Below are 112,863 nucleotides of genomic sequence, written 5' to 3'. Positions count from 1 at the left end.
TTCCTTAACTACTGCAGCAAGGCTGTTGCAGATTCGCTCAGCCGTTTCCATGTCAGCGGCTTCCACCATGACACGGACCAGAGCTTCAGTGCCCGACGGGCGGAGCAGCACGCGGCCGGTTTCGCCCAGTTCGAGTTCGGCTGCAGCAACAGCGGCCGCCACACCTTCGTCGGTACCGGCGCGGGCCTTGTCCACGCCCTTGACGTTGATCATCAGCTGCGGGAGCTTGGTCATCGCGGTGGAGAGTTCCTTGAGGCTGCGGCCTGTCAGTGCAACCTGCGCTGCAAGCTGCAGGCCGGTCAGAACACCGTCACCTGTGGTGGCGTAATCGGAGAAGATCACGTGGCCGGACTGTTCGCCGCCCAGGTTGTAGCCGCCGTTACGCATTTCTTCGAGGACGTAACGGTCGCCGACGCCGGTTTCGCGGATGGTGATACCGGCACTCTTGAGCGCGATCCTGAGGCCGAGGTTGCTCATGACGGTGGCCACGAGGATGCTGTCCTTGAGCTTTCCAGCCTCGTTGAGGGCCAGTGCAAGGATGGCCATGATCTGGTCGCCATCCACTTCATTGCCCTCGTGGTCCACGGCGAGGCAACGGTCGGCGTCGCCGTCATGGGCTACGCCAAGGTCGGCGCCATGCTGGAGAACTGCTTCCTTCAACGGGCCCAGATGGGTGGAGCCTACGCCCTCATTGATGTTCAGGCCGTCCGGCTCAGCGCCGATCACTACGACGTCCGCGCCGGCGTCCTTGAACACCTGGGGTGAACAACCGCTCGCAGCACCGTGGGCGCAATCAAGGACCACCTTCAGGCCGTCAAGGCGCTTGGGAAGCGTTCCCAGCAGGTGCACGATGTAACGGTCCTCAGCGTCGGAGAAACGCTGGATGCGTCCGACGTCGGCTCCCACCGGGCGCTGCGGCTCTTTGCCGAGCTGCGCCTCGATGGCGTCTTCGACGTGGTCCGGGAGCTTCTGGCCGCCGCGGGCAAAGAACTTGATGCCGTTGTCCGGCGCGGGGTTGTGGGAGGCCGACAGCATCACGCCGAAATCGGCGTCGAGATCTGCCACCAGGTAAGCGGCCGCAGGGGTGGGAAGAACACCGGCGTCATAGACGTCGATTCCGGAGCTGGAAAGCCCTGCTTCCACGGCGGCGGCGAGGAACTCACCACTCGCTCTGGGGTCCCTGGCGACGACGGCGCGCGGCCGCTTGCCGTTGGTTGTGCGGTCATGGCCGAGTACGACGGCGGCGGCCTGGGCAAGCTGCATAGCCAGCTCGGCGGTGAGCAATCCGTTCGCGAGACCGCGCACGCCATCTGTTCCAAATAATCTAGACATCGGCTCAAGTTTAGACGACGCCGGGACACCATCAGTTCAGGAGCGTGTCGGAGCGTCACATGCGCGCCGTGCGACGCCCGTGTTTAACGGCGAAAGCCCGCCCCGCCGAAGTGGCGGAACGGGCTTTCGATGCCCCAATGCAGGGGCGAAGCGAATTAACGCTTGGAGTACTGCTGAGCCTTGCGTGCCTTCTTGAGACCAGCCTTCTTACGCTCGATGACGCGGGCGTCACGGCGCAGGTAACCGGCCTTCTTGAGGGTGGCGCGGTTGTTGTCGACGTCGATCTCGTTCAGCGAGCGAGCAACACCGAGACGCAGTGCACCGGCCTGGCCGGAGATGCCACCGCCGTGGATACGGGCGATGACGTCGTAAGCGCCTTCGAGATCAAGGATCTTGAAGGGCTCGTTGACATCCTGCTGGTGCAGCTTGTTCGGGAAGTAGTTGTCCAGCGTGCGGCCGTTAATGGTCCACTTGCCGGAACCCGGTACAACGCGAACGCGCGCAACGGCTTCCTTGCGGCGGCCAACAGCTGCGCCGGCAACGGTCAGTGCCGGGCGTTCCTTCTTGGGCGCATCTTCACCAGATGTGCTTTCAGAGGTGTAGCTGGTGAGGGTTTCCTCAGCCTCGACGGCTTCGGCGGTCAGTTCTTCGTTCTGAGCCACGGTTCTCCTTGTAATAAAAAGTTTAGTTGGTGGCCAGGACTACTGGGCGACCTGGGTGATTTCGAAAGTCTTCGGCTGCTGAGCGGCGTGGGGGTGCTCGGGGCCTGCGTAGACCTTGAGCTTGCCCAGCTGCTGAGCGGCGAGGGAGTTCTTGGGGAGCATGCCCTTGATGGCCTTCTCAACAGCGCGAACCGGGTTGGATTCCAACAGCTCGGCGTAGTTGACGGAGGTCAGGCCGCCCGGGTAACCGGAGTGGCGGTATGCGCGCTTCTGCTCCAGCTTGGCGCCGGTGAGGGCAACCTTTTCAGCGTTGATGATGATGACGAAGTCGCCCATGTCCATGTGGGACGCAAAGGTCGGCTTGTGCTTTCCGCGCAGCAGTGTTGCGGTCTGGCTGGCAAGACGACCAAGGACAACGTCGGTGGCGTCAATGACGTGCCACTGGCGGTTGATATCGCCGGGCTTCGGGGTGTACGTACGCACGGTTTTGCCTCGTTCTTGTTCTGGCGTTCATGTTTTAGGCGACACGCAATAAGGCGTGTACCTACTATGTATGCGCTACCGGAGCAGAGGTGAGGGCTCTATGTACCAGTCATCCCAGAATCTCGAAATGCCTCAGGAGTTGGCGATCCTGCAACTGGATCCCCCGTAAGGCATGTGTCATCGAGATAGGACACGCACAACGACTCTAAACAATACCTTCAACGGGCCGCCCGGGTCAAAATGGGGTAATCGCCCTTGGGGGTTGGGCACTGATTGAGGGAGAGCACATGACCGACGGGCCCGCCTTTCCACTCATTATCGCCCTCGCGGGCCTCCTCCTGAGCCCTGCTGCAGAGTGGCTCATCTCAGTGCGGACGCCGCGGCTCGGCGGACCACCTTCCCCGAGGGTCCGGATCACGACGGCGGCTCTCACCTCGCTGCTGTTTGGCTTGCTCGCGTGGCGGTTTGGCCCTTCTTTGGACCTGCCGGCATTTCTTTTGTTGGCTCTTTTCGGCGTACAGCTCTCCCGCATTGATTTCACCCTGCATTTGCTGCCCAACCCCTTGGTATTGCTTTTACTAGGGGGTGGCCTGCTGCTTTTGCTGGCTCCCGCAGCCTTCGCGCCAGGCTGGCCAGACCTCATCCGGGCCCTCGCGGGAGGGGCGATCCTGTTCGCCGGCTACCTGATTCTGGGACTTATTTCGCCTGGGAGCCTCGGAATGGGCGATGTGAAGCTTGCGGCACCCGTTGGAATGTACTTGGGGTACTTGGGTTGGGGGCAAGTACTCTACGGTGGCCTGCTGGGTTTCGTGGTGGGCGGGGTGCTGACGGTACTGATGTTGCGCCTGAGATCAGCGGAAAAGCCCAAAGAGACGGCTCACGGACCCGCCATGTTCGCTGCGGCCCTCGGCGTCATCCTGGTACTCCAATAGCGCCCTTCATGTGAGCCTTTCACGACTCCCCTTTAGTGCGATTTTCATAAGGCTACTGTCAAAACCAAGTAGTCCCTGACCTTCCGTCCGCCTGAAACTGAGTACTCCCCCCACCCCCTACGGGTGCCCACGTGCCGGCCTTATCAGGAATTCGAGTACAACTACGCATTGTTCAGCCGACCGCCCAGGGTGAATTCTTATCTCATCGAATTCCGAACCGCTAAAGGATACATGGGGGTAGTTCGGGAAACGTATAAATGCAAATTCCGATAATTTGCTGGACCTATAAAACAACCTGTTCATTCATTCTGGGAAGGACTCTCCAATGTCTACTCTTATGTTCACCATCACCTCGTACATCGCCGGCGTCAAGGACCGCTTCACCAAAGAAGAGAAGGGCGCGACGATGGTTGAATACGGCATCATGGTCGCCGCCATCGCAGTCGTCGTCGGTGCTGCAGCCTTCGCACTCGGTGTGCGGGTCGATGGCCTCTTCGACGGCATCAACCTCGGTGGCGCACCAGCTGCCTAACTCCTGGTTCCGCGGTTGGTCGTGGCGGCTATTTAGCCACCACGACCAACCAACCGCTTTAAAAGCAACATTCTGTTGGTATCTGGGACCGGGAGACGGATGTGAAATCCAAAACGAATGAGCGTGGCGCCGCGGCCGTAGAAATGGCCATCATTCTGCCACTCTTGCTGCTAATCCTGTTCGGAATCATGGAGTTTGGGCGTGCCTACAACGTCCAGGTTTCCCTGACTCAAGCTGCGCGTGAAGGAGCCCGCCACGCAGCGGTGCACTACCAGGACGGCACACTGGACGTATCGGGCGCAGCGCTGGCTGCCGCGCCGGCACTCGACGGCCTGGGGGTCACCGTCTCGGACAACGCTTCGAGCTGTGCGCCCGGAGCCAACGTGGAAGTCACCACCAGCGTTTCCCTGCAGTCGTTGACTGGTTTTCTGGATGCCGGCTTCTTCGGTGGCTCCGGAATCTTCCCCATCAACATGTCAGGAGTCGGGGTGATGAGATGCGGCGGCTAACTAAACTCCTCAAGCGTGGTCACGTCGCTGAGGCGCGTTCCAACGACGAACGCGGCGCCACGACGGTCGTCGTCGCTGGCCTCATGGTGGTCCTCCTTGGATTTGCCGCATTAGCGGTGGATGTCGGAGCGATGTACGCAGAGAAGGCCCAGCTACAGAACGGCGCCGATGCTGCAGCACTGGCTATAGCGACAGACTGCGCCAACGGTAATTGCGGGAATAGCTCAGCCACCGGCGACTCGTTCGCCAACAACAATGCCAATGACGCGTCAAGTGGCGCGGCAGTTTCGTTCCCCTCTACAAACACGGTGCGGGTAGTCACCAACGCCCGGGACGCCGAAACCGGCGCCAACAGTTTTAGTCTCTTCTTCGCCCAGGCACTGGGTAATGAGACGGCTCAGATCGGCGCAGTTGCCGAAGCTTCCTGGGGAGCCCCATCGTCTGCCACAACATTGCCTTGGACGGTGAGCGAATGCGTTTTCAAGAAGTATCTTTCGCCAGCCCAGCTCGCGTCCCTTAATTCGACGGGGAATTTCACAGGAGATCCGACACCAACGCACCTGCTGTTGCGCTACGACACCAACGCACCAACCGTGCCGGGGTGTGCGGTGCAAAACGGCTACCAACCTGGTGGCTTTGGTTGGCTCGTCACCGATTCCGGTTGTTCCACCGACATCGATCTGGACGCGACTGTCAATGGACAAACCGGTAATCACTTCCCTAACGCTGCTGCCTGCGACGCCGCCCTTTCCACCATCATGGACGAGCCTGCACTGATACCACTCTTCAAGACAGCCACGGGCAATGGCAGCAATGCGAAATACACCTTGGTTGGTTTTGCAGCATTCCAAGTCACCGGATACAAGTTCAGCGGCTCTGGGGCCGTGCTGGACCCCCTGGCACCAAGCTGCACGGGAAACTGCCGTGGACTCCAGGGGTTTTTCTCACGCTTTGTGTCCCTCGAAGAGGGCATGCAAGTTACCGGAGGCATTCCTAATTATGGGGCTTCGGTCGTATTGCTCACCGAGTAGTTACTCACAGAGTCGCTGCTCTCGAACTCACGAAACTCAAAGGAGTAGAAAGTGAAAACACGCCTACTGGGAGGCATTGCAGCACTGCTTTTGGCAGTCATCGGCACGGTTTTGCTGGTTACCTATGTTCAGGGAGCCGACAAGCGTGCGCAGCAAGGGCTTGATCCCGTAAACGTCCTTGTGGTTAAGGAACGCATTCCCGCCGGCACCAAGGCTGAAGAAATCCAGTCCAAGGTCAAGGTCGAAACCCTGCCGCAGTCGGCAGTGGCACCCGGCACCATCAACGCGCTAAGCGACCAAAAAGGAAAAGTCACCTCGGCCGATCTCCAGCCAGGCGAACAGTTGCTGGGGGTAAAACTGGTCAGCCCCAAAGAGCTGGCTCCGGGTACTGTTCCTGTTCCTGACGGTTTGCAGGAAGCAACGTTCGTTCTTGCCCCGGAGCGCATGCTGGGTGGCCGGATCGAAGCTGGAGACACCGTAACAGTCTTTGCCTCCTTCAAGCTGGACGAGGCCGTACCCGCGGGAGCCAACCTGCCGGCCGCGCTGACCGGCTGGAAGGATTTTACGGAACTCCTGTATCACGACGTCCTGGTTACTGCTGTCCAGCAGGCCGCACCGGACGCAGAAAAGTCCGCCGGAGCGGAGAAGGGCGTCGCCCTCCCCAATGGGTCGGCATACGTCACTGTAGCCCTGAGCGACGCGAACGCTGCCGAGATGGTTTTCGGCGCCGAGTTCGGCACGCTGTGGCTGTCCAAGCAGACCGATAAGACGGTCAAGAGCGATCCTCCAACTACTACTTTCGGAGGGCTGGTCCAATGAGCCGCTTTGTAGCCATCACCGCAGTCCGTGACTTTGAAGGCCGCATACGCCAAGCCATCACAGGGGCCTTGCACGGCGACCTTCAAACGCTGCCACCTACTGTGCTGCAAGCAGGCACAGACGAGCTGTTCAAGCAACTGACCGGCGCTCCACCCGAGGTCTTGATTCTCGGCCCCGGGGTGAATCCGGACGACGCCTTCAAGCTGGCCACCGTCATTGATCTTCAGTTCCCGGAAATCAGCTTGCTGATGGTAGCGGAACCAAGCACTGACATCGTCCTCAAGGCCATGCACGCAGGCGTCCGTGACGTGGTTGCTCCTGAAGCTGATGTCAACGAACTCCGGGTACTCCTCGAGCGCGCATGTCTGGCTGCCGCGAGCAGGCGACGCGGAATGCAGCCCGCAGAGTCCGGCCAGGAGAGGGGACGGGTCATTGCCGTCATGTCCCCGAAGGGTGGGGTGGGCAAGACAACAGTAGCTACCAACCTAGCCATCGGGTTGGGGTCGCTTGCACCGATGAGTGTAGTCATTGTGGACCTCGATCTGCAGTTCGGGGATGTCGCTTCCGGCCTGATGCTTGAACCGGAACACTCCATCACCGAAGCGGTTCACGGATCGGCGGCCCAAGACTCCATGGTCCTCAAGGCGTTTCTGACCGTCCACCCAGCCGGAATCTACGCACTCTGCGCGCCACAGAAACCCTCCGATTCGGACTACATCACCGCCGAGCACGTAACACGACTCCTCAACCAACTGGCGACAGAGTTCAAGTACGTAGTCGTGGACACTGCACCGGGTCTTGGCGAACATTGCCTGGCAACCTTGGAGTTGGCCACCGACGGCGTCTGGGTCTGTGGAATGGACGTGCCGAGCATTCGGGGACTTCGAAAGTGCTTCAGCGTCTTGAAGGAGCTTCAGCTGCTGCCGCAGGGCAGGCACACAGTGTTGAACTTTGCTGACCGAAAAAGCGGGCTCTCCGTCCAGGATGTGGAAGCCACCATAGGAGTTCCTATCGACACTGTGATCCCACGCTCCCGGTCACTCCCCTACTCAACCAACCGGGGAATTCCAGTTCTTCAAGGAACGGCGCGGGATTCAGCCATCAAGGGACTAAGGAAGCTGGTTCAGCGATTCGATCCACGGCTGGAATCGACTCCGCAGAACAAGCTCCACCGGAGGGTGGTGGTGTCATGAAACTGTCCGAAAGGCTTTCGAAGAACAACCCGCTGGCTGTGGTTGGACCATCTGATTCAGAGCCTGAGAATGCGGCAACTGGCGTCGACCGGAATACCGCCGCCTCAAGTGCAGCTCTCTTTGGCGGAGCGCCCCTTACTCCCGCAGTGGACGCACTGGCCGGCCTCAAACAACGTGCTGCTTCAGCCCTGTTTGAGCGCATCGGAAACCGCATAGGTGACCCCTCTTCATCGGAAGAGGACCTGCGGTCATTTGCGGTCGATGAACTTTCGGCCGTCATTGACGACGAGCAAGTGCCGTTGACCCCCGAGGAACGCCGACGGCTCATCCGGGAGATTTCAGACGAAGTCATGGGTTTCGGACCGCTGCAGCGCTTGCTTGAAGACCCATCGATCACCGAAGTGATGGTCAACCGATATGACCAGATCTACGTGGAGCGTCATGGGCATCTGGCATTGACGGAGCTCACGTTCAGTTCCGACGATCATCTGAGGAAGGTCATCGAACGGATCGTTTCGAAGGTCGGACGCCGCATTGACGAGTCTTCGCCACTTGTGGATGCCCGACTGGAAGACGGCTCGCGTGTCAACGCCATCATTCCTCCGTTAGCGGTCAACGGCCCCTCCCTCACCATCAGGAAATTCAGCCACGTTCCACTGACGGTCAGGAATCTCATTGAGTGGGGCTCCATGAGCCAGGAGATGGCTGAATTACTGAGCGCCTGCGTAAGGGCACGCTTGAACGTCATCGTTTCGGGCGGTACAGGCACAGGAAAGACGACATTGCTGAACGTTTTGTCTTCCTTTATTCCGGAGTCCGACCGAATCGTCACCATTGAAGACGCAGTGGAGCTACAACTTCAACAGCGTCATGTCGTCAGGCTGGAAAGCCGCCCACCCAATATTGAGGGAAAGGGCGCCATCACTATCCGTGACCTGGTCCGTAACTCGCTTCGCATGCGGCCGGATCGGATCATCGTCGGCGAGGTCCGTGGCGGTGAATCCTTGGACATGCTGCAGGCGATGAACACCGGCCACGATGGCTCCCTGTCCACGGTGCACGCCAACTCTCCCAGGGACGCGATTGCACGATTGGAAACGCTGGTATTGATGGCTGGGATGGATCTTCCGCTTCGCGCAATTCGGGAGCAGGTCTCCTCAGCTGTTGATCTCATCGTTCAAGTAACGCGTTTGCGTGATGGCAGCCGACGAGTCACGCATGTGACTGAAGTCCAGGGCATGGAAGGAGACGTCGTCACCCTGCAAGACGCCTTTTTGTTCGACTACTCGGCAGGCCTGGACGCTCAAGGACGCTTCCTGGGCAAGGCAATTCCAACGGGGATCCGACCTCGCTTCCTCGACAGGTTTGCAGAACTTGGCATCCAAGTATCGCCTGTGACCTTTGGAGTCGTTCCGCAACCGATCGGAAGGCGGTAGCAATGGACTCTCCAGCACCCTTCGTCATCGCCATTGGTCTTTGCCTGGCGGCCATCATCATCTTGTTCGTTTTTGTCCTGAAGCCCCGCAACGGAAGCATCCCCATCGAGCGTCGTCGCTTGCAGGCTTCACATGACAGTTCAGCCGTGGGGCGGTTCTCCGGGACAGCCGTGCAGTTCATGGACACCGCGCTCGGCCGCTCGGGAGGTCCCTTCAACCGGGAAGTCCTTTACCAGGCCGGAGTCAAACAGGCGCCGGCCGACTTCACCGTCATGGTTCTCGCCAGCGCTATAGTCGCGGCAGTCGTCGGCACACTCCTCTTGAACATCTTTATCGGGATCCTGTTGGCGCTTGCGGCACCTTTTCTGACGAAAATGGTGCTGGTCACACGGACCCAGAAACGTCGTGCCAAATTTGAGTTACAGCTCACGGACACCATTCAGATGTTGATAGGTGGACTACGCGTTGGGCACAGCATCATGAGGTCCTTGGAAGCTGCAGCCCAGGAGGCCCAAGCTCCTACATCAGAGGAGCTGGGCCGCATCGTTAATGAAGTAAGGATCGGCAAGGACGCACGGCAAGCCATCGAAGACTGCGCAATCCGCATGGACAGTGAAGACTTCCGTTGGATTGGCCAAGCCATTCAGATCAACCGGGAAGTAGGCGGCGACCTGGCCGAAGTGCTGGAGCAGGTCGCCGGTACCATCCGGGAGCGCAGCGAAATCAAGGGCCATGTGCGTGCTCTTAGCGCTGAGGGCAAGATGTCGGCGGTGGTTCTGATGATTCTCCCCGTAGCGGTCGGAATCTTCATGTCGGCGTTGAACCCCGGCTACATGAAACTCTTTGCCGAACACCCAGTCGGGATTGCGCTGGTAGTGGTAAGCGCGATCCTGTTCGTCGTCGGCGGCTTCTGGATGAGCCGCACAGTAAAGATCAAGTTCTAGGAGGACCGAATGACTCCCATGGTGTGGCTCATCATCGCCCTCATCGTGCTGCCCCTCGCGTACTTCGCTTGGTCTCTCATCAGCATCGACCGTAAAGGCATCGTTGCCATTCAGACCAACCTTGGTTCGGGCTTTGCCCAAGGAGCCGGCGTGAACATACAACGTCCACCACTCCTGCTGGGCGTCGCCCGGAAGCTAACCCCGGGCAGTTACGAAGCCAAAATGGATCACTGGCTCGCCCTCGCCGGCCGCCCGATCTCGATGCCGTTGCCCAAGCTCATAGCCCTGAAACCCGCCCTTGCGCTGGCTGGCGCACTCGGAGGAGTGCTTCTGTTTTTTCTCAGCCCTGTACCAGGAATGGCGGTGCTGGGGCTCTTCGTGGCCATATTCCTGTATTTCCTTCCTGACCTCTTGGTCTACAACACGGGGCTGAAGCGACAGGAAGCAATAAAGCTGGAACTCCCCAACACCCTCGATCAGATGCTGATCTCTGTCGAGGCCGGCCTTGGATTCGAGTCAGCCATGGAAAGGGCGGCGATGCAAGGATCGGGCCCGCTGCCCCAGGAGCTCATGCGCACGTTACAGGACATCCAAGTGGGACGTCCCCGGCAGGAGTCCTATGAGGCTTTGGCCGAAAGGTGCGCTGTTCCGGACGTTCGCAGTTTCGTCCTCGCGGTCATCCAAGCCGATAAGTACGGCATCGGCATTGCCAACGTGCTGCGGGCTCAAGCCAAGCAAGCACGCGTGAAGCGCCGGCAGAATGCAGAAGAGAAGGCGATGAAGCTTCCCGTCAAGGTGCTCTTCCCCTTGCTGTTCTGCATCTTCCCGGTGCTGTTCATAGTCCTTCTGGGTCCCGCAGCCATCAAGATCATCCAGGCGTTCAGCTGATCTTGATCCTCGGGAAATAGACCGGCACTTCGCGGATCCCAGACCACGGAGTGCCACAACGGCCCCCTTCCGGTACCCAGAGCCGGGAGGGGGTCCTCCAACGTTCCGGGAAGCCGCCAAAACAAGAAGAGAACTACGCCCGCCGCGCCCGCGTCAGCTCAGCCCGGGCCAGCATCTCGGCATCCGAAGGATAAGAAACTTCCTCCAGCACCAAGGGATGCGGTGCAGCGAGCACGGATTTGGCATCGCGCTTCCTCTCCAGAAGGCGCGAGTGCAGCCAGCCCGGAGCCTCCAACTTCTCCCCCACCCGAAGCGCAGAGCCCACCAAGGACCGCACCATGTTGTGGCAGAAAGCGTCGGCCTGAACGGTGGCCACAATGACACCGTCGCTGTCGCGGGTAAAGGAGAACTTCTGGAGTTCCCGGATGGTGGTGGCGCCTTCGCGCGGCTTGCAGTACGAGCGGAAATCCTGGAGTCCCAGCAACGCCAGGGCACCGGAGTTCATGAGCGAAATATCCAACGGCGCTTTGTGCCACAGCGTGATTCCCCGGAGCAGGGGGTCCCACCGTTCGGGACCGTCGGCAATGCGGTAACTGTACCTGCGCCACAACGCTGAAAAGCGGGCGTCGAAGCCTTCAGGCGCCAGACCGGCGTCGTGCACTTCCACAGCACCGGTGAGGTCGCCGAGGATCCGGCTCAAAGCTCCGCGGAGGCGCCGCAACAGCGCGACGGCGGGATCGAGTTCGTGCCCACGCGGCAGTGACAGCCACTCGGCTTCGGTCAGGTCCAGGTGAACCACCTGGCCGCGGGCGTGGACTCCCGCGTCAGTCCTGCCGGCCACCGTCACGCGGACGGGTCGTTGCAGCAGGAGCGCCAGCGCTTCCTCCACGGAGCCCTGGACAGTACGAAGCCCGGGCTGCAGGGCCCATCCATTGAAGGGTGCGCCGTCGTAAGAGAGATCAAGCCGTACACGCAAAAACCCGCCGCCCCCCAAAACGGGGGCAGCGGGTTTTCGTTCGTTCATAGACTTAAGTCTACTGCGAAGAATTCAGTGAATTACTTCTTGTCCTCAGCGGCCGGAGCCTCTTCGGTTTCAGCAGCTTCAGCTTCAGCAGCGTCGGCTTCAGCGGCCGGAGCCTCTTCCGTCTCAGCTTCAACGGCTTCGGTCTCAACGACCTCTTCCTCAGCAGCCGGAGCTTCAGCAGCCGGAGCAGCCTTGGCAGCGGCAGCGGTTGCTTCAGCAACAACGGCCTGCTTCGGGGAGACCGGCTCAAGAACGAGCTCGATGACAGCCATGGGAGCGTTGTCGCCCTTACGGTTGCCGATCTTGGTGATGCGGGTGTAGCCACCATCGCGGTTGGCAACGGCGCCGGCGATGTCGGTGAACAGCTCGTGGACAACGCCCTTGTCGCTGATCAGGCCGAGAACGCGGCGGCGGGAAGCGAGGTCGCCACGCTTGGCGAAGGTGACCAGACGCTCTGCGTACGGCTTAAGGCGCTTGGCCTTGGTGACCGTGGTGGTGATGCGCTTGTGCTCAAACAGAGCAGCTGCCAGGTTCGCGAGCATCAGGCGCTCGTGAGCCGGGCCGCCTCCGAGGCGCGGACCCTTAGTGGGGGTAGGCATAGTTATTTCTCCTGTTATGTAAGCCGTTCAGGTCCATTGCTGGACCCAGCGGCCAAGATCTGCTGTTTAGAGCTCGTCGTCGCTGAACGCGGCGTCGTCCTCTTCGATGGCTGCGGCGCGGGCTGCGAGATCGAAACCGGGAGGGGAGTCCTTGAGGGACAGACCCAGTTCCACGAGCTTTGCCTTGACCTCGTCAATGGACTTCGCACCGAAGTTACGAATGTCCATCAGGTCAGCCTCGGAGCGGGCAACGAGTTCACCCACGGTGTGGATGCCCTCACGCTTGAGGCAGTTGTAGGAACGGACGGTGAGGTCCAGATCCTCGATCGGCAGAGCCATGTCAGCTGCCAGGGCAGCGTCCGTCGGCGACGGGCCAATCTCGATACCTTCAGCTGCGGTGTTCAGCTCACGAGCCAGACCGAACAGTTCCACCAAGGTGGTGCCTGCGGAAGCAACAGCGTCGCGCGGAGCGATTGCCTGCTTGGTCTCGACGTCGACAATGAGCTTGTCGAAGTCAGTGCGCTGCTCAACACGGGTAGCTTCCACGCGGAAAGTTACCTTCATGACCGGCGAGTAGATCGAGTCAACCGGAATACGGCCAATCTCGGAGTCGCCGGACTTGTTCTGAGCTGCCGAAACGTAGCCACGGCCGCGCTCGATGGTCAGTTCGAGTTCGAACTTGCCCTTCGAGTTCAGAGTGGCAATGTGCAGATCCGGGTTGTGGAATTCGACGCCGGCCGGCGGAGCGATGTCCGCGGCGGTGACGACTCCGGGGCCCTGCTTGCGCAGGTACGCAACAACCGGCTCATCGTGCTCGGAGGAAACCGAAAGGTTCTTGATGTTCAGGATGATCTCGGTGACATCTTCCTTGACACCCGGAACCGTGGTGAACTCGTGCAGCACGCCATCGATCCGGATGCTGGTTACAGCGGCACCGGGGATGGAGGAGAGCAGGGTACGGCGGAGGGAGTTTCCGAGGGTGTAGCCGAAGCCCGGCTCCAGCGGTTCAATGATGAAACGGGAGCGGTTCTCGGATACAACTTCTTCAGACAGGGTGGGGCGCTGTGCAATGAGCACTTAGGTTTCCTTTCGGCGAGCATCCGCTATATGACGCAACACAGGTGGTGGAAATCGGCTTCGGTTTCCAGCCTGACCAGCCGGGCCATGCTTATGAAGGGTCGAAACTCTCCACAGCAGGCCCGGCCAGTCAGGCAGGGAAGACCTAATTAGACGCGGCGGCGCTTCGGCGGGCGGCAACCGTTGTGGGCGCTGGGGGTGACGTCCTGGATGGAGCCAACCTCGAGGCCAGCGGCCTGAAGCGAACGGATTGCGGTTTCGCGTCCGGATCCCGGGCCCTTGACGAATACGTCAACCTTGCGCAGGCCGTGCTCCTGAGCGCGCTTTGCAGCGGCTTCAGCAGCCATCTGGGCGGCGAAGGGAGTGGACTTACGGGAGCCCTTGAAGCCAACCTCACCGGCGGAAGCCCATGAGATGACAGCACCGTTCGGGTCCGTGATGGACACGATGGTGTTGTTAAAGGTGCTCTTGATGTGCGCCTGGCCAAGCGCAATATTCTTCTTATCCTTGCGACGCGGCTTACGAACCGCTCCACGAGTCTTCGGGGGCATTGTTTCTCCTACAGAAAGTTATCGGGGGAAAACCGGATCAATCCCGAGGGATTAACGTCCGGCCTTCTTCTTGCCGGCGACGGTGCGCTTCGGGCCCTTACGGGTACGAGCGTTGGTCTTCGTACGCTGTCCGCGTACGGGCAGGCCCTTGCGGTGGCGCAGGCCTTCGTAGCTGCCGATCTCTACCTTGCGGCGGATGTCAGCGGCTACCTCGCGGCGAAGGTCACCCTCAACCTTGTAGTTGCCTTCAATGTAGTCACGCAGCTGAACCAGTTCGGCGTCAGTCAGGTCCTTGACGCGAACGTCGGCGCTGATGCCAGTGGCAGCCAGGGTTTCGTGTGCACGGGTCTTGCCCACGCCGTAGATGTAAGTAAGCGCAATTTCCAACCGCTTTTCGCGGGGAATGTCTACGCCAGCGAGACGAGCCATAGTGGCGGTACTCCTTGAATAAACCGGAGGTCGTAGGCAGTACACCCACACGTTCCGTGTGGCCCCAGCCTCCGACCGGGGGTTCGCTGACCAGGCTCTGTACTGCAGTCCTGGCACAGCTTGTGCTGCCTTTATTTACTTGCGTGGGCTAGCAACCCAGGTTTGCCCTTGCGGGCGCTGATTCCCGGAAGGGGAATTAGCCCTGGCGCTGCTTGTGGCGCGGGTTCTCGCAGATCACCATGACCCGGCCGTTACGGCGGATCACTTTGCACTTGTCGCAGATCTGCTTGACGCTCGGCTTGACCTTCATGGCGTTCCTTTGCGTGTTTTGCAGTTGATCTGCTGGAGCGGCTTAGGCACTATTGCCTGGCCGCCCAGCAATTTACTTGTAGCGGTAGACGATACGACCACGTGTGAGGTCGTATGGGCTCAGCTCAACCACTACCCGGTCCTCGGGGAGGATTCGAATGTAGTGCTGTCGCATCTTCCCAGAGATGTGTGCGAGAACGACGTGCTTGTTGGTGAGCTCAACGCGAAACATCGCATTGGGCAGCGCCTCAGTCACAACGCCCTCGATCTCAATGACCCCGTCCTTCTTGGCCATATCCTCCGCTAACTGTTGTTTGCCGCTGTCCTTCAGTTAGGCACCGAAGATCCAGCGGACGTTTTTTGTTTGCTTGGCTCTCTTGAACCACGACACTAAAAAGGGCGTGGCTGCACAGACAACCAACAAATAACTCTACGCCAATCAGGCCGGAAAGTTAAATCCGTCCATGGTAGCGCAAGGGTCCCCCGCCGTCACTCCCCTGCGGGCCTGAAAGCCGGGAATTCACCTGCCGCCGTCGAGACACTTTCCGCAGCCCCGACGCCGTCGAGTATCGCGAGCCGAACGGCTTCCGCCGCGGCACTTTGAAGCGTTATCAGCGACACTTGCCGCGCCTGTTCAGTACTGCGATCCAGCACGACGGCGCCGGTCGCCAAAGCGAACACGGTGTCACCGTCCGCAAGGGTGTGCGACGGATCCAAGGCCCGGGCCAACCCCGCATGCCCGGCATTGGCAGTCCGCTTGCATTCGGCAACATCAAGGGCAGCATTCGTAGCGATCACCACCAACGTCGTGTTGAGCCCCTGCGGTGGAACTCCCGGATCGGCAGAGGCTTGCGGCCCTGTCGCGCTGAACACCGGCGAACCAAGCGCATTAACTACCGCAAGGGCCCCCACAATCACGCCGCCGTCGAGGGTGATGGACGACGTTCCGATGCCACCTTTGTACTGCCCGCGCGCAACAACGGCACCAGTCCCCGCACCCACGTTTCCACGTTCGACGACGGCATGGTCACCTGAGGCGAACGCTGCAGCGGCTGCCTGGTATCCCATGTCGGCGCCGGGTCGAGCTTTCACGTCACCGCCCCGCCCGAGGTCGAAGATGGCGGCCGCAGGCACAATCGGCACCACAGTTCCGGGAACAGCGAAGCCCCTCTCCTGTTCTTCGCACCACAACTGGGCCCCGCCAGCCGAGGCCAACCCAAAAGCGCTGCCCCCGGTCAGCACCACGGCATCCACAGTGGATACCAGCGTGGTGGGATCCAGTGCGTCGGTCTCATGAGTCCCAGGACCTCCACCGCGAACATCCACAGACCCCACGGTCCCCACGGGAGGAAGAACAACTGTCACTCCGGACAGCCACCCCACCCCCACCCTCTGCACATGCCCAACCCGTATGCCGGCAACATCGGTGATCGAATTCATGGCTCCATTCTCCACCTGCACGAAGGCGGACTCAGCGAATTGACTGGCACCCGGCAGCGCGCGTCTAAGGGAGGAACGACCGAGCGCGCAGAGGGTGGCAGCCAATTGGCTGCCACCGATGAAGGGCAAAGTGGGAGCCCGGCCTCGAATACGAACAAGCGAGTAACGCCGAGTAAACGGGTTGGGAAGTGTCAGACAACTATCGCTACGGACCGCGTATTCGGCCCATTCAGCCGCTGTGCGTGTGGTGAGCTAGGCCTGTCTTCGCCGCCCCGTTCCGGGAGTTGGCGCCCCACGTTCGCCAAAAAACGTTAGTGACCCATGACTACCCGACAGATTCACAGCAGCACCGCGCCTGCAGGCAGGCCGGACTCCACGCCGCCGGTTCCGCCCGTCGATGCCGCCCAGCACCCTCCGGTAAGAAGGGGCTGGTCTGGCCGCAGCCGCAAGGACTTCATGGTTTTCCTTGCCATGGCTTTGCCGAACCTGGTGTTGATCGGCACGTTCACGTATTGGCCCCTGATCAACAACATCTATTACTCCACGCTGGATTGGACGCTGGGTTCGGCGTCGGCCACGGTGGTGGGGCTGCAGAACTATGTCACCTTCTTCACCAGCGAGGATGCGTCCAAGGTTCTGGGGACCACAGCCGTCTTTACGTTGGTGACTGTGGGTGGGTCGATGGTTCTCGGGTTGCTGGTTGCCCTGGCGTTGAACTCGAAGGTCCGTGGAACCACCTTTGCGAGGTCCGCGGTGTTTGCCCCTTACGTGCTGTCCGGGGTGGGCGTCGGCCTGGTGTGGCTGTTCATCTTCGATCCCGGCTACGGCGTGCTGGCGTGGATTCTTCGGGGAATGGGGCAGCAGAGCCCACAGTGGATCAACGATCCCCAGTTGTCGCTGGTGATGGTCATCATCGTCTACATCTGGAAGAACCTGGGCTATTGCGCCGTGGTGTACCTCGCCGGGTTGCAGTCCCTTCCCCGCGACGTCATGGAAGCTGCAGCGCTTGATGGGGCAAACAGCGTACGGAGGTTCTTCAACATCTCCATGCCGCTTCTTTCCCCCACTACGTTCTTCCTCTTGATCACCACCATGCTCAGCTCTTTGCAGGCCTTCGACCTCATCCGCATCATGACTCCGCTGGGCAACGGCACCAGCACGTTGATTTATGAGGCGTATCTGCAGGCATTCGGCGCCTATAACCGGGCCGGGTATTCCGCCGCGATCTCGGTGATCCTCTTCGCCATCCTGCTGATCATCACGGTCCTCCAACTGCGGTTCGTTGAGCGAAAGGTCCACTACTCATGAGCGCACCGTTACCAGCCGCCGTCGCGCCTTCCTCACAGGACGCACAGCAGGGCAACCGGCAAGAGTCGCAGCAACCGCAACGGCCGCGTCCCTTCTCCAGCGCCAACCTGCTCCAGACTGTCGCAACCGGGTACGTCCCGTTGATCATTGCCACACTGGTGGTGTTCCTGCCCCTGCTGTGGATGCTGTTGAGCTCTTTCAAGCAGCCGGGCGAGATCGTCACCATGGATTTGAAGATCCTGCCGGAGTCCCTGAACCTGGAAAATTACGCCACGGCGATGACCACCGTCCCGTTTGCGCAGTTCTTCGCCAACAGCCTGATCGTGACCGTCATCGGCTCATCCATCAAGGTCGTCCTGGCCATCCTGACTGCCTACGCCCTCGTGTTCGTGCGATTCCCGTTCAAGAACGTGATCTTCGTGCTGATTCTGGTAGCCCTCATGGTCCCGGCCCAAGTGTCCATCCTGCCCAACTACATCCTCATTGCAGGAATGGGCGGGAAGAACACGTTGTGGGGCATCATCCTCCCCGGCCTCGGCACAGCGTTTGGGACGTTCCTGCTGCGCCAGCACTTCCTGACGCTGCCGCCATCGATCCTCGAAGCGGCCGAAATCGATGGTGCCGGCCACTGGCGGCGCTTGTGGCAGATCATTGTGCCGGTCTCGGTCCCGTCCATCGCCACTGTGGCGTTGGTGACCGTGGTCAGTGAATGGAACGACTACATCTGGCCGCTCATTATCACTGACCGCCCCGAAACCATGACGCTGCCCGTGGGCCTGACGTTGCTGCAGAACTCGGAAGGCAATGGGGCAGGCTGGGGAATCCTCATGGCCGGCGCCGTACTGGTGATCGTCCCCATCCTGCTGGTGTTCGCAGCACTCCAGCGCTACATCGTGGCCGGCCTGACCCAAGGAAGCGTCACCGGCTGATTTTCTCCCTCGGCACCATTCGCATCGAAATACCCTAGTGAAGTTATTGAGAGGAAGCACCATGCGTACCAACCTTGACCGCCGACATTTCCTGGGCCTGGCCGGACTGGGCGCCGGAGCCGCGGCACTGGCCGCCTGTGGCGGACCTTCGACGGCGGGCACGGCAGACGCCGTCGAGACCGCAGCGATCGATTTCAGCGGCGTGAAGCCGGCTGGCTCCATCGACTTCTGGACCAACCACCCAGGCAAGTCGCAGGACGTGGAGAAGGCGATCATTGAGAAGTTCCACGCCAAGTTCCCGGACATCAAAGTCAACCTCGTCACGGCCGGGGCCAACTACGAGGAGATCGCCCAGAAGTTCCAGACCTCGCAGGCAGCCAAGACGGGTCTCCCGGCGCTGGTTGTCCTCTCTGATGTGTGGTGGTTCCGCTACTTCTCCAATGGCAGCATCATCCCCATCGATGGACTGGTGAAGCAGCTGGACATCAAGATCGACGACTTCCAGAAGTCGCTGGTGGACGACTACAAGTACGACGACAAGCAGTGGGCGCTCCCCTACGGCCGGTCCACCCCGCTGTTCTACTACAACAAGGACCATTTCAAGGCGGCGGGCCTCCCTGATCGCGCACCTGCTACGTGGCAGGAATTCGCGGAGTGGGCTCCGAAGCTTAAGGCCACGTCCGGCGCACAGTATGCCTACATTTACCCGGCCCTTGCCGGCTACGCGGGCTGGACCTTGCAAAACAACTTGTGGGGCTGGGGCGGCAGCTGGTCCAATGACTGGGACATCACGTGTGATTCCACCGAGTCAGTCGCTGCATTGCAGTGGGCGCAGGATTCCATTTACAAGGACGGCTGGGCGGGCGTCTCGTCCAAGGAAGCCGCAGACGACTTCGCCGCGGGCATCACCTCGTCCACCATTTCCTCCACTGGTTCCTTGCTGGGCGTCCTGAAGGCAGCCAAGTTCAACGTTGGCGTCGGTTTCCTTCCGGGCGGGCCCGAAGTGCCCAGCGGTGTCTGCCCCACGGGCGGTGCCGGTCTCGGCATCCCGAGCGGCATCACCAAGGAGGAACAGCTTGCTGCGGCCACGTTCCTGAAGTTCATGACCGAACCGGAGAACACCGCCGCTTTCTCCGCTGCCACCGGGTACATGCCCACGCGTCTCTCGGCCGACATGTCCGCTGTCCTCGCCGCGACACCGCAAATCAAGACCGCCATGGACCAGCTCGCCGTGACCAAGGTCCAGGACAACGCACGCGTGTTCCTGCCGGGTGCGGACCAGGAGATGGCCAAGGCCGCTGCAAAGATCCTCACGCAGCAGGGCGACGTCCAGGCAACCATGACCGAGCTTAAGAAGACGCTCGAGGGCATTTACACCAAGGATGTGAAGCCGAAGCTGAAGGCCTGATTTCTCCTCCAGGCATGAAGAGAGCCGGGCTGCTTCAGCAGCCCGGCTCTTGTGCTCCGGGGCGTACGGGATTGGTACAAGCCTTACGGGATCGGTACAGGCACGACGCCGAGCGGCGCCAACTGCTCGGCGCCTCCATCCGGGGCGGACAGGACCCAGATGCCCTTTTCGTGGACGGCGACAGAATGCTCCCACTGGCAGGAACGCTTGCCGTCGGTGGTGACAACGGTCCAGTCGTCGTCGAGGGTGGCGGTTTCGATGCCCCCGCGCACCAGCATGGGTTCGATGGCCAGGCACAGGCCTGGGCGGATCTTCGGTCCGCGGTGGCCGGTCCGGTAGTTCAGGACATCCGGGGCCATGTGCATTTCGGAGCCAATGCCGTGCCCTACGTAGTCTTCCAGGATGCCCAAGGGCTTGCCGTGGACGGAGGAGACGTAGTCATCGATCGCGTTGCCGATGTCTCCGACGAATTTTCCGTTGGCAAGGGCGGCGATGCCACGCCACATGGCAGCCTCAGTGACGTCGGAGAGCCGCTGGTCTTCGGGATCCGCCGTACCCACGATGACCGTCCGCGCAGAGTCTGAATGCCAGCCGTCCACGATGCAGCCGCCGTCGATGGAAATAATGTCACCCTCATTGAGGACCTTGGTCCCGGGGATGCCATGGACCACTTCTTCGTTGACGGAGGTGCAAATTGTGGCGGGGAAGCCGTGGTAGCCGAGGAAGTTGGACTTGGCACCTGCATCGTTGAGGACCGCGGCAAAAACATCGTCCAGGTCTTTGGTGGTGACGCCCGGCTTGGCCGCCGCAACTGCAGCATCAAGTGCACGGCTCAGGACAAGCCCGGCCTCCTGCATCTTGCGCATCTGCTCGTTGGTCTTGTATTCAATGCGGGGCTGACCGAACGCCATGTTCTCCTCTGGAAAGTTTGCTGACGGAGCCGATCAGGCTCCGTGCTTGAACCATTTTCCCGCATCCGAGACTGTGGTCGAAATTGGCTCGATTCCCAGCTCGTGCCGGAGGCGTTCCAAGCAGTAGGTTCGCTCCCTCCCGAGTTGGCTCACCGCGTAACGTGTGAGCCGTGGATTCCGGCCGCTCGTCCGCGAAACCGCTTCCGAAATGCCGGCTAAAGCCATGGCTGCGGGCTCGGGAAGGTACCTGATGTCCACGCCGTGGAATCCAGAGGAGTCCAGCACCTGGCGCAGCACTCCACCCAATTCAACAGGCTCAGCGTCCCCCACGTTGACGGCGCCCCGGATTTCGGAGCGGCAGGCGGCAAGGGTTGCTTGCACCAGATTGTCCACGTGCGTCAATTGATGTTTCACCTGGGCCTGTCCGACACTCAGCAAATGGCCTCGCCTGATGTTGCTGATCAGACGTGGCAGCAGCGTCCGGTCCCCCGGCCCGTAGACACCGTGCGGGCGCAGTGCCACGGCATTGCCATGGCGACGGGCTTCGACGTCGGCGAGCGCCTTGCTGCGTCCGTAGGCACTCAGGTGGCGTGTGGCTACCTCATCCTCGGCCCGGTTGACACATGATTCCCACCACGGGTACACGCTGGAACTGGAGATGTGGACCAGGCGGGTGCCAGCGAAGGCCTCGGCCACGGCACGGGTGCCCAGGACGTTGGCCCGGTGGAAGAGGGCAGACGGACCCCAATCGGCAACGTGTGCTGCCGCGTGCACCACAGCGTCAACGCCGGGAAGCCGCGCTGGGGGCAGCCCGGTCAGATCCCAGTAATTCAGGCCGGGTCCGTGCTGTCTCGCGAAGCGGACCACCTCCCATCCCCGGGCCTCCGCAGCTGCGGCCACGGCTCCCCCGATGAACCCAGTGGCGCCGGTGACTGCAATCTTCACCGTGTTCCCGCTGCGTCTGCGTCTGCCTCTGGCTGGGTGCGTGACGCGAACTCCTGCCGCAATGCTGCACGGTCAGGTTTCCGGTGCCGGCCACCGGACGGGATGGACTCCAGGACTTCAATGTGGTCCGGGAGCGCGGATTCGTCGATGAGCCGGGGGAGGTCTCGGGCAAGCCGCGACTTCATCAGGGCTGCACTTTCGCCAGCCGCAGCGACGACGGCCAGCCACACCGACTCGTCTCCAACGTCATCCGGAACGCCTACCATCACTGCTTGCCGGACCCCGGGGATCCCGGCAATGACCGGCTCGTAGAGTGCCGGGTAGATGTTGGTCTTCCCTCGGATGATCATGTCCTTCTTACGCCCGATCATCACCAGCCTGGGCGGCCCGGCGCTGCCGTGGTCCAGCCGGACGAGGTCCCCCGTCGCGTGCTCCACCATCGGGTCTTCGCCCAGGTAGCCGTGGCACACATTGGGACCCCGGACCAACAGTTCGTGGTCTTCAGCCACCCGGATTCCGACGGCGGGCAGCGGCTCCCCCAGGAAGTCACCTTCGCCTGTGCCGTCGGGGGCCGTTACTTCAGCCTCTGCACCTGACGCGAAGGCCAATTTCTCGTGTCCGTCGGCAATGGCGATTGGAAGCGCTTCGGTCATGCCATAGATCAGTTTGAACTCGATGCCCGGAAGCAGTTGCATGGCCCGTTTCAGAAATGGCGCCAGGATCGGCGCCGCCCCAAGCATGACTGTCCTCAGCGATGCCGGCAGCCTGACCGTTCCTTCCTCGATCGAGTCCAGGATGGGCGCCAACTGTGACGGCACAAGGAAAAGGTGGGTGGCGCCGTCGTACGCTGTTTTTTGGCCGGCCACAGGCCCAAGTTCGCCCGCAAGCCGGAGAGGATCGATGTGGGCGGAGAATCCGTACGCCGGCATGGTCCAGTGCGCACCGGCAATGAGCGCGGGCAGGCCCATCATGAGTTGCTCCGAGTGGACCCTGTCGCCTTCCCTGAAGGTGCAGCGCGTGGTGAGTTGTCCAAAGCCCGCGGCGAGCGATCCCCGGGTGTGGATCACGCCTTTGGGAGCACCGGTAGTCCCCGATGTGAAGATGATGACGGCTTCCTGCGAAGACGCATTCACGGCGTCGCCGCCAATTTTGCCATCCCCCGTTGCCATCCGCGTCGACGCCAGGGCCCTCACCGGCGACGCGCCCCGTGGCACACCAGGCAACCACGGTCCCGCGTAGTAGTGGCGGACCTCCATGGCGCCATAGTTGGGGAGAAGCAGGCCCCGCCTCCGTGCAAGGGGACGGAAAGGGCTCTTGGCGCTCAACGCGTACAGGAGCGACTCCGAGGCTGCCCACTGCGGCGACGCGAGCCCTGCACGATCCCGAAAGAGGGAAGGACCGATTCCCGGGTCAATAAACACCACCGAGCCACCCGCCCGCACAGCGCCCAAGGCAAGGACAAACGCCGCAGGGCTGGGACGTACGGAGAACAACATGCGCTCCCCCAAGCCGAATCCGTCCTTCTGGAGGCTGAGCGCCGTCGCCTCGATCCCGTCCACCAGCTCACGGTAGGTGATGGTCTGTCCGGGTTTCACTGCCTCCGCACCACGCACGCCCCTGATGCGGCGTGCTTTGCCTGGGGCTGTGATCGCCGGGTGTTGCGGGAACCGTTCCGCTGCTGCATATACGGCGGCGATCAGGTCGGCAGTGCCCGCTGACTGCTCAACTGTCTCCTCAGACATTCGCCAGTTCCAGACTCTTGTATCCCGGAATGAGAACTCCTCTGCTGACACGGCGGCTCCGGATGGTCCAGGGTTGCTGAAGATACCGGTCCAGCAGTACGTCCAAGGCTGCGTTGATCTCGGCCATGGCCAACGGCATGCCGATACAGAAGTGTGCTCCCGCGCCGAACCACAGCTGACGCGCTTGCGGGGGTATGGCCTCTGCCGGGTCAAAGCCGCGGAGGCTCTTGGCAGCGTGGACGGTGGATAGCAGTATCCTGTCGCCGGCCCGGACCTCCGTCCCTCCAATGACTCCGGGGGCCACTGCATCCCGGATCATCATGGGCGATGGCACTGTGAAGCGAAGGGCCTCATTGATCACGGCAGGAACGGTTGAGCGCTGGTTGGCCAGTTCCTCAACCCGTCCGCTGTCCGTAAGGAGCGCCACCATCCGAGGAAGGAATGAGACCAGCGTTTCGGTGCCCACCATGACGAAAGCACTGATGATGCCCATCGCTTCTTCCTCGCTCATGCCGAGTTCCCGGAGCCTCCCGGGAAATGTCCCGGGGTCACTCTCCCGGTAGGCCACCCTGGCCGGTCCTGCCAGGATTCCGACGGCGGAACGCCCCTTCGCGATTTGCCGCGCCGTCAGGGAGGGACGCCCCAAGCGGACAAGCGAGGAAATGGAAGAGCCCAGGTTGAAGAGTTCCTTGTTGGGTAGCCTGCCCGGCGCGTCGTCGGGCACTCCCAGCAACCGGGAGATCACTCCCCCTGCCAGGTCCTTCACGCATTCCACCACGTCCACCGAACGTCCCGCGTCCAGTTCCTTGGCGATTCGTGACTCAAAGGCGGATGCCGCCGGCTCCACTATCCCGGCCACCGACCGCGGCGTGAACAGATCACCGAGGCGTTGCCGCAATTTCTTGTGGTCTTCGCCATCCATGTTCACCAAGGCTTTGGGGCCCACCACGGGAGTCCAGAGGGCGCCTGAACCCGAGCGGCCATTCTTGACAAATCTCTGCTGGTCCATGAGGACCTCACGAACCAAGCCGGCTTCACTGACCAACACCCCCAACCCTGGCAGCTTGACCACCGGACGGAGGCTGCCCAAACCTCGAATCATCGGATACAGCAGAGGGTGGGCGCCCAGGTGGATGCGTCGTTCCCATTGCTCAGCCGTGGCCACGTCCGCCATCACCGGATATCCACGTGCTCGGGACGGTACCGGTGGTCTGCGTACCACGCCAGCGTGTTCTTCAAGCCCCAGGCCTTGACGCGGCGTGAGGAGCCGAATACCACAACATCCCGCCGCAGGGCGTAGTTCCGGGTCAGCTTTCTGACCCGATTGGACAGTGCCCTGTCCTCATGGAGGTCTTCGATGCTGGAGCGGGGGAATCCGCCGGACCGGTGGTACATATCTGCGGTGATGGCCATGTTGCAGCCCGGGAGCATTTGGTACGGCCCCAGGTACCCCTCGCCCTTATTGCCGGGACGGATACGGCCAAAGAATGAGGCCACCTCCACCGCGAGCAACATCATCCGCCGTTCACCGGCGCTGATTCCCTCATCAAGCCTCGGATTAAGCTGGCCAGCGATCAGTTCCAGCCCGTCATCGAAGGCGGCCATGATCCTGGCAGTCCAGTCCGGAGCTGCGAGGCAATCGGAATCGGTGCGGGCCAACCATACTGCGCCGTGCTCCACACCGAAGCGCATGCCCGTATCCGCCGCCGCCCCAGTACCCTTCTGCCCTTCGGTCAGCAGCCGGATGTCCATTCCGGGATGTTCCGCGGCGAACTCAGCCACGATGCCACGGCTGTTATCAGTGGATCCGTTGTCCACCACAACAACCGTGAAATCCTTGTGCTCTTGGGCCGCCAAGGACATCAGTGTCTGACGTACCAGTTTCTCCTCGTTCAGCATCGGAACAGCGATACACAGCGGCCTGGTGGGAGCGCTGCTCGCCAGCCCTGGGCTTACAGGCTCCGGCCGTGCGTTCATGGCCGTCACAGCCGCACCACGGCCATGCCCAGGCTGACGCCGCCGGCCAATCCCACCAACGCGACGAGGTCACCTGGTCCACACCGTCCGCTGTCCATGGCGAGTTTCAGTTGCAGCGGCAGGCTGACTGACGCCAGGTTGCCGAAATCCTCCACGGAAGGGACCAGCAACTCACTGGGGACACCGGCACGCTCAGCGAAGATCGCCCGGTACGGAGCACTGACTTGATGAACACACACCACTGCGAAGTCCGTCCATGACAGGTCAAGCCGCTCGAGCGTCTGGTCAAGAATCTCAGAACCAAGATCCAGGAACGCGTCCTTCAGCTTTTCACCGTCCATGCTGAAATAGCTGGCTTCCGGATCGCGGGGAAACGCGGAACCTCCCGCTGAGAGCGTACCCACAGACCAGTGGCTGCTCCGCGCCGTGAAGGCCATGGACAGGATTCCGGCCGCCCCTTCGGGACCTGGCGGCTCCCGGTCTGCCGCCTCAAGCAAAACTGCGGCACCGCCGTCGCTCATGGTGTACCCGGGAAAACTGGACGCAAAAGTCTCAAAGTCCGGAACCTTCCACCGAACTGCCCTCGACGGCGATTCACCGGTGGCCACCAGCACGCGGGCATAGCGTCCCGTAGCGATCAGGGAGTCCCCCACTTCGACGCCGTTGAGGAAACTGTTGCAGGCGTTCTTGACGTCCATGACCGGACATGCGAGCCCCAACTTTGCCGCAACCATATGTCCGGTGGCCGGCTCCACCATGTCCTGGCTGGCCGAAGCAAAGATCAAGAGGTCTACTTCCGGAGCCTGCAGTCCACACTCAGCCATAACCTTGGCCGCAGCGTTGGCCGCCAGGTCCGACGCTTGTTCGGTTTCAGCCATGACACTGCGGGAACGGATTCCCGTGACGCGACCGATCAGGCCCTGAGGGACCCGGAACCCCGGACTGTGCTCAGCAATACGGCGCTCGACGGCGGCCGTGTCCAGCCGGGCGGGTGGCAGGTAGACCTCGAGCCCCGAAATCCGGCTGTGCCCAGATAAAGCAGTGTGCATGCGGTTCCCCCAACAGTCTGCCGCGAAACGAAAAATGGGTGTGCCCCGCACCAATGGTACGGGACACACCCTTCGCTCCAGAGCCGCGCGAACCGGCTATGTGGAAAACAAGCTAGACGGCCTTGGCCGACTCAATCGCGGTGAGGACACGATCGGTAACTTCATCGATACCGCCAATGCCATCAACCTGCGTGAGGATTCCACGCTCGGCGTACTTGGCCACAACGGCTTCGGTTTGCTCGTGGTACAGATCAAGACGGTGACGGATCACGGTCTCGTTGTCATCGGAACGTCCGGTCTCTTTGGCCCGGCCAAGGAGACGGGTCACCAGTTCTTCGTCATCGGCGGTCAGCTGGAGCACGACGTCGAGCTCCTGCTGGCCTTCGGCGAGGATCTGGTCCAGGTAATCAACCTGGGCCGTGGTACGCGGGTAGCCGTCCAGGAGGAAGCCGTTCTCCACGTCGCTCTGGCTCAAGCGGTCCCGAACCATGTCGTTCGTAACGCTGTCCGGAACGAAGTCGCCTGCGTCCATGTACTTCTTGGCTTCAATGCCCAAGGGTGTTTCGCCCTTGACGTTGGCACGGAAGATATCGCCAGTGGAAATGGCGACTACGCCGAGGCGCTCGGAAATCCGTTCAGCCTGCGTACCCTTGCCCGAACCGGGAGGTCCAATGATCAGCATTCTCGTCATCGCAAAAGCCCTTCGTAGTGACGTTGTTGTAGCTGCGCATCAATCTGCTTGACGGTTTCCAGGCCGACACCCACCATGATCAGGATTGAGGTGCCACCGAACGGGAAGTTCTGGTTGGCATTGATCAGGACGAGTGCAACCAGCGGAATCAACGCCACGAAGCCCAGGTAGAGGGCTCCAGGCAGGGTGATCCTGGAAAGCACGTACTGCAGGTAGTCCGCGGTCGGTTTACCCGCCCGGATGCCCGGAATGAACCCGCCGTACTTCTTCATGTTGTCCGACACTTCTTCAGGGTTGAAGGTGATGGCCACGTAGAAGTACGTAAAGAACACGATCATGGCGAAATAGAGCGCCATGTAGATGGGGTGGTCGCCACGGGTGAGGTTGTTGTTGATCCACTCAACCCACGGGGCCATCTGCTCCCCTGGCGCCGGCTGGTTGAACTGCGAAATCAGCCCGGGCAGGTAGAGCATGGAGGACGCGAAGATGACAGGCACAACGCCGGCCATGTTCACCTTGATGGGAATGTAGGTGCTGGTACCGCCCACTGTGCGGCGGCCGATCATGCGCTTCGCATACTGGACCGGAACACGGCGTTGGGACTGCTCCACGAAAACGACCAAGGACACAGTCAGCAAACCGACAGCCAGCACGGTGAAGAAGGTGCCGGGACCCTTGCTCTCCCAGATGGCACCCAGCGAACCCGGGAAGCTTGCAGCGATGGAGGTGAAGATGAGCAGCGACATACCGTTGCCCACACCCTTCTCCGTCACCAGCTCGCCCATCCACATGATGAGGCCGGTACCGGCCGTCAACGTGATGATGATGAGGATGGTGGTCATGATGCTCTCATCGGGGATGATGGGCAGGTTGCAGCCCGGGAGCAGTTGACCGGACCGGGCCAGGGACACCAGAGTGGTGGCGTTCAGCAGGCCGAGGGCGATAGTGAGGTACCGGGTGTACTGGGTCAACTTTGACTGTCCCGAGGAACCCTCTTCGTAGAGCTGCTGGAACCGGGGAATGACCACCCGGAGCAGCTGCACGATGATGCTCGCCGTGATGTAGGGCATGATGCCCAAGGCAAAGACTGAGACCTGCAGCAACGCGCCGCCGCTGAACAAGTTAACCAGCTGGTAGATGCCCTGCGAGGTGTCACCGGTGTTCAAGCATTGCTGGACATTCTGGTAGTTCACACCAGGCGAGGGGATAAAAGCTCCCAAGCGGAAGATTGTGATGATTCCCAGCGTGAACAACAACTTGCGTCGCAAATCAGGCGTCCGAAACGCCCGGCCGAATGCGCTTAGCAAGCGTCCTCCTGAGTAGAAAGTACAAGGATGTGATCGGGCTCAATGAAACCCAACAACCGAGTCTAACTGCTTGTGACGCCGTCGTAATAATCGAGAGTCCTCAACCACGAAAAAAATCCCGGTACACAGGGCCGAAGCCCCGCGTACCGGGATCCTTTTTTACAACGGGCATCTGCCCCACTGGCTCTTAGAGAGCAGTGGTGCTTCCGCCTGCTGCAGCAATCTTTTCCGTAGCACTGGCGGAGAATGCGTGGGCCGTAACATCAACCTTGACGGTGATGTCGCCGGTGCCAAGCACCTTCACGGGCTGGTTCTTGCGAACGGCACCCTTCTCAACCAGGGACTCAACGGTGACAGCGCCACCTTCCGGGAACAGCTCGTTGAGCTTTTCCAGGTTGACAACCTGGAACTCAACCCGGAACGGGTTCTTGAAGCCGCGCAGCTTCGGCAGGCGCATGTGCAGCGGCAGCTGGCCGCCGGCAAAGCCAGCCTTTACCTGGTAGCGGGCCTTCGTACCCTTGGTACCGCGACCAGCGGTCTTACCCTTGGAGCCTTCACCACGACCAACACGGGTCTTGGCGGTCTTGGCACCCGGGGCGGGACGCAGGTGGTGGACCTTCAGAGCGTTCTGCTTCTCAGCAGTCTCTGCGGCGGTCTTGTTCTCTGCCATTACTTCGCCTCCTCTACATTCACGAGGTGCGGAACCGTGTTCAGCATTCCAACGGTCACGGCATCAGCGGAGCGGACAACAGTGTGTCCGATGCGCTTGAGGCCGAGGGACCGAAGGGTGGCGATCTGGTTCTGCTTGGCGCCAATGACGCCCTTGATCTGGGTGATTTCCAACTTGGCGTCGGAGGGAGTCAGGTTCTTAGCCATGACTAAACACCTGCCTTCTGGTTCTGGAGCGCGCGCACCAGAGCAGCAGGAGCAACCTCGTCCAGCGGCAGGCCACGGCGGGCAGCCACGGAAGCGGGCTCTTCGAGCTGCTTCAGAGCGGCAACGGTCGCGTGAACGATGTTGATCGCGTTGGAAGAACCGAGCGACTTGGAGAGGATGTCGTGGATGCCCACGCACTCCAATACCGCGCGGACCGGGCCACCGGCGATAACACCGGTACCGGCGGAAGCCGGACGCAGCAGGACTACGCCTGCAGCAGCCTCACCCTGCACACGGTGCGGGATGGTGCTGCCAACGCGGGGTACGCGGAAGAAGGACTTCTTGGCCTCTTCAACGCCCTTGGCGATAGCAGCGGGAACTTCCTTGGCCTTGCCGTAGCCGACGCCGACCATACCGTTGCCGTCACCGACGACGACGAGAGCGGTGAAGCTGAAGCGACGACCACCCTTGACGACCTTGGCAACGCGGTTGATGGTGACAACGCGCTCTACGAACTGGCTCTTCTCAGCCTCACGACCGCCGTCGCGGCCACCACGGCCACCACGGTCGCCGCGGCCCTGGCCACGGTCGCCGCGCTCGCCACGACGTCCGCCGCGGCGGTCATCGGCAGCGGGTGCGGTCTCAGTTGCTTCAGCAGCTACAGCTTCAGTCACCTGAATGTCCTTTTCGTTATTTTCAACGGTCACAGTGCCAGCCCACCTTCGCGAGCACCGTCAGCGACGGCGGCGATGCGGCCGTGGTACTTGTTACCGCCACGGTCGAAGACAACAGCCTCGACGCCTGCAGCCTTGGCGCGCTCTGCAACGAGCTCGCCGACGCGCTTGGCCTTGGCAGTCTTGTCTCCGTCGAATGCGCGAAGGTCAGCTTCCAGGGTGGAAGCGTAAGCCACGGTTACACCCTTGCTGTCATCGACAACCTGGACGAATACGTGACGTGCCGAACGGTTGACGACCAGACGAGGACGTACAGCCGTACCGGTGATGCGCTTGCGGATACGAAGCTGGCGACGGCTGCGTGCAGCAGACTTGCTCTTGTTCGTACGCTTCTTATTAATTGCGATGGCCATGGTTTACTTACCAGCCTTTCCGACCTTGCGGCGGATGACTTCGCCGGCGTAACGGACACCCTTGCCCTTGTAGGGGTCAGGCTTGCGCAGCTTGCGAATGTTGGCAGCAACCTCGCCGACCTGCTGCTTGTTGATACCCGAAACAGAGAGCTTGGTCGGACCCTCTACTACGAAGGTGATGCCTTCGGGTGCAGAGACGTTAACCGGGTGGCTGTAGCCCAGAGCGAACTCCAGGTCAGAACCCTTGGCCTGAACGCGGTAACCAGTACCAACGATTTCAAGCTTCTTCTCGTAGCCCTCGGTAACGCCCTGAATCATGTTGGCGATCAGGGTGCGGGTCAGGCCGTGCAGCGAACGCGAGTTGCGCTCGTCGTTCGGGCGGGTGACCGTCAGGGTGTTCTCTTCCTGGGTAACCTCGATCGGGCTGGCCACAGTGTGGCTCAGCTCGCCCTTGGCACCTTTGACGTTGATGACGGAGCCATCAAGCTTGACCTCAACTCCGGCAGGAACGGTGATGGGGAGACGTCCAATACGTGACATTATTCTCTTCCTTTCCCGTTACCAGACGTACGCGAGGACTTCGCCGCCCACGCCCTTCTTGCCGGCCTGCTTGTCAGTCAGGAGGCCGGAAGAGGTGGACAGGATTGCGACACCCAGGCCACCCAGCACGTGCGGCAGGTTGGTGGACTTCGCGTAAACGCGGAGACCCGGCTTGGAGATGCGGCGGACGCCAGCGATGGAACGCTCGCGGTTCGGACCGAACTTAAGGTCGATGGTCAGCTTCTTGCCAACCTCGGCGTCTTCTTCCTTCCAGCCGGCAATGTAGCCTTCTGCCTTCAGGATGTCAGCAACGCGTGCCTTCAGTTTGCTGTACGGCATGGACACGGTGTCGTGGTATGCCGAGTTCGCATTGCGCAGACGCGTGAGCATGTCTGCGACAGGATCTGTCATAGTCATTTGGGCTATAGCCCTTCCTCGTACCGGTTTCCGCTGCGCCGGCTCTCAAGAGCCTGCGAAGACGGACCTGTCACGTAGTTAGTTTTCGGTCTTGAACGGGAAACCAAGCGCCTTGAGCAGCGCGCGGCCTTCGTCATCGGTCTTGGCGGTGGTGACGACCGTGATGTCCATACCGCGAACGCGGTCGATGGAGTCCTGGTCGATCTCGTGGAACATAACCTGCTCGGTCAGACCGAAGGTGTAGTTGCCGTTGCCATCGAACTGCTTGCCGTTGAGGCCGCGGAAGTCACGGATACGCGGCAGAGCCAGCGAAACCAAACGATCCACGAATTCCCACATGCGGTCCCCACGCAGAGTTGCGTGTGCACCGATCGGCATGCCTTCGCGCAGCTTGAACTGTGCGATTGACTTGCGGGCCTTGGTTACCTGCGGCTTCTGGCCGGTGATCAGGGTGAGGTCGCGGACAGCGCCGTCGATCAGCTTGGAGTCCTTGGCGGCATCTCCAACACCCATGTTCACTACAACCTTGACCAGGCGGGGAACCTGGTTGACGTTCGCGTAGCTGAATTCCTCCTGCAGGGACTTCTTGATGGTCTCTGCATACTTGGTCTTCAGACGCGGAACGATCTTCACTGGAGTCTCGAGTGTCTCACTCATCAGATGTCCTTCCCGGTGGCCTTGGACACGCGGATACGGACGGTCTTGGTAGCGCCATCCTTCTCAACGGTGTCGAGACGGAAACCAACACGGGTCGGCTTCTTGGTCGACGGGTCAACCAGAGCAACGTTGGAAACGTGGATCGGGGCCTCAACGACCTCAATGCCACCGGTCTTGGTGCCGCGCTGCGACTGACCGACCTTGGTGTGCTTGGTGACGCGGTTGATTCCCTCTACCAGCACGCGGTTGGTGTCCGGGAATACGCGCAGAACCTTGCCCTGCTTGCCGCGGTCTCCGCCGCGTTCCTGCTTGGCGCCGGTGATGACCTGAACGAGGTCACCCTTCTTGATCTTAGCCATGGACTAAAGCACCTCCGGGGCCAGCGAAACGATCTTCATGAACTTCTTGTCGCGAAGTTCACGACCAACCGGGCCGAAGATACGGGTACCGCGGGGGTCACCGTCATTCTTCAGGATCACAGCTGCGTTTTCGTCAAACTTGATGTAGGAACCATCCGCACGGCGGCGTTCCTTCTTGGTACGAACGATGACAGCCTTGACGACGTCACCCTTCTTTACGTTGCCGCCAGGGATAGCGTCCTTGACGGTAGCGACGATCACGTCGCCAATGCCTGCGTAGCGACGACCTGATCCACCGAGAACGCGAATGGTAAGGATTTCCTTAGCACCCGTGTTGTCGGCGACCTTGAGTCGCGACTCCTGCTGAATCAATTTCTACTCCTTGCGTCGCGCCGGTTCTCAGACCGAAATCATGCATACGGAATGAGCCTTGCGGAACGGTTGATCGGGGTGTCTCTTGACCTGCCTGGATTTTGCCAGTACAGGCCTAAACGCCCGTGCCACAAGCATCAGCTTCCCTTGCAGAAAACTCTGCGCGGGGCAGTATGCAGCGGCACGATTGTTTACGAGGTAGTTGACGGCGCACAAGTGGCGCCATACAAACTCAATATCCTAGCACGTTTACGGCCTGAAGCCGAAACGGCCGGAGATGCGGAAAGGCCCGCGCTCCCTGGGGAACACGGGCCTTTCCAGTGAATCACTGCCAGGCATGCCCGGCGTCGGATTTACTTGGCCTTTTCGAGGATCTCCACCAGACGCCACCGCTTGGTAGCGGACAGCGGGCGGGTCTCAGAGATGAGAACGAGGTCGCCGATGCCGGCGGTGTTCTCTTCGTCGTGAGCCTTGATCTTCGAGGTGCGGCGAATAACCTTGCCGTACAGAGCGTGCTTCACGCGGTCTTCAACCTGAACAACGATGGTCTTTTCCATCTTGTCAGAGACAACGTAGCCGCGACGCGTCTTACGGTAACCGCGCTGTTCAGCGCTGGCTGCTGCTTCCGTCACAGTTTCCTTCTCGCTCACTTGGCGTCCTCTCCAGCTTCAACCTCGGCCTTTTCAGCCTTGGCAGCCTTCTTGGACTTCTTTTCTTCCTTGGCTTCCACAACCGGTGCGGCAACCTCGGCACGAATGCCCAGCTCGCGCTCACGGAGAACGGTGTAGATGCGTGCGATGTCCTTCTTTACCGCACGCAGGCGACCGTGGTTCTCCAGCTGTCCGGTGGCGGACTGGAAACGCAGGTTGAACAGCTCTTCCTTGGACTTGCGGAGTTCTTCAACGAGACGCTCGTTGTCGAAACCGTCCAGCTGTGCGGGTGCGAGATCCTTCGACCCTACTGCCATTTCTATTCACCACCTTCGCGACGCACAATGCGTGCCTTCAACGGGAGCTTGTGGATTGCCAGGCGCAGGGCCTCGCGAGCTACCTCTTCATTGACACCGGAGAGTTCGAAGAGAACCCGGCCCGGCTTGACGTTTGCGACCCACCATTCCGGAGAACCCTTACCGGAACCCATACGGGTTTCAGCAGGCTTCTTCGTCAGCGGACGGTCCGGGTAGATGTTGATCCAGACCTTGCCGCCACGCTTGATGTGGCGGGTCATCGCAATACGAGCGGACTCGATCTGACGGTTGGTAACGTATGCCGGGCTCAGGGCCTGGATACCGTACTCACCGAAGCTGACCTTGGTGCCGCCCGTAGCAGCGCCGGAACGACCCGGGTGGTGCTGCTTACGGTGCTTTACTCGACGTGGGATAAGCATTTAAGCCTGTCCTCCTTCTGCTGCGGGAGCAGCAGCTTCAGCGGCCGGTGCTTCAACGGCAGCGGGTGCTGCCTCAGCTGCCGGACGGTCGTTACGACGACGGCGGTCGCCACCCGGGCGGCCCGGACGGTCTCCTGCACGGCCACGGGACGGAGCAGCAGCTGCCTGCTGAGCCAGTTCCTTGGCAGTTACGTCACCCTTGTAGATCCAAACCTTCACACCGATGCGGCCGAAGGTGGTCTTGGCTTCGTAGAAGCCGTAGTCGATGTTCGCGCGGAGGGTGTGCAGGGGCACACGGCCTTCGCGGTAGAACTCCGAGCGGGACATTTCTGCGCCACCCAGACGGCCCGAGCAAGCAACACGGATGCCCTTGGCACCCGCACGCTGTGCGGACTGCATTGCCTTCTTCATCGCACGGCGGAAAGCCACGCGGGAAGTCAGCTGCTCAGCGATGCCCTGGGCAACAAGCTGTGCTTCCATCTCGGGGTTCTTGACCTCGAGGATGTTCAGCTGAACCTGCTTGCCGGTGAGCTTCTCGAGCTCGCCGCGGATGCGGTCTGCTTCAGCGCCGCGGCGGCCGATGACGATACCCGGGCGTGCCGTGTGGATGTCCACGCGGACACGGTCACGGGTGCGCTCGATCTCGACCTTGGCGATGCCGGCGCGCTCCATGCCGGTGGACATGAGCTGACGGATCTTGATGTCCTCGCGGACGAAGTCCTTGTAGCGCTGTCCGGGCTTGGTGCTGTCAGCGAACCAGTGCGAAACGTGGTCGGTGGTGATGCCGAGTCGGAACCCGTGCGGGTTTACTTTCTGTCCCACTTAGCGAGCCTCCTCTTTCTCCGGGGTTGCGACAACCAGCGTGATGTGGCTGGTCCGCTTCCTAATGCGGTAGGCGCGGCCCTGGGCACGCGGCTGGAACCGCTTCATGGTCGGGCCTTCATCAACAAATGCTTCGGTGATGAAGAGGTCGCTGTCGTCGAATGCAACGCCGTCACGGTCCGCGAGGACACGTGCGTTGGCCATTGCCGACTGAAGTACCTTGAATACCGGCTCCGAAGCTGCCTGGGGGGCAAACTTCAGAATTGCCAGAGCCTCATTCGCTTGCTTACCACGAACAAGGTTGACGACGCGCCGGGCCTTCATAGGCGTTACGCGGATGTGACGCGCAATAGCCTTGGCTTCCATTGCTTTCCTTCTCTCGTCTAAGACGTAAAGTCAGGCGCCTAGCGGCGCTTGCCCTTACGGTCGTCCTTAACATGGCCGCGGAATGTCCGCGTGGGAGCGAATTCGCCGAGCTTGTGCCCGACCATCGACTCTGTGACAAACACCGGGATGTGCTTGCGTCCGTCGTGTACGGCGATCGTGTGCCCGAGCATGTCGGGGATGATCATCGAACGGCGGGACCAGGTCTTGATGACGTTCTTGGTGCCCTTATCGTTTTCCCGTGCGACCTTCACAAAGAGGTGCTGGTCAACGAAAGGACCTTTTTTCAGGCTGCGTGGCATGTGTCCAGGCTCCTATCGCTTGTTCTTGCCAGTACGGCGGCGACGAACAATAAGCTTGTCGCTCTCTTTGTTCGGACGGCGGGTACGGCCCTCGGGCTTGCCGTTCGGGTTAACCGGGTGACGTCCACCGGAAGTCTTACCTTCACCACCACCGTGCGGGTGGTCAACCGGGTTCATGGCTACACCACGGACGGTCGGGCGAACGCCCTTCCAGCGCATGCGGCCGGCCTTGCCCCAGTTGATGTTCGACTGCTCGGCGTTGCCCACCTCGCCGACGGTTGCGCGGCAGCGCACGTCAACGTTGCGGATTTCACCGGAGGGCAGACGCAGCTGGGCGAAACGGCCTTCCTTGGCAACGAGCTGTACCGAAGCACCTGCGGAACGAGCCATCTTGGCGCCGCCACCCGGACGCAGTTCAACTGCGTGGATTACGGTACCAACCGGGATGTTGCGCAGCGGCAGGTTGTTGCCCGGCTTGATGTCAGCGTCGGGACCAGCCTCGACGAAGTCACCCTGGGACAGCTTGTTCGGAGCGATGATGTAACGCTTGGTGCCATCAACGTAGTGCAGGAGTGCGATGCGAGCCGTGCGGTTCGGGTCGTACTCGATTTCGGCAACGCGGGCGTTGACGCCGTCCTTGTCGTGACGACGGAAGTCGATCAGACGGTACTGGCGCTTGTGCCCACCACCCTTGTGACGGGTGGTGATCTTACCGGAGTTGTTACGGCCGCCAGTCTTGTGCAGCGGACGCAGCAACGACTTTTCCGGAGTCGATCGCGTGATTTCAGCAAAGTCGGCTACGCTCGAGCCACGACGGCCCGGGGTAGTCGGCTTGTATTTACGGATTCCCATAATTTATTTCCTCGTTAAAGTGGTCTCCGCTACGCGAGCGGACCGCCGAAGATGTCGATTGTGCCTTCTTTGAGGGTGACAATTGCACGCTTGGTGCTCTTGCGCTGACCCCAGCCGAATTTGGTGCGCTTGCGCTTACCGGCACGGTTGATGGTGTTGATCGAGTCAACCTTGACCGAGAAGATCTTCTCGACGGCCAATTTGATCTCGGTCTTGTTCGAGCGAGGGTCCACCAGGAAGGTGTACTTGCCTTCGTCGATCAGACCGTAGCTCTTTTCCGAAACGACGGGTGCAAGCACGACGTCGCGCGGGTCCTTGATGGTGGTTACGCTCACTTGGAGGCCTCCTCGTTCTTTGCCTTGTCAGCGACGAACGCCTCGAAAGCAGCCTTGGTGAAGACCACGTCGTCGGAGATAAGCACGTCGTAGGTGTTCAGCTGGTCTGCGTACAGAACGTGAACATCCTGGAGGTTGCGCACGGAAAGTGCAGCAACATCGTTGGCGCGCTCGATTACGACGAGCAGGTTCTTGCGCTCAGTGACGGAGCGCAGCGAAGCCAGTGCGTCCTTGGCGGACGGCTTGGTGCCGGCTACCAGTTCAGCGATGACGTGGATGCGGCCGTTGCGGGCGCGGTCAGACAGGGCGCCGCGGAGTGCAGCAGCCTTCATCTTCTTGGGGGTGCGCTGGCTATAGTCACGAGGGGTCGGACCGTGGACAACGCCACCGCCGGTCATGTGAGGAGCACGGATTGAACCCTGACGGGCGCGGCCGGTGCCCTTCTGCTTGAACGGCTTGCGACCTGCACCGGAAACCTCGGCGCGGGTCTTCGTCTTGTGGGTACCCTGGCGTGCAGCAGCGAGCTGTGCGACGACGACCTGGTGCAGCAGCGGCACGTTGGTCTGAACGTCGAAGATCTCTGCAGGCAGGTCTACCTTGACAGTGCTAGTCATTGAACTAGGCTCCCTTCACGGCGGTGCGTACGAGTACGACCTGGCCGCGGGCGCCGGGGACGGCACCCTTGATAAGGAGCAGCGACTTCTCAACGTCAACAGCGTGAACCGTGAGGTTCAGCGTGGTGTGACGTTCGGCGCCCATGCGGCCGGCCATTTTCAGGCCCTTGAAGACGCGGCTCGGGGTGGATGCGCCACCGATGGAGCCAGGCTTACGGTGGTTCTTGTGGGCACCGTGGGAAGCGCCAACGCCGTGGAAGCCGTGACGCTTCATAACACCGGCGAAGCCCTTACCCTTTGAGGTGCCGACGACGTCGATCTTCTGGCCGGCTTCGAAGATCTCAACAGAGAGCTCCTGGCCCAGCTCGTAGGATGCGGCGTCTGCGGTACGCAGTTCGACGACATGGCGGCGAGGGGTGACGCCAGCCTTTTCAAAGTGACCAGCCAGCGGCTTGGTGACCTTGCGGGGATCGATCTGGCCGTAGCCGATCTGTACGGCGACGTAGCCATCTACCTCTGCGTTGCGCAGCTGGGTGATGACGTTGGAGTCAGCCTGGACAACAGTTACCGGGATGAGCTTGTTGTTCTCGTCCCAGACCTGGGTCATGCCGAGCTTCGTGCCCAGCAGGCCCTTTACGTTACGGGTTGCGGTCATAGTCTCTCAGCACCTCCCTAGAGCTTGATTTCGATGTTCACGTCTGCAGGCAGATCGAGACGCATAAGCGAGTCGACGGCCTTCGGCGTGGGGTCGATGATGTCGATCAGACGCTTGTGAGTACGCATTTCGAAGTGCTCACGGCTGTCCTTGTACTTGTGAGGAGAGCGAATTACGCAGTAAACGTTCTTCTCCGTGGGCAGCGGCACCGGGCCGACTACCGTTGCGCCTGCGCGCGTGACCGTCTCAACGATCTTCCGCGCTGAAACATCAATGACCTCGTGGTCATATGACTTCAGCCGGATGCGGATTTTTTGTCCCGCCATGTCGCCTGACTCTCTTTCAGCTAGTGCTGCTCTAGTTAGGGCTGCTCTGTTTACTTACCTGTTGATGTGGCCGCCGAAGCGTTTGAGGATTTACCACCACACGCCGCACAAGCTGAATCCGGATATTCCGGGTTCCTCAACCTGCCGGCGCACCGACCCCCGCGGTCGGGCGTGTCGCGATTTCCACGCAGACTCGACCGCATTCCATGGGGTTCAGGGTTATGTTTGGTCTTCCACTTGGACCCTGACACCCGGCATTATCCGGATCGGGACACGAAGAAGCGCTTGAACAACTCATCCAGTATGGCGGAAATATGAGGCAAAGGCCAATCGACGGTATAAGGGCCCCTGCAGGACCATTGCCCGGGCGCCTGCACCTGAGGAAGATGGGTGCATGACCGTCCAGGATTCAGGCTCAGTGGAAGATCTTGCCGCGCGCCTGCGTCCGGGTTTCACCCTGGGGGTGGCGTCTGCGGCTTTCCAGATTGAAGGATCACTGACCGCTGATGGCCGTGGTCCGTCGGGCTGGGATGCCTTCGCGGAAAAGCCAGGAGCAATAGTCGACGGCGACTCCCCCACTGTAGCGTGCGACCATTACAACCGCGCCGATGAAGACATCGCGTTGATGCAGGAGCTTGGCGTGGACTCCTACCGCTTCTCGCTGTCCTGGCCGCGGATCCAACCCGGCGGCAAGGGCTCCATCAATCAACGCGGTCTGGACTTCTATGATCGCCTCATCGACAAACTCCTGGCCGCAGGCATCTCCCCCATGGCTACCCTGTTCCACTGGGATACCCCATTGGAACTGGAGCATGCAGGCGGGTGGATGAACCGCGACACTGCCGAGCGCTTTGCTGTCTATTGCGCCGCCGCTGCAGACCGCTTCGGTGACCGTGTTGATCACTGGGTCACCATGAACGAACCCGTGTCAGTCACCGTGCAGGGGTACTCCTTGGGAGTGCACGCCCCGGGCCGGCAACTGCTTTTCGATTCCCTGCCTGCCGCACATCATCAATTACTGGGACACGGAATGGCCGTCCGGGCCCTGCGGAACGCCGGCGTCAAAGGGCAGATCGGGGTGTCTAACATGCACTGCCCCGTCGAGTCTGCCAGCAACAGTCTGGGCGACCGGCTGATGACGCAGGCGCTGGACCTGATCCTCAACCGCATCTATGCCGATGCGATACTGCTAGGCCAATACCCCAAGCCACCCTGGCCCATGAAGCCGTGGTTCCGCTCACTCGGCACCATCCACGACGGCGATCTTGAACTGATCAGCCAACCTTTGGACTTCTACGGGCTCAACTACTACTACCCCGTGAAGGTGGCAGCAGGACCCGGGCCTGCGGAGATCCCCACCGGAAAGTCACCGGAGATGAGCGAAGTTCCCTTCCACCTGGCCGCCTACCAGGAGTATGAAACCACAGGGTTCGGCTGGCCCGTTGCACCGGAGTACCTGGCGCTGCTGCTGCGTCAAATGAAGGACCGGTACGGGGACGCTCTTCCCCCGGTGTACATCACCGAAGGCGGGGCAAGTTTTCCGGAGCCGCCCCACGTTGACGGCCCCGTTCAGGACACCAACCGCATTTCCTACCTGGCTGAGCACCTCGGCCACGCCCTGACAGCGACAGGTCCGGGCGGTATTGCCGAGGATGTGGATCTGCGCGGCTACTACGTCTGGACGCTGCTGGACAATTTCGAATGGGCGGCCGGCTACTCACAGCGTTTCGGATTGGTCCATGTGGACTTCCACACCCAGGAACGGACTCCCAAGGAGTCCTATTACTGGTTGCGTGCACTGGAGCGGGCCCGCTCCCAAGAACCGTAGGCCGCCTGACTAGCCCAGTCCTGCTAAAACGACGGGTTACTTGTTCTTGTTGGCACGCCTGATGCGCTTTGCGCGTTCAATCTCGCTCCGGAAGTTCTTGCGGCCCCACAGCACGCCCCCACCGATGGCGGCAATGACTGCCAGGAAAATCAGGAATTCCATACTGCGCTCCTCTTCGTAGACTGCCAGATTATCGGATTCCGTCCCTGTCCTGTCCCCACGGGGCATTACCGGGCGAAGCATTGCCCGGGTAGACACCGTCGGGGTGAGCACTGTCGGGTGAAGCATTGCCCCGGTTGAAGCCGTCGGTACTGGCGGCGCCCGGCGCAAAGTTCTGCGGCGGAACACCACCCGGCGCAAAGTTCTGCGGCGGAACACCCCCGGGCGCAAAGTTCTGCGGCGGAACACCACCGGGCAGCTGCGGCTTCCGGTTCAGGCGCCACACTGCCAGGACAATCAACGCCAGGGCAACCAGCGCCAGCATGGCGAACGCGTACGAGCGCAACGCCCACATGACACTGAGGGCAACGCCCACGGCGCCCCACCACACCATGGCCCGTTCGGCCAGCAGCAACCCGGCGACCAGAAGCACCGCGTGGCCCACCAGCACATACAACTGCTGCGGGGCTGTTCCGCCAAAGATGGTCCCCAAGGATGTCAAAGACAGGGCGCCCGCGGCAAGGACCAGCCGAAGCAGACCTTCGCTCCGCTGCTTTCTCATGTAGCGCAGCCCTGCTAAAACAGCCCCGGCCAGGACGTACCACTGCACGGTCCAGAACCAGTCCGGCCCAGTGTCGCCCACGAACAGCACCGCACGCTGGAGGGCGGCTAAAGACGCCAGCGCCGCAATTTCTCCAGCAAGCCACTTGCCGTACGGTATCTCAACAACTACCAGCGCACCGGTCGCGACCACCAGGAAAAAACCGACCCATGATGTCTCATCGCTGATCAAACCAATGGCGGCCGACGACGCGAGCGCCACGGCTGCTGTTCCCGTCAGGGCGTTTCGCCTCAGCGGTTCCCCGCTGATTGCTGCTCCTCCGAGCCGCTTCACCGCGTAAAGAAGCACTGCTGTTCCAACACCACCCACCAGCCATGGTGCGTAGTCGCTCCATACTCCCGGCGCCATGTCCCTCAGCAAACCTTCGACGGCGGGAACGGCACCAACCAGCATGGACGGCGCGGCGCCGAGGTAGAGGGCGGGCAAGTGCTCAACGTGCGAGGCAGCGAACAGCACGGACGCAAGGACCAGCACTGCCAGCCCAGCCAGGGCGTAGGACACGGCAAGGGTCAACAGACCACCGGTGACGACGAACGCCACTGCAGCAATGAACCAGAACCAGCGCTCCGCAACGTGGCCGGCGGCACCTTGTCCGGGACGGACCGTGGCACGCACAACCCGGACAACGACGAGCACGGCTGCGAGCCCCAGGAGCACCACCGGTACCTGGGCCCTGTCCAGCAGTGGCTGGTACAACCAGGTGCCCGACGGGAACGTCAAGGACGGACCGGAAGCAATCACGCCCCCGACCACGGCAGGGATACCGAAGTATTGGATTCCCTGGATTCCCAGAAGACGCCAAGCGATCATAGCGGATGCCGCGCAGAGTCCCAACTCGATAAGGACCACCCAACGGCCGCCGCCGTTGTAGGTCCCTGCCAGCAGGTAGGCCGCGGGCAGAAGGAGCTGGGCAGCCAGAGTACCCCACACCATGGCCTGCTGGAAGGCGATGTCCACCCCACGGCTTCTCTGGATCCAGGTCACGGCATGCTGCAGCACGAGGACGACAGCCAAGGTCATGGAGACGGTGGTGGTCGACCCGGAAAGATCCCCCACCAGCACGCCAATGAAGGCCAAAGACAAAACACGGAGTCCCAGCATGTAGGCGCCCCGTACTAAACGGCCCTTTGCCGCTGCCACCATGAAGCCGCTGTAGGCCGCGAAGAGTCCCAGCAGGATCTCAACATCCCGCACACTTCCGAGCCGTAGAGCCAGAAGCAACACCAATGCCGCCGGCGCGAAAAGCCATGCTGCCGAATGCCGGCGCAGGACTACGCCGCAGAGAATTGCCGCAAGTGCCGTCGCGATTGCTGCAACCCCAGGCTGCCAGCCTCCGCGCAGGAATTGCTCCCCTGAGGCCATGGAAACCGTCAGGACGGTGGCGGCTCCCGCCATCACGGTCACCACCGCTCCGGCGTCGACCACGGATGCACGGGGGAAGCGCCTGCGGCTGCTTTGCTGCAAGGGAAGGACCAGCTGCAGGGCCCCCGCTGCAGCTACGACCAAGGCCACCTTGGGTAGCTCGCCAGCCACGCTGAAGCTGAAGCCATGCTGCATCGCGTCAAAGTAGGCAGAACCGGCCAGGACGGTACCTGCAGCCCGAGCAAGCCACCAATAGGACTGGCGGTGGGAGGAAACAGGCATTCGGATGGCGGTCGCGGCGAAGTAGGCAACCGCTACCAGGAGGACCACGTTGCCCAGCGCCAGCGACACCGTGGCCGATGCCACCACGCCTGCAACGATGGCCGTAGCCGGGGCCAGGACCTCGCCCAGGGTAGGACGCCAGGACCCGACGCTGGCCTTGCTTTGCCGGGTGGGCGGGAACATCAAAGCACCTGAGGCTGCACCTGCGAACAACACCAACAGCACCGCGGTCCCTACGAGGGGATGACCCGCAGCTCGGTCCACGAACGGCAGGACGAGCAAGCCCGCTACTGCGAGCCCACCGAATCCAGCAAGGGTCGCCTGCGGAACCAAAAGGTGGACTCCAGCACGTTCAAGCCAGGCGCTGACCAGTTGCTGCACTCCAGCCGCAGCCACAAGTGCTACCAAGGAAAGGGCAATCCTGTCCGGGCTTTCGGCAAAAACACCGGCAGCCGCGGTAGGCGCTGCCACCGTCACGGCAAGTCGTGCTGCAAGCACCAATGGCTGACGGAAGGATGCCGGATGAGCAGCCGCCCGCACTGACCAGTACAGTGCGGCAGACGCCAGGAGCGCCGACACCGGCCATGCGCCCAACAGACCCATGAACGGCAGGGACACCGCGAGGACGACGCCGGGCGCGAACTCGGTGCCGTGGCGCAACTTCCAGCCCACCACCATGGCGGTCACCATGGTCACGCTGAGTGGAACATAGGCGGGCAAGTCATAAGCCCCGAGGGCCAAGACCACTGTCAGGATGGCTGCCGTCGCCAATTGAAGGCCCAGGCAGGACAAGGCGTCGTACCACCAGTGCCGCAGCTTCAGCCCCTTACCCCCGAGCGCAACTCCCAGGGACTGGACTCCACAGCAAATGACTGCCGCAAGCATCACTGCACTGACGTCCGAGGTGGCGTCCCAAACCACTCCCAGCAACGCCAACGTCAGCGTTGCGCGCGCTCCGTAGGCGTGCTGCAGTCTGTACCGGGCCTGTGGAATGAAGGCCATTACGGCGAAGTACATGCCGCACATCAGCATGACCAGCGGGTACTCACCCTTGGCCAGGAGGTGAGGCGTGACCGTGACCGCAAGCGCCACCAAGGGCACTACATAGGGATGGAGCACCATCAGCGGACGGACATAAAGCGGTGGCAACCACCGCGGACGAATCAGCGCACCCAGGGTCAGGACGATGGCGACTCCGATCAGCGCAGTGAAGTACCAGACCAAAGCGCCGCCCAGCACGGAAACTCCGGACCACGCGGTAGAGACAACGAAGCTCAGGGAAAGGAAGGCCAGGACCTTGTTGTCCAGGCGAACCGCGGTGTACGCATATACAGCTGTTCCCAGCAGTGAGGTGACCAGCCACGCGGCCGGACCGTTGGGCAGCACAAAGTTGTACATGGCAAGGCCCGTCACGGGAATGAGCGCCAAACCCGTGCCGACGAAGGCGACCGCGGCTGGACGCAACCGCGGCATTTTGGCATGGATGACCAAACCGGCAACGTAGAACAGGGTGGTGATGAAGCAGATACCTGCAAAGCGGAAAAGTGCAGGAAGGCTTGTCCCCACAAAGAGGGCACCCGCGGCGACCAAGAGAAGACTGGCTACATAGAGCGTGACGTTGATGTTTTGTTGGTCGCGTTTGGCCTTACGGGCCGCGGCTGCCTCGGGAGTTTCCCGACGTATCGGTACCTGCTGGCCCGCTGCCCACTGCGGCTGTGTGGCCATAACGGGACGCTGCGGGACTGCGGGAGGTTGAACGCCCGACGGCGGCTTGGGGGCCTGCGCTGGGAAGGGCGCCGCCACGTGCGTCGGTGGATGCAGTGGTGCTGATGCAGGCGTCACGGCGGGCCCGGCCCTGTAGGTTATCGGAGCCGAAGCGGCTGGTTGAGGGGGCGTCGACACCTCTGCAGCGTGGATCTTGGCCTCGGCGTCGCGCCAGCCGGCCATGTGGCCTGCCAGATAGCCTGCCTGGTAGGCGCGGTGCTCAGCGATACCTGTGGCGGCAGCGGTCCCCGCGGCATCTTTCCGGCCCCGGCCTCGACCGATGGCACTGCTCACCGCCGCTGTCACAGCAAGGAGTATCAGTACTAGCAGGACTTCCATGGCTACTCCTTGATGTCACGGGAATCTGGCATTTCGCCGGCGTTTATTCCAATCGATAGAGTAACTGTACCAAAAAGAACCCCACCGCCGAAACGGTGGGGTCCTTTTTGAATGACTACCGGTTGAGCCGGAAGGTCACCGATCTACAAGTAGTGACTACTTGATGATGCTGGTGACACGTCCCGAACCAACGGTGCGGCCGCCTTCGCGGATAGCGAAGCCGAGGCCCTCTTCCATAGCGATCGGCTGGATGAGCGCAACGGTCATCTCAGTGTTGTCGCCAGGCATAACCATTTCCGTGCCTTCCGGCAGGGTGATAACGCCGGTTACGTCCGTGGTACGGAAGTAGAACTGCGGGCGGTAGTTGGAGTAGAACGGGTTGTGACGTCCGCCTTCGTCCTTGGACAGGATGTAAACGTTGGCTTCGAAGTCGGTGTGCGGGGTGATTGAACCCGGCTTGACGACAACCTGGCCACGCTCGACATCGTCGCGCTTCAGACCGCGGAGCAGGAGGCCACAGTTCTCGCCGGCCCATGCTTCGTCGAGCTGCTTGTGGAACATCTCGATACCGGTAACCGTGGTCTTCTGGATCGGGCGGATGCCAACGATCTCGACCTCGGAGTTGATGGCGAGGGTTCCACGCTCGGCGCGGCCCGTAACAACGGTGCCACGACCGGTGATCGTGAAGACGTCTTCGATCGGCATCAGGAACGGCTTGTCGCGGTCACGTACGGGGTCCGGAACGGACTCGTCGACTGCTGCCATCAGGTCCTGGACGGACTTGACCCAAACCGGGTCGCCTTCCAGAGCCTTGAGGCCGGAAACGCGAACAACCGGAGCCTCATCGCCATCGAAGCCCTGCGAGCTCAGGAGCTCACGAACTTCCATTTCGACGAGGTCGAGGAGTTCTTCGTCATCAACCATGTCGGACTTGTTCAGTGCGACCAGCAGGTAGGGAACGCCAACCTGGCGGGCGAGCAGAACGTGCTCACGGGTCTGAGCCATCGGACCATCGGTTGCAGCAACCACGAGGATTGCGCCGTCCATCTGGGCAGCACCGGTGATCATGTTCTTGATGTAGTCAGCGTGACCCGGGGCGTCTACGTGTGCGTAGTGGCGCTTCTCGGTCTGGTACTCCACGTGGGAGATGTTGATGGTAATACCGCGCTGGCGCTCTTCCGGAGCAGAGTCAATCGACGCGAAGTCGCGCTGCTCGTTGAGATCCGGGTACTGGTCGTACAGCACCTTGGAAATGGCGGCAGTCAATGTCGTCTTACCGTGGTCAACGTGACCAATGGTGCCGATGTTGACGTGCGGCTTAGTCCGCTCGAACTTTGCCTTTGCCACAGGTTCCTCCTAGAACGATTTCAAGTGAAGTGCTCCTCGGCCGCGCTTTTCGCGGCAGAAACTTTAGCAAGTCTACTTGGGGGCTTGGTTTTGGTGAAATTGCAGATTCAGGAATCAATAATAGTTCCTCGAGCCTGTTTGCGCAGGGACCGGGCCGCGGCTCTCGCCGCAGCCCCGCCTCATGCGCTTAGATGCCTTCCCGATACCGGAATTGCATCCGTTACCGGGAGATTACTCGCCGCGGGTTTTCTGGATGATCTCGTCGGCAACTGCCTTCGGGACCTCCGCGTAGCTGTTGAACGTCATGGAGTACACAGCGCGACCCTGGGTCTTGGACCGGAGGTCACCGATGTAGCCGAACATGCCGGACAGCGGAACGTGTGCACGGATAACCTTCACACCTGCTGCGTCTTCCATGGACTGCATCTGGCCGCGGCGGGCGTTCAGGTCACCGATAACATCACCCATGTATTCCTCAGGTGTGCGGACCTCAACATCCATCAACGGTTCAAGCAGAACAGGGTTCGCCTTGCGTGCAGCTTCCTTGAAAGCCATACGTCCGGCGATCTTGAACGCCATTTCCGAGGAGTCTACATCGTGGGACGCGCCATCAATCAGCGTGGCCTTGATGCCGACAACCGGGTAACCAGCCAGGACGCCGTCGTTCAGTGCATCCTGGATACCAGCGTCAACGGACGGGATGTATTCACGCGGAACGCGGCCACCAGTGACCTTGTTCTCGAATGCGTACAGCTCGCCGGAAGCGGTGTCCATGGGCTCGATCGCGATCTGGATCTTTGCGAACTGACCCGAACCACCGGTCTGCTTCTTGTGCGTGTAGTCATGACGCTCGACTGCGCGCTTGATGGTTTCGCGGTAAGCAACCTGCGGCTTGCCAACGTTTGCCTCAACCTTGAATTCGCGGCGCATGCGGTCCACCAGGATGTCCAGGTGGAGCTCGCCCATGCCGGCGATGATGGTCTGGCCCGTGTCTTCGTTGAGGGAAACCTGGAAGGTCGGGTCCTCAGCGGAGAGCTTCTGGATGGCCGTGGAGAGCTTCTCCTGGTCACCCTTGGTGTTGGGCTCGATGGCAACCGAGATCACGGGCTCCGGGAAGCTCATGGACTCGAGGACGATCTGGTTGTTGGCATCGCACAGGGTGTCACCCGTGGTGGTGTCCTTCAGACCGATGGCTGCGTAGATGTGGCCGGCGGTAGCGCCCTCAACGGGCATTTCCTTGTTGGCGTGCATCTGGAACAGCTTGCCGATACGTTCCTTCTTGCCCTTGGTGGAGTTGACCACCTGGGCGCCTGCCTCAACGTGACCGGAGTACACGCGGACGAAGGTCAGCTGACCGAAGAACGGGTGCGCAGCAATCTTGAAGGCGAGGGCCGAGAACGGCTCGTCAGCAGAGGGCTTGCGGGTGAGTTCCTTCTCTTCGTCGCGAGGATCGTGACCGATCATCGGGGGGACGTCGAGCGGGTTCGGCAGGAAGTCAACAACAGCGTCAAGCATCGGCTGGACACCGCGGTTCTTGAAGGCAGAACCACAGAACACCGGGTAGAGCTCGGAGTTGATGGTCATCTTGCGGATGCCGGCCTTCAGTTCCTCAAGGGTGAGTTCTTCACCTTCGAGATACTTCTCCATGAGTTCTTCGGAAGCCTCGGCAACAGTCTCTACGAGCTGTGCACGGTACTCTTCAGCCTTGGCCTGGAGGTCCGCCGGGATTTCCTGCACTTCGTAGGAAGCGCCCATGGTGACGTCACCCTTTGCGTCGCCAGGCCAAACCAGGGCGCGCATTTCGAGGAGGTCAACAACACCGATGAAGTCGTTCTCAGCACCGATGGGCAGCTGCATAACCAGCGGCTTGGCACCAAGGCGGGAGATGATGGTGTCTACGGTGAAGTAGAAGTCAGCGCCCAGCTTGTCCATCTTGTTGACGAAGCAGATACGCGGAACGTTGTACTTGTCAGCCTGGCGCCAAACAGTCTCGGACTGCGGCTCCACGCCTTCCTTGCCGTCGAACACTGCAACTGCACCGTCGAGGACGCGCAAGGAGCGCTCAACCTCAACCGTGAAGTCCACGTGGCCCGGGGTGTCGATGATGTTGATCTGGTTCTTGTCCCAGAAGCAAGTCACGGCGGCAGACGTGATGGTGATGCCGCGTTCCTTTTCCTGTTCCATCCAGTCAGTCGTCGAAGCGCCGTCGTGCGTCTCGCCGATTTTGTGGTTCACACCCGTGTAGAACAGGATGCGCTCGGTAGTGGTGGTCTTGCCGGCATCGATGTGGGCCATGATGCCGATATTGCGGACCTTATTAAGGTCGGTAAGCACGTCCTGTGCCACGGGGTCTCCCTTTCGGATGGACTACACGTTCGCCGCCGGCTCAGTGAGCCGGCGGCGTCCGGAAAGTTTTTACCAGCGGTAGTGTGCGAAGGCCTTGTTGGACTCGGCCATCTTGTGGGTGTCTTCGCGACGCTTCACAGCGGCACCAAGACCATTGGAGGCATCCAGGATTTCGTTCTGGAGGCGCTCGGTCATGGTCTTCTCGCGGCGGGCCTTGGAGTAGCCCACGAGCCAACGCAGAGCGAGGGCAGTGGAGCGACCCGGCTTGACCTCAACCGGAACCTGGTAGGTAGCGCCACCAACACGGCGTGAACGTACCTCGAGCGAAGGCTTGACGTTGTCCATGGCCTTCTTGAGAGCGGCAACGGGGTCGCCGCCGGACTTGGCACGTGCACCTTCAAGTGCACCGTAAACGATGCGCTCTGCGGTGGACTTCTTGCCGTCGACCAGAACCTTGTTGATCAGCTGAGTGACCAACGGGGAGCCGTAAACGGGATCGGAAACTAGCGGCCGCTTCGGGGCCGGACCCTTGCGAGGCATATTACTTCTTCTCCATCTTTGCGCCGTAACGGCTGCGAGCCTGCTTGCGGTTCTTGACACCCTGGGTGTCGAGTGCGCCGCGGACGATCTTGTAGCGGACACCCGGAAGGTCCTTCACACGACCACCACGGACGAGCACGATGGAGTGCTCCTGGAGGTTGTGGCCAACACCGGGGATGTAGGCGGTTACTTCTACGCCACCGTTGAGACGCACACGTGCCACCTTACGGAGAGCCGAGTTCGGCTTCTTGGGGGTGGTGGTGTAAACGCGGGTGCAAACACCGCGGCGCATCGGGCTGCCCTTCAGCGCGGGAGCCTTGGTCTTGGAGACCTTCGGCGTGCGGCCCTTGCGGACCAGCTGGTTAATCGTAGGCACTTTCGTGTTCTCCGTTGTTTGATCTCTGCCCCCACACACAGGCGCCAGCCTGGGTAAACGTGGGAACTTTGGCGTTGCTCGTGCAGCCGGCCGAAACTCCGGTAGGCGTGCAAAAGTGCGGCATTCGTTGCGCATGTTGCCCGCAACCCGGAAACAGGCTCCACCCAGCACCATGAGAACAAAACCAAAATGATGCTGCGGCGGCCTTCATCCACTGCCACACAGAACAATTACCAAAAGTCTAGCACGGCTTGATCTAGGGCCTTAATCGGGTGTATGGAGGACGACGGCGCAACCCGTCTGCCGCCGTCGTCCTCCACTCCCCCGGCTGACCGCGCGAAAGCTGCCGCCGTTAACAGGTCCGGCCCCGCACTCATGGAGTACGGGGCCGGACTTTTACCGCGTCAACTCAACGTTGACGGCTTGCGAACAACGGATCAGCGGAAGTCGTTACCGAGGTCGTAGTCATCCAGCGGGATGGCGTGGAACTCGGGAGCTCCGTCGCCGCCCAGTGCGTCATAGGAGAAGTCGGTAAAAGCGCTGGGGCCCGTGAACAGGCTTGCCTTTGCTTCTTCCGTCGGCTCCACAGTGACCTCTGTGTAGCGGGGCAGGCCCGTACCAGCCGGGATGAGCTTACCGATGATGACGTTTTCCTTGAGGCCGAGCAGAGGATCGCTCTTGCCTTCCATGGCCGCCTGCGTCAGGACGCGGGTGGTTTCCTGGAAGGAAGCTGCCGACAGCCAGGACTCGGTAGCCAAGGAAGCCTTGGTGATACCCATGAGTTCCGGACGACCCGAAGCCGGGGACTTGCCCTCGGACACGACGCGGCGGTTCTCGTCCTCGAAGCGGGCGCGCTCTGCAAGCTCACCGGGGAGCAGGTCGGAGTCGCCGGATTCGATGACGGTCACGCGACGCAGCATCTGGCGGACGATAACCTCGACGTGCTTGTCGTGGATACCGATACCCTGGCTGCGGTAAACGCCCTGTACTTCGTCCACGAGGAACTTCTGTGCAGCACGCGGACCCATGATGCGCAGAACCTGCTTCGGGTCCACCGGACCGTTGATCAGCTTCTGGCCGACGCTGACGTGCTCGCCATCTTCGATGAGGAGACGTGAACGGCGCAGTACCGGGTAGGCAATCTCTTCGGAACCATCGTCCGGAGTGATGACCAAGCGCATCTGGCGCTCGGACTCTTCAATGGTGATGCGGCCGGCTGCTTCAGCAATCGGTGCGACACCCTTCGGAGTACGGGCTTCGAAGAGCTCCTGGATACGGGGCAGACCCTGGGTGATGTCGTCGCCACCGCCGGCGGAAACAGCACCACCGGTGTGGAACGTACGCATGGTCAGCTGGGTACCGGGCTCACCGATGGACTGTGCGGCAATAATGCCCACGGCCTCGCCGATGTCAACGGTCTTGCCAGTGGCCAATGAACGACCGTAGCAAAGAGCACAGGTGCCGACCTTGGACTCACAGGTGAGTACGGAGCGGACCTTGACCTCGGTGATGCCTGCAGCCAGCAGCTGGTCGATAACGACGTCGCCGCAGTCGGTGCCGCCGGCAGCCAGGACGTTGCCCTGGGCATCGACGACGTCGACAGCCAGCGTACGTGCGTAGGCGCTGTTCTCGACGTTCTCGTCCAGGACGAGCTCACCGTTGGAATCCGGCACGGCGATCGGGGTAACCAGACCGCGTTCGGTACCACAGTCCTCTTCGCGGACGATGACGTCCTGCGAAACGTCCACCAGACGACGGGTCAGGTAACCCGAGTTGGCGGTACGGAGAGCGGTATCGGCCAGACCCTTACGGGCACCGTGCGTGGCGATGAAGTATTCCAGAACCGACAGGCCCTCGCGGTAGGAGGACTTGATCGGGCGAGGAATGATCTCACCCTTCGGGTTGGCCACAAGACCACGGATACCCGCGATCTGGCGGACCTGCATCCAGTTACCACGTGCACCGGAGGACACCATGCGGTTGATGGTGTTCATCGGAGACAGGCTGTCGCGCATCGCCTGGGCGATTTCGTTGGTTGCCTTGTTCCAGATTTCGATCAGTTCCTGGCGACGCTCGTCGTCGTCGATCAGGCCCTTGTCGTACTGGCCCTGGATCTTGGCAGCCATGGCCTCGTAACCGGCCAGGATGGCAGGCTTGGAGGTAGGCACCTCGATGTCGGAGATGGCAACCGTGACACCAGAACGGGTAGCCCAGTAGAAGCCGGCGTCCTTCAGGTTGTCCAGCGTTGCAGCCGTGACAACCTTCGGGTAGCGCTCTGCGAGGTCGTTGACGATCCGGGACAGTTCGCCCTTGTCGGCAACAGCCTCTACCCAGGGGTAGTCCTCAGGCAGCGTCTGGTTGAAGATGACCTGGCCCAAGGAGGTTTCAACGAGAGCCGGCTGACCGGGCTCCCAACCTTCCGGAGCTTCCCACCCTGCGTAAGGCACAAAGTCATCCAGGCGGATCTTGACCTGGGAATTCAGGTGCAGATCACGGGCGTCGTACGCCATGATGGCTTCGGAAACCGAGGAGAAGATGCGGCCTTCGCCGGCAGAACCGACGCGCTTGGTGGTCAGGTGGTACAGACCGATGATCATATCCTGCGAAGGCAGGGTCACCGGACGGCCATCGGACGGCTTCAGGATGTTGTTCGAGGACAGCATCAGGATGCGGGCTTCGGCCTGGGCTTCCGGGCTCAGCGGCAGGTGGACTGCCATCTGGTCGCCGTCGAAGTCAGCGTTGAAGGCGCCACAAACCAGCGGGTGAAGCTGGATTGCCTTGCCTTCCACAAGCTGCGGTTCGAAGGCCTGGATGCCGAGGCGGTGCAGGGTAGGTGCACGGTTGAGCAGCACCGGGTGTTCGGTGATGATCTCTTCCAGCACGTCCCAGACCTGCGGACGGTAACGCTCTACCATGCGCTTTGCCGACTTGATGTTCTGGGCGTGGTTGAGGTCAACCAGGCGCTTCATCACGAACGGCTTGAAGAGCTCCAGGGCCATCTGCTTGGGCAGACCACACTGGTGCAGCTTCAGCTGCGGGCCGACAACGATGACCGAACGGCCGGAGTAGTCAACGCGCTTGCCGAGGAGGTTCTGGCGGAAACGACCCTGCTTGCCCTTGAGCATGTCGCTCAGGGACTTCAGCGGACGGTTGCCCGGACCCGTGACGGGACGGCCACGACGACCGTTGTCGAAGAGGCTGTCAACGGCTTCCTGAAGCATGCGCTTCTCGTTGTTGACGATGATCTCCGGAGCACCGAGGTCAAGCAGTCGCTTGAGTCGGTTGTTGCGGTTGATCACACGACGGTAGAGGTCGTTGAGGTCGGAGGTCGCGAAGCGGCCACCGTCCAACTGGACCATCGGGCGCAGTTCCGGCGGGATCACCGGGACGGCGTCGAGAACCATGCCGAGCGGGCTGTTGTTGGTGGTCAGGAATGCGTTGACAACCTTCAGGCGCTTCAGGGCACGCGTCTTGCGCTGGCCCTTGCCGTTCTGGATGGTGTCGCGCAGCGACTCAGCCTCAGCCTGCATGTCGAAGGTCTCAAGACGCTTCTTGATGGCTTCGGCACCCATGGAGCCTTCGAAGTACAGACCGTAACGGTCGCGCAGTTCGCGGTACAGGCCTTCGTCACCTTCAAGGTCAGCGACCTTGAGGTTCTTGAAGCGGTCCCAGACCTGCTCGAGGCGCTCGATGTCGGCGTCGGCACGCTTGCGGACGTTCGCCATCTGGCGGTCTGCGGAGTCGCGGGCCTTCTTTTTATCGGCAGCCTTGGCGCCTTCACCTTCAAGACGGGCAAGCTCGTCTTCAAGGTCGCGGGCGATCGTGGCGATGTCGCTGTCGCGGTTGTCCACCATCTGCTTCTTCTCGAGGTCGTGCTCAACCTGGAGGTTCGGCAGTTCGGCGTGACGGCTTTCGGTGTCAACGCTGGTGATCATGTAGGCAGCGAAGTAAATGACCTTCTCGAGGTCCTTCGGTGCCAGGTCCAGAAGGTAGCCCAAGCGCGAGGGAACGCCCTTGAAGTACCAGATGTGCGTTACAGGCGCGGCCAGCTCGATGTGGCCCATGCGCTCACGACGCACCTTGGCGCGGGTGACTTCAACGCCACAACGCTCGCAAATGATGCCCTTGAAGCGGACGCGCTTGTACTTGCCGCAGTAGCATTCCCAGTCGCGGGACGGGCCGAAGATCTTCTCGCAGAAGAGGCCGTCCTTCTCGGGCTTGAGCGTGCGGTAGTTGATGGTTTCCGGCTTCTTGACCTCACCGTAAGACCATCCGCGGATGTCTTCCGCGGTGGCGAGGCCGATCTGCATGAGGCCGAAGGAGGATTCGCTGGACATAGGGTCCCTGTTCTCTCTTGTTCTCTAAATTCTGAAGTCTTGGTTACGGGAAGAGGGAGCTGTTCCGACGGACAGTTGTTGAGGCTGCCCGCCGGAACAGCTGCTAGACCTCTTCTACGGAACTGGGCTCTGCACGAGACAGATCGATGCCCAGTTCTTCCGCAGCCGTGAAGACTGCGTCATCAGAGTCACGCATTTCGATCGTGGTTCCGTCCGTGGAAAGAACTTCCACGTTCAGGCACAACGACTGCATTTCCTTGATCAAGACCTTGAAGGACTCGGGAACGCCAGGCTCAGGGATGTTCTCGCCCTTGACGATGGCTTCGTAGACCTTCACACGACCATGGATGTCATCCGACTTGATCGTGAGGAGTTCCTGAAGCGTGTAGGCAGCACCGTAAGCTTCGAGCGCCCAGACTTCCATTTCACCGAAGCGCTGGCCACCGAACTGAGCCTTACCACCCAGCGGCTGCTGCGTGATCATGGAGTACGGGCCGGTGGAACGCGCGTGGATCTTGTCGTCCACCAGGTGGTGGAGCTTCAGGATGTACATGTAACCGACGGAGATCGGGTCCGGGAACGGCTCGCCGGAGCGGCCGTCGAACAGACGGGTCTTGCCGGAGGAATCGATCAGGCGGTCGCCGTCGCGGGTCACGTTGGTGGAGTCAAGCAGACCAGTGATTTCTTCTTCACGGGCGCCATCGAACACCGGGGTGGCAACGGTGGTCTGGCCGGTTTCACGGGGCAGGTTGGGCAGGTTCTTGACCCACTCCGGCTCGCCTTCGATCTTCCAACCGGTCTTGGCCACCCAACCGAGGTGGGTTTCCAGGACCTGTCCAACGTTCATTCGACCCGGAACACCAAGCGGGTTCAGGACGATGTCCACCGGGGTACCGTCTGCAAGGAAGGGCATGTCCTCGATCGGGAGGATCTTGGAGATAACACCCTTGTTGCCGTGACGGCCGGCGAGCTTGTCGCCGTCGGTGATCTTACGCTTGGCTGCTACGTAGACGCGGACCAGCTGGTTCACGCCCGGGGGCAGTTCGTCGTCGTTGTCGCGGTCGAAGACGCGCACGCCGATGACCGTACCGGACTCGCCGTGGGGCACCTTCAGGGAGGTGTCGCGGACTTCGCGGGACTTCTCACCGAAGATGGCGCGGAGAAGGCGCTCTTCCGGGGTCAGTTCGGTTTCACCCTTAGGGGTGACCTTTCCAACCAGGATGTCGCCGGCTTCAACCTCGGCACCAATGTGGATGATTCCACGCTCGTCCAGGCCTGCAAGGACTTCCTCGGACACGTTGGGGATGTCACGCGTGATTTCCTCGGCACCAAGCTTGGTGTCGCGGGCATCAATTTCGTGCTCCTCGATGTGGATGGAGGAAAGGACATCCTCAGCAACAATGCGCTGCGACAGGATGATGGCGTCCTCGAAGTTGTGGCCTTCCCATGACATGAATGCCACGAGCAGGTTCTTACCGAGGGCCAATTCACCCTGGTCCGTTGCGGGACCGTCAGCGATGATGCCGCCAACTTCCAGGCGCTGGCCTTCGTTGACCAGGACACGGTGGTTGTAGCAGTTGCCCTGGTTGGAACGGGCGAACTTGTTGATGCGGTAGTTGGTCTCAGTACCGTCGTCGTTGATCATGACAACCAGTTCGGCGGAGACTTCGGTGACCACACCTGCCTTCTTCGCGATGACAACATCACCGGCGTCGACGGCTGCTGCGCGCTCCATGCCGGTGCCCACGAAAGGAGCCTCGGAACGGACCAGCGGCACGGCCTGGCGCTGCATGTTGGCACCCATGAGTGCACGGTTTGCATCGTCATGCTCGAGGAACGGAATCAGGGCAGTTGCCACGGACACCATCTGGCGCGGGGAAACGTCCATGAACTGAACGTCAGCGGCGGGAACCAGAACAGGCTCGCCTCCACCACCACGGGCACGAACAAGGACGGTCTCTTCAGAGAACTTCTTGTCAGCATCCAGCGGAGCGTTGGCCTGTGCAATCAGGACCTCGGCTTCGTCATCGGCAGTCAGGTACTGGACCTCGTCGGATACGACGCCTTCGGAGACCAGGCGGTACGGCGTCTCAATGAAGCCGAACGGGTTGATGCGGCCGTAGGATGCCAGCGAACCGATCAGACCAATGTTCGGGCCTTCAGGGGTTTCGATGGGGCACATACGTCCGTAGTGGGATGGGTGAACGTCTCGGACTTCCATGCCTGCACGGTCACGGGACAGACCACCCGGGCCAAGTGCCGACAGGCGGCGCTTGTGGGTCAGACCCGACAGCGGGTTGTTCTGGTCCATGAACTGCGACAGTTGGGAAGTTCCGAAGAACTCCTTGATGGCTGCAACAACGGGACGGATGTTGATCAGCGTCTGCGGCGTGATGGCCTCGACGTCCTGTGTGGTCATGCGTTCGCGGACGACGCGTTCCATACGGGACAGACCAGTGCGGACCTGGTTCTCGATCAATTCGCCCACGGCGCGGATGCGACGGTTGCCGAAGTGGTCGATGTCGTCGACGTCGACGCGAAGCTCGTGGTCTTCGCCGTCGCGCTTGCCCATGAGGGTCTTCTCGCCGGCGTGGAGCGCGACGAGGAACTTGATCATGGCAACGATGTCTTCAACGTGCAGGACCGAGGCTTCCTTGTCACCAAGGGAGCGGTCGATGCCGAGCTTGCGGTTGATCTTGTAACGGCCAACCTTCGCAAGATCGTAGCGCTTGGCGTTGAAGTACAGGTTGTCCAGCAGGGACTGGGCAGCCTCGACTGTGGGCGGCTCGCCCGGACGCAGCTTGCGGTAGATGTCCAGAAGCGCGTCTTCGCGGGTCTCGGTGGCGTCCTTCTCCAGCGTTGCACGCATGGAGTCGTACTGGCCGAACTCTTCCAGGATCTGGCCTTCGGTCCAGCCGAGGGCCTTCAGGAGAACCGTGACCGACTGCTTGCGCTTGCGGTCGAGGCGAACGCCGACCTGGTCGCGCTTGTCGATCTCGAGTTCGAACCATGCACCACGGGACGGGATGATCTTCGCAGTGAAGATGTCCTTGTCACTGGTCTTGTCGGCGGTGCGCTCGAAGTAGGCGCCCGGCGAACGGACCAACTGGGAGACAACAACACGCTCGGTGCCGTTGACGACGAACGTTCCCTTTTCAGTCATGAGGGGGAAGTCGCCCATGAACACGGTCTGCTGCTTGATTTCGCCCGTGTTGTTGTTCATGAACTCGGCCTTGACGTACAACGGTGCCGAGTAAGTGGCGTCACGGTCTTTGCATTCGGCCATGGTGTACTTCGGGTCAGCGAACTCCGGCTCGGAGAAGCTCAGGGACATGGTGCCCTGGAAGTCCTCGATGGGGGAGATCTCTTCGAAGATGTCGGCAAGTCCGGAGGTGGTGGCGACGCTGAGGTCGCCCTCCTCGACAGCCTTCGCTACCCGCGCCTGCCAGCGTTCGTTTCCGACGAGCCAGTCAAAGCTGTCCGTCTGCAGGGCGAGAAGATTCGGAACATCAAGCGGTTCATGAATCTTTGCGAATGAGAGGCGGCGGGTGGCACCATCGGTGCTTGCCGTGTTAGCGGTTTCGTTATTAGAGGTGCTCGAGGCGACCAAGAGGGATCCTTCCACAGACCTTCAGGCGTTTTCAGATCTCCCCCGTTTGCATCCCGCAGAGTGCTCCGCAGGATACTTATTCCGGTTCCGCTATATGACCCGGACCCAGTCCACTCATTGGCTATGCACGTTAAGGAACGGCACGTCAATGGCGCAGCTGAGAGGTAAAGCCCACCGCTATATGAAGGCTGAAGGTTAACAGGGAAGACGCAAATATCTACAATACGGCAAAGTAGCCTTCCTGTCTACCCCAGATCGTCCGTGATTGCAAGCACCGTTGCTGCAGGCACCTAAGCGGCGGGCGCCACAGGCATCCACCAGCCGCGCAACCCGAAGCTTCAGCAGGCATCCCCCGCCAAAGAGCTCCTGCAAAAGAGATGGAATGCAGCGGAAGGCACAACCGTTGAAAGGGTAGGCTGGCGCACGCCCCGCGATAGCCTTGCACCACCACTCCCGGATCGGAAGAGAGACCATGACCAACTCCGCTGACGACAATGACGTTGTCATCCTTGCCGCTTCCCGTACCCCACAGGGTCGACTCAACGGCCAGCTGGCGGGCTTCACCGCCGTCGACCTTGGTGCACATGCCATCACCGCTGCCCTGGCCGCCAGCGGCGTGAAAGCCGAACAAGTGGACGCCGTGATCATGGGGCAGGTGCTCCAGGCCGGAGCGGGCCAGAACCCGGCCCGTCAGAGCGCTATTGCCGCGGGCGTTGGCTGGAATATTCCAGCCTTGACCATCAATAAGGTATGCCTCTCCGGGCTCACTGCCGTCATTGATGCCGCGCGGATGATCCGCAGCGGTGACGCCACCGTAGTGGTGGCCGGCGGCCAGGAATCCATGACCCGGGCACCGCACCTCCTGCCCGGCTCCCGGCAGGGCTGGACCTACGGTGCCATCCAGGCCTTGGACGCAGCGGCCCACGATGGACTTACGGACGCATTCGACGGACAGTCCATGGGTTTGTCCACAGAAACCAAGAACCTCACCCTTGGCATTGACCGCAAGGCACAGGACGAGGTTGCTGCTGCCTCCCACCAGCGTGCCGCTGCCGCCATCGCGGACGGAACGTTCGACGTCGAAATTGCTCCGGTGAAAGTCAAGCAGCGCAAGGGCGATCCGCTGGTCCTCAGCGCGGATGAAGGCGTCCGCCCCAACACGACAGTGGAAACCCTGGCGCCGCTCAAGGCCGCGTTTGCTACCGACGGCACCATTACGGCAGGAAACTCCTCTCCGCTGTCCGACGGCGCCTCCGCGCTGGTACTGACCAGCCGCCGTTTCGCCGAAGACAACGGCCTGGAATACCTGGCCGTTGTGGGGAAGCCCGGCCAGGTTGCCGGCCCGGACAACTCACTGCATTCCCAGCCTTCCAACGCCATTGCCCAAGCGCTGAAACGGGCCGGCTGGACGGCAGAGGACCTGGACTTCATTGAAATCAATGAAGCGTTCGGCTCCGTGGCGGTCCAATCCCTCAAGGACCTGCGTTATCCGCTGGAGAAGTGCAATATCCATGGCGGCGCCATTGCCCTGGGCCACCCCATCGGGGCGTCCGGCGCACGCCTCGCGCTGCATGCAGCCCACGAACTCAAACGCCGGGGTACGGGCAAAGCCGCAGTGTCGCTGTGCGGCGGTGGCGGCCAGGGTGAAGCCCTTCTCCTGTACCGCGACTAATAAGATCTTCGAACCAGGACTGGTGGGAAACGTTGTGAATGAACCTGTGACGGACGGCGCTGAGAGGTTCCTGTCCGATGCCGCCGCGCGCGGACTGGACGTTGACGTCGTCGAGCGTCCCGCAGCGCGCAGCCTCGAAGAAGCTGCCGGAATCCTGGGCATCAGCCCTGCGGATATTGTGAAGTCGTTGGTGGTCAAGCACCGGGATGGCAGCTTCCTGTTCGCACTGATTCCCGGGGACCGCCAGATCTCGTGGCCGAAACTGCGGGCACTGGTGGGTGTCAACAAGCTCTCGCTCCCCCACGCCGACGTCGCCCTGGCCGCCACAGGATACGAGCGGGGAACCATCACGCCCTTGGGCAGCACCACGGCCTGGCCCGTGTACGCCGACGCCACCATCAGCGGGCGTCGCATCTCCATGGGCGCAGGTGCGCACGGCCGGAGCGCTTTCGTGGACGCGGACGCCCTCACCGCCGCACTGGGCGCAGTAGTAGCGGACATCAGCGAACCCAACTAGCTCGCAATTGAGCGCGTTTTGAGCCGTCAAAACGCGCTCAACTGCCACCTGCTTGGGTGCGGTTAAACGCAGGAAGCCCCGCCCGGTTCCTTTGTCGGAACGGGCGGGGCTTCCACAAGCAAGACGAGTTACTTGAGGGTAACCGTTGCGCCAGCTTCTTCGAGCTGAGCCTTTGCCTTCTCGGCAGCTTCCTTGGTGGCGCCTTCGAGAACAGCCTTCGGTGCGCTGTCAACCAGGTCCTTGGCTTCCTTGAGGCCGAGGGAGGTGATGGCGCGAACTTCCTTGATCACTGCGATCTTCTTGTCGCCAGCAGCTTCGAGAACGACGTCGAATTCAGTCTTCTCTTCAGCAGCTTCAGCAGCACCGCCGGCAGCGGGGCCGGCAACTGCAACAGCAGCAGCCGTAACTTCGAAGGTCTCTTCGAAGAGCTTGACGAACTCGGAGAGCTCGATGATGGTCAGTTCCTTGAAAGCTTCAATGAGCTCTTCGTTGCTGAGCTTCGCCATGGTGGCGTCCTTCCATTAGTTGGTGCAGATGCGGACCAGGCCGCTCCATGCACCGGAGTTTGATTGGGGGGAGAACTTAGTTCTCTTCGGTTGCAGCTTCAGCGGCTTCGGCCGGAGCCGCAACCTCTTCAGCAGCAGCCTCAACAGCAGCCTCTTCAGCCGGAGCTTCTTCAGCGGCCGGTGCAGATGCGCCGCCCTCTTCTTCAAGCTTGAGGCGCAGGGCGTCGATGATACGAGCAGCAGCGGATGCGGGAGCCTTGAGGACACCAGCAACGCGTGCAAGCTGCAGTTCGCGGGACTCGAGGGCTGCCAGTGCGGCAACTCCTGCTGCGTCCAATGCCTTGCCTTCGAAGACGCCGGTCTTGATAACCAGCTGCTTGTTGGCCTTGGCAAAGTCCGTCAGGCTCTTGGCAGCAGCAACAGCGTCACCCTTGATGAAGGCGATTGCAGTAGGGCCGGCGAGCTGATCGTTGAATGCTTCAACTCCAGCTTCCTTGGCTGCAATGGCACTCAGGGTGTTCTTGACGACCGAGAACTTGGTGTCCTGGCCGAGCGCAACACGCAGTTCCTTGAGCTGTGCAACAGTGAGCCCGCGGTATTCGGTCAGGACAGCCGCGTTCGATTCCTTGAAATCGTTGGTGATCTCTGCAACTGCGGAGATCTTGCTAGGCGTTGTCATAACCCTCCTTCCGGGGAATAAAGCCGGTCTTCCGGGTCCCCGCTCACGAGAGCTAAAACTAAAAACGCCCCGCGCAGATGCACGGGGCTTGGCTCAACACAGACTGAATCCGTGGAGACTTGCTTCGTTCACCTGCGCCGGCCGCCCTATGTTCAGGGTCCTTCGTCAAGGAATTCACTTTAGCCTCAAGGGCGTAGCTGCAGAATTGAGCTTCGCTCGAAAGAGTGGATTCCCATCAACCGACGGTCTTTGGTATTTCAAGGTTACGGGAGAGTGTTCCCCAAACCAAATCGACGGCGGTACTAGTCCGACGACGTCGTGTCCTTGCCCCGTCCGGGAAGTTCCTTCTGCCAGAGTCCGGTGACGCCCGCCGTCGTAAATCCCAATTGCTTGTTCACTGTGAGGAGGTAGCGGTTCTCGGGCGCGTTCCACGTGTAGATCACCCGGGCATCAGGGAACTGCTCGCTGAGCCGTTCCATGTTGGCCACCTTGATCAGCAGGCCCAGCTTGTTGCCCCGGTGTTCCTGGAGGACCAAGGTGTCGTCTTGGAAAACCACGTCCTGGCGGTGCGCCAGGACGCTGATGGTGGTCAGGCCCACCAAACGTCCGCTCTCACTATGCTCGACGGCGGTGACCACCGTGCGTCGTCCCTGCGCCAGGGCTGCGTCTTCTGTTTCACGCAGGACAACGGGATCGAACACCATGCCGCTTGCCTCGACCTCGGGGGCATCTTCTTCCCCCTCATCGCGGACCACCTCGCCGGCAGCATTTTCCAACTCCGCCACGGCTTCAAGCCACGGTTCAGGGCAGCGGTCCGTCCAGTGGTGCAGGACATAGCGGCCGCCATTGGCTTCCTCGGCCTCCACCTGCAGGTCGCCCACCAGTTTGGAGTCGAGGGGCAGGACGCAGGAGCTGAACTGCTCAATGTGCTGCAGGGTGTAGCCGGCACGTTTGGCAAAATCCACTTCCCTGCTGCTCACGGGAATAAAGCCCGCACCGCTTCCAGGGATCAGCTGGTCCTCGGGGACCTCAGTCAGTGATGTTGCAGGATGGTTGGTGTCCACCAGGATCATGGTCCTGCCCTCTGCCCGCGCCAGTTGTTCGGCGGCTTCAAGCAATTGCCGTCCGACGCCCTGGCTTTGATACTCAGGCAGGATATCCAAGGTGAATTCGGCCAGGTCCATGTTGTCGGCCAGGGGCAAGGCAATATCCACGGTGCCCACAATGGCGCCATCGACCTTGGCCACCAGGATGATCTGGCGCTCATAGGGATCGGAGAACTCCAGCAGCTTCTCCAGGGGTGTGTAGGCGAGGTCGTCGCTCCCCCAGGTCTCCATGCGTACCCGTCGGCCTACTTCCACAGCGTCCAGGAAATCAGCGGCGTCGGGGCTGTCCAGGGTGTCAGGCACCCACAGCTGCTCGACGTGAACGGTCTTTGCCTCGTCTACAGTCATCCCAGCCGTTTCTGCCATTCGCCTTCAAAGCCGGAGGGCTTGAATCCCAGGGCGTTATTTATGGCCAGCATATGCCGGTTTTCATTGGCGTTCCATGTCATCACCGACGTGGCGTCAGGCCAGAGGTCCCTTGCGCGACGAAGATTGGCGATCTTGACCAGCATCCCCAAGCGGTGGCCACGGTGTCCAGGGGCCACCAACGTGTCCTCCTGGTAGATCACTGCAGGCAGGGCTGCGCGATGTGTCAGGACTGTGTAGGCAGCCAGCTCACCAGTGGCGTCGTGCCGGGCAACCGCCACCACGGGGTCAACACCGCCCGCCCTCCAGGCGGATTCTTCCTGGCGTACCCGGGCGGCATCCCAGTCTTCACCCTCCCAGCCCAACCCGGCGATGGGCACTTCCGTGCTCATGAGGCTCTTGAGTCGCGCGAAGACGTCCACCAGTTGGTCCGGGCACCGGTCCTGCCAGGCGATGACGCTGTACCCGGCAGCCCGCTGCACAGCTTCAGACTCGAGCTCCCGCAGAATCTCCTCCCCGACCGGGAAGGGCAGCGTGCTGTTTGTTTCCACCTGTTCCAGCGAGTACCCATGATGGAGGGCGAAAAGGGTGGATGCGGAATCCAGCGGCACACCGCCGGTGCCGGACTTGGCCTCCAGCAACCGGGCCCGTTCCGTGGCCGGCCCGAGTGGCTCCTCGCAGTACCCGTCAAGGGAGATGCGGCCTCTTCCACGCGCCAGTTCCTCCACAACGCCAAGGATGGCGGATCCAAACCCGCGCCGCCGGAAAGGTGCGGCGACGATGACGTCCACGCCCGCCGTCGTCGTGTTTTCCCTCAGTGGCAGTGTCAGCGTTCCCCGTCCCACCACGTCACCATCGAGATAGGCCAGGAACGCCTGCCGCTCCTCGTACTCACTCCCCCGCCAAAAGACAGCTGCTTCAGCCAACGTGGGACAACGGTCCCGGTTGCCCCAGAGCTCCAGCTGGTGGGCAATGTCCAGCCCATGGAACGCATTGAATTCCGACTCATCGTCACCAGGCTGCGCAGGCACGGGGATCCGTTCTACGGACAGCCCGCCAGGGATGGAAGGGTTCGACGACGACACGCACCACAGCCTACGGCGCACCACTGCCGGTGAACAGGGAACAAGGCAAAAAAGGACCGCCCGGCATAGCCGGACGGTCCTTTATCAGAGCCAGTGCTCGCGAAGCTTACGCGTCGGTGAGAACCTTGGTGACGTTCGGGTCAACGGTGATGCCCGGACCGAACGTGGTGGCAACGGTAGCCTTCTGGATGTAGCGGCCCTTGGAAGCGGACGGCTTCAAGCGAAGCACCTCTTCCAGTGCAGCTGCGTAGTTCTCGGCCAGCTTGTTGGCGTCGAAGGAAACCTTGCCGATGATGAAGTGCAGGTTCGAGTGCTTGTCGACGCGGAAGTCGATCTTGCCACCCTTGATGTCGTTGACAGCCTTGGTGACATCCGGGGTAACCGTACCGGTCTTCGGGTTCGGCATGAGGTTACGCGGGCCGAGGACCTTACCGAGGCGGCCAACCTTGCCCATGAGGTCAGGGGTTGCCACTGCGGCGTCGAAATCGGTCCAGCCGGCTGCGATCTTTTCGATCAGGTCATCGGAACCAACGAAGTCGGCGCCGGCAGCGATTGCTGCTTCAGCCTTGTCGCCGGTTGCGAAAACGAGGACGCGGGCGGTCTTACCGGTGCCGTGCGGCAGGTTGACGGTGCCACGAACCATCTGGTCGGCCTTACGCGGGTCAACGCCCAAACGGAAAGCTACCTCAACGGTTGCGTCGAACTTGGAAGGGTTGGTGTCCTTCGCGAGGGTGATGGCTTCGATCGGGGCGTAGACCTTGTCTGCCTCGATCTTGGCTACGGCTGCCTCATATGCTTTGCTGCGCTTTGCCATGCTGCTGTTTCTCCTTGTGCAGTTGTGGTCTGCGGACCGCGCTGGGCCCTGCCACAGTCGTGGATCCGGCAAGGATCCTGCGACATTTCAAATGTTTCAGATGCCGGTTGCCCGGCGGGTGAAGGCCACAATGGCCTTCGAAGACTACTAGCCTTCTACGGTGATACCCATGGAGCGGGCGGTGCCGGCGATGATCAGGGCAGCAGCCTTGATGTCGTTGGCGTTGAGGTCTTCCATCTTGGTGGAAGCAATTTCCTCGACCTGTGCCTGGGTCAGCTTGGCAACCTTGACGGTGTGCGGGGTAGCTGAACCCTTGGCGACGCCTGCAGCCTTCTTGATGAGCTCTGCAGCCGGCGGGGTCTTGGTGATGAACGTGAAGGAACGGTCTTCGTAGACCGTGATTTCCACCGGGATAACGTTTCCGCGCTGGGATTCCGTTGCAGCGTTGTACGCCTTGCAGAATTCCATGATGTTGACACCGTGCTGGCCAAGCGCAGGACCGATCGGCGGGGCCGGGTTAGCGGCACCTGCCTGGATCTGCAGCTTGATGAGGCCGGTGACCTTCTTCTTGGGAGCCAATGTAGGGTCCTTCTCTCAATAGCTTCCTGGGGCACAGGAGCGCGTCCCAGGTTTTTGGCCGCCATGGCGAGGCGGCCGGCCGCTCCCGAACTGCTAAGCAGGCAGGACTGGAGCGAAATTTTGGAATCAGCTAGATCTTGGTGACCTGGTTGAATGCGAGCGTCACCGGGGTTTCGCGCTCGAAGATCGAGACCAGGACCACCAGGGTCTGGGACTCGGGCTTGATCTCGGAGATCGTTGCCGGAAGGGTCTCGAACGGGCCCTCCTTGACGATGACCGACTCGCCGACCTCGAAGTCGACGGCCACGGGAGCCTGGTTCTGCTTGTTGACCGGCTTGCCCTGCTCTGCCTGCTCTTCCTCGAAGACCGGGGCGAGCATGGAGAAGACCTCGTCAAGGCGCAGCGGCACGGGGTTGTGGGCGTTGCCCACGAAGCCGGTGACGCCAGGGGTGTGGCGAACGGCGCCCCAGGAGGCGTCGGTCAGGTCCATGCGGACCAGGACGTAGCCGGGAATGCGAACGCGGTTGATGACCTTGCGCTGCGCGTTCTTGATCTCGACGACCTCTTCCATGGGGACCTGGATTTCGAAGATGTAATCTTCCATGTCCAGGGTCTGGATGCGGGTCTCAAGGTTTGCCTTCACGCGGTTTTCGTAACCTGCGTAGGAGTGGATGACGTACCAGTCACCTTCCTGGCGGCGCAGCTTGCCCTTGAATTCTTCGGCCGGATCGGCCGGAGCTGCAGCAGCGGCGGCTGCCAGGTCGTCGCCGTCGGACTCTTCCGAAGCGTCGTCCTCGTCTGCAACATCGCCGGACGCGTCATCAGATTCGGCGTCGACGTCAGCTTCGAAGTCCTCTTCGGAATCATCGGCGTCGGCAGATTCGGGCGCAGCAGAATCAACCTCGGACTCTTCCGCAGCCTCAACTGCAGCGCCCTCAGTTTCTTCCAGCTCAGTCTCGTTTACCTCGAGCTCCTGCTCAGACACTTGGTCTCCTGCTTCCTCATTGCCTAACATGCCTATTTAAATGGCTCAATTCCGCAAACCCTGCAAAACTCCTGAATTACCGAGGAATTTCACACAGTTTGCGGACAGATCCGCTTAGCGGTCCGTAGCCCCTGACCCACCGAAGACCCAGCTGACTCCCGTGCCGAAGGCCAGGTCCAGAAGGGTGACGATGAGCATCATGATGGCCACGAACACCAGCACCACGAGCGTGTAATTGATCAGTTCCTTGCGGGTGGGAGCAACGACCTTCTTCAGTTCACCAATGACCTGGCGGACGAAGAGAGCAATACGGGCGAAGAAGCCACGATCGGCTTTCTTGGCGGGACGGCCCTTCGAGCTGCTGGCAGCTGTTTCGGTCACCTGGTCCTCACTCACCTTGCAAAGTCGTTGACCCGACTCTGATCAGAGCCATGGTTGCTGCGCTTGCCCCGGCGTTTCCGCCGGGACAGCTTGCGCAGGGCAGACAGGACTCGAACCTGCAACCTGCGGTTTTGGAGACCGCTGCGCTACCAATTGCGCCACTACCCTATGGATCGAATCCATGTTTCAGGCCGCACTTCAGCCTGTGGTGCTTTTCAACACCGGTGAACCAGTCTACGCAAGAATTTCGCGATAGTCGAACCGGCCCGTTTCCGGTCCCCCCAGCCCTAAAAACCTGTGATCAGCATTATCAGTCACAAAGTCCGGCAGGCACGCGGGAGGTCCGCAGAACAGCATAAGGTAGTTTACGTCGAATCCCATCATCCAGCCCACGAGCTGCCTGCGAAGAACGGTACATAGATGTCTGCCGGAACAACTACCGCCCGCATTTCACAGCGAATCTCCGCCATTGCCGAGTCCGCCACCCTTGCCGTTGATGCCAAGGCCAAGGCACTGAAGGCCGCAGGCCGTCCCGTGATCGGTTTCGGTGCCGGGGAACCCGATTTCCCCACCCCGGATTACATTGTCCAGGCCGCCATTGAAGCTGCGGGCCAGCCGAAGTACCACCGCTACTCCCCCGCCGGCGGCCTCCCTGAGCTGAAGAAGGCCATCGCAGAGAAGACCCTGCGGGACTCCGGCTACCAGGTTGACCCCTCCCAGGTGCTGGTGACCAACGGCGGCAAGCAGGCGGTCTACAACACCTTCGCTACATTGGTGGATCCGGGCGACGAGGTCATCATTCCCACCCCGTTCTGGACCACCTACCCGGAAGCCATCCGCCTCGCCGGCGGCGTTCCCGTTGAGGTCTTCGCCGGGCCGGAACAGGGATACCTGGTGACCGTCGAGCAGCTGGAAGCAGCCGTGACGGACCGGACCAAGATCCTGCTGTTCGTTTCCCCGTCCAACCCCACCGGTGCCGTTTACAGCCCGGAGCAAGTTGCGGAGATCGGCAAATGGGCCGCGTCCAAGGGCCTGTGGGTTGTCACGGACGAAATCTACGAGCACCTGACCTATGACGGTGTGGAGTTCACCTCCATCGCCACTGCCGCTCCGGAACTGGGCGACAAAGTTGTCATCCTCAACGGTGTGGCCAAGACCTATGCCATGACCGGATGGCGCGTTGGCTGGATGATTGGCCCGGCCGACGTCATCAAGGCAGCCACCAACCTGCAGTCGCACGCGACGTCCAACGTCTCCAACATCATGCAGGTGGCCGCCGCCGCTGCCCTCACGGGTCCGCTGACCGCCGTCGACGAAATGAAGGTAGCCTTCGACCGCCGCCGCAAAGCGATCGTCGCCGGACTCAACGCGATTGACGGCGTTGAATGCCCGACGCCGACCGGCGCCTTCTACGTGTACGCGGACGTCCGTGGGCTGCTGGGTAAGGAATTTGAGACTTCGAACGGTCCCGTCCGTCCTTCCACCTCTGCTGAACTCGCCACCCTCATCCTCGACGAGGTTGAGGTAGCCGTGGTTCCGGGTGAAGCGTTCGGGCCCTCCGGCTACGTCCGCCTGTCCTACGCTTTGGGCGACGAAGACCTCGCCGAGGGTGTCCGCCGCATTCAGGAATTCCTGGGCAAGGCCAAGTAAGCAACCAGCCAACGCAAACGCTCTTCCACCATCGGTAGGTGGGAGAGCGTTTGCGTTTAAGGCGCGGGATCTGAGAGAGCGATCGGGAAAACCCGACGGGAAGTGAACGAGCGTTAGAGGAGGCGGCGCTCGGCCGCCCACTTGGTGAGCTCGTGGCGGCTGGAGAGCTGCAGCTTCCTCAGGACGGCCGAAACATGGGTTTCCACGGTCTTGATGGAAATGAAGAGTTCCTTGGCGACCTCCTTGTAGCTGTATCCCCGCGCGATGAGCCTCATGACTTCGAGTTCGCGCGCAGAAAGCTTGTCCAGTTCGTCGTCCGCGATATCCGCCGGAGCAGTACCGAACGCATCCAGCACAAAGCCCGCAAGCCGCGGTGAGAAGACTGCGTCGCCATCGGCCACCCTGATCACGGCATCGGAAATCTCTTTGCCGGAGATGGTCTTGGTGACATACCCGCGGGCACCGGCGCGGATGACGGAGACCACGTCCTCGGCTGCGTCCGAAACACTGAGCGCCAGGAAACTGGTGGTTCCCAGCAACGCGGCCGATCCGGCAATGACCTCACGGCCGCCACCGCCCAGTCCGCCGGGAAGGTGAACGTCCAGGAGCACCACCTCGGGGCGGGCTTCGGCAATGACGGCGATGGCCTGCTCCACCGTTCCGGCTTCTCCCACGACGTCCATGCGGGCATCGAGATCGGCCTTCAGCCCGGACCGGAAGATGGTGTGGTCATCCACGATCACCACCCGCACCGTGCGTCCTGGACCATTCTGGGGGTTGGTGCTCATTGCTTCGCTTCTCCATTCCGGGCTTCACTGTTCCGGGTTTCACTGTTCCGTTGTTCGCCCGCGTCGCCGTTGGCGGACGGCAGGGTCAGCCGGACTTCCGTTCCGTCGCTGCTGCTGTTGATGGTCGCTGTGCCACCGTGCCGCTTCATCCGGCCAATGATCGATTCCTTGACGCCCAGCCTGTCGTCCGGAACAGCTTCCGGATCGAAGCCGGGACCGCGGTCCTTGACGAAGATTTCCGTGGTGCCCGCAGTACTCTCCACGTACACGGACACCGCTCCGCCGCCATGCCGCGCGGCGTTGAGCATCGCTTCACGGGCTGCCTGCACCATGGCCTCGTGCCGCTCCGTCATGTCGGTATCGCCCACCGCCACCACTTCTACCGCATGGCCTTGGGAGTCTTCAACCTCCGCTGCGACAGCCTTGATGCGCTCGGCCAGGAGCCCTGATTCCTTGGCTGCATCACTGAAAAGCCAGGCCCGGAGTTCGCGTTCCTGTGCCCTGGCAAGCCGTACGACGTCCTGCTCCGACCCAGCCCTGCGCTGGATCAGCGCCAAGGTCTGCAGCACGGAATCGTGCAGATGGGCGGCAATCTCGGCGCGTTCTGTCTCGCGGATGCGTCCTGCCCGTTCGGTTTCCAGGTCCTTCCAAAACTTCAGTCCCCAGGGCAGCAAAACCAGGGCAACCCCACCCAGGACGGCCACGGACGCCAGCAGCGCCAGCCAGGTCTGTTCCCACGATCCCGAGCCGGACACCATGACCAGGACGCCCGCCACCACCAGCGCCAGGCCGGCTGCCAGCCGGACCCAGCCCCCGGCTTGATCGGCTTTCGTCTTGTCCACCAGTCCGGCCCTGCGCGTTTCGTCGAGCTGCATCCAGGCGATAGCCGCACCGCCCAGGATGGCCGCAGCCGGTATGAGGGTCCCCAGGGGAACGTCGACGCCGAACTGGCGGGCAATCAGGATGGCGGCCACCAGGAGCAGGGCCGCGCCGAGAAGGATCTCCTTGCCATATTGGATACGCCGTGAGGAGAACCAGGATGCCAAGCCGCCCCCACCGCCGCTGCCCGCCCAGTCCCACGCGGCGGTGGGACTGCCAAACCCTGCAGGTTCAGCAGCGGGAACCTGACCACGGCCCACGGCGTCGCTGCCGCCCGGGACCGGATGGCCAGCAGCTGCCCCGGGAAACGGCCCGCCCACCGGGACGGAACCAAGGACAGGAGGTGCGCCGGCCGTCGATGGTGGGCATCCGGCGTCGTACGTTTTCGATGCCTGGTGACTTCCAGCGCCTGGCGTGAATCCGGCAGGCGTGGCTCCACCATTGGGCCCAGGTACGGGCGGCAGGCTTACGGCAGGAGCAATGGGCGACGCCGGACGGCGGGCATTGCGCTTGGCGCTCTCATCCGCCGTGGGAACCATGGTCCACAGCCACGCGTAGAAAGCCACGCCGGCGCCGCCGGCGAAACACGCCAGGATCATGCCAAGCCGGACGAACTTGACCGGCCAGCCCAAGTGATCTGCCAGCCCACTGCAGACGCCGGCAATCATGCGGTCGCTGCTGCGAACCAGCACGGGGCGTTGTACAGCGGTAGTCATGTACCAATCCAAACACGGATAAGGGTGACCCGGACTGGAAACCAGCGTAGTTCGGGGGTCCCTCAGGGGTCATTCAGGGTATCCCCCAGTAGAGGGAAGGACGGGCGGGGCGGCAGGATCGAAGTATGAACGCGAACAGCATCAATCCAGAGGAACCCGGAACGCCAGGCACTGCCGGCACGTCCGGCGCACAGCAAGGACCCACCGCCGGCACTTCCGCGGGAACTGGTCCGGACAATGGCAACTACCCGCCGGCCGGCGCCGCTCCGGCCGTTTCCCAGGAGAACTTCTTCGACTGGATCCGCAACCAAGGCATCCGCCGCGGACCGGACCGCTGGATTGGCGGCGTCGCGTGCGGCGTGGCCCACCGCTTCGGCATCGATCCGCTGATTGTGCGGGGCATCTTCATCGTCCTGGCGCTCTTCGCCGGCGTTGGGGTGCTGCTTTACGGCATTGCCTGGGCCCTCCTGCCGGAGCCCGATGGCCGCATCCACGTCCAGGAAGCAGCTGCCGGCCGCTGGTCCGGAGGCATGACCGGCGCGTTGATCACCACGATCATCGGACTCCCGAGCCTGGGCCGGGGATTCTGGGGTTGGGGCTGGGACGGATTGCCTGGCCTGTTCTGGACGCTGTTCTGGATGGGTGGCATCTTCTACCTCATCTACTTCCTGGTCCAACGCAACAAAGCTTCGAAGGGAACTCCGCCCATGGGTCAGCAGAACTATTCCGCAGCACCCGGGAAGACCTCCGCGTACGGAACCCCCGCACCGGGGACGCCAGTGGCCCACGGGCCGTCAACCACTTACGGGCCGTCTGCCGCGTATGGGACTTCGAGCGCGGGCAACACGGGCGTCCCTGTCTACGGCGTCGGCCAGCACGGCACAAACCTCCATGGTCACAGCGCCGGCGCCGTACCGCCATCGGGCCCGTACACGCCGTCGGGTCCTTACAGCCCGTCCAATCCGTCCGGCCCCCGTCCGCCGCAGGGCCCCGTTCCCCCGCAGGACTGGCAGCCCCAGCCCGCCGCCCCCAAGCGCAAGGGACCCGGGGCTGCGATCGTGGCAGTCTCTGCCGGAGCTGCGTTGCTGGCCGGCGGTACGTTGAAAGCGCTCGACGCCGGGAACGTCATTGAGTTGGGCAACTCCGCCAACGCCGTGGTGTGGGCCACGGGTGCCGCAGTCCTGGGCCTTGGCATTCTGGTGGCGGGGCTCCGCGGCCGGACCTCAGGGTTCCTTGGTTTCCTTGCAGTGGCTGCCCTCATCATCGGCGGGATCTTCAACGTGGTCCCCAGGGACGGAGACCGTTTCACTTTCCACGACGTGAACTGGGCACCCACATCCCTGGAGCAAGCGCGGCAAGGGATCGATGTCACCGGCGCCCAAGGGGTGGTGGACCTGACCGACATCACCATGAATCCCCCGCTGATCTCCGAAGTCCTGATCCCCGTTGATGCGACCGCCAGCAACGTGACGGTCATCATTCCCGACGACGTGCCTGTGGAAGTCAGGGCGGACATGACCTTCGGCAACCTCAACGAACGTGGCTCGGACCGCGGCGGCCGGCTCCAGGACGAGCGGACCCTGTACAACACCGGGAAGCCCGGAGCCAACCTCGTGGTGGAAATCGACGGCACGTTCAGCAACGTGACCATCCAGGAAGGAAACTGACATGAGCACCAACGAGCCCGGCAAGGCCAACGAAGCCCAGCCCACAGTGCCCCTGCCCAAAGAAACCAACCCCACCGAGGCCCTGCCCAAGCCACGGCTCCAGGAAATCCCGCTGACGCCACCGCTGGAGCGCAGCTTCCAGGTGGAGCACGCGGACGACGACGAGCCCCGGCAAGCCCGGATCGGCACCGTGGTGTGGGGGTTGATCGTGATAGCCCTGGCGGCCTTGATCGTCATCTCAACGCTCGGTTGGGTCACACTGAACGGCACGTACGTCCTGATAGGCCTGATGATCGGTGCAGGAGCGGCCTTGGTAGTGGGAGGACTCCTCTCCGCCCGCAAAGGTTCCAAAAAAGTGACCACTACGAAGTGACAAAGCAACTACAACAGGGAAGTCTGTAGCCATGGACAAGTTCTTCAGCATCGTCAGGGGCTTCGGCCTGAAGCGTGGACCGCAACGCTGGCTGGGCGGGATCTGCGGAGGAATCGCGGCCAAGCTCAGGGTGGACGTGGCATACGTCCGGGTGGCATTCCTTCTCTTCTGCCTGCTGCCGGGACCCGCGTTCGTGATCTATATCCTTGGCTGGCTGATCCTGCCGGACCAGAACAACAAGATCGCCCTCGAATCGTTCATCAGCCAGCGTTCCCGGTAAGTCCCGGTCACAAAGCACACGAAGCGTCCCGCCACCAGGCGGGGCGCTTCCTTTGTTTTCAGACACGTTTCCAATACCGCACGGCCGGGTTCAAAAGTAACCGTTTGTGTCCCACCCCACATGCGCGTCTACAATCATGGGGAGCTCAGCGTGGCGCTCTGCACGTATTCCTCCAAGCCATGAGTGAGCAAACATGAAAATTGGCATTCTGACCAGCGGTGGCGACTGCCCCGGCCTCAACGCAGTGATCCGGGGAGCCGTCCTCAAGGGCATCGCCATCCACGGCCAGGAATTTGTAGGCTTCCGTGACGGCTGGCGTGGTGTTGTGGAAGGTGATGTCATTGACATCCCCCGCACCATGGTCCGCGGTATCGCCAAGCAGGGTGGCACCATCCTGGGCACATCCCGCACCAACCCGTTCGAAAACGGCGGTGGCCCGGACGTCATCAAAGCCCACATGGAACGCCTGGGCATTGACGCGATCATCGCCATCGGCGGCGAGGGAACCCTGGCAGCGGCCAAGCGCCTCACCGATGCAGGCCTGAAAATCGTCGGCGTCCCCAAGACCGTGGACAACGACCTCGATGCCACCGACTACACCTTCGGCTTCGATACCGCAGTCCAGATCGCCACGGAGGCCATTGATCGCCTCCGGACCACCGGGGAGTCCCACCACCGGTGCATGATCGCCGAAGTCATGGGCCGCCATGTCGGCTGGATCGCCCTGCACGCCGGCATGGCCGCCGGCGCCCATGCCATCCTGATACCCGAGCAGAAGGTCAGCATCGAGGAGATCACTGAGTGGGTCCAGGAAGCCCACGATCGTGGCCGCGCGCCCCTGGTAGTGGTTGCCGAAGGCTTCGTTCCGGAACATATGGAGTCCCCGCACTCCGAGCGCGGGCTGGACACCTTTGGCCGTCCCCGCCTGGGCGGCATTGCGGACCAGCTGGCCCCCGAGATCGAGGCCCGCACGGGCATTGAAACCCGCGCCACTATCCTCGGCCACATTCAGCGCGGTGGCGTCCCCACCGCCTACGACCGCGTTCTGGCAACCCGCCTGGGCATGGCCGCCATCGACTCCGTAGTGGACGGACGATGGGGCACCATGGTGGCCCTGAAGGGAACGGACATCTCCCACGTAGGCTTCGAGGAAGCCCTGGGCAAGCTCAAGACCGTACCGCAGCACCGCTACGACGAAGCGTCCGTGCTTTTCGGCTAGTCGGCTAGGCTGAATCCATGACTCTTGAGCCCACGTCCGCTGCCATTATCCAGCTGGCGTGGGCTCGCCATTTGGGGCTCGACGACGACGCTTTCGCCACCGCCGCAGCCCGGCTCACCAACTCGACAACGGACCCCGGCGACCCCGCACACCGCATCACCCGCGTGGACGAATCAGCCCGGGCAGTGGTCTTCCTCAGGCTCTTCGGAGTTTCCGCAATGGTGGGGCCGCAGTGGGCCTTGGACGCCGCCGTCGGACTTCCTGATACAGAGCTCGCCCAACACGTGACCCTGCTGACCCTGACCCGGTCCCATGGAGGGCACGGGCTGGGATCAACGGCCCTGTTCTTCGCTGACGATTTGCCGCTGCAGCAACCTTCCGACGACCTCACAGTCTCCCGGGGCAACCCGGAGGCCATCAGCCTTGAAGGGCAGTGCCCTCCGGACGATGTCAATGAGGTGGGGCTGCAGGGCCTGGAACACCGGTTCACCATCATGCACCCTGACGAGGCACCGCCCACCCCCGTGGCCTGCGGTGCCTACTCCGAATGGGAAGGCATCCTGGCCAACATGGGCGTTCTGGTGGCGCCTCCGTGGCGTCGCCGCGGCTTGGGAACCCTGGCGGCGTCCATTGCAGCCCACGAAGCATTGGCGTCCGGGCTGACCCTCCAGTGGAAAGCCGATGTCAGCAACACCGGAGCGCTCGCGATGGCCCGCAGCCTTGGCTTTGCCACGGGTGGGCTCCACGCTGGCGTGCTGCTCGGCTGATTCCCCCAGATTTTGTCCACCTGATGCCCTTGAGGAGTCTTCTTCAGGGCATCAGGTGGACAAGACCCTAGGTGTTGAGGTCAGCCTTGGCAGTTTCCGGCGCGGATGCGGACCTGCTGCCCCAACCCTTTACTGACTTCGGCTTCCCAAAGAACAGCGCCACCACCGCGCCCAGCAGGATCGCGCAGGCGGGCAGCAGGATGGACTGGCTCATCGCCGTCGAGAATCCTGCATGAAGGGCTTCCGGCAGTACGCCGCCCATGGACGCTTCGCCCACGGGAGCACCGGCCGGGGCTGCGGGCAATTCCGCGGAGAGCCGCGACTGGATCAGGGCAGCGATGGCCGCTGAACCCAGGACAGCACCGATTTGGCGGGTGGTGTTGAAGACACCGGAGCCTGCACCGGCCTGCCGCGGTTCCAGGTTGCGGGTGGTGGCGTTGGACACCGGTCCCCAGATGAAGGCGTTGGCAACACCTTGCAGCGCGCTGGGCAACAGGAACATCCAGATGGGAGTGTCCGGTCCCAGCAGGGCAGCGGTCCAGAAGAGGGCTCCTGCCATGCAGAGCAGGCCAAACGAGGCAAAGTATCGAGGATTCGCCCGGTCAATGAGCTTGCCTACGAACGGTGCCAGGGCACCGGAAATAACGGCCATGGGGATCATGAGCAGCGCCGACTGGGTGGGCGTCAATCCGCGGACCGTCTGGTAGTAGAAGATGGTGGGCAGCGGGAACGCCGTCACCGTGAAACCGACGGCCATGATGGTGGTGTTGCCCAGGGAGAAGTTGCGGTCCTTGAACAGGCCAAGTGGCAGCAGCGGTTCCCCGCCCCGGCGTTCAAGGAGCCATTGCCAGAGCACAAATAGAACCAGGACCACCAGTCCGGTGATGATCAGCCCCCAAACGGTGACGAATCCGGTGACCGTTCCCCACTTGTAGGTCTGGCCTTCCTGGATGCCAAAGACCAGCAGGAACATGCCGACGGCGGACAGCACCACGCCGAGAACGTCGAACGAGTGCGTGTGGGTGGTCAGTTTCGGTACGAAACGCATCACCAGGATGAAGGCCACGATCCCAATGGGGACGTTGACGAAGAAGATCCATTCCCAACCCAGGCTGTCCACCAGCACGCCGCCAAGAATAGGGCCAACCAGCACGGCCATGCCGGCGGTAGCTCCCCACAGCCCCATGGCCGCACCGCGGCGGTCCGGCGGGAAGATTCGGGTGATGACGGCCATGGTCTGGGGCGTCATCATGGCTGCACCCAGGCCTTGGAGGACACGGGCGGCGATCAACATGGTGACGTCACCGGAGAGACCGCACCACAACGACGCAAGGGTGAAGACCACCAGGCCTATCAGGTAAAGGTTCTTCGGTCCGAACCGGTCCCCCAGCCTCCCGGTGATGAGCAGGGGCACTGCGTACGCCAGCAGATAGGCGCTGGTGACCCAGATGACGGCATTGATGTCCGTGTTGAGGCCCTCCATGATCCGCGGATTCGCGACCGACACGATGGTGGTGTCGATGAGGATCATGAAGAAGCCCACCACGAGTGACCACAGCGCGGGCCACGGCTTAGCTACGTTTTCCAAGGGATTCCTTTGGCTTGTGTGAAGTGTCTGATGGAGCCGGCAGGGGTTCGTCCCAGGGCAGGTGCCCGTTGCCCAACTCCTCGAGGAGGCCGCGGATCCACGCGATCTCCGTTCGGCGCATTGCTTGTTGATACGTGATGTCAATCCAGTACTTGCGGGCAAGTCCCTTGGCCGTCACCGTGGCCTCCGCCCGGACCAGGAAGTCGAGATCGGCAGTGAGTGCTACCACCCGTTCTTCCAGCAGCTCCGCCACCGTGCTGGAAGGGAGGTGATGCGCTTCGGCGATGGCATGCGGAAAGAGTGGGTACTCGTTGACCGGGGTTGACAGCATGGCTTGGAGCCGGGCTTCCAGGGCGTCGTGTCCGGCGTCAGTGATCCGGTACGTGGTCCGCTCAGGACGGTTGCCCTCCCGTTCCGTGCCTGTTGCCTCGACCAGCCCGCTTTCCTCCAGACGGCCAACGGCGTGATAAAGCGTCCCTGGCCTGACCTTGACCAGGCGGTCCTCGTGCCGCGCCATCAGCACTTGATACATCTCGTAGGGATGCATAGGTTGTTCCGCCAGGAGCGCCAGAGACGCGACACCCAAGGGGGTCAGCTCAGCAGCTTTGGGCATGCCAAACCTCTTTCCGCAAGTAATATTCCACCACAACTATTCCACGTGGAATATAGGGGCGCAAATAAGCCCGACCGCTGTGGGCGGTCGGGCTTGAGTGCTTGAGGACTCAGCCCAGGAGGGCCTGGATCTCCGTCCGCGCAAACATGGTTGCAGCATCACGCGCGGAGGGGGTTCCGGCGTCGGGGTCTGCTCCTGCATCCAACAGCGCCCGGGCGACGGCCGTGTAGCCCTTGAACACCGCCCCGGCAAGGGGCGTCTGGCCGCGGTCATTGGCGGCGTTGACGTCCGCGCCGTGATGGAGGATCACCTGCACGGCTTCCTCGTGCCCGTGGTAGGCCGCAAGCATCAGCAGCGAGTCACCGGCAGCGTTGGTCAGGGTTGCGGGAGCGCCCGCATTCAAGTAGCTCCGAAGCACGTCGGTGTCGCCTTCACGGGCAGCATCAAACAATGCATGGGCAAGGGCCAACGTTTCGTCGTCGACACCTGCGTCGTGGCCGGCAGGGCCTGTGGGCTGGCTCATCGGTGGGGTCCCTTCAGGAATCCGGTCTGGCGCCCGACAACCTGGCCGGCGTCGGGGGCGACGATCACTTCCTGGGCGGCGATGTACGGCTCCTCGCCATCCATCACCGTCAGGGACTCCTCTGCCGAAACGGAACGCTTGATCACGGCCAAAGCCACGGGTCCCATTTCGAAGTGCTGCGCCACCGATGTCAGAGTACCCACCTTGCGCTCCCCGGCAAATACAACACTTCCCACAGCCGGCAACGTGTGCTGCGAACCGTCCAACTGCAGGAACACGAGGCGGCGCGGCGGATGGCCCAGGTTGTGGACGCGGGCGATGGTCTCCTGCCCCTTGTAGCAGCCCTTGTTCAGATGGACCGAGGTCCTCAGGAGATCCAGTTCATGGGGAATCGTCTTTTCGTCGGTCTCGGCACCCAGGCGCGGCCTCCATGCCGCGACCCGCAGGGCGTCCGCAGCCATCGCTCCAGCCAGGGGAAGGCCCTCAACCGTCTGCTCAAGCTCCGCCGCAGGGACGAGGTATTCGAACCACGGCCGCTCGAGCCCAGGGTGCGACTCCTCCGGGACAATGCTGTACGCATAGCCGCCCGGGCTGACATGCGGCCAGGGATCTTCCCACACCAGGCGGGACGAGAACTGCTCCACGGGCTTGGTGGCGCCAAGAACTGCCCACTGCTCCGAAGCGTCCTCAATCTCCACCCGAAGCATGAACTTCATCTTGTTCAGCCACTCGGCCAGAGGTGCAGCCTCTGCGGCCTCCACGATCAGCCAAGTGGTCTCGCCGTCGTCGATAACCCTGGCATCAAACTCGATGCGGCCCTGGACGCTGAGCAGCAGCAGTTCGCTGGCGACGCCAGGCTGGAGGTTGCTGAGCTGCTGCGACGACAGCGTATTGAGCCAGCTGAGCCGGTCCGGTCCGGACACGGTCACCACACCCCGGTGCGAAAGATCGACGACGGCGGTGCCGGCTGCCAAGGCACGCTGCTCACGCAGCGGCTCGCCATAGTGGGCAGCGACGCCGGCGTCCAGGCCAGTGTCCTCGACGGCGCCAGGGCGCGACAACAGAGGGCTCGTGTAAGTCATATGTAGTAGAAGTCCTTGCAGCTCAGCAGTATTCCGGGGGTGGCGATATTTCAGGTCAGCGGTATTCAGGATTTTCGAAGTCGAACCGGGTACCCGCTTTCCATTCCTCCGGCAGGTTGCCGTAAGCCGGGATACCCCCGGCATCCCTGAGGATTTTGGCCATGTGGAGCAGGTTCCAGGTCATGAACGTGGTGTTCCTGTTAGTAAAATCACTCTCAGGACCACCCGATCCTTCGTCCAGATAGCTGGGACCGGGACCCACGGGACCGATCCATCCGGCGTCCGCCTGGGGTGGGATGGTGAAGCCGATGTGCTGGAGGCTGTACAGCACATTCATGGAACAGTGCTTGATGCCGTCCTCGTTGCCCGTGATGAGGCAACCGCCCACCTTGGGATAAAACGCCCATTGGCCGTTGCTGTTCAGCTCGCCGGAGTGGGCATACAGCCGCTCGATGAGTTTCTTGGTTTGGGAGGAATTGTCACCCAACCAGATGGGGCCGGCCACTACCACGATGTCGGCCTCGCGGACATCAGGGTAGATCCCGGGCCACTCGTCCGTTGCCCAGCCATGCTGGCGCATATCGGGATAGACACCGCTGGCAATGTCATGGTCAACGGTCCGGACAAGCTTGGTAGTGACACCCTGCTTCTCCATGATGTCCCGGCTGATCTTGATCAGCCCGTCAGTGTTACTGGGTTGCGGTGAAGGCTTCAGCGTGCCATTGAAGAAGACGGCCTTGAGGCCCTCGTAGCCTTCGGGCTTGAGGTGGGTGTTCACTTTCTGCTCCTTCTGCTGGCTGCTTGCTGGAACGTCCGGTGAAGCCCCGGGTCAGGACACCTTGTGCAGGAATGCCGAGGCGTGGGCTTCGAGTGCTTTGCCGCTGGCAGCAACATCCCACCGCCACAGGAGGTTCCCGTCCACCAGGCCGAAGATCCGGGTGGCTGCGGTGTATTCCTTGGAGTGGCTCCCACGCATCACCATGTCGGTGCTCAGCTGGATCTGGGGTCCCTTGATCTGACCGTAGTAAAGCTCGGTGATGCCACCGGGGTGCGCAATCGACACCGAGATGTCGAAGCCACCGTCTTTGTTGCGGCGCTCTTCCACATCGTCGGCGGTCTTGAGAACCGGGACGATGTCCGCAGGAATCAGGCCGGGTCCGCCGTCGCCTTCCTGGAGCTTCCGCTCCAAGGCCCAGAACCCGGTTTCGACAGTCAACGGACGCAACTTTGCGCCGTCATCGTCACTGAGCCAGGTCTCGGCCCTGTACTGCAGGTAGGGCAAGCCATTATGGGTGAAGGAAACGTGCTGGACGAAATGCTCGGAATCCTCGTCACCGCTGCCGAGCCGGCCGCGTCCTTCCCACTCACCAATGAGCCAGGAAAGGGGGACGAGTTCAGGCGTCAGATCAGTAGGGATCTCAATAGGCACAACGACTACCTCTGTTGGAGAGCAGGACCGGAAAGTTTACTTCTGGCCCTTGAAAAGGCGGTAAACGACAAAACCTGCGAACCATGCCATGGCAACGCTGGCCAGGCCAAGGAGGACGAGGAAGAAGATTTCAAATGCGAGTACAGACATGATGCCATCCTAACCGTTAGTAGATGAGTAGTTTGTCTATGAAGTACACCAAGGCCCCCACCGCCCAGACGGGGGCAACTCCCATTCCCACGGCTGCCGGAATGTTCAGGCGGCCGCGCCGAAGGGTAGTCATCCGCCGGAAGGACACGAGGACGGAGCCAACCACCACGCCAACCAACGCCGCGGGAAGTACTGCAATATCAGAGAATACAAGACCGGCGAGGGGACCCATGAGTCCGGCCATGACGACACCCAGCGGAGCCACGATACGGTCAGGCCACCGGATGATTCCCACCATCAGGGCCACTGCCGCGCTCAGGCCGGCCACCAGAACCATTTCCTTCACTCCGTTGAACCGTGCGCCGGCAATCCACCCTGCGCCCAGGCAATTCAAGAGCACGCCGGCACAGCATCCGAGTGTTGATTCCAGGCGCTGCGCCTGCCCCGTTCCGCGGACAAGCTGGACAACGAAGACCGCCATCACGCCTACGGCAATGAAGGCCGGCGTTCCTTCCAGGAATCCAGGAGCCGGAAGGTAGGCTGCGGTCACTGCCGATCCCGCACCGGCCAACCCGATCACCGCCGCCAGCGTTTTCTTGGCAGGGACACCAAGGAAATGCGGCCAGCCAATCCCCACGGCCGCGGAGGCAGCAATGCCGACGCCCACCATGGCTTCCCGGGAAACGAAGGTGCTGGCCACGATGGCTGTGAGCGCCACGAGTCCAAATACCCCGATGCTCCAAGACTTCACTGTGTGCCGACCTCAATCCGATGCGCCTTACGACCTCTCGACAATCCTGCCTTATGCCGGCCCAATATGTCGTAATTCCGGTGTCCGCCCGTCACGAATCCATGTGTCGCAGGGCACTGATGGGTATACTCAGACTTCAACGGTGCACTGTATTGGCCTTGATCCCGTTACAACGGGCAGAGGCTGCCAATGCGCTGTGACCGGCCGGGAATCTCCGGTTTCGACGCCCGATGATGCGCGTACAGCCCATTGGAGGAACTATGTCGCACATCCTGCTCCTGACGAACAGCACCGGCTCATCGGTGGACATTTTGCCTGCCTTGGAGTTGCTGAACCACCGCGTACACATTCTCCCGGCAGAACCCACGGCCCTGCTTGAAACCGATCCCACGGACATCGTTTTCCTTGATGCCCGCAAGGATCTGGTGGGGGCCCGCTCCTTGACCCAACTGCTGAAAGCCACCGGGCTCAGCGCTCCGCTCATGCTCATCCTCACGGAGGGCGGCATGGCTGCCGTCTCCTCGGCCTGGGCAGTGGATGACATTGTGCTGGACTCCGCCGGACCGGCCGAGGTGGAAGCCCGTATCCGCCTCGCCATGGCAAGGGCGGTTCCCGGCGAAGAGGAAACCCAGACGGAGATCCGTGCTGCCGGCGTCGTGATTGACGAAGCGAGTTATACCGCCCGGGTCAGCGGCCAGCCCCTGAACCTGACGTTCAAGGAATTTGAACTCCTGAAGTACCTGGCGCAGCACCCGGGACGGGTATTCACGCGCCAACAACTGCTGACCGAGGTCTGGGGCTATGACTACTACGGAGGCACCCGCACCGTGGACGTCCACATCCGGCGGCTCCGCGCCAAGCTCGGAGTGGATCACGAGAACCTGATCAGCACGGTCCGCAACGTGGGCTACCGGCTCACGCTGGTGCGACTCCCGGATGACGAACTCTCGGAGGCCTGAGCGGCCCCGGCACGATCCCCAAAACCTGACGACACATAAAAGAGGCCGGAATCCCTGCGGATTCCGGCCTCTTTTATCTTCTTGGTGGAGGACATACGGGTCGAACGTATCGAGGCCACCCCACTGGTGGATCCCCCCTGCGCTGGCTTAAGAAGCTGACTTACTGTGCCTCAAAGCCGAACGAGATAACGAGACTACCCCCGTTCCAGCGGGACTTCAAATCACGGGGCTTGCCCCGGACGTATAGCCTTGCATCATGAGTCACGCGCACCCGGAAAACTGGCCCGTCCTGATCATCGCCGGCGCCTTGGACCCCGATCTCCTCAGGGACGTCAAGACCCTCGCCGCCGCAGCCGGGGAGTCCGACGGGAACCCGCCTTTTTCGGAGCAGACGCTGGTGATGCTGCGGGGCGTCGATTCCGGAGACCACTCGGTCTTGTCCTTGGCCCTTTACGCACCGGACGAAGATTCCGATCCGGCCACGGCTGAAGACCTGGCGGGAATCGCCGTCGTCGTTGAGGCGCCCGACTCAAGCGGCGTGCTGGAGCTGGCCGTCCACCCGAGCTATCGCAACCAGGGTGTGGCCGGAAGGCTGCTGGGCGCCCTGCAGGACAAGCGGAGCCTCGACGGACTCAGCGCATGGTCGCATGGGAACCACGAGGCCGCCGCCGAGCTCGCCACCCGTTTCGGATACGGACCGGTCCGTGAGCTGTGGAAGATGCGGCTCATGTCCTCTGCGTCAGCACTGCCCGACGCCGGCCTCCCGGACGGGGTCTCCCTCCGGGCCTTCGTTCCAGGCCAGGATGAGCAAGCGTGGCTGGCAGCCAACCGCGCTGCGTTCTCCCACCACCCTGAGCAGGGATCGATGACCCTGGCGGACCTCGAAGCCCGGAAGGCTGAGGACTGGTTCGATCCCGCAGGGTTCCTCTTGGCCGTCAACACCGACGGGGAGCTCCTGGGTTTCCACTGGACCAAAGTCCATCCCCGGCAGGGTCCGCACCCGGCCATCGGCGAGGTGTATGTGGTGGGCGTTACTCCAGCGGCGCAAGGGCTGGGGCTGGGCAAGGCCCTGACGGTCGCTGGAATCAAGCACCTCCAGGAAAAAGGACTGCATGCAGTCATGCTGTACGTGGACGCCGACAACCAGGCAGCGGTAGCCCTATATCAGAAACTCGGTTTCGTTCGCTGGGACACCGATGTGATGTATGGACCTTTAACCAAAAATTAACCCGGCGTGATTGCCGGACGGAATGCCGGTGACATCTATGATTCGGGCAGCCCAATTGCTTGTAATGTGGGAGGAAACCCCGTCCTGAGCTTAGGAGAACCCCATGCAGCCGGACCCCGTCGGCACCGCCGGATCCACCTCGAAGGGTGCAACCTTGCCCCCACGCTTCGGATCCTCGGAAGTGCCGGCCTCGCGTGCCACCCAGGACCGCATCGATATTCCGGAATTCGCACCGAGCCTGGAGCCGGAAGGCGACATCTCTCCGGACCGTTTCCTGGACCGCGAGCTGAGCTGGCTGGCCTTCAACTCCCGTGTGCTGGAACTCGCCGAAGATCCTGAACTTTTCCTGCTGGAACGTGTCAGTTTCCTGTCGATTTTTGCCTCGAACCTGGACGAGTTCTTCATGGTCCGCGTTGCCGGCCTCAAGAGGCGCATCGCCACGGGCCTGGCTGTGCCCTCCCCGGCCGGGCTGAGCCCCATTGAGGTGCTGGAACAGATCAGCGAAGAGGCCCACAGGCTTCAGGAGCGTCACGCAAGGGTCTTCGCTGAGCAGATCCGACCTGCACTGGCTTACGAGCACATCCACATCATGCACTGGCATGAACTGGATGAGGATGCCCGCCACCGGATCAGCATCATGTTCCAGGAGAAGGTCTTCCCCATCCTGACACCGCTTGCTGTGGACCCAGCGCACCCCTTCCCCTACATCTCCGGCCTCTCCCTCAACCTTGCCGTGATCGTCAGCAACCCGATCAGCGACAAAGAGCTTTTCGCACGCGTCAAGGTACCGGACCAGCTTCCCCGCCTCATTTCCGTGGACGGACCGCGTGCAGGCGCCATTCCGGGCCGCGTAGCCCGGTTCATCGCGCTCGAAGAGGTCATTGCCGTCCACCTGGATAAGCTTTTCCCCGGCATGGAAGTCCTGGAGCACCACACCTTCCGTGTCACCCGCAATGAGGACCTGGAAGTTGAAGAGGACGACGCCGAGAACCTCCTGCAGGCCTTGGAGAAGGAACTGCTGCGTCGCCGCTTCGGCCCGCCGGTACGGCTGGAAGTCACCACGGACATCAACCCGAACATCAAGGCCCTGCTGATCCGTGAACTCGGGGTTGAAGAGTCCGAGGTCTACTCCGTTCCCGCACCGTTGGATCTCCGCGGACTGTCAGCCATCAGCGCCATTGACCGCGCGGATCTGCACTACCCCAAGCATGTCCCGCACACGTCCCGCTACCTTAACGAGTCCGAGACCTCGAAGGCCGCCAATGTCTTCGCCGCGATGCGCCGCAGAGACATCCTGCTCCACCACCCCTATGACTCGTTCTCCACCTCGGTCCAGGCTTTCCTGGAACAAGCGGCCGCGGATCCCAAGGTGCAGGCCATCAAACAGACCCTTTACCGGACGTCTGGTGACTCCCCCATCGTTGACGCCCTCATCGATGCCGCCGAGGCAGGCAAACAAGTCCTGGCCCTTGTTGAAATCAAAGCCCGCTTTGATGAGCAGGCCAACATATCGTGGGCGCGCAAGCTGGAACAGGCGGGCGTTCACGTGGTGTATGGCATCGTGGGCCTGAAAACCCATTGCAAGTTGTCCCTGGTGGTTCGACAGGAAGTGGACGGCCTCCGCCGCTACTGCCACATCGGCACCGGCAACTACCACCCCCGCACGGCCCGCTACTACGAAGACCTTGGCCTTCTGACGGCCAATGAACAAGTGGGCGAGGACTTGTCCAAACTGTTCAACCAGCTCTCCGGCTACGCGCCGAAGTCCACGTTCAAAAGGTTGCTCGTTGCGCCGCGGTCCGTGCGGGCCGGCTTGATGGACAGGATTGAAACCGAAATCCGCAACGCCCAGGCCGGCGTGCCCGGATTGGTACAGATCAAGGTCAACTCGATGGTGGACGAAGCCATCATCGATGCCCTCTACCGGGCCTCACAGGCCGGTGTGAAGGTTGACGTCGTGGTGCGCGGCATCTGCTCCCTGCGCCCTGGCGTGCCGGGACTCAGCGAGAACATCAGGGTCCGTTCCGTCCTGGGTCGCTTCCTTGAACACTCACGCGTCTTTGCTTTTGGCAACGGTGGCGATCCCGTGGTGTACATCGGCTCCGCCGACATGATGCACCGCAACCTGGACCGCCGCGTAGAGGCGCTGGTGCAGCTGGCCAGCAAGGAAGACACAGCTACTGTCATGGACCTGCTGCGTCGCTATGTTGATGACGGGACCGCCAGCTGGCACCTGGACGATCACGGACACTGGACCAGGCACCACTTGGACCAGGACGGCAAGCCATTGCTGGACATGCAATCCTGGCTCCTGGCCTCCCGTTCGCGCCAGCGGGCATCGGCACGGCGGTAGAGGAACCACTTGAACAGCGATACCCCCGTGGCGGATCAAACTGACCACCCCGGCGAGTCGGTGGCTGTTGTAGCAGCCGGCGCCATTCCGTGGCGGATCAACAAGGGTGCCCTTGAGGTTCTCCTCATCCACCGGCCTCGGTACGACGATTGGTCCTGGCCTAAAGGAAAGCTCGACGCCGGCGAAACAGTTCCTGAGTGCGCAGCACGTGAAGTGTGGGAAGAGATTGGCCTCCAGGCTCCCTTGGGCATACCGCTTCCCGCCATTCACTACCATGTGTCTGCGGGTTTGAAGGTGGTCCGCTACTGGGCTGTCCGGGTCAACGGAGCCCAGCTCAGGCCCGACGGCAAGGAAGTGGACAGCGTCATGTGGTGCAGCCCTGACAGGGCGGCCGCATTCCTGAGCAACCCCACCGATACGGAGCCGCTCGAATACCTCGAGAAAGCGCACATCCGCGGTGAGCTGGACACCTGGCCACTGGTGCTGATCCGCCATGCCAAGGCCAAGCCCCGGTCGTCCTGGACCAAGGCTGAGGGCGACCGTCCGTTGGCAGCGACGGGCCAGCGGCAGGCAGTTGCCGTTCAACGCCTCCTGGAGGTTTGGAAGCCGCAGCGGGTGGTCACCAGCCCTTGGGCACGGTGTGTTGCCACGATCGCCCCTTATGCCAAAGCCAGCGGGGCCAAGGTGAAACTGGTGGAGGCACTCACGGAGCACAGCCACCACCGCTCCCCCAAGAAGACTGCTGCAGCGGTGGAGGCTTTGTTCGACAAACAGGTTCCGATCGCCGTCTGCACTCACCGCCCTGCGCTTCCTACTGCCTTGAAACAGCTGGGACAACACATGTCGCACGGCTTGAAAGCCCTCCTGCCGGAATCAGACCCATACCTGACACCAGGTGAAGTGATTGTCTGCCAGGTGGCGCGTGGATCTGAGCGGAAGATTGTTTCCGTGGAACAGGTCAAGCCTTTCGACGACTAGGACCACACGGTTCCGGAGCTTGACCCCCAGTCTTTTGTATCAAATACTTAGTACATTGATACAAAAGACATGGGGGTCTTGTCCGTGTATGTAAACCTGCCGCCTTTGCTTTTCCTTGGGCCTGCAGTCGGCGCCGTGATCGTTTATCTTTTCCTTCGCCTGCAGGTGTGGTCCAAGCCCGATGCCCAATCCGTTGCCTCGCATGGACTATGGGTGGGAATCATCGGGTGGATGGCCAGTTCCCTGCAAGGAGCCATGAACGCGGGGATCCTTCGCGTCAATCCCGTCGGGGCAAGCGCACCTTCCACTCCCGAGCAGATCGCCGGCGCACTCGGCTGGCCCATTCTCGCCTGCCTCGCCGTCCATGCGTTGGGTCAACTGAGCTACCCCGCGCCCAAGGCACCCAGAAGGTACGCAGAACTGACCGTCCGCAGGATCAGGGACTTCCTCCCCCGCAAACTCGCGTGGACCACCGCCTCGATCTTCGCCTACGCAACCGTGGTCATCGCCTGGGTGGCTGCGCTGCCTGAGCACGTCCCGGTGCTCCCGACTCCCCCGGACCTTTCCAGTCCCCCGGACCCGACATCGCCCAACGGCTACATAGGGCAGGGACAAGAAGGCAGGATCCCCGGTGTGGAACTGGCCATCTGGCTGGGCGGAGCGCTGTTGCTTCTTGCCGTCGGAACGTGGTTGATACTCCTCCTCATCGCCCGCCGCCGTCAGCTGGAAACACTCGACAGCGACGATAACCGGGTCCTCCGCATCATCGCCACCAACCGCTTGCTCCGGACGGTCGCGACCATCGCCGCAGGGCTGGCAGCCATCGCTGGAAACTTTGCGGCCCAACCGGCCCCCGGCGCCATATGGCAGTCGTCCTGGTTCAACGCCCTTGGCCTGTTCAACATGGTGGTGCTCCTGATGATGTGGTGGTGGCGGGTTCCTGAACTGCCGTCGCTGCTCAAGGCGGCCAAGACCGCCAGTGCCGCTACGCTTCGCGCTGATCCCCGTACCCACCGGGCAGCCCGGCTCAGCATCTCCATCGGTGCGGTACTGGGGGTCGTGGGCGGGCTTGCCCTGGTGGCCGGCTACGCAGTGATCCTGTTGCCTGCGCAAACAACTGCACCATGGGCATTTCCTTTTCTGACGGGAACAGTGGCCTTACTCCTCCTGGCAGCCATCGCAGCAGGCGATCTCCTGATCGCCCGGAACTACGGAACATCCGACGCTCCAAACCACTGGCCTCGGCAACCCGTCTCCCGGGGTCTGCTCTCGTTTGCCATTGGCAGCGCCCTGGTACTGGGTGTGGCGATCGCATTCGCCGTGGCCGGTGAAGTGCGCCCGTTTGGTCCCAAGACCTGGCCTGCCGCCGTTCTCGTCACCATACTGGTGGCGCTGGCCGGCGCCGCAGCCATCCTTGCCGTGCGCCGCCGTCGTGGCATCCCGGAAGGCGAAAGCGGCGCTGGACTGGACGCGGCGTTGAGGGCCATCAGCATGTATCGAATAGTAAGGACGCTGGCCGCGTACTGCCTGGGGCAAGCGTCCGCGCTGCTGATCGGTACCGGCAACCTTTGGTATGACGTATTCCCCTCCGCTGCAAGCCCGGATCCGATCGGTCCCAGCCCACTTCCCCTCATTGGCATAGCGCTCGCCGTCATCGCGGTCCTTGTCTCCGTGACACCAGTGCGGAGCCTGTTCCGCACCATTCCACGGGGACGGGTCGCAAAACAGGGAGAACACGCACAATGACCGCAGGGATCACGGTGGACCTTTCGGATCCTGTTCCTCCGTACGAGCAGATCCGCCGGCAACTCAGCTCCCTGATCGCAGTGGGAGTCCTGGAGCCCGGGAGTCGCTTGCCCACAGTCCGCAGCCTGGCCTCCGACCTCGGCATCGCGGTGGGCACCGTGGCGCGCGCCTATAAGGAGCTTGAGCAGGCCGGACTGATTGAATCACGACGGCGCAACGGGACTGTCGTTGTCGGCCCGCCACCGGCGCCCCACGGCACGGTCCGGGCTGACGCTGCGGTGATGGCCGCCGTCGACGGTTTGATCCGGACGGCTCGCGACGCAGGCATTCGTGACGACACTCTCATAGATCTGGTGAGAGGCCGGCTGGCAAGTAAGCTGGACTCGTGAGCATCCCCACCCCTTATGAAGACCTTCTGCGTGACGTCATGGCGAACGGCACGCACAAGTCGGACCGCACCGGAACCGGAACGCGCAGCGTTTTTGGCCGTCAACTGAGGTTCGATCTCGCCGGGAGCTTCCCGCTCATCACCACCAAGCGGGTCCACTTCAAGTCCGTTGCCGTGGAACTTCTCTGGTTCCTGCGCGGTGACTCGAACGTGAAGTGGATGCAGGACCAAGGCGTCTCCATCTGGGATGAGTGGGCTGACGCTGATGGCGAACTCGGCCCGGTGTACGGGGTGCAGTGGCGCAGCTGGCCAACCCCCGACGGCGGGCACATTGACCAGATGTCCGAGCTCATGACCAACCTTGCCGCCAACCCGGACTCCCGCCGGCACATCGTGTCCGCGTGGAACGTTTCCGAGCTCAAGGACATGGCCCTGCCGCCCTGCCACGCGTTCTTCCAGTTCTACGTGGCGGACGGCAAACTGTCCTGCCAGCTGTACCAACGCTCAGCGGACACATTCCTCGGAGTGCCGTTCAACATTGCCTCCTACGCGCTGCTGACCCGGATGGTGGCGCAGCAACTGGACCTCGAACCGGGCGAATTCGTCTGGACCGGCGGTGACGTCCACGTCTACGACAACCACGTGGACCAGGTTGCCGAGCAGCTCAGCCGTGAGCCCTTCGAATATCCGCAGCTCAAGATCCTCCGGAAGCCGGACTCGATCTTCGACTACACCCTGGACGACTTCGAGGTTGTGGACTACCGCCACCACCCCACTATCAAGGCGCCGATCGCGGTATGAGCACCCCTTCTTCCGAGACTCCTTCCCCGCTGCCCGGCGTCGTCTTTACCCAGGAAACCGCGGCCCGCATGACGGGTATCGGCCTGGTATGGGCCCAGACCAAGTCCGGCGTGATCGGCAAGGACGGCTCCATGCCATGGCACTTGCCTGAAGACCTGAAGCACTTCAGCAAACTCACCTCGGGCCACCCCGTCATCATGGGCCGCAAGACCTGGTTGTCGTTCCCGGAAAAGTACCGCCCGCTCCCGGGCCGCACCAACATCGTGGTGACCCGTAACGCCGAGTGGGCTTCAACGCCCGAAGCCGAGGGCGCCGTCGTGGTTTCATCCCTTGACGCCGCCCTGCTGGAATCGCAATTCGCTCCAGGCGGCCAAAAAGTGTGGATCATTGGCGGCGGCGAGATCTTTGAGCAGTCCATGGGCATCGCCAACCTGGCGGTCATCACCATCATCGATGCGGATCTGGAGGGCGACACTTACGCTCCAGAGCTTGGCCCCGACTGGACCTTCGACACCGTGGCGCCGCCCGAGGGCTGGCTCACCGCCAACAACGGCACAAACTACCGGTTCACCACGTGGCGCCGGACCGAAAGCTAGGAGCCCAGGATATGCAGGCAATACTGAAGAAACCTGAAACCCTGTTCGTGCTGGGCTACATGCTCCTGCCACTCTTCGCCCTGATTTCCGCCATCGTGGGATTGACCATGATCCTGGGCGGCAACCGGATTGCCGGAATCATTGTGCTGATCGTTGTCACGCAGGTATTCACTTTTGGTGCCTTCTTCGCCCTGCGCAAGCGCAAGGCCGTCCTGCTGCGGGAGCCCGACGCCGGCAGCTAAGCCCGCGCGGTCGGCGTGCGGGCCGCTGTGGCGAGTGGCGTCGTCGTACGTTCCGGTGGTGACGTAACCAACAGCGGCTCTGCGCCCCGAAAGTTTAGACTGGGTGAATGACTACAGCAGCTAATCCGTCCGTTGGACTGGTCGGTTGGCGTGGCATGGTCGGCTCCGTCCTGATGCAGCGCATGCAGGACGAGAACGACTTCGCCAACATCAACCCGGTATTTTTCTCCACCTCGAACGCAGGAGGTGCCGCCCCGTCCTTCGCTGATGGGGCCGGCAAGCTCGAGGATGCGTTTGACATCGAGACGCTGGGCAAGCTGCCGATTATTGTCACCGCCCAAGGCGGCGACTACACCAAGCAGGTCCACGGCGAACTCCGCAGCCGTGGCTGGGACGGCCTCTGGATCGACGCCGCTTCCACCTTGCGCATGAATGACGATTCCATCATCGTGCTGGACCCCATCAACCGTGACGTCATCGACGCCGGCCTGTCCGGCGGCGTGAAGGACTTCATCGGCGGCAACTGCACGGTTTCCTGCATGCTTATGGGCCTCGGAGGCCTTTTCAAGAACAACCTGGTCGAATGGGGCACCTCCATGACCTACCAGGCCGCCTCCGGAGGCGGTGCACGCCACATGCGTGAACTCCTCAACCAGTTCGGCACCCTCAATAATGAGGTCCGCAGCGAACTGGATGATCCTGCGTCGGCCATCCTCGAAATCGACCACAAGGTCCTCGCCGCACAGCGCACCGGCGTTGACGCCACCCAGTTCGGCGTACCGCTGGCAGGGTCCCTGATTCCCTGGATCGATGCCGACCTCGGCAACGGCCAGTCCAAGGAAGAATGGAAAGCCGGAGTAGAGACCAACAAGATCCTCGGCACCGGAAACGGCACCGCCGGCAAGGACCACATCGCCATGGACGGCCTGTGCATCCGCATCGGCGCCATGCGTTCACACTCCCAGGCCCTCACGCTCAAGCTGCGCGAAGACCTGTCCGTAACCGAAATCGAGAACCTCCTGGCCAAGGACAACGAGTGGGCCAAGGTTGTTCCCAACACCAAGGAAGCCTCCATGGCGGACCTGACCCCCGTGGCAGCATCCGGCACGCTGGACATTCCCGTGGGCCGTATCCGGAAGCTTGAAATGGGTCCGGAATACATCAGCGCCTTCACCGTGGGCGACCAGCTCCTATGGGGTGCAGCCGAGCCGCTGCGCCGCATGCTCAACATCGTGACGGGCAAGCTCTAGGCTTCACGCACCGGTTTGTTGACAACCCGCTGTTCCGCTGCTGCCCAGCAACGGAACAGCGGGTTTTCCGCGTCGTAGGGTGTGTTCAGCCGGCGGGATCGGCCAACATCCTTCAGCCGGCCATGAACTTCAGATACGCCCTCCCCTGAGCCTCGAAGGAACGGCCAGCGCCTGTCCCCAACTCCCCCGCGAACGGCTCCGGCACCACGCCCACAGACTTCCCGCTCACGGTTCTGGCCCACGTTCCCACCACTTCCCCGCCGGAGACGATGATGCGCTTGAAAACCCCGTTCTTGCCCGGCACTACCCGTTCGGCGTACTCGGGCGCGAGTACCAGGCTCCGATCCTGGTAACCGAGCAGGTACTCATCGAAGCCGGGAAGAGCCAGCAACGAGCGTGAGCCGGGGACGCCGTCGTCGAGCATTGCCGCCGTCTCAGGCGACAACCAATAACTGGTGCCGTCCAGCGGCACCTCAACCAGCCGGTCATGCAAGGTAGTAAGAGCCGCACGCGCCTCAGTGAGCGGCACTTGGCTCCACCACGAAAAATCCTTGATGGTGGCCGGGCCGTGGCTCCTGAGATAGCGGAACAGCAGCTCCGCGATGCCCTCCTCACGGCCAAGTTCCCGGGACTCAGGTATCCACTCCTCAAATGGCACAAACAGTTGCTGCACCCCAGCCTTTCCGCTGGATGCCGCCATCGGCCCCTGCACCAGCCAAGCGCGCTGGCACAAGCTCCCCAGCAAGTGGATCCCACGCTGTGCTGTGGTGGTCTGGCCGGCTTCCTCAAACGCCTGGAACAGCTGCTCCCGGGTTGCGCCGTGTGCGCCCTCCGTTGCCTTCAGCACCTCCGTGGTTTTAACCGCGATGTCCCGGCAATGGCTGATGTCGTCCTGGGTAATGCCGAGTTCACGGTGCCGGCCGGCCACAGTGGACATGAGGCGGTCGCTGGTGATGCCCAAAATCCACCGGAGATCCTCGGGGGCCAGGAGGTGCAACGTCCCGCGCATGGGCCAGGAACGGACCACGGTCCCGGCGTCGAGGGCAGCCCTGACGTCCGAGGCCCGGGTGCCGGGCACGCGCTGCCCCACAGCCCATAGCGCGTGGCCAAGGTCCTGGGCCTGCATGGCCGTCATCCAACGAACCGCATCAGCAACCGAGGGAAAGCCCCCAGACAAAAGGCCTTGGCTTGCGAGCCGTAAACGGCCCATGACGCGCGGACTGGGATTCTTGTGGGCTGCAGGCATGCTTCATCCTAAAAGGGCCGGCATGCACAGGGAACCTTGCCGCGCCTCCCAGCCCTCACCCAGCAGCGGATCCTAGGATGGATTCATGCTTTTTGGAGATCTTGCCCCGTTTGTGCGGCCGATGAGCCGGTGGTTGGCTACCGCCGGCTGGTTCTGCACTCTGGTGGGACTTGGCGCCGGGCTGATCGTTGCCGTGGGAACAGGCGTCAGCCTCTCCCCGTCAATGCGGGCCATCCAGACAGCCAGCCTCGTAGCAACCGCCGCCGCCGCGCTCCTCATCGGAACCGCCGCGGCAAGCCAGCCCGTTTCCGACCGCAACGACGACGCTCCTGAACCCTGGTTCTACCCGGCGGCCGCAGCACAGGTCCGCAGCTTCCTCGTTGGAGCCATCGTCATGCTCCTGGGCTTGGTGGGCTTCGCCGCTGCAAGCCTGTACATGCCCAGCGGGCCATCGCCGCAGAGTATCGCGTTCAGCCAGATCTTCCTGCTGGGCTCGGTCAGTTGTGGGCTGACATTCCTGCTGCTCAACAAGATCCTGCCGATTGCCGAGCGGCGAACACGCTAGGTTTCCGTCCCGGCGCTACGCCGAGGGGCTGGATCTCGACCGAAAGACCCTCCGGATACCCCCGAGAGCTCACCCCTCGCGAGCTGTACGTGCCTTAGAACGAAAGGCCGATCAGCAGCGGTTCCGGGTGCAGTTCAATGCCAAAACGTTCGACGACGCCGGCCCTCACCTCGCGCGCGATGGCCACCATATCCGCGGCCGATGCTGTCCCCCGGTTCGTGATAGCGAGGGTGTGTTTGGTGGACAGGGATGCCCTGCCGCCTGAGACACTCGATTCCTCCAGCCCAAAGCCCTTGCCGAACCCGGCGTGGTCGATCAACCAGGCAGCGGAAAGCTTGATGAGTCCGTCGTCGCCCGCGGGATACTTGGGCGCGTTCTCCGGCAACTCTGCAGCGCGTTCTGCCTCCACGATCGGGTTGGTGAAGAAGGAACCTGTGGAGTACGTGTCCCGGTCTTTTGCATCCAGGACCATGCCCTTGGAAGCGCGGAGCCGGAGGACTTCCCTCCGGACATCGTTGGAGTAGGCGCGCTTGCCTGCCTCCACGCCCAGCACCCGGGCCAACTCGGCGTAACGGATGGGGGCGCTCATCCGTCCCAGCGGCAACTGAAACTCCACTGTCAGCACCACGTACCGGGGCGAGCCCTCAACCGTGGTCTGTTTCAGGATGGAGTCGCGATACCCGAATTTGAGCTCGGAATTGGTAAAGGTCTGAACTGCGTTGCGTTCACGATCCCAGGTCCGCACGGCGGCGATTGTTTGTGAAACGTCTGAGCCGTAGGCGCCCACATTTTGCACGGGAGTAGCTCCTGTGGCACCGGGGATCCCGGAGAGAGCTTCCAGCCCGGACCAGGCGTGCATTACGGAGTGTTCCACCAGCGCATCCCAGTTGTGTCCGGCCTGTACCACCACCGATACACCGCCACAGCTGTCCTCGGAGTTCACGGTGAAGCCGTGGGAGGCGATCTTCAGCACAGTCCCCGGGTAGCCTTCGTCCGAGATCAGAAGGTTGGACCCGCCTCCGATGATCAGAAGTTTCTGGCCCGCAGCGTCAGCCGAACGGACGGCATCGATGATCTCTGCCTCAGTACGGGCCTCAACGTAGTTGCCCGCGGGGCCGCCGACGGCGGCAGTGGTCAGTTCGGAAAGCAGTGTTTGGGTCACCCATTAAGCCTAACGGGCTTCGTTGGGCTGGACGGACTTGTCCTTCTGCTGCCCGGAGAGCGGGGCCAGGAAGAAACTGACCACAAGGAGCACCAAGGGCGCCAACAAAGAGTGCAGGATGCCGAAGTGTTCGGCCAACAGGCCCAACAGTGGCGGCCCGCAAAGGAAAGCCCCGTAGCCGATGGTGGAGACTACCGAAACCCGTGCAGCGGCGTGGACGGGGTCATCGGCGGCTGCTGACATCCCCACCGGGAAACCGAGCGATGCGCCAAGGCCCCAGATAGCCAATGCAACGAAGGCCAGCCACGGAACCGGCGAAAAGACAAAGAGCGCAAGACCCACGACGGCGGTCGCTGAGCACCAGCGCATCACCACCACACGTCCAAACCGGTCGAGGATGGACGTGCCGGCGAATCGGCCGATGGTCATGAAGGTGACGAACAGGCCATAACCCACTGCACCCGCGGCGTCGGACTGCCCGTGGCCGTCGGCAAGCGCCAGCGCCACCCAGTCCCCCGCAGCTCCCTCGGCCAGTGCCAGCCCGAGGACCAGGACACCGATCAGGAGGGTTCGACGGTCGCGCCAGGCAAGGGCCACGAGCCGCTTGTTGTCGAGTGGGGCAACGGCCTTGCCTGGTTTGGGCTGCGTCTCCGGGGACCCTGTGATGATGGGCAGTGGACCGGTGGAGGGGTCTTGGAAAGTGTCCGTTTCATCGGGCCGGTACGTGTGTGTAGCAGCAGCTGTCTTTTCCGCACGGAACCAGAAGCCGGCAGTCACTACGGACGTAGTAACTACGACGCCTGAGATCAGGAAGTGCCAGAAGACCGGCATGTGCACCGCAGCAGCCCAGGCACCAAAACCGGCGGCTGCTACCGTGCCGAGACTGAATGCCCCATGAAGGTGCGGCATGATGTGCCGGTCCAAGGCGCGTTCCAGCGCAGCTCCCTCAACATTTGAGGCGGTGTTCCAACTCGCCGTGCCCAGACCGAGCACCACCAGGCCCGTTGCCACCACCAGCGGACTCGCCGCGACGGAAGCGCCGAATCCCACGGTGACCAAGCCGGCGCCCACCATGCAACTGCCGATCCTCGTAGTGAGTTTGGGCCCCAGCCTGAGCACGATCAGTCCCGAGGCCGAGATGGAAATGAAGGAGGCCACGGTCATGCACATCAGCAGAAGGCCAATGCCGCCCGGCGTGAGGTCCAGTCCGTCGCGGATGGCGGGCAGGCGGGACACCCAGGTGGCAAAAGCGATGCCGCTGGCCGCGTAGGAAGCAAGAACAGCGGCGCGCCACCGCGACATTTCAGTCGGGGTGGCGCGTCGCGGAGAAGCCTTCAGTGGGTTCAAGAGACCTTCACGACCGCCTGCGATTTCATGAGGACCTTCAGTCCTGCTGCCACAACGGTGAGGTCAACGCGGGCGGTGCGGGCATCGGCGTCGAGCGCTCCCACTACACCGGTAACGTCGATGACGGCGCCGGCCTCATCGGTTCCTGTTGTATCGGTGACCAGCACCGGCTTGGTGAAGCGGGTCTGGTAATCGACGACGGCGGCCGGGTCGCCCGCCCAGTCGGTGACCAACTGCACGGCGGCACCCATGGTGAACATCCCATGCGCGATAACGCCCGGCAACTCAACAGAGGTTGCGAATGCTTCGTTCCAGTGGATGGGGTTGAAGTCCCCGGAGGCACCTGCGTACTTGACCAGGTCCTGGCGGGTGACCTCGATGCTGCGGGTGCCGATTTCCTGGCCGACCGTCAGTTCTTCAAATGTGGGGCTCATGGTTACTGTCCCTCTCCGCGGACCAGGATGGATGAGGTGGTGGTGGCGACTTTTTCGCCTGCCACGGTGGAAATCTCGGAGCGGGTGGTGATCATGGCTCCCCCGCCCATGGCACGGACGCCGTCCACATGAAGTTCGGCTACCAACTGGTCACCTGCAACGATGGCCCGGTGGTGCGTGAACCGCTGGTCAGCGTGGACCACCCGGGAGAAGTCGATCCCCGATTCCGGGTCCTCCACCAGCTGGGCATCAGCACGCTGGGCAACGATGATGGCAAATGTTGGCGGCGCTACGAGGTCGCTGTGCCCCAAGGCCTTGGCGGCTTCCACATCGAAATGTGCGGGGTTGTTGGCTTTCACAGCCTTGGCAAACTCGCGGATCTTTTCGCGGCCGACGTCATATACCTCTGCGGCAGGGTAGCTTCGGCCCTGCAGGTCCGGATTGATACTCATGGTCCAACCCTATCGGGCCGCGGGGTACGGAGTGGTGCCGTTTATTTCTTGTAGCCCTTACGGATTTTCTGGCCCCGGACCACGAGCCCGCCCACATGGAGGAGCAGCCCCACACCAATGACCGGCAACGATGCCATGGCGAGGCCCTGGTTGCCCGAAGTGTTTCCCACAATGGACAGGATGAGTCCCACAGCAATGAGCCCCATGGCACTGAAAACCAGGACTTTGTAGGCAGTGGAGGCGTTGGCCCAGAATTCGTCTAGCACCGTCCAAGTCTACCGGGGCGTGCGTGGGACTAGAAAAGGGAGTCCTGCAGCGCCGGGATTTCTGTGAGGTGCGGGCCGAACTCGATCTTGCGGCCCTTCAGCGCGCCCAGGTCTGCCACAAAGCTGCCCTCCACCTCTGCCCCCGACGCGTCGGGAAGACCTGCCAAGGCGATGGCCCCGGACAGTGCGTGGACCCGCAGACCGTGCCCGCCGGAGTCGAACGTTACCGGGTAAGGGTGGCGACGCCCTTCGCCGGCGCCATCACAAAGCCGGTCCGCCAGCGCGGGCCGGTCCCACTCTTCCTCCACAACGGAACAGCCTGTCATCCCGAGCCCGCCCAGCATCCCGCGCACCCGCCCGGCGTGCTGACGGTTCAACGCCAAGAGTTCGACGCCGGCACGCGGCTCCACGAGGCCTGCCACCTTGGAGGCCGAACGGACTTGTTGGACGAGGCCCAGCTCGCGGGTGACCATGTCCTCAAGAATGCGGACAACACGGCCATCCTCGGCATGGGCCACGTAGGAAGCGTGCACGGCCCCCTGCTCGGCAAGCCTGTTCCATTTGCGCTGCGCAGAGGCCGTGCCCACTTTGGTGGCACCGTTCGCAAAAGTTGCCACGTAGAGCCAGTGTGGCTGCATCAGATAGGCCCGCAGGCCGGTGGGAACGGAGGTGCCGCGATGAAAGTCGTGCATGAGCCGGGAATCATCGCGGGCAAAGCAGGTCCCACATTGTTTGCCGCGCTCCGCCGGGGCACTGCTGCGGCAGGGAACATGCGTGCGGTCCCCCGGACCGTGGACCTTGGTATGGCCCAGGCACCACAGACCGGGGATAACGCGCAGGCCCAGGGCTGAGCCCCGGCCCAACGCAACATCACTGAACTCCCCGTCCGGCGCGAACAACCTCAATGCAGGCGAAGTGGAGTCCCAAACGACTCCGTGAACCAGCATGCTTACAGGGAAGGCTGGACTCCGAAGGCCACGGCAAGCTTCATGATCTTCTCGGCGCGGCCCAAACGCGGGAGGTCCGAACCGTCGCGGATGACGCGGCCGTTGGCTTCGAAGTCGTTCATGAAGTCGGTGGCCCAGGCGACGTCGGACGGCGTGGGGCTGATGACCTCATTGATCACGGTGGTCTGATCGATGGCCAAGCACAGCTTGCCGGTCATGCCCATGGTCACGGTGATGCCGGTCTGCTCGCGCAGGATGGGGTGGTTGGTGCCGACGGTAGGGCCGTCGATGGGGCCCGGCAGGTTACCCACGCGGCTGGCGACAACCAGTTTGGCGCGCGGGTAGGCCATGGCTTCCGGGGTAGCCGCCATGCCGGTGTCGCGGCGGAAATCGCCGGAGCCAAAAGCAAGGCGGAAGGCACCCTGGGCACGGGCAATATGGTTGGCTTCCTCGATGCCGAGGGCGGACTCAACCAGCGCGACCACGGGAGTCTTGCCGTCCATGCGGTGGTAGGACTCGGTGACCTGGTCAGCGGATTCGGTCTTGGCCAGCATCACGCCCAGCAGACCAGGGGTGCCGCGGAGACCGGCGAGGTCGTCGGCCCAGAACGGGCTGGTGGCGTCATTGATGCGGACCCACGCCTGGCCACCGGCGGTCAGCCAGTTAACGACGTTCTCGCGTGCTTGGTCCTTCTGGGAAGGATCCACGGCGTCTTCGATATCCAGGATGATGGCGTCTGCCCGTGAACCCGCAGATTCGTCAAAGAGCTCCGTTTTCATGGCGTTCACAAGGAGCCAGGAACGGGCGATATCAGCGGGAATGTTGCGGGTAGGCCGAATGGACTCGGCGGCGATGCTAGACGTCATGTATCTACCGTATCCGCCCGGCGGCTCACAGGGCGAAGAAATACGGCCGGTTGTGAGGATCAATACGAACTAAACCCCATATGACTGTGGGGTCCAACAGTATGAAGGTCCGACGGCGGTACGCGCCAGTCATGCCAGGCCCGCCAGTCGCTGTTGTTCATGAGGCTCAACGCGGCGACTTGTGTCCCCCCGTTGCCGGGAATTGCCCAGGATTTCGTCGCGTGTCGGGCTGTTTCGCAGCGTTTCCAGGCGTTACCCCGGCACTTCCCAGCCGCCGTCGAAATGGGCTTTCATCGTTCCCAAGCCGTTGCACAGCTTCCAAGCTCCCGCTTAAGCCGGCCCACCCAACACATCACCACTCATCGAAAGTAGCTCCCATGAAACTGCATCTGCCCCTGCTGAGCGTCGCGGCCGCCGTCGTACTAGCGCTGACGGTGAGCGGCTGCGGCGGCGCTGCCGAAGCCGGTCAAGCCAACCAGGCAGGCACCGAGGTCAAGGAACTCCGGTACCAAGGCTCGGCGAACAACGTGACTTTCCCTGAACTGGCTGCAGACCTCGGATATCTGGGCGACCTGAAGCTGAACTGGGTTGGCAACACAACCAGTGGTCCGCAGGACATCCAGTCTGCGGCGACCAACCAGACCGACTTCGGCGGCGCGTTCTCCGGAGCGGTGGTCAAACTCATTGAGGCCGGCGCGCCAGTCACAGGCGTGACCAACTACTACGGCTCCGACGAGAAGACCTTCAGCGGCTATTACGTGAAGGCCGACAGCACCATCAAGGAACCGCGGGACCTGATCGGCAAGAAGATCGCTGTCAACACGCTGGGCGCCCATCACGAAGCCGTCATCAACACCTGGCTGACCAAGAACGGCCTCAGCCAGGACGAGATCAAGCAGGTCCAGTTGGTCCCGCTGGCACCGAACGACACCGAAGAAGCGATTCGTCGTGGGCAGGTGGACGCCGGAACGCTTGGCGGCGTCCTGCAGGACAGGGCCATCGAAGCCGGAGGACTGCGCTCACTGTTCAGCGACGTGGAACTGTTCGGTACCTTCGCAGGCGGACAGATCGTGCTCCGGAACGACTTCATCGCGAAGAACCCGAACACGACCCGCACCTTCACAACAGGTGTTGCCAAAGCGATCAAGTGGGCTGCCGAAACCCCTCGCGACGAGGTCATTGCCCGCTTCACCAAGATCATCGATGGCCGCGGACGCAATGAGAGCACCGCCAACCTGAAATTCTGGAAGAGCCCCGGGGTCCCGGACGCAGGGGTGATCAAGGACGAGGACTTCACCCGCTGGGAGGACTGGCTCAACGCATCGGGAATCGTCAAGGACAAGCTCACGCCGTCCAAGTACTACACGAACGAGTTCAACGAGCTCGCCGCGAAGAAGGGATAGCCATGACCGCGAAAATCAGCCTGCGGAACGTCACCAAGGAATTCACGGTCCGGGCCACCAAGACAACCAGCGCTACCCGGCTCACCGCCATCGATTCCCTCAGCCTGGATGTCCGGGACGGCGAGTTCCTCACCTTGGTAGGCCCCAGTGGTTCGGGCAAGACCACGCTGCTGGACTTGCTGGCCGGACTCTCGACGCCGACGTCCGGTGAAGTCCTGGTGGATGGCAAGGCCGTCACCGGTCCCGGCAAGGACCGCGCCGTGGTGTTCCAGCAGTACGCGTTGTTCCCTTGGCGGACAGCGTCGGCCAACGTCTCCATTGGACTTGAAGGAGTGGGCCCGGACGGCAGGAAGCTGAACCGCCGCGAGCGGGCAGCGAAGGCCAGCGAATACCTGGCACTCGTAGGCTTGGCGGGTTTCGAGGACCGCTATCCGCATGAGCTCTCCGGCGGCATGAAGCAGCGCGTGGCCATCGCCCGGAGCCTGGCTTACGAGCCGGACGTCTTGCTGATGGACGAGCCGTTCGCCGCTTTGGACGCCCAGACCCGTGAGCAGTTGCAGGATGAACTCCTCAGGATCTGGAAAGCCACGGGCAAGACCATCGTCTTCATCACCCACGGCATTGACGAGGCCGTATACCTCGGCGAGCGCGTCGCCGTCCTGAGCGCGCGCCCGGGCCGGCTCAAGGAAATCGTGGACATCGATATTCCCGACCGCGACGGCGACGAGGACATCCGCTCCCATCCCGCCTTTGTGGAGCACCGACACCAGGTCTGGACGCTCCTGCACGATGAAGTCCGCCGCGCCCAGGACGCCGGCCACCGCAAGATCCTGCCGGACGGCAGCGCACCGGACGAACCCGCAACCATCACCAAGGAAAGGAGCGCGGCCTGATGACCACCACGCTCATTCATACAGAAGCCGCGCCCACGGCGGGCACCGCGACAAACCCAGCTGCCGCCGTCGAGCGTTCACCGCAGGATGCTGCAAAAGGCACGACGCCGGCAGCCGGCAAAGTGCGACGGGTCGCCGCCGCGGCCGGTTCAGTTCTCTGGAAGTCCACGGCCGTCCTGGCGTTCCTGGCACTGTGGGAGCTCGGGCCGACGTACTTGGCCAGCCCCTCAACAAGGGTGTTCCTGCCACCGCTGCACGAAGTACTCCTGGCGTGGGGCAAGCTGTTCGAGGCCGGCACCATCCAAGGCCACATTGCTGCCAGCCTCACCCGGTCCGTGGCAGGCTTCGGCGCCGCACTGGTGGCAGGTGTCTCGCTGGGATTGCTCATCGCCTGGTACGGGCGGTTGAACTCGGTCCTGAACCCCCTGCTGGAGTTGTTCCGCAACACTGCCGCGCTGGCCTTGCTGCCCGTGTTTACGCTGCTGCTGGGTATTGGCGAGGAATCGAAGATCAGCATCGTTGCTTACGCTGCGTTCTTCCCGGTCCTCCTCAACACCATTGCCGGAGTGAAGACCGTGGACCCGCTGCTGATCAGGGCGGCGCGCTCGTTGGGGCTCAACAGCTTCCGACTCTTCCAGAAAGTCATTCTCCCGTCCGCCGTGCCCACCATTTTCACGGGTATCCGCATGGCCGGCACCGCATCAATCCTGGTGCTGATCGCCGCGGAAATGGTGGGAGCCAAAGCCGGCCTGGGTTATCTGATCGTGAACGCGCAGAGCAGCTTCCTGATCCCGGACATGTACGCCGGCATTCTTACGGTGTCCTTGTTGGGGCTCGGCGTGAACTTCCTCCTGGTAGCCCTTGAACGGCACTTCTCCCGCTGGCGCACCGCTGTTGGTGCCGACGCTTCCTGACCCACCCACGCGGTACCCGCCGCAACCCATCACCACAGGATCCAACACAACCAGTAAGGAAACAGATCATGACCGTCATTACCGAAACCAAACTCGAATTCGCCAAGCTGGGCTCCCGCATCGGCGCCGAAATCCGCGGGCTGGACATCAGCGGAGACCTCAGCGAGGACACCGTGGCCCAGATCAGGGCAGCCCTCAACGAGCACAAGGCGTTGGTTTTCCGCGAGGCCAACATCCTCACCGACGAAGCCCAGGTGAGGTTCGCTTCGCACTTTGGACCACTGACCAAGGCGCACCCCACGGTTGCTTCCGTAGATGGCGAAGAGAACGTCCTTCCCGTTGACAGCGAGAACGGCTCTGCCAACAACTGGCACACGGACGTCACGTTTGTGGTCAACCCGCCGCAGGCGTCCACGCTGCGCAGCATCGACCTTCCGGCTTACGGCGGCGAGACGTTGATCGCGTCCTCGGCCGGCGCCTACCAGGATCTCCCGGAGGAGTTGCGAACGTTCGCGGACAACCTGTGGGCCATCCACACCAATGACTACGACTACTCGGTACCCAAGAACCTTGAGCACTCCAATGCGGAAGAGCGTCGCAAGGAGTTCACCCGTTTGAAGTTCGAGACCGCCCACCCCGTGGTACGGGTGCACCCTTTGACCGGCGAGCGCGGATTGTTCATTGGGGGCTTCGCGCAGCGGCTGAGGATCGTGGGCTTGTCCAACACCGAATCCAAGGACATCATCCGTCTGCTGCAGGCGTACGTGACGCGTCCGGAGAACGTGGTCCGGGTGAACTGGGAGCCAAACCAGGTAGTCCTGTTCGACAACCGCATCACCCAGCACTACGCCCCGGACAACTACGATGGCCAGCCGCGCAAGCTCAACCGCGTCACCATTGCCGGCGACATTCCCGTCAGCATCGACGGAAAGCCCAGCCAGGCCATCCAGGGTGACTCAAGCACCTACTCGGTAGTGGCCCCGATCAGCCACACACCGTAGGCGCACTCCATGTGTTGCTGTTCCCACCCAACTGAGTCGCAGTACAGCGCGTTTTGAGGCCTCATAACGCGCACAACTGCGACTCAGTTGGGTTAAAACGGGTTTAGGGGATGTTGTTTCCCCGGGCCGCCACCCACAGTCCATACCACTGGGCACGGGTCATCTCCTCCGCGACAGCTGCCGCGTCGGCGCATGCCACAATCCGGGCGGGATGGGTGGTTCCCACTACCGGAGAAATCCTGGCCGGGTGCTTCATCAGCCAACCCAGCAACACTGATTCCGGCGTAGTGTTCTTCTCCCCTGCCATCTGTTCCAGCATCTCCGCTACTGCCAACTCGGCCGGTGAGAGCTCCTCCGGCTTCGCTCCGGTGTAACGCCCTTGCGCCAGGGACCCATAGGCCTGCAGTTCAATCCCGTGTCTCATGCAGTGCTCCAGGGTCCCGTGCGGAAAGCTGTACCCCACCCCCTCCGCATGGTTGACCAGCACACCGCTCTCCAGCCAGTCCCGGCGAAGCAGGCTCATTTCCAATTGGTCCGCCACAAGGGGCGTCTCCAACTGGTCCTGAAGGAACGCGATCTGGGCTCCGGACATGTTGGACACACCCAGTTGCCGCACCTTGCCTTCCGCCGTCAACTCTCCGACGGCGGCCGCCACCTCACGCGGGTCCATCAGCGGATCGGGGCGGTGCAGCAGCAGCACGTCCACATAGTCGGTCTGAAGCCGCTTCAGGCTCCCGTTGACCCGTTCGAGGATCGCTTCCCGGCTGAGGTCGTAATGCGTCGCCAACCCACGCTCCCCCAGCCTGATACCGCACTTGGTTTGCAGCTGGATCTTTTCACGCAGGCCCCGCGAACGGGCAAGGACTTCACCGAAGACGGCCTCGGACTTTCCGTTGCGGTAAATGTCAGCATGATCGAAAAGCTCAATCCCGATGCCCACGGCGGCGTCGACCACCGCGGCGGCCTGATCGATCTCAGCTGCGCCATAGGACGTTCCGTCCCACGGGCCACCGAGTCCCATGCAGCCATAGATGAGGCGTCCCCGCCCGTTCGCATTCGTCATAACTTCAGTCTTCTGCCGCAGCGCTACGCGTTGCTGACTACCCAGGCAGTGGTGTCGGAGGGCAGCTTGCCGTTCTCCAGCGGACCGCTGGCGACCACCACGTCACCTTCAGGCAGCTCAACAGGCTCGCCGCCAAAGTTCGTGACGGTATGCCAGCCACCCGGGCGGCTGAAGTGCAGCACGTCCTGGTTTCGGGTTTCCACCCACTCAAGTTCCTCAGCCGTCTGGAGTTCTCTGCGCAGGCCCAACGCCTTGCGGTAGAGCTCCAGCGTGGAACCGTCCACGCCGTCCTGGGTGGATACTGCGTAATCCTTGAACCACTCCGGCTGGGGAAGGTGCGCCTTGCCCGCGCCGAAGCCAAACGACGGACCTTCCGCCGTCCACGGCAACGGCACCCGGCATCCGTCGCGCCCGATCTCCACGCCCGGGTTGCGGAAGAAGGACGGGTCCTGGCGTTCCGAGTCAGGGATTTCCGAGACTTCACGCAAACCGAGCTCTTCACCCTGGTAAAGGTAGGCCGAGCCGGGAAGCGCGAGCAGCAACAGCGTGGCGGCGCGGGCACGACGCAAGCCAAGTTCGACGTCGAGCTCTTCAGCCGGCGCGCCGGCCAGCAGCCAGCCCTTGCCATCCTGGCCCTTGGGCTTGCCGCCGGTGATGTCCTGGGCCGCGTTGGTTCCCTGCGCAACGGAGCCGCCTTTGGGAAGGCCGTACCGCGTGGCGTGGCGGACGACGTCGTGGTTGGAGAAGACCCACGTGGACGAAGCACCTGATTCCTTGGCTGCCACGAGGTTGTCCGTGATGATTTTCCGGAAGGATGCAGCGTCGAAGTCGGACTGCAGGAGATCGAAATTGAACGCCTGGCCCAGTCCTTCGGGGCTTGCATAGCGGGCACGGCGGGACTCGTGGACCCAGGCCTCGGCGACAGCCGTACGGGGCGGGTTGTACTCATTGAAGAGCTTGCGCCATTCCGCGTACACCTCGTGGACTTCATCGCGGTCCCAGAACGGGTGGGAACCATCGGTGAAGCCATCAGTTCCGTGGGCCTTGGCTTCGAGATCGGCCTTCATGGGCAACGGCTCGGACAGATCCTTGGCCATGCCGTGGGCTACATCAATCCTGAAACCATCAACGCCGCGGTCCGACCAGAAACGCAGGGTCTTCAGGAAGTCCTCACGGATCTCCGGGTTCTCCCAGTTAAAGTCCGGCTGCTCCTTGGCAAAAATGTGCAGGTACCACTGGCCGGGAGTGCCATCCGGCTCGGTGATGCGATCCCAAATGGGGCCGCCAAAGACGGAGTCCCAGTCCGACGGCGGCAGCTCGCCGTTCTCGCCCCGGCCGTCACGGAAGATGTAGCGCTCGCGGGCAGCGGAGTCCTTGGGTGAAGCCAAGGCCTCCTTGAACCACTCATGGCGGTCGGAGGAATGGTTGGGGACGATGTCCGCCACGATCTTGATGCCGGCGGCGTGCAGGGCCTCAACCATCTCGTCGAAGTCCTCAAGCGTACCCAGCTTCGGATCCACATTGCGGTAGTCATCTACGTCGTAGCCGCCGTCAGCGAGCGCTGAAGGGTAGAAGGGGCTCAGCCAGACGGCGTCGATTCCCAGTTCCTTAAGATAGGGAACTTTGGCGGTGATGCCCTTGATGTCGCCCAGTCCGTCGCCGTTGGCGTCGTGGAAGCTGCGGGGATAGATCTGGTAGACAGCCGCCTGGCGCCACCAGTTGGGGTCGGCCATGCGGTCTACATCGGTATGGTGTGCCTGAGTGGCGGAGGTGCTCACGAAACTCCTTTGATTTAGTATCTAAATTTATATCCCGGACCAGTATGAAACGGCCGGACACCGCAGGTCAACAGGCCTAGCCCTTTACGGCCCCCTGGGTAACCCCTGCCATGACCCACCGCTGCGTGAACAGGTAGGCAATTATCGCCGGGGCCATTGCCATCAGGTAGGACGCGAAGGACACGTGGTAGTTGTTGCTGAACTGGGTCTGGAACAGGTTTTGCCGCACTGGGAGTGTCTGCAGGGACGGATCGGAGATGATCAGCGACGGCATCATGAAGTCATTCCACGCATAAAGGAAGGCGAAGATTCCCACGGTGGCGCTCATTGGAGCGAGAAGCGGGAAGATCAGCTTCCAAAAGGTCTGCCAGGTGGTAGCGCCGTCGATCCTTGCACTCTCCTCCAACTCCATCGGGATGGACCGGAGAAATGCGGTGAACAGAAGGACGCTGAAACTCAGCTGGAACATGGTGGCCAGCAGGATCACACCGAACGGATTGTCCAGGCCCAACCGGCCCGTGAGCTGGATCTGCGGCAGCGCCACCACGGGGAACGGAATGAACATTGCCCCCAGCAAGTAGAAGAACGAATACCGGAAGAGCCGGCGCTCCCAGTTTCGAACGATCGCATAAGAAGCAAAGGCCGCAAGGATGATGGTGGCCACCACCGTCCCGGCAGTCACCAGCAAGGACATCGCGGCGCCAACAGGGAAGTTTGTCAGCGTCCAGGCCTGGACGAAGCCGTCAAAACTGAAGGGAGCCGGGAAGGAGAAGGCGCTGCCATCCACCGCCTGCCCCTGGGTCTTCAGCGCCATGGAGATTGTGACGTACAGCGGCAGGAGCACGGTGACGGCGCACAGGATGAGGATGGTGGTTGCCGGCCAGTTGACGCGTTCGACGGCGGACTCGGACCGGCGTCGGCTCTTTCCGGTGGGCTGGGTGGTGGGCTCGGTGATGGCGAGGGTGGCTTGATTGGTCATCAGAGTGCATTCCGTCCGCGAGTCAGCGAAAGCTGTACGAGAGAGATAACAATGGCCACTACGAAGAAGATCGTGGCGTTGGCCATCTGGTAGGCGTAGTCGCCGCCGTTGAAGCCCGAGATGACGGTCATCGCGATGCTTCGGGTTGACGTGCCCGGGCCACCGTTGGTCAGGCCAACAATGATGTCGTAGGCGTTCAGGAAGCCTTTGAACCCCAGGATGATGTTGATGACCACGTAGCCCGATACCAGCGGAAGCGTGATCTTGACCAACTGCTGGAACTTGCTGGCTCCATCGATTTCCGCAGCTTCATAGACGTCCCCCGGCACGGCCACCAGTCCTGCGATGTAGATCAGCAGTGCACCCGGCACAGCCTGCCAGGCAGTGACCAGCACAATGGCTACCCAGGCGAGGTCCGGGTTTGCCAGCAGGCTGTTCTCCAGCCAGGGAATCCCGGCAGCGGCGCCAAGGGAGGGCAGCGAGTTGGAGAACAGGAAGTTGAAGACGTAGGCGATGATGATGCCCGAGACCACCATGGGGATGACGAAAATGGTCCGCAGCGCCGATTTCATCCTGATGCGCGAGGTCAGCCCGACGGCCAGGAGGAACGCCACCACGTTGACGGCGATCACGGTGACGATGGAGAACCCGAACGTGAACAGGTAGCTCTGCAGGATGGCGGGGTCGGTGAAGATGGCAACGTAGTTGGTCAGGCCGACAAATTCCCAGTCACCGATTCCGATCGAGTTGGTGAAACTGAAGAAGATGCCGATGATTCCCGGAATGGTGATGGCCAACGTGAAGAGGATGAGGCTGGGGACGAGGAAAAAGTAGAAGATCGGCTCGACCCGGCGCGTGCTGCCCTGCCGCTGACGGCCCTGCTTGGCCGAAACCTGCTTCCGGCCGTCCTGCCCGGACGTAGTGGGGGTGGTGATGATGGACATGATGTTGACTCCCTGCTTCGGCGCTACTGGCGGAAAGCCAGCCGCGCCCAGTCTGCGTCGAGGGTGCTAAGGGTGGAGGTGGGGCTGGCGCCGAAAACGAGGGCCTGCGTGTAGTTCATGATCGGGATGGTTTTTGGTACCAGCACTGAAGGACCCTGGTAGACCTGGGATTGCTCGTAGTACCGCACCATTCCTTCAATCCGGGGATCGGGAGCCGCAGCTGAATCCTTGGTGGGAGTGAAGCCCAACTGCGATTTGTTGTAGGCATCGATCACTTCGGGCCGGTAAAGGTACTCGAGGAAGTCCTTTGCGGCCTCCTTGTGCTTGGACGCTTCCGGTATCCAGGCCGCAAGGTCCACGTTCACCCGGACACGCAGGTCCTGGGGGTCTTCGGTCATGGGCAGCGGGAAGGTTCCAAGTTTCAGGTCAGGGGCCGTCTTCGCGATCTCGCTGAAGGCCCACGGACCCTGCAGGTACATGGCGGCCTTGCCCTGGGAGAACGCCAGGTTGCCGTCGCCGTAGGCCCGGCTGGCTGCATCCTTGTTCACGTACTTCGAGGCCAGTTCCAGCATCTTGCCAACAGGCTTTTCAAAGTCCTTCTGGAAGGACACTGCAGATTTTGGCCCCACGTTGGTGCCTTCGGCGGAAAGCTTGTCAAAGAAGTCCAGCGTGTCCACCTGGCCGCCCACGGAGTAGTCGAACCAGCCCTGGGCGATGGTCCAGTCGTCCTTCCACGTGGCGTAGAAAGGCGTCACTCCAGCGGCTTTGAGTTGATCGCATGCTGCGGTCAGCTCACTCCAGGTGGTGGGCACCTTGATGTTGTTGGCCGCGAAGATTTCCTTGTTGTAGATGACCGAGGAGGCCATGATCGAGTAGGGCAGCGCGCTGGTGCGGTCCGGGTAGGTCCCGTACTGGTCCATCAACGGCTGGAGATCTTCGCGGATCCTTGACGCCGCTGCCGTACCGGAGAGATCGCTCAAGGCCCCCCGCTGGACAAAGCGTGAGGTTTCCATGTTGTAGTTCGCCAAGGCGATGTCCGGCGGATTTCCCCGGACGAAGCTCGCGGACACCACATCCACCCCCGAGGTGTCCAGGACAACCTCGGTGTCGTTCTGGGAGGCGTTGTAGTCGGCAACGAGCTTGGTCATGAAGCCAATGGCTTCGCGCTTGCTGAACGTGAAGCGGATGGTTTCCTTGCCCGATTCCCCTGTGCAACCGGAGAGGAGACCGGCCAGCAGGGCCAGTCCGAGGCTCATCGCCGCAAGGCGCTTCTTACGCGTAGGTTTCACAGACTCCGTGGTCCTTTCGTCGTGCGGACCGCTGTGGCCGCCGTGCCCGGGGTGGTCGCTGCTGACCATCCCGAGTTTAGATAGGAGATAAATTTATGACCTATCGCTAGTTTGAGTGACGTGCGCCACAGGGTCAAGCTTTTAACGGAAGCGCGTCACAATCTAAATTTATGTACTAAATTTAGAGAGATCGTTCTATCGCTCCCGATAGACGCCCAAGAGTTTGGAGTACCCCATGCTGAGCGGGACTGCACCGTCAACCCAACTGGTACGCCGGGTCAACGCCAGCGCAATGCTCAAAGCCATGCGCGGCGCCGGTGTCCTCACCGGAACCGAGTTGATGGACTCCACCGGGCTCTCGCGCGCCACCGTCATATCGATCTGCGATGAACTGGTCCGGCTCGGTTGGCTCCAGGAGTTGGAGAACCAACGGGGTACCGGGGACTACGTCAAGGGACGCCCGGCCCGCCGCTTCGTGTTCGACGATGACGCGGCCAGCGTCATCGGCATCGACATCGGCGCCACCAAGATCACGGCAATCGTGGCCAACATGGCAGGGGCATCCCTGTCCAGGGTCACCATGCCTTTCCGCACCTTCAACCTCCCTGCCGATGAACGCGCCGACGTGCTGGACCGCATTGCCGCAGACGCCCTGAAGCAGGCAGGAGTCACTGCGGATTCAGTGCTGGCGGTCGCCGTGGGCGTTGCCGCACCGGTCAGCCGCGACGGCGAAGTCCTCACCGTCCAGGAATTCTGGAGGTCCTTCGACGTCCGCAGGATCGTCGCTGAGCGGCACGGCTGGCATGTCCTCTTGGAAAATGACGCCAACCTGGCCGCCTTGGCCGAACGGTGGCAGGGCACCGCGCAAGGAGTGGACAACTTTGTGGTGATGTTGGCCGGTGACCGCCTGGGCTCGGGCATCCTTGAATCCGGACGCCTGCTCCGCGGCCAGCTCGGAGGCTTCGGTGAACTGGGCTATCTGGACACCGTGGAAGGCGTGGGAGACACCTACGGAATTGCCCACTACGCTGCCCGGTGGGGCCGCGAAGCCATGGAAGCCAGCACCACTACCTCGCTGCACACTCTCTGTGGCAGCGATCCTGAATCCCTGAGCGCCGAAATGGTCTTCGAAGCCGCAGCAGAGGGCGATGACGCCGCACGAACCGTGCTGGACCGCCTGTCTGAACGCATGGCCCGGGTCATCGGTTCAGTCAGTACATTGGTGAACCCAGACCTGGTGGTCATAGCCGGGGCCGTGGCGGCCTCGGCCCACGCACTGATTCCGGGCATTGAAGAGAAGATGACGGAGTTCACCTTCACTCCCCCGCGCCTGGCAACCTCACCCTTGGGCGATGGGATCGTGTCCCTCGGCGCGATCCGGCATGCACTGGATTATGTCGAGGAACATGCCCTGGACCTTTACCCCGCGTCGCTGCCGAAACACGAGGCTGCCGGCTGACCGCTTCTTGCCGCTCGGCCCGGCAGGCGGCCAGTCCGGAATTCGGCTAGTCCGGCATCGACATGGTGCGCAGGTCCAGTTGCCTCAGCACGCGATCTGCGACTTCCGGATCAGTACCCAGCTCGTTCCGGGCCGCCACCACTTCCTGCCGTGCAGCATCCAACGCGATGGTCTGCACCGCGATGGACAACTCCCGTCCGCGCTTGCGCTTTTCAGCGACCGACTCGTTCTGCAGGGTGCCATCGAGCAACTCCGCATGCAGTCTGCGCATCTTTTCCTTGACCAGCGCCACCTTCTCCGCCGGGAGTTCCTTCATCAGGTCGTGGTCCTTCAAGGCGGCGACCGCAGCCGACTGGGCGCGCTTGGCGAGGACCTTGGCGGCATCCTGCTCGTGAGAACCATCTTCGGTGGCCTTCAGCACCCGCATGAGCCATGGCAAGGTGAGGCCGGGAAGCACCAGGGTTGCCAGAAGGACGGCGCAGGCAATCACCAGGATCTCGTGCCGGGCCGGGAAGTCACTGCCATCCGGCAGGGTCAAGGGAAGCGCCAGCGCCAACGCCAACGTAGCCAGGCCGCGCATGCCACACCACGTCAGGATCAGCACTTCCTTGGGCGAGGTGGGCTGCAGGAGGTTCCTGCGCCTCCGGGCCGTCAGGGCAAGCAGGCCCAGCCACAAGAACCGGACGACGAACACCAGGATGCAGATAACCACAGCCATGCCGATCATCCCGAAGATCGCAGTCCCCTCGTCCCGGATAACGTGGCGGATCTCCAGCCCCACCAGGCCGAACGCCAGGCCTGTGGCAAGCAACTCCACCACATCCCAGAACGCCGTCCGCGTAATGCGTTCAGCGGCATCCTGCGGCCGCGTATGGCGCTGCAACTCCAAGGCGGTGACGACGACGGCCACCACACCTGATGCGTGCAACTCTTCCGCGAGAATGTAGGCGGCGAACGGAACCACCAAGGTGACGGCACTGCGGGCCACCATGGACGTGACCAACGTGGTGATGAACTTGGTCAGCCAACCCATGGCGATGCCGATCACCACAGCCAGCGCGGCTCCGATGATGAACTGCGGAATGACCTCCGGGCCCACTTCCTTCCCGGACACGGTGGCCGCCACGGCAGCCTGGAAGATGACGATGGCAGCAGCGTCGTTGAAAAGCCCTTCGCTTTGCAGGACCGTGATGAGGCGGCGCGGCATGTGGACCCGGCCGGCTACCGACTCAACGGCAACGGGATCCGGCGGGGCCACCATGGCACCCAAAGCGATGGCCGCCGGGATTCCGATGCCCGGGATCATCAGCCAGGCAGCACCGGCCACTACAGCCGTTGACACCACCACCAGAGCTACGGCCAGGAGCAGGAGCGTCCGCCACCGCACCCTGAAGACGGCCCACGAGCTCTTCTGGGCGGTGGCGAACAGGAGCGGCGGAAGGAAGATCGGCAGGATCAGCTCAGGCGAAATTTCAAACTCAGGGAAGCCCGGGATGAAGGTCAACGCCACAGCCAGCAGCAGCATCAGGACCGGGTACGGAAGCCGGAGCCGGTCCCCCAGGCCCACTGCCACCACCGTAGCCAGCAGCAACCCGACAATGAGCGCCAACTGATCCATGTTCCTGCTTCCCCAGACGTTGTAAGGCCCTCCCCGGACAAAGCCGAAAAAGTTCCCTACCAACATATCCCGGGAGTGCAGACGGTCCACGCGGATGGACGGTCCACGCCTCCGATTCCGGGTCAGTCCTCCGTGAGCGCGTCCACCACGTCCGCGGTGCCATCCTTGAACGCAATGGTCCGGTGGATGGTGCCGGGCAGTTCCAGGACGGCGGCCGTCACCAACGCAACGTTGGCCCGCGACGTCTGTGTTCCGCTGCCGGGGTTCTCGGGGTCGGTCTGGATCAAGCCCGTTGCAGGCTCGTCGGTCAAGGTTCCCGGGCCCAGGATGGTCCAATCGAGGTCGGTGGCACGCAGGTAGTCGTCCGCAGCAGCCTTGGCCTCCGCGTAGGCGAAGAATGGATTGTCAGCTGGGACCCCATGGTCCTTCGCCGCGCCGATGTAGGACACCATGACATACCGCTTGACGCCGGCCTGTGCGGCGGCGTCCATCGATCGGATGGCGGCGTCGCGGTCCACGGCATAGGTCCGGTCCGGGTTGCCCCCGCCGGCCCCTGCGGACCAGACCACGGCGTCGTGGCCGTCGAGCGCCTGGGCGAGTTCCGCCGTCGTCGAGTTTTCCACATCAAGCACCTGCGCTTTTGCGCCGGTTTCCGTGACATCTGCCACATGATCGGGATTTCGGATGAAAGACGTGACGTCGTGACCTTCGCCACTGAGGATGCGGGACAGATGCAGGGCCACTTTCCCGTGGCCGCCAATGATTGCGATTCGACTCATGGACCCATTCTGTCCCACGGAACGAAAAAAGACCCCGCAGGCGAATGCTGCGGGGTCTTGCTCTGTAGCGGTGGGGAGGCTCGATCTCCCGACCTCACGATTATGAGTCGTGCGCTCTAACCAACTGAGCTACACCGCCACGAATGAGAAAAACCTGTGTCAAGCCGGTCAAAACCGCCTTGACACAGGCCCTCATTCAGAGCCCCCCACCGGAATCGATCCGGTGACCTCGTTCTTACCAAGAACGCGCTCTACCACTGAGCTAGGGGGGCAACGAGTAAATACTCTACCGGACGTTTTCAGAAGCTACAAATCGGCGAAAGCACGCGGAAAACAGGCGTCGACACAATTTGCGAAGACGCGGTTTCCTTGATCTATTTTCGCCCTCTTCGACTGCCC

116 protein-coding genes and 3 tRNA genes (1 of these 119 cut by a window edge) are annotated in these 112,863 nt (G+C 62.0%); 37 read left to right on the top strand and 82 right to left on the bottom strand.

From position 1 onward, the window contains the following. The 3 genes from glmM to rplM form a co-directional block, all read right to left on the bottom strand. On the bottom strand, positions 1–1,332 hold the 5' portion of the coding sequence (gene glmM, locus WBN73_RS02340) for a phosphoglucosamine mutase (protein WP_207594216.1). The gene continues 33 nt to the left of window position 1, outside the view; 1,332 of the gene's 1,365 nt are visible here — the first part of the coding sequence; the start codon lies at positions 1,330–1,332; its stop codon lies off the left edge, out of view. A 155-nt stretch (positions 1,333–1,487) separates the two neighbouring features. Further along, positions 1,488–1,994, bottom strand: a complete 507-nt coding sequence (rpsI, locus tag WBN73_RS02335) for a 30S ribosomal protein S9 (RefSeq protein ID WP_089595774.1) — start codon at positions 1,992–1,994, stop codon at positions 1,488–1,490. A 39-nt stretch (positions 1,995–2,033) separates the two neighbouring features. After that, positions 2,034–2,477: a 50S ribosomal protein L13 gene (gene rplM / locus WBN73_RS02330; protein ID WP_011775554.1), complete on the bottom strand. Its 444-nt coding sequence runs from the start codon at positions 2,475–2,477 to the stop codon at positions 2,034–2,036. Between the two features lie 287 nt (positions 2,478–2,764). Here rplM and WBN73_RS02325 point away from each other — a divergent pair, with 287 nt between their 5' ends. The 9 genes from WBN73_RS02325 to WBN73_RS02285 all read left to right on the top strand — a co-directional run bounded on the left by WBN73_RS02325 (position 2,765) and on the right by WBN73_RS02285 (position 10,761). Continuing rightward, positions 2,765–3,409: a prepilin peptidase gene (locus WBN73_RS02325; protein ID WP_337339362.1), complete on the top strand. Its 645-nt coding sequence runs from the start codon at positions 2,765–2,767 to the stop codon at positions 3,407–3,409. A 325-nt stretch (positions 3,410–3,734) separates the two neighbouring features. Beyond that, entirely contained in the window at positions 3,735–3,941 is a 207-nt protein-coding gene (locus WBN73_RS02320; RefSeq protein WP_337339361.1) for a Flp family type IVb pilin, read from the top strand. Positions 3,942–4,042: 101 nt separating this feature from the next. Then, positions 4,043–4,450 (top strand): TadE/TadG family type IV pilus assembly protein, encoded by a 408-nt coding sequence (locus WBN73_RS02315; RefSeq protein ID WP_337339360.1) that lies wholly within the window; start codon positions 4,043–4,045, stop codon positions 4,448–4,450. Then, the gene (locus WBN73_RS02310) at positions 4,438–5,481 is read left to right on the top strand and encodes a Tad domain-containing protein (protein ID WP_337339359.1); all 1,044 of its coding nucleotides are present in this window, start codon (positions 4,438–4,440) and stop codon (positions 5,479–5,481) included. The genes WBN73_RS02315 and WBN73_RS02310 overlap by 13 nt, the downstream gene beginning before the upstream one ends. Positions 5,482–5,532: 51 nt before the next feature. Further along, entirely contained in the window at positions 5,533–6,300 is a 768-nt protein-coding gene (cpaB, locus tag WBN73_RS02305) for a Flp pilus assembly protein CpaB (protein WP_337339358.1), read from the top strand. Further along, positions 6,297–7,493, top strand: a complete 1,197-nt coding sequence (locus WBN73_RS02300) for an AAA family ATPase (RefSeq protein ID WP_337339357.1) — start codon at positions 6,297–6,299, stop codon at positions 7,491–7,493. Before cpaB ends, WBN73_RS02300 begins: the two co-directional genes overlap by 4 nt. Next, positions 7,490–8,929, top strand: coding sequence for a CpaF family protein (locus WBN73_RS02295; RefSeq protein ID WP_337339356.1), 1,440 nt, complete (start codon positions 7,490–7,492; stop codon positions 8,927–8,929). The genes WBN73_RS02300 and WBN73_RS02295 overlap by 4 nt, the downstream gene beginning before the upstream one ends. 2 nt (positions 8,930–8,931) lie before the next feature. After that, the gene (locus WBN73_RS02290; protein WP_337339355.1) at positions 8,932–9,873 is read left to right on the top strand and encodes a type II secretion system F family protein; all 942 of its coding nucleotides are present in this window, start codon (positions 8,932–8,934) and stop codon (positions 9,871–9,873) included. Positions 9,874–9,882: 9 nt separating this feature from the next. Then, positions 9,883–10,761, top strand: coding sequence for a type II secretion system F family protein (locus WBN73_RS02285; protein WP_337339354.1), 879 nt, complete (start codon positions 9,883–9,885; stop codon positions 10,759–10,761). A gap of 133 nt (positions 10,762–10,894) precedes the next feature. Here the strand turns inward: WBN73_RS02285 and WBN73_RS02280 are convergent, their stop codons facing one another. The 8 genes from WBN73_RS02280 to WBN73_RS02245 form a co-directional block, all read right to left on the bottom strand. Beyond that, entirely contained in the window at positions 10,895–11,785 is an 891-nt protein-coding gene (locus WBN73_RS02280; protein WP_337339353.1) for a tRNA pseudouridine synthase A, read from the bottom strand. A 32-nt stretch (positions 11,786–11,817) separates the two neighbouring features. Beyond that, positions 11,818–12,384: a 50S ribosomal protein L17 gene (rplQ, locus tag WBN73_RS02275; protein ID WP_337339352.1), complete on the bottom strand. Its 567-nt coding sequence runs from the start codon at positions 12,382–12,384 to the stop codon at positions 11,818–11,820. Positions 12,385–12,450: 66 nt separating this feature from the next. Next, the gene (locus WBN73_RS02270) at positions 12,451–13,461 is read right to left on the bottom strand and encodes a DNA-directed RNA polymerase subunit alpha (protein ID WP_011775567.1); all 1,011 of its coding nucleotides are present in this window, start codon (positions 13,459–13,461) and stop codon (positions 12,451–12,453) included. 149 nt (positions 13,462–13,610) lie between these two features. Beyond that, positions 13,611–14,012, bottom strand: a complete 402-nt coding sequence (gene rpsK, locus WBN73_RS02265; RefSeq protein WP_014922380.1) for a 30S ribosomal protein S11 — start codon at positions 14,010–14,012, stop codon at positions 13,611–13,613. A gap of 51 nt (positions 14,013–14,063) precedes the next feature. Further along, a complete protein-coding gene (gene rpsM, locus WBN73_RS02260) occupies positions 14,064–14,441 on the bottom strand; it encodes a 30S ribosomal protein S13 (protein ID WP_011775569.1) in 378 nt (125 codons plus the stop codon). A 196-nt stretch (positions 14,442–14,637) separates the two neighbouring features. After that, complete coding sequence (gene rpmJ / locus WBN73_RS02255) at positions 14,638–14,751, bottom strand: 50S ribosomal protein L36 (RefSeq protein WP_011775570.1); 114 nt, start codon at positions 14,749–14,751, stop codon at positions 14,638–14,640. 72 nt (positions 14,752–14,823) lie between these two features. Beyond that, positions 14,824–15,045, bottom strand: coding sequence for a translation initiation factor IF-1 (gene infA, locus WBN73_RS02250; RefSeq protein ID WP_011775571.1), 222 nt, complete (start codon positions 15,043–15,045; stop codon positions 14,824–14,826). Positions 15,046–15,239: 194 nt separating this feature from the next. After that, a complete protein-coding gene (locus WBN73_RS02245; RefSeq protein ID WP_337339351.1) occupies positions 15,240–16,190 on the bottom strand; it encodes a P1 family peptidase in 951 nt (316 codons plus the stop codon). Positions 16,191–16,511: 321 nt separating this feature from the next. On the opposite strand from WBN73_RS02245, the gene WBN73_RS02240 reads away from it, so the two are divergent. The 3 genes from WBN73_RS02240 to WBN73_RS02230 all read left to right on the top strand — a co-directional run bounded on the left by WBN73_RS02240 (position 16,512) and on the right by WBN73_RS02230 (position 19,835). Continuing rightward, positions 16,512–17,498 (top strand): carbohydrate ABC transporter permease, encoded by a 987-nt coding sequence (locus tag WBN73_RS02240; RefSeq protein WP_207594227.1) that lies wholly within the window; start codon positions 16,512–16,514, stop codon positions 17,496–17,498. Beyond that, a complete protein-coding gene (locus WBN73_RS02235; RefSeq protein ID WP_337339350.1) occupies positions 17,495–18,427 on the top strand; it encodes a carbohydrate ABC transporter permease in 933 nt (310 codons plus the stop codon). The genes WBN73_RS02240 and WBN73_RS02235 overlap by 4 nt, the downstream gene beginning before the upstream one ends. A 61-nt stretch (positions 18,428–18,488) precedes the next feature. After that, positions 18,489–19,835, top strand: coding sequence for an ABC transporter substrate-binding protein (locus tag WBN73_RS02230; protein ID WP_337339349.1), 1,347 nt, complete (start codon positions 18,489–18,491; stop codon positions 19,833–19,835). Between the two features lie 83 nt (positions 19,836–19,918). Here the strand turns inward: WBN73_RS02230 and map are convergent, their stop codons facing one another. From map to rpsJ, 28 genes are all read right to left on the bottom strand, one after another. Next, positions 19,919–20,746: a type I methionyl aminopeptidase gene (map, locus tag WBN73_RS02225; RefSeq protein WP_280623254.1), complete on the bottom strand. Its 828-nt coding sequence runs from the start codon at positions 20,744–20,746 to the stop codon at positions 19,919–19,921. Positions 20,747–20,779: 33 nt separating this feature from the next. After that, entirely contained in the window at positions 20,780–21,691 is a 912-nt protein-coding gene (locus tag WBN73_RS02220) for an NAD-dependent epimerase/dehydratase family protein (protein ID WP_337339348.1), read from the bottom strand. Continuing rightward, positions 21,688–23,433: a class I adenylate-forming enzyme family protein gene (locus WBN73_RS02215; RefSeq protein WP_337339347.1), complete on the bottom strand. Its 1,746-nt coding sequence runs from the start codon at positions 23,431–23,433 to the stop codon at positions 21,688–21,690. The genes WBN73_RS02220 and WBN73_RS02215 overlap by 4 nt, the downstream gene beginning before the upstream one ends. After that, positions 23,426–24,607: a cytochrome P450 gene (locus tag WBN73_RS02210; RefSeq protein ID WP_337339346.1), complete on the bottom strand. Its 1,182-nt coding sequence runs from the start codon at positions 24,605–24,607 to the stop codon at positions 23,426–23,428. The genes WBN73_RS02215 and WBN73_RS02210 overlap by 8 nt, the downstream gene beginning before the upstream one ends. Beyond that, entirely contained in the window at positions 24,607–25,410 is an 804-nt protein-coding gene (locus WBN73_RS02205) for a glycosyltransferase (RefSeq protein ID WP_337339427.1), read from the bottom strand. The genes WBN73_RS02210 and WBN73_RS02205 overlap by 1 nt, the downstream gene beginning before the upstream one ends. 5 nt (positions 25,411–25,415) lie before the next feature. Next, positions 25,416–26,459: a 3-oxoacyl-ACP synthase III family protein gene (locus WBN73_RS02200; protein WP_280623258.1), complete on the bottom strand. Its 1,044-nt coding sequence runs from the start codon at positions 26,457–26,459 to the stop codon at positions 25,416–25,418. A gap of 112 nt (positions 26,460–26,571) precedes the next feature. Further along, positions 26,572–27,141: an adenylate kinase gene (locus tag WBN73_RS02195; protein WP_172324492.1), complete on the bottom strand. Its 570-nt coding sequence runs from the start codon at positions 27,139–27,141 to the stop codon at positions 26,572–26,574. A gap of 5 nt (positions 27,142–27,146) precedes the next feature. Further along, positions 27,147–28,457 carry a preprotein translocase subunit SecY gene (gene secY, locus WBN73_RS02190; protein WP_337339345.1) on the bottom strand — a complete coding sequence of 437 codons (1,311 nt, stop codon included), beginning with the start codon at positions 28,455–28,457 and terminating at the stop codon, positions 27,147–27,149. Positions 28,458–28,644: 187 nt separating this feature from the next. Then, positions 28,645–29,127 (bottom strand): 50S ribosomal protein L15, encoded by a 483-nt coding sequence (gene rplO / locus WBN73_RS02185; protein ID WP_207594235.1) that lies wholly within the window; start codon positions 29,125–29,127, stop codon positions 28,645–28,647. Next, positions 29,127–29,333, bottom strand: coding sequence for a 50S ribosomal protein L30 (gene rpmD / locus WBN73_RS02180; RefSeq protein WP_089595794.1), 207 nt, complete (start codon positions 29,331–29,333; stop codon positions 29,127–29,129). The genes rplO and rpmD overlap by 1 nt, the downstream gene beginning before the upstream one ends. A gap of 2 nt (positions 29,334–29,335) precedes the next feature. Further along, a complete protein-coding gene (rpsE, locus tag WBN73_RS02175; protein ID WP_198318248.1) occupies positions 29,336–30,007 on the bottom strand; it encodes a 30S ribosomal protein S5 in 672 nt (223 codons plus the stop codon). Positions 30,008–30,036: 29 nt separating this feature from the next. Next, entirely contained in the window at positions 30,037–30,420 is a 384-nt protein-coding gene (gene rplR, locus WBN73_RS02170) for a 50S ribosomal protein L18 (RefSeq protein WP_089595796.1), read from the bottom strand. A gap of 3 nt (positions 30,421–30,423) precedes the next feature. Then, positions 30,424–30,960: a 50S ribosomal protein L6 gene (rplF, locus tag WBN73_RS02165; RefSeq protein WP_089595797.1), complete on the bottom strand. Its 537-nt coding sequence runs from the start codon at positions 30,958–30,960 to the stop codon at positions 30,424–30,426. Between the two features lie 18 nt (positions 30,961–30,978). Beyond that, positions 30,979–31,377, bottom strand: coding sequence for a 30S ribosomal protein S8 (rpsH, locus tag WBN73_RS02160; RefSeq protein ID WP_089595798.1), 399 nt, complete (start codon positions 31,375–31,377; stop codon positions 30,979–30,981). A 78-nt stretch (positions 31,378–31,455) separates the two neighbouring features. After that, a complete protein-coding gene (gene rplE, locus WBN73_RS02155) occupies positions 31,456–32,034 on the bottom strand; it encodes a 50S ribosomal protein L5 (protein ID WP_207594237.1) in 579 nt (192 codons plus the stop codon). Next, the gene (gene rplX, locus WBN73_RS02150) at positions 32,034–32,393 is read right to left on the bottom strand and encodes a 50S ribosomal protein L24 (protein WP_062073171.1); all 360 of its coding nucleotides are present in this window, start codon (positions 32,391–32,393) and stop codon (positions 32,034–32,036) included. Before rplX ends, rplE begins: the two co-directional genes overlap by 1 nt. A gap of 3 nt (positions 32,394–32,396) precedes the next feature. Continuing rightward, a complete protein-coding gene (gene rplN, locus WBN73_RS02145; protein WP_003803789.1) occupies positions 32,397–32,765 on the bottom strand; it encodes a 50S ribosomal protein L14 in 369 nt (122 codons plus the stop codon). A 353-nt stretch (positions 32,766–33,118) separates the two neighbouring features. Continuing rightward, entirely contained in the window at positions 33,119–33,415 is a 297-nt protein-coding gene (gene rpsQ, locus WBN73_RS02140) for a 30S ribosomal protein S17 (RefSeq protein WP_011775587.1), read from the bottom strand. Further along, the gene (gene rpmC / locus WBN73_RS02135; protein WP_014922387.1) at positions 33,412–33,732 is read right to left on the bottom strand and encodes a 50S ribosomal protein L29; all 321 of its coding nucleotides are present in this window, start codon (positions 33,730–33,732) and stop codon (positions 33,412–33,414) included. The genes rpsQ and rpmC overlap by 4 nt, the downstream gene beginning before the upstream one ends. A gap of 2 nt (positions 33,733–33,734) precedes the next feature. Further along, positions 33,735–34,151 carry a 50S ribosomal protein L16 gene (gene rplP, locus WBN73_RS02130; protein WP_003803795.1) on the bottom strand — a complete coding sequence of 139 codons (417 nt, stop codon included), beginning with the start codon at positions 34,149–34,151 and terminating at the stop codon, positions 33,735–33,737. Next, positions 34,152–34,973, bottom strand: coding sequence for a 30S ribosomal protein S3 (rpsC, locus tag WBN73_RS02125; protein WP_011775589.1), 822 nt, complete (start codon positions 34,971–34,973; stop codon positions 34,152–34,154). It abuts the gene before it with no gap. Next, complete coding sequence (gene rplV / locus WBN73_RS02120; protein ID WP_011775590.1) at positions 34,974–35,339, bottom strand: 50S ribosomal protein L22; 366 nt, start codon at positions 35,337–35,339, stop codon at positions 34,974–34,976. 38 nt (positions 35,340–35,377) lie between these two features. Continuing rightward, positions 35,378–35,659 carry a 30S ribosomal protein S19 gene (gene rpsS / locus WBN73_RS02115; protein ID WP_011775591.1) on the bottom strand — a complete coding sequence of 94 codons (282 nt, stop codon included), beginning with the start codon at positions 35,657–35,659 and terminating at the stop codon, positions 35,378–35,380. 12 nt (positions 35,660–35,671) lie between these two features. Continuing rightward, positions 35,672–36,511, bottom strand: coding sequence for a 50S ribosomal protein L2 (rplB, locus tag WBN73_RS02110; protein WP_207594238.1), 840 nt, complete (start codon positions 36,509–36,511; stop codon positions 35,672–35,674). A gap of 29 nt (positions 36,512–36,540) precedes the next feature. Further along, complete coding sequence (gene rplW, locus WBN73_RS02105; protein WP_011775593.1) at positions 36,541–36,846, bottom strand: 50S ribosomal protein L23; 306 nt, start codon at positions 36,844–36,846, stop codon at positions 36,541–36,543. Beyond that, positions 36,843–37,460, bottom strand: a complete 618-nt coding sequence (rplD, locus tag WBN73_RS02100; protein WP_018776684.1) for a 50S ribosomal protein L4 — start codon at positions 37,458–37,460, stop codon at positions 36,843–36,845. The genes rplW and rplD overlap by 4 nt, the downstream gene beginning before the upstream one ends. A gap of 4 nt (positions 37,461–37,464) precedes the next feature. Further along, positions 37,465–38,115: a 50S ribosomal protein L3 gene (gene rplC / locus WBN73_RS02095; protein ID WP_026539807.1), complete on the bottom strand. Its 651-nt coding sequence runs from the start codon at positions 38,113–38,115 to the stop codon at positions 37,465–37,467. Positions 38,116–38,132: 17 nt separating this feature from the next. After that, the gene (rpsJ, locus tag WBN73_RS02090) at positions 38,133–38,441 is read right to left on the bottom strand and encodes a 30S ribosomal protein S10 (protein ID WP_003803825.1); all 309 of its coding nucleotides are present in this window, start codon (positions 38,439–38,441) and stop codon (positions 38,133–38,135) included. 394 nt (positions 38,442–38,835) lie between these two features. Here rpsJ and WBN73_RS02085 point away from each other — a divergent pair, with 394 nt between their 5' ends. Further along, a complete protein-coding gene (locus WBN73_RS02085; RefSeq protein ID WP_207594240.1) occupies positions 38,836–40,269 on the top strand; it encodes a GH1 family beta-glucosidase in 1,434 nt (477 codons plus the stop codon). Between the two features lie 36 nt (positions 40,270–40,305). On the opposite strand, the gene WBN73_RS02080 is transcribed toward WBN73_RS02085, so the two are convergent. From WBN73_RS02080 to rpoB, 8 genes are all read right to left on the bottom strand, one after another. Continuing rightward, entirely contained in the window at positions 40,306–40,431 is a 126-nt protein-coding gene (locus WBN73_RS02080) for a hypothetical protein (RefSeq protein WP_268825391.1), read from the bottom strand. A gap of 28 nt (positions 40,432–40,459) precedes the next feature. Beyond that, positions 40,460–44,797 (bottom strand): hypothetical protein, encoded by a 4,338-nt coding sequence (locus WBN73_RS02075; protein ID WP_337339344.1) that lies wholly within the window; start codon positions 44,795–44,797, stop codon positions 40,460–40,462. A 156-nt stretch (positions 44,798–44,953) separates the two neighbouring features. Further along, entirely contained in the window at positions 44,954–46,144 is a 1,191-nt protein-coding gene (gene tuf / locus WBN73_RS02070) for an elongation factor Tu (protein ID WP_011775598.1), read from the bottom strand. A gap of 231 nt (positions 46,145–46,375) precedes the next feature. Next, the gene (gene fusA / locus WBN73_RS02065; RefSeq protein WP_026539805.1) at positions 46,376–48,490 is read right to left on the bottom strand and encodes an elongation factor G; all 2,115 of its coding nucleotides are present in this window, start codon (positions 48,488–48,490) and stop codon (positions 46,376–46,378) included. A 69-nt stretch (positions 48,491–48,559) separates the two neighbouring features. Continuing rightward, entirely contained in the window at positions 48,560–49,030 is a 471-nt protein-coding gene (gene rpsG / locus WBN73_RS02060; protein WP_003803829.1) for a 30S ribosomal protein S7, read from the bottom strand. A 1-nt stretch (position 49,031) separates the two neighbouring features. Further along, positions 49,032–49,406 (bottom strand): 30S ribosomal protein S12, encoded by a 375-nt coding sequence (gene rpsL / locus WBN73_RS02055; protein ID WP_009358312.1) that lies wholly within the window; start codon positions 49,404–49,406, stop codon positions 49,032–49,034. A 437-nt stretch (positions 49,407–49,843) separates the two neighbouring features. Beyond that, positions 49,844–53,743, bottom strand: a complete 3,900-nt coding sequence (locus WBN73_RS02050; RefSeq protein WP_207594242.1) for a DNA-directed RNA polymerase subunit beta' — start codon at positions 53,741–53,743, stop codon at positions 49,844–49,846. A 103-nt stretch (positions 53,744–53,846) separates the two neighbouring features. Continuing rightward, positions 53,847–57,353, bottom strand: a complete 3,507-nt coding sequence (gene rpoB, locus WBN73_RS02045) for a DNA-directed RNA polymerase subunit beta (protein ID WP_043471397.1) — start codon at positions 57,351–57,353, stop codon at positions 53,847–53,849. Positions 57,354–57,825: 472 nt separating this feature from the next. Here rpoB and WBN73_RS02040 point away from each other — a divergent pair, with 472 nt between their 5' ends. Further along, entirely contained in the window at positions 57,826–59,025 is a 1,200-nt protein-coding gene (locus WBN73_RS02040; RefSeq protein ID WP_337339343.1) for an acetyl-CoA C-acetyltransferase, read from the top strand. A gap of 34 nt (positions 59,026–59,059) precedes the next feature. Beyond that, positions 59,060–59,542, top strand: coding sequence for an aminoacyl-tRNA deacylase (locus WBN73_RS02035; RefSeq protein ID WP_242703355.1), 483 nt, complete (start codon positions 59,060–59,062; stop codon positions 59,540–59,542). A 128-nt stretch (positions 59,543–59,670) separates the two neighbouring features. Here the strand turns inward: WBN73_RS02035 and rplL are convergent, their stop codons facing one another. The 9 genes from rplL to WBN73_RS01990 form a co-directional block, all read right to left on the bottom strand. After that, positions 59,671–60,048 (bottom strand): 50S ribosomal protein L7/L12, encoded by a 378-nt coding sequence (gene rplL, locus WBN73_RS02030; protein WP_011775604.1) that lies wholly within the window; start codon positions 60,046–60,048, stop codon positions 59,671–59,673. Positions 60,049–60,124: 76 nt separating this feature from the next. Beyond that, on the bottom strand, positions 60,125–60,727 hold the full coding sequence (rplJ, locus tag WBN73_RS02025; RefSeq protein WP_089595808.1) for a 50S ribosomal protein L10: 603 nt from the start codon (positions 60,725–60,727) through the stop codon (positions 60,125–60,127). A 302-nt stretch (positions 60,728–61,029) separates the two neighbouring features. Next, entirely contained in the window at positions 61,030–62,199 is a 1,170-nt protein-coding gene (locus WBN73_RS02020; RefSeq protein ID WP_280623263.1) for a GNAT family N-acetyltransferase, read from the bottom strand. Then, positions 62,178–63,284 carry a GNAT family N-acetyltransferase gene (locus tag WBN73_RS02015; protein ID WP_337339342.1) on the bottom strand — a complete coding sequence of 369 codons (1,107 nt, stop codon included), beginning with the start codon at positions 63,282–63,284 and terminating at the stop codon, positions 62,178–62,180. Before WBN73_RS02015 ends, WBN73_RS02020 begins: the two co-directional genes overlap by 22 nt. 106 nt (positions 63,285–63,390) lie before the next feature. Further along, positions 63,391–64,098, bottom strand: coding sequence for a 50S ribosomal protein L1 (gene rplA, locus WBN73_RS02010; protein WP_090817733.1), 708 nt, complete (start codon positions 64,096–64,098; stop codon positions 63,391–63,393). A gap of 147 nt (positions 64,099–64,245) precedes the next feature. Beyond that, positions 64,246–64,677, bottom strand: coding sequence for a 50S ribosomal protein L11 (gene rplK / locus WBN73_RS02005; protein ID WP_011775609.1), 432 nt, complete (start codon positions 64,675–64,677; stop codon positions 64,246–64,248). A 130-nt stretch (positions 64,678–64,807) separates the two neighbouring features. Continuing rightward, on the bottom strand, positions 64,808–65,662 hold the full coding sequence (gene nusG, locus WBN73_RS02000) for a transcription termination/antitermination protein NusG (RefSeq protein ID WP_089595812.1): 855 nt from the start codon (positions 65,660–65,662) through the stop codon (positions 64,808–64,810). A gap of 114 nt (positions 65,663–65,776) precedes the next feature. After that, positions 65,777–66,058: a preprotein translocase subunit SecE gene (gene secE / locus WBN73_RS01995; RefSeq protein ID WP_024817604.1), complete on the bottom strand. Its 282-nt coding sequence runs from the start codon at positions 66,056–66,058 to the stop codon at positions 65,777–65,779. A gap of 80 nt (positions 66,059–66,138) precedes the next feature. Further along, a tRNA-Trp gene (locus WBN73_RS01990) sits at positions 66,139–66,211 on the bottom strand. 252 nt (positions 66,212–66,463) lie between these two features. Here WBN73_RS01990 and WBN73_RS01985 point away from each other — a divergent pair. Beyond that, on the top strand, positions 66,464–67,693 hold the full coding sequence (locus WBN73_RS01985; protein WP_089595813.1) for a pyridoxal phosphate-dependent aminotransferase: 1,230 nt from the start codon (positions 66,464–66,466) through the stop codon (positions 67,691–67,693). 113 nt (positions 67,694–67,806) lie between these two features. Here WBN73_RS01985 and WBN73_RS01980 read toward each other — a convergent pair whose 3' ends face one another. After that, the gene (locus WBN73_RS01980) at positions 67,807–68,481 is read right to left on the bottom strand and encodes a LuxR C-terminal-related transcriptional regulator (RefSeq protein WP_089595814.1); all 675 of its coding nucleotides are present in this window, start codon (positions 68,479–68,481) and stop codon (positions 67,807–67,809) included. After that, positions 68,478–70,076: an ATP-binding protein gene (locus WBN73_RS01975; RefSeq protein ID WP_337339341.1), complete on the bottom strand. Its 1,599-nt coding sequence runs from the start codon at positions 70,074–70,076 to the stop codon at positions 68,478–68,480. Before WBN73_RS01975 ends, WBN73_RS01980 begins: the two co-directional genes overlap by 4 nt. 125 nt (positions 70,077–70,201) lie before the next feature. Here WBN73_RS01975 and WBN73_RS01970 point away from each other — a divergent pair, with 125 nt between their 5' ends. From WBN73_RS01970 to WBN73_RS01950, 5 genes are all read left to right on the top strand, one after another. After that, on the top strand, positions 70,202–71,743 hold the full coding sequence (locus WBN73_RS01970) for a PspC domain-containing protein (RefSeq protein ID WP_337339340.1): 1,542 nt from the start codon (positions 70,202–70,204) through the stop codon (positions 71,741–71,743). A gap of 1 nt (position 71,744) precedes the next feature. Further along, on the top strand, positions 71,745–72,116 hold the full coding sequence (locus WBN73_RS01965) for a hypothetical protein (RefSeq protein WP_207594250.1): 372 nt from the start codon (positions 71,745–71,747) through the stop codon (positions 72,114–72,116). 31 nt (positions 72,117–72,147) lie between these two features. Further along, positions 72,148–72,396: a PspC domain-containing protein gene (locus WBN73_RS01960; RefSeq protein ID WP_207594251.1), complete on the top strand. Its 249-nt coding sequence runs from the start codon at positions 72,148–72,150 to the stop codon at positions 72,394–72,396. A 193-nt stretch (positions 72,397–72,589) separates the two neighbouring features. Then, positions 72,590–73,615: an ATP-dependent 6-phosphofructokinase gene (locus WBN73_RS01955; protein ID WP_159706941.1), complete on the top strand. Its 1,026-nt coding sequence runs from the start codon at positions 72,590–72,592 to the stop codon at positions 73,613–73,615. 17 nt (positions 73,616–73,632) lie between these two features. After that, positions 73,633–74,382 (top strand): GNAT family N-acetyltransferase, encoded by a 750-nt coding sequence (locus WBN73_RS01950; protein ID WP_207594252.1) that lies wholly within the window; start codon positions 73,633–73,635, stop codon positions 74,380–74,382. A 67-nt stretch (positions 74,383–74,449) separates the two neighbouring features. Here WBN73_RS01950 and WBN73_RS01945 read toward each other — a convergent pair whose 3' ends face one another. From WBN73_RS01945 to WBN73_RS01915, 7 genes are all read right to left on the bottom strand, one after another. After that, positions 74,450–75,970 carry a DHA2 family efflux MFS transporter permease subunit gene (locus WBN73_RS01945; RefSeq protein ID WP_337339339.1) on the bottom strand — a complete coding sequence of 507 codons (1,521 nt, stop codon included), beginning with the start codon at positions 75,968–75,970 and terminating at the stop codon, positions 74,450–74,452. Then, on the bottom strand, positions 75,954–76,583 hold the full coding sequence (locus WBN73_RS01940; protein WP_337339338.1) for a PadR family transcriptional regulator: 630 nt from the start codon (positions 76,581–76,583) through the stop codon (positions 75,954–75,956). Before WBN73_RS01940 ends, WBN73_RS01945 begins: the two co-directional genes overlap by 17 nt. A 109-nt stretch (positions 76,584–76,692) precedes the next feature. Next, entirely contained in the window at positions 76,693–77,106 is a 414-nt protein-coding gene (locus WBN73_RS01935; protein ID WP_207594255.1) for an ankyrin repeat domain-containing protein, read from the bottom strand. Next, positions 77,103–78,188, bottom strand: a complete 1,086-nt coding sequence (gene ygfZ / locus WBN73_RS01930) for a CAF17-like 4Fe-4S cluster assembly/insertion protein YgfZ (RefSeq protein WP_337339337.1) — start codon at positions 78,186–78,188, stop codon at positions 77,103–77,105. Before ygfZ ends, WBN73_RS01935 begins: the two co-directional genes overlap by 4 nt. A gap of 55 nt (positions 78,189–78,243) precedes the next feature. Beyond that, a complete protein-coding gene (locus tag WBN73_RS01925; RefSeq protein WP_207594257.1) occupies positions 78,244–78,966 on the bottom strand; it encodes a flavodoxin family protein in 723 nt (240 codons plus the stop codon). 51 nt (positions 78,967–79,017) lie between these two features. Beyond that, on the bottom strand, positions 79,018–79,617 hold the full coding sequence (locus WBN73_RS01920; RefSeq protein ID WP_207594258.1) for an FABP family protein: 600 nt from the start codon (positions 79,615–79,617) through the stop codon (positions 79,018–79,020). Between the two features lie 166 nt (positions 79,618–79,783). Next, a complete protein-coding gene (locus WBN73_RS01915) occupies positions 79,784–80,518 on the bottom strand; it encodes a permease (RefSeq protein ID WP_207594259.1) in 735 nt (244 codons plus the stop codon). 260 nt (positions 80,519–80,778) lie between these two features. Here WBN73_RS01915 and WBN73_RS01910 point away from each other — a divergent pair, with 260 nt between their 5' ends. From WBN73_RS01910 to asd, 10 genes are all read left to right on the top strand, one after another. Next, positions 80,779–81,477: a winged helix-turn-helix transcriptional regulator gene (locus WBN73_RS01910; RefSeq protein WP_018776718.1), complete on the top strand. Its 699-nt coding sequence runs from the start codon at positions 80,779–80,781 to the stop codon at positions 81,475–81,477. Positions 81,478–81,733: 256 nt separating this feature from the next. Further along, a complete protein-coding gene (gene mshD / locus WBN73_RS01905; protein ID WP_280623273.1) occupies positions 81,734–82,705 on the top strand; it encodes a mycothiol synthase in 972 nt (323 codons plus the stop codon). Between the two features lie 103 nt (positions 82,706–82,808). Next, positions 82,809–85,058, top strand: a complete 2,250-nt coding sequence (locus WBN73_RS01900) for an RNA degradosome polyphosphate kinase (protein ID WP_207594260.1) — start codon at positions 82,809–82,811, stop codon at positions 85,056–85,058. Positions 85,059–85,067: 9 nt separating this feature from the next. Further along, the gene (locus WBN73_RS01895; RefSeq protein ID WP_280623274.1) at positions 85,068–86,036 is read left to right on the top strand and encodes an NUDIX hydrolase; all 969 of its coding nucleotides are present in this window, start codon (positions 85,068–85,070) and stop codon (positions 86,034–86,036) included. Positions 86,037–86,105: 69 nt separating this feature from the next. After that, on the top strand, positions 86,106–87,782 hold the full coding sequence (locus tag WBN73_RS01890) for a hypothetical protein (protein WP_337339336.1): 1,677 nt from the start codon (positions 86,106–86,108) through the stop codon (positions 87,780–87,782). Next, positions 87,779–88,171 (top strand): GntR family transcriptional regulator, encoded by a 393-nt coding sequence (locus WBN73_RS01885; protein ID WP_207594262.1) that lies wholly within the window; start codon positions 87,779–87,781, stop codon positions 88,169–88,171. Before WBN73_RS01890 ends, WBN73_RS01885 begins: the two co-directional genes overlap by 4 nt. After that, positions 88,168–88,971, top strand: coding sequence for a thymidylate synthase (locus WBN73_RS01880; RefSeq protein WP_207594263.1), 804 nt, complete (start codon positions 88,168–88,170; stop codon positions 88,969–88,971). The genes WBN73_RS01885 and WBN73_RS01880 overlap by 4 nt, the downstream gene beginning before the upstream one ends. Next, positions 88,968–89,567, top strand: coding sequence for a dihydrofolate reductase (locus WBN73_RS01875; RefSeq protein ID WP_207594264.1), 600 nt, complete (start codon positions 88,968–88,970; stop codon positions 89,565–89,567). The genes WBN73_RS01880 and WBN73_RS01875 overlap by 4 nt, the downstream gene beginning before the upstream one ends. Positions 89,568–89,587: 20 nt before the next feature. Continuing rightward, positions 89,588–89,809, top strand: coding sequence for an NF038396 family protein (locus WBN73_RS01870; RefSeq protein ID WP_207597615.1), 222 nt, complete (start codon positions 89,588–89,590; stop codon positions 89,807–89,809). 107 nt (positions 89,810–89,916) lie between these two features. Continuing rightward, complete coding sequence (gene asd, locus WBN73_RS01865; RefSeq protein ID WP_337339335.1) at positions 89,917–91,059, top strand: aspartate-semialdehyde dehydrogenase; 1,143 nt, start codon at positions 89,917–89,919, stop codon at positions 91,057–91,059. 112 nt (positions 91,060–91,171) lie between these two features. On the opposite strand, the gene WBN73_RS01860 is transcribed toward asd, so the two are convergent. Then, positions 91,172–92,305 carry a winged helix DNA-binding domain-containing protein gene (locus tag WBN73_RS01860; protein WP_337339334.1) on the bottom strand — a complete coding sequence of 378 codons (1,134 nt, stop codon included), beginning with the start codon at positions 92,303–92,305 and terminating at the stop codon, positions 91,172–91,174. Positions 92,306–92,390: 85 nt separating this feature from the next. Here WBN73_RS01860 and WBN73_RS01855 point away from each other — a divergent pair, with 85 nt between their 5' ends. Then, positions 92,391–92,870, top strand: a complete 480-nt coding sequence (locus tag WBN73_RS01855) for a hypothetical protein (protein ID WP_207594267.1) — start codon at positions 92,391–92,393, stop codon at positions 92,868–92,870. A gap of 94 nt (positions 92,871–92,964) precedes the next feature. On the opposite strand, the gene WBN73_RS01850 is transcribed toward WBN73_RS01855, so the two are convergent. Genes WBN73_RS01850 through WBN73_RS01815 form a run of 7 tightly spaced genes read right to left on the bottom strand, consistent with a single transcriptional unit; the run spans position 92,965 to position 98,344 of the window. Continuing rightward, the gene (locus WBN73_RS01850; protein ID WP_337339333.1) at positions 92,965–94,032 is read right to left on the bottom strand and encodes a UDP-N-acetylmuramate dehydrogenase; all 1,068 of its coding nucleotides are present in this window, start codon (positions 94,030–94,032) and stop codon (positions 92,965–92,967) included. Positions 94,033–94,041: 9 nt separating this feature from the next. After that, positions 94,042–95,334, bottom strand: a complete 1,293-nt coding sequence (locus WBN73_RS01845) for an MFS transporter (protein WP_337339426.1) — start codon at positions 95,332–95,334, stop codon at positions 94,042–94,044. Between the two features lie 41 nt (positions 95,335–95,375). Continuing rightward, positions 95,376–95,813: a MaoC family dehydratase gene (locus tag WBN73_RS01840; RefSeq protein WP_207594270.1), complete on the bottom strand. Its 438-nt coding sequence runs from the start codon at positions 95,811–95,813 to the stop codon at positions 95,376–95,378. A gap of 2 nt (positions 95,814–95,815) precedes the next feature. After that, a complete protein-coding gene (locus tag WBN73_RS01835; protein ID WP_089595838.1) occupies positions 95,816–96,265 on the bottom strand; it encodes an FAS1-like dehydratase domain-containing protein in 450 nt (149 codons plus the stop codon). Between the two features lie 41 nt (positions 96,266–96,306). After that, positions 96,307–96,531, bottom strand: a complete 225-nt coding sequence (locus WBN73_RS01830; protein WP_280623279.1) for a DUF3188 domain-containing protein — start codon at positions 96,529–96,531, stop codon at positions 96,307–96,309. Positions 96,532–96,560: 29 nt separating this feature from the next. Continuing rightward, positions 96,561–97,478: a DUF2797 domain-containing protein gene (locus tag WBN73_RS01825; protein WP_443193236.1), complete on the bottom strand. Its 918-nt coding sequence runs from the start codon at positions 97,476–97,478 to the stop codon at positions 96,561–96,563. A 2-nt stretch (positions 97,479–97,480) separates the two neighbouring features. Beyond that, positions 97,481–98,344: an HpcH/HpaI aldolase/citrate lyase family protein gene (locus WBN73_RS01815; RefSeq protein ID WP_207594273.1), complete on the bottom strand. Its 864-nt coding sequence runs from the start codon at positions 98,342–98,344 to the stop codon at positions 97,481–97,483. A 377-nt stretch (positions 98,345–98,721) separates the two neighbouring features. Here WBN73_RS01815 and WBN73_RS01810 point away from each other — a divergent pair, with 377 nt between their 5' ends. From WBN73_RS01810 to WBN73_RS01795, 4 genes are all read left to right on the top strand, one after another. Continuing rightward, positions 98,722–99,747 carry an ABC transporter substrate-binding protein gene (locus WBN73_RS01810; protein ID WP_337339332.1) on the top strand — a complete coding sequence of 342 codons (1,026 nt, stop codon included), beginning with the start codon at positions 98,722–98,724 and terminating at the stop codon, positions 99,745–99,747. Positions 99,748–99,749: 2 nt separating this feature from the next. Beyond that, positions 99,750–100,640, top strand: coding sequence for an ABC transporter ATP-binding protein (locus WBN73_RS01805; protein ID WP_337339331.1), 891 nt, complete (start codon positions 99,750–99,752; stop codon positions 100,638–100,640). After that, complete coding sequence (locus WBN73_RS01800) at positions 100,640–101,554, top strand: ABC transporter permease (protein ID WP_280623283.1); 915 nt, start codon at positions 100,640–100,642, stop codon at positions 101,552–101,554. The genes WBN73_RS01805 and WBN73_RS01800 overlap by 1 nt, the downstream gene beginning before the upstream one ends. Before the next feature lie 68 nt (positions 101,555–101,622). Further along, positions 101,623–102,555, top strand: a complete 933-nt coding sequence (locus tag WBN73_RS01795; protein ID WP_207594277.1) for a TauD/TfdA dioxygenase family protein — start codon at positions 101,623–101,625, stop codon at positions 102,553–102,555. Between the two features lie 103 nt (positions 102,556–102,658). Here the strand turns inward: WBN73_RS01795 and WBN73_RS01790 are convergent, their stop codons facing one another. The 5 genes from WBN73_RS01790 to WBN73_RS01770 all read right to left on the bottom strand — a co-directional run bounded on the left by WBN73_RS01790 (position 102,659) and on the right by WBN73_RS01770 (position 108,575). Continuing rightward, positions 102,659–103,618, bottom strand: a complete 960-nt coding sequence (locus tag WBN73_RS01790; RefSeq protein WP_337339330.1) for an aldo/keto reductase — start codon at positions 103,616–103,618, stop codon at positions 102,659–102,661. A 23-nt stretch (positions 103,619–103,641) separates the two neighbouring features. Beyond that, positions 103,642–105,396 carry a glycoside hydrolase family 13 protein gene (locus tag WBN73_RS01785; protein ID WP_337339329.1) on the bottom strand — a complete coding sequence of 585 codons (1,755 nt, stop codon included), beginning with the start codon at positions 105,394–105,396 and terminating at the stop codon, positions 103,642–103,644. Positions 105,397–105,472: 76 nt separating this feature from the next. Further along, a complete protein-coding gene (locus tag WBN73_RS01780) occupies positions 105,473–106,375 on the bottom strand; it encodes a carbohydrate ABC transporter permease (RefSeq protein ID WP_337339328.1) in 903 nt (300 codons plus the stop codon). Further along, entirely contained in the window at positions 106,375–107,319 is a 945-nt protein-coding gene (locus WBN73_RS01775) for a carbohydrate ABC transporter permease (protein WP_207594280.1), read from the bottom strand. Before WBN73_RS01775 ends, WBN73_RS01780 begins: the two co-directional genes overlap by 1 nt. A 23-nt stretch (positions 107,320–107,342) precedes the next feature. Next, positions 107,343–108,575 carry an ABC transporter substrate-binding protein gene (locus WBN73_RS01770; protein ID WP_207597617.1) on the bottom strand — a complete coding sequence of 411 codons (1,233 nt, stop codon included), beginning with the start codon at positions 108,573–108,575 and terminating at the stop codon, positions 107,343–107,345. Between the two features lie 268 nt (positions 108,576–108,843). On the opposite strand from WBN73_RS01770, the gene WBN73_RS01765 reads away from it, so the two are divergent. Further along, positions 108,844–110,067 (top strand): ROK family protein, encoded by a 1,224-nt coding sequence (locus WBN73_RS01765; RefSeq protein WP_280623286.1) that lies wholly within the window; start codon positions 108,844–108,846, stop codon positions 110,065–110,067. A gap of 46 nt (positions 110,068–110,113) precedes the next feature. On the opposite strand, the gene WBN73_RS01760 is transcribed toward WBN73_RS01765, so the two are convergent. From WBN73_RS01760 to WBN73_RS01745, 4 genes are all read right to left on the bottom strand, one after another. Continuing rightward, positions 110,114–111,685, bottom strand: a complete 1,572-nt coding sequence (locus tag WBN73_RS01760; protein WP_337339327.1) for a Na+/H+ antiporter — start codon at positions 111,683–111,685, stop codon at positions 110,114–110,116. 122 nt (positions 111,686–111,807) lie between these two features. After that, positions 111,808–112,464 (bottom strand): NAD(P)-binding oxidoreductase, encoded by a 657-nt coding sequence (locus WBN73_RS01755; RefSeq protein ID WP_337339326.1) that lies wholly within the window; start codon positions 112,462–112,464, stop codon positions 111,808–111,810. Positions 112,465–112,529: 65 nt separating this feature from the next. Then, positions 112,530–112,603, bottom strand: a tRNA-Met gene (locus WBN73_RS01750). A 61-nt stretch (positions 112,604–112,664) separates the two neighbouring features. Next, a tRNA-Thr gene (locus WBN73_RS01745) sits at positions 112,665–112,736 on the bottom strand. Between the last annotated feature and the right edge of the window lie 127 nt (positions 112,737–112,863).

Source organism: Paenarthrobacter sp. CCNWLY172 (genome assembly GCF_037402035.1).
GTDB lineage: Bacteria > Actinomycetota > Actinomycetes > Actinomycetales > Micrococcaceae > Arthrobacter.
The sequence above is the reverse complement of the archived record's forward strand: the minus strand, read 5'-3'. Positions and strand labels throughout refer to the sequence as shown.

Bases quoted from the DNA above. Each gene is read 5' to 3' on its own strand.
- WBN73_RS01935 (WP_207594255.1), bottom strand. From the start codon at position 77,106: ATGAGCCAGCCCACAGGCCCTGCCGGCCACGACGCAGGTGTCGACGAC.
- WBN73_RS02290 (WP_337339355.1), top strand. From the start codon at position 8,932: ATGGACTCTCCAGCACCCTTCGTCATCGCCATTGGTCTTTGCCTGGCG.
- WBN73_RS02325 (WP_337339362.1), top strand. From the start codon at position 2,765: ATGACCGACGGGCCCGCCTTTCCACTCATTATCGCCCTCGCGGGCCTC.
- WBN73_RS01900 (WP_207594260.1), top strand. From the start codon at position 82,809: ATGCAGCCGGACCCCGTCGGCACCGCCGGATCCACCTCGAAGGGTGCA.
- rplQ (WP_337339352.1), bottom strand. From the start codon at position 12,384: ATGCCTACCCCCACTAAGGGTCCGCGCCTCGGAGGCGGCCCGGCTCAC.
- WBN73_RS01780 (WP_337339328.1), bottom strand. From the start codon at position 106,375: ATGACCAATCAAGCCACCCTCGCCATCACCGAGCCCACCACCCAGCCC.
- rpsK (WP_014922380.1), bottom strand. From the start codon at position 14,012: ATGCCCCCGAAGACTCGTGGAGCGGTTCGTAAGCCGCGTCGCAAGGAT.
- rplB (WP_207594238.1), bottom strand. From the start codon at position 36,511: ATGGGAATCCGTAAATACAAGCCGACTACCCCGGGCCGTCGTGGCTCG.
- WBN73_RS02215 (WP_337339347.1), bottom strand. From the start codon at position 23,433: ATGTCTGAGGAGACAGTTGAGCAGTCAGCGGGCACTGCCGACCTGATC.
- rplA (WP_090817733.1), bottom strand. From the start codon at position 64,098: ATGGCAAAGCGCAGCAAAGCATATGAGGCAGCCGTAGCCAAGATCGAG.
- WBN73_RS01765 (WP_280623286.1), top strand. From the start codon at position 108,844: ATGCTGAGCGGGACTGCACCGTCAACCCAACTGGTACGCCGGGTCAAC.
- WBN73_RS01960 (WP_207594251.1), top strand. From the start codon at position 72,148: ATGGACAAGTTCTTCAGCATCGTCAGGGGCTTCGGCCTGAAGCGTGGA.
- WBN73_RS02075 (WP_337339344.1), bottom strand. From the start codon at position 44,797: ATGGAAGTCCTGCTAGTACTGATACTCCTTGCTGTGACAGCGGCGGTG.
- WBN73_RS02310 (WP_337339359.1), top strand. From the start codon at position 4,438: ATGCGGCGGCTAACTAAACTCCTCAAGCGTGGTCACGTCGCTGAGGCG.
- WBN73_RS01790 (WP_337339330.1), bottom strand. From the start codon at position 103,618: ATGACGAATGCGAACGGGCGGGGACGCCTCATCTATGGCTGCATGGGA.
- rplD (WP_018776684.1), bottom strand. From the start codon at position 37,460: ATGACTAGCACTGTCAAGGTAGACCTGCCTGCAGAGATCTTCGACGTT.
- WBN73_RS01965 (WP_207594250.1), top strand. From the start codon at position 71,745: ATGAGCACCAACGAGCCCGGCAAGGCCAACGAAGCCCAGCCCACAGTG.
- mshD (WP_280623273.1), top strand. From the start codon at position 81,734: ATGAGTCACGCGCACCCGGAAAACTGGCCCGTCCTGATCATCGCCGGC.
- WBN73_RS01875 (WP_207594264.1), top strand. From the start codon at position 88,968: ATGAGCACCCCTTCTTCCGAGACTCCTTCCCCGCTGCCCGGCGTCGTC.
- WBN73_RS02195 (WP_172324492.1), bottom strand. From the start codon at position 27,141: ATGCTGATCATTGGACCTCCCGGTTCGGGCAAGGGTACGCAGGCTGAA.
- WBN73_RS01950 (WP_207594252.1), top strand. From the start codon at position 73,633: ATGACTCTTGAGCCCACGTCCGCTGCCATTATCCAGCTGGCGTGGGCT.
- WBN73_RS01940 (WP_337339338.1), bottom strand. From the start codon at position 76,583: ATGCCCAAAGCTGCTGAGCTGACCCCCTTGGGTGTCGCGTCTCTGGCG.
- rplL (WP_011775604.1), bottom strand. From the start codon at position 60,048: ATGGCGAAGCTCAGCAACGAAGAGCTCATTGAAGCTTTCAAGGAACTG.
- WBN73_RS02320 (WP_337339361.1), top strand. From the start codon at position 3,735: ATGTCTACTCTTATGTTCACCATCACCTCGTACATCGCCGGCGTCAAG.
- map (WP_280623254.1), bottom strand. From the start codon at position 20,746: ATGGCGTTCGGTCAGCCCCGCATTGAATACAAGACCAACGAGCAGATG.
- rplV (WP_011775590.1), bottom strand. From the start codon at position 35,339: ATGGAAGCCAAGGCTATTGCGCGTCACATCCGCGTAACGCCTATGAAG.
- WBN73_RS01815 (WP_207594273.1), bottom strand. From the start codon at position 98,344: ATGACGTCTAGCATCGCCGCCGAGTCCATTCGGCCTACCCGCAACATT.
- rplC (WP_026539807.1), bottom strand. From the start codon at position 38,115: ATGACCGCAACCCGTAACGTAAAGGGCCTGCTGGGCACGAAGCTCGGC.
- WBN73_RS02245 (WP_337339351.1), bottom strand. From the start codon at position 16,190: ATGAATTCGATCACCGATGTTGCCGGCATACGGGTTGGGCATGTGCAG.
- WBN73_RS02040 (WP_337339343.1), top strand. From the start codon at position 57,826: ATGACCAACTCCGCTGACGACAATGACGTTGTCATCCTTGCCGCTTCC.
- WBN73_RS01890 (WP_337339336.1), top strand. From the start codon at position 86,106: ATGGGGGTCTTGTCCGTGTATGTAAACCTGCCGCCTTTGCTTTTCCTT.
- WBN73_RS01760 (WP_337339327.1), bottom strand. From the start codon at position 111,685: ATGGATCAGTTGGCGCTCATTGTCGGGTTGCTGCTGGCTACGGTGGTG.
- rplO (WP_207594235.1), bottom strand. From the start codon at position 29,127: ATGGCAGAGAACAAGACCGCCGCAGAGACTGCTGAGAAGCAGAACGCT.
- WBN73_RS01975 (WP_337339341.1), bottom strand. From the start codon at position 70,076: ATGACTACCGCTGTACAACGCCCCGTGCTGGTTCGCAGCAGCGACCGC.
- rplR (WP_089595796.1), bottom strand. From the start codon at position 30,420: ATGGCCATCGCAATTAATAAGAAGCGTACGAACAAGAGCAAGTCTGCT.
- rplX (WP_062073171.1), bottom strand. From the start codon at position 32,393: ATGGCTAAGATCAAGAAGGGTGACCTCGTTCAGGTCATCACCGGCGCC.
- WBN73_RS02285 (WP_337339354.1), top strand. From the start codon at position 9,883: ATGACTCCCATGGTGTGGCTCATCATCGCCCTCATCGTGCTGCCCCTC.
- WBN73_RS02300 (WP_337339357.1), top strand. From the start codon at position 6,297: ATGAGCCGCTTTGTAGCCATCACCGCAGTCCGTGACTTTGAAGGCCGC.
- WBN73_RS01885 (WP_207594262.1), top strand. From the start codon at position 87,779: ATGACCGCAGGGATCACGGTGGACCTTTCGGATCCTGTTCCTCCGTAC.
- infA (WP_011775571.1), bottom strand. From the start codon at position 15,045: ATGGCCAAGAAGGACGGGGTCATTGAGATCGAGGGCGTTGTGACTGAG.
- WBN73_RS02080 (WP_268825391.1), bottom strand. From the start codon at position 40,431: ATGGAATTCCTGATTTTCCTGGCAGTCATTGCCGCCATCGGTGGGGGC.
- WBN73_RS01985 (WP_089595813.1), top strand. From the start codon at position 66,464: ATGTCTGCCGGAACAACTACCGCCCGCATTTCACAGCGAATCTCCGCC.
- WBN73_RS01835 (WP_089595838.1), bottom strand. From the start codon at position 96,265: ATGAGTATCAATCCGGACCTGCAGGGCCGAAGCTACCCTGCCGCAGAG.
- WBN73_RS02085 (WP_207594240.1), top strand. From the start codon at position 38,836: ATGACCGTCCAGGATTCAGGCTCAGTGGAAGATCTTGCCGCGCGCCTG.
- rpmJ (WP_011775570.1), bottom strand. From the start codon at position 14,751: ATGAAGGTCAAGCCGAGCGTCAAGCAGATCTGCGACAAGTGCAAAGTG.
- WBN73_RS02240 (WP_207594227.1), top strand. From the start codon at position 16,512: ATGACTACCCGACAGATTCACAGCAGCACCGCGCCTGCAGGCAGGCCG.
- WBN73_RS01910 (WP_018776718.1), top strand. From the start codon at position 80,779: ATGTCGCACATCCTGCTCCTGACGAACAGCACCGGCTCATCGGTGGAC.
- rplF (WP_089595797.1), bottom strand. From the start codon at position 30,960: ATGTCACGTATTGGACGTCTCCCCATCACCGTTCCTGCCGGAGTTGAG.
- WBN73_RS02235 (WP_337339350.1), top strand. From the start codon at position 17,495: ATGAGCGCACCGTTACCAGCCGCCGTCGCGCCTTCCTCACAGGACGCA.
- rpmC (WP_014922387.1), bottom strand. From the start codon at position 33,732: ATGGCAGTAGGGTCGAAGGATCTCGCACCCGCACAGCTGGACGGTTTC.
- WBN73_RS02200 (WP_280623258.1), bottom strand. From the start codon at position 26,459: ATGCACACTGCTTTATCTGGGCACAGCCGGATTTCGGGGCTCGAGGTC.
- WBN73_RS02230 (WP_337339349.1), top strand. From the start codon at position 18,489: ATGCGTACCAACCTTGACCGCCGACATTTCCTGGGCCTGGCCGGACTG.
- WBN73_RS02210 (WP_337339346.1), bottom strand. From the start codon at position 24,607: ATGGCGGACGTGGCCACGGCTGAGCAATGGGAACGACGCATCCACCTG.
- WBN73_RS01845 (WP_337339426.1), bottom strand. From the start codon at position 95,334: ATGTCGCGGTGGCGCGCCGCTGTTCTTGCTTCCTACGCGGCCAGCGGC.
- WBN73_RS02280 (WP_337339353.1), bottom strand. From the start codon at position 11,785: ATGAACGAACGAAAACCCGCTGCCCCCGTTTTGGGGGGCGGCGGGTTT.
- WBN73_RS01955 (WP_159706941.1), top strand. From the start codon at position 72,590: ATGAAAATTGGCATTCTGACCAGCGGTGGCGACTGCCCCGGCCTCAAC.
- WBN73_RS02020 (WP_280623263.1), bottom strand. From the start codon at position 62,199: ATGGCAGAAACGGCTGGGATGACTGTAGACGAGGCAAAGACCGTTCAC.
- WBN73_RS01775 (WP_207594280.1), bottom strand. From the start codon at position 107,319: ATGTCCATCATCACCACCCCCACTACGTCCGGGCAGGACGGCCGGAAG.
- WBN73_RS01860 (WP_337339334.1), bottom strand. From the start codon at position 92,305: ATGCCTGCAGCCCACAAGAATCCCAGTCCGCGCGTCATGGGCCGTTTA.
- rplP (WP_003803795.1), bottom strand. From the start codon at position 34,151: ATGCTTATCCCACGTCGAGTAAAGCACCGTAAGCAGCACCACCCGGGT.
- WBN73_RS01980 (WP_089595814.1), bottom strand. From the start codon at position 68,481: ATGAGCACCAACCCCCAGAATGGTCCAGGACGCACGGTGCGGGTGGTG.
- WBN73_RS01795 (WP_207594277.1), top strand. From the start codon at position 101,623: ATGACCGTCATTACCGAAACCAAACTCGAATTCGCCAAGCTGGGCTCC.
- WBN73_RS01755 (WP_337339326.1), bottom strand. From the start codon at position 112,464: ATGAGTCGAATCGCAATCATTGGCGGCCACGGGAAAGTGGCCCTGCAT.
- rplE (WP_207594237.1), bottom strand. From the start codon at position 32,034: ATGAGTGAGACACTCGAGACTCCAGTGAAGATCGTTCCGCGTCTGAAG.
- asd (WP_337339335.1), top strand. From the start codon at position 89,917: ATGACTACAGCAGCTAATCCGTCCGTTGGACTGGTCGGTTGGCGTGGC.
- WBN73_RS01840 (WP_207594270.1), bottom strand. From the start codon at position 95,813: ATGAGCCCCACATTTGAAGAACTGACGGTCGGCCAGGAAATCGGCACC.
- ygfZ (WP_337339337.1), bottom strand. From the start codon at position 78,188: ATGACTTACACGAGCCCTCTGTTGTCGCGCCCTGGCGCCGTCGAGGAC.
- WBN73_RS02205 (WP_337339427.1), bottom strand. From the start codon at position 25,410: ATGAACGCACGGCCGGAGCCTGTAAGCCCAGGGCTGGCGAGCAGCGCT.
- WBN73_RS01855 (WP_207594267.1), top strand. From the start codon at position 92,391: ATGCTTTTTGGAGATCTTGCCCCGTTTGTGCGGCCGATGAGCCGGTGG.
- WBN73_RS02050 (WP_207594242.1), bottom strand. From the start codon at position 53,743: ATGTCCAGCGAATCCTCCTTCGGCCTCATGCAGATCGGCCTCGCCACC.
- WBN73_RS01805 (WP_337339331.1), top strand. From the start codon at position 99,750: ATGACCGCGAAAATCAGCCTGCGGAACGTCACCAAGGAATTCACGGTC.
- rpsS (WP_011775591.1), bottom strand. From the start codon at position 35,659: ATGCCACGCAGCCTGAAAAAAGGTCCTTTCGTTGACCAGCACCTCTTT.
- WBN73_RS01970 (WP_337339340.1), top strand. From the start codon at position 70,202: ATGAACGCGAACAGCATCAATCCAGAGGAACCCGGAACGCCAGGCACT.
- WBN73_RS01770 (WP_207597617.1), bottom strand. From the start codon at position 108,575: ATGAGCCTCGGACTGGCCCTGCTGGCCGGTCTCCTCTCCGGTTGCACA.
- rpsM (WP_011775569.1), bottom strand. From the start codon at position 14,441: ATGGCTCGTCTCGCTGGCGTAGACATTCCCCGCGAAAAGCGGTTGGAA.
- WBN73_RS02295 (WP_337339356.1), top strand. From the start codon at position 7,490: ATGAAACTGTCCGAAAGGCTTTCGAAGAACAACCCGCTGGCTGTGGTT.
- WBN73_RS01810 (WP_337339332.1), top strand. From the start codon at position 98,722: ATGAAACTGCATCTGCCCCTGCTGAGCGTCGCGGCCGCCGTCGTACTA.
- WBN73_RS01800 (WP_280623283.1), top strand. From the start codon at position 100,640: ATGACCACCACGCTCATTCATACAGAAGCCGCGCCCACGGCGGGCACC.
- rpmD (WP_089595794.1), bottom strand. From the start codon at position 29,333: ATGGCTAAGAACCTGACTCCCTCCGACGCCAAGTTGGAAATCACCCAG.
- WBN73_RS01825 (WP_443193236.1), bottom strand. From the start codon at position 97,478: ATGCTGGTTCACGGAGTCGTTTGGGACTCCACTTCGCCTGCATTGAGG.
- rpsH (WP_089595798.1), bottom strand. From the start codon at position 31,377: ATGACTATGACAGATCCTGTCGCAGACATGCTCACGCGTCTGCGCAAT.
- rpsJ (WP_003803825.1), bottom strand. From the start codon at position 38,441: ATGGCGGGACAAAAAATCCGCATCCGGCTGAAGTCATATGACCACGAG.
- rpsG (WP_003803829.1), bottom strand. From the start codon at position 49,030: ATGCCTCGCAAGGGTCCGGCCCCGAAGCGGCCGCTAGTTTCCGATCCC.
- rplJ (WP_089595808.1), bottom strand. From the start codon at position 60,727: ATGACAACGCCTAGCAAGATCTCCGCAGTTGCAGAGATCACCAACGAT.